94 protein-coding genes (2 of these 94 cut by a window edge) are annotated in these 114,217 nt (G+C 74.0%); 45 read left to right on the top strand and 49 right to left on the bottom strand.

The window, feature by feature from the left end:
* Window positions 1–406, bottom strand: partial view of a helicase-associated domain-containing protein gene (locus HS048_RS01790; protein WP_196465956.1) — the 5' portion only. It extends 2,036 nt beyond the left edge of the window; 406 of the gene's 2,442 nt are visible here — the first part of the coding sequence; it begins with the start codon at window positions 404–406; the stop codon falls past the left edge of the window.
* Between the two features lie 120 nt (window positions 407–526).
* Window positions 527–1,150: a TetR/AcrR family transcriptional regulator gene (locus HS048_RS01785; protein WP_068902056.1), complete on the bottom strand. Its 624-nt coding sequence runs from the start codon at window positions 1,148–1,150 to the stop codon at window positions 527–529.
* A 247-nt stretch (window positions 1,151–1,397) separates the two neighbouring features.
* Here HS048_RS01785 and HS048_RS01780 point away from each other — a divergent pair, with 247 nt between their 5' ends.
* Both HS048_RS01780 and HS048_RS38435 read left to right on the top strand, forming a co-directional pair.
* On the top strand, window positions 1,398–2,015 hold the full coding sequence (locus HS048_RS01780) for an HAD family hydrolase (protein WP_084008907.1): 618 nt from the start codon (window positions 1,398–1,400) through the stop codon (window positions 2,013–2,015).
* An 89-nt stretch (window positions 2,016–2,104) separates the two neighbouring features.
* Window positions 2,105–2,503: a cold-shock protein gene (locus HS048_RS38435; RefSeq protein WP_068902065.1), complete on the top strand. Its 399-nt coding sequence runs from the start codon at window positions 2,105–2,107 to the stop codon at window positions 2,501–2,503.
* Between the two features lie 178 nt (window positions 2,504–2,681).
* Here HS048_RS38435 and HS048_RS01770 read toward each other — a convergent pair whose 3' ends face one another.
* Window positions 2,682–4,352 (bottom strand): MFS transporter, encoded by a 1,671-nt coding sequence (locus tag HS048_RS01770; RefSeq protein ID WP_307832338.1) that lies wholly within the window; start codon window positions 4,350–4,352, stop codon window positions 2,682–2,684.
* A gap of 244 nt (window positions 4,353–4,596) precedes the next feature.
* Between HS048_RS01770 and HS048_RS01765 the strand changes: the two genes are divergently transcribed.
* Both HS048_RS01765 and HS048_RS01760 read left to right on the top strand, forming a co-directional pair.
* Window positions 4,597–5,427: a DUF3027 domain-containing protein gene (locus HS048_RS01765; RefSeq protein ID WP_068902068.1), complete on the top strand. Its 831-nt coding sequence runs from the start codon at window positions 4,597–4,599 to the stop codon at window positions 5,425–5,427.
* Between the two features lie 192 nt (window positions 5,428–5,619).
* On the top strand, window positions 5,620–8,913 hold the full coding sequence (locus HS048_RS01760) for a sacsin N-terminal ATP-binding-like domain-containing protein (protein ID WP_196465954.1): 3,294 nt from the start codon (window positions 5,620–5,622) through the stop codon (window positions 8,911–8,913).
* A 167-nt stretch (window positions 8,914–9,080) separates the two neighbouring features.
* Here the strand turns inward: HS048_RS01760 and HS048_RS36650 are convergent, their stop codons facing one another.
* On the bottom strand, window positions 9,081–9,422 hold the full coding sequence (locus tag HS048_RS36650; RefSeq protein ID WP_307832337.1) for a DUF2530 domain-containing protein: 342 nt from the start codon (window positions 9,420–9,422) through the stop codon (window positions 9,081–9,083).
* A 157-nt stretch (window positions 9,423–9,579) separates the two neighbouring features.
* On the opposite strand from HS048_RS36650, the gene HS048_RS01750 reads away from it, so the two are divergent.
* Window positions 9,580–11,013 carry an NCS2 family permease gene (locus HS048_RS01750; RefSeq protein WP_196465952.1) on the top strand — a complete coding sequence of 478 codons (1,434 nt, stop codon included), beginning with the start codon at window positions 9,580–9,582 and terminating at the stop codon, window positions 11,011–11,013.
* Between the two features lie 78 nt (window positions 11,014–11,091).
* Here HS048_RS01750 and HS048_RS01745 read toward each other — a convergent pair whose 3' ends face one another.
* Window positions 11,092–11,673: a hypothetical protein gene (locus HS048_RS01745; RefSeq protein WP_196465951.1), complete on the bottom strand. Its 582-nt coding sequence runs from the start codon at window positions 11,671–11,673 to the stop codon at window positions 11,092–11,094.
* 541 nt (window positions 11,674–12,214) lie between these two features.
* Here HS048_RS01745 and HS048_RS01740 point away from each other — a divergent pair.
* The 5 genes from HS048_RS01740 to thpR all read left to right on the top strand — a co-directional run bounded on the left by HS048_RS01740 (window position 12,215) and on the right by thpR (window position 15,744).
* Window positions 12,215–12,643, top strand: a complete 429-nt coding sequence (locus HS048_RS01740) for an SSI family serine proteinase inhibitor (protein ID WP_196465950.1) — start codon at window positions 12,215–12,217, stop codon at window positions 12,641–12,643.
* Window positions 12,644–12,929: 286 nt separating this feature from the next.
* Complete coding sequence (locus HS048_RS01735; RefSeq protein WP_068902079.1) at window positions 12,930–13,127, top strand: hypothetical protein; 198 nt, start codon at window positions 12,930–12,932, stop codon at window positions 13,125–13,127.
* Between the two features lie 127 nt (window positions 13,128–13,254).
* Window positions 13,255–13,716 (top strand): MarR family winged helix-turn-helix transcriptional regulator, encoded by a 462-nt coding sequence (locus HS048_RS01730; protein ID WP_068902081.1) that lies wholly within the window; start codon window positions 13,255–13,257, stop codon window positions 13,714–13,716.
* A 53-nt stretch (window positions 13,717–13,769) separates the two neighbouring features.
* Window positions 13,770–15,059, top strand: a complete 1,290-nt coding sequence (locus tag HS048_RS01725) for an MFS transporter (RefSeq protein WP_307832336.1) — start codon at window positions 13,770–13,772, stop codon at window positions 15,057–15,059.
* The gene (thpR, locus tag HS048_RS01720; protein ID WP_153054553.1) at window positions 15,016–15,744 is read left to right on the top strand and encodes an RNA 2',3'-cyclic phosphodiesterase; all 729 of its coding nucleotides are present in this window, start codon (window positions 15,016–15,018) and stop codon (window positions 15,742–15,744) included. The genes HS048_RS01725 and thpR overlap by 44 nt, the downstream gene beginning before the upstream one ends.
* Window positions 15,745–15,866: 122 nt before the next feature.
* On the opposite strand, the gene HS048_RS01715 is transcribed toward thpR, so the two are convergent.
* Window positions 15,867–16,835 (bottom strand): aldo/keto reductase, encoded by a 969-nt coding sequence (locus tag HS048_RS01715; protein ID WP_068902085.1) that lies wholly within the window; start codon window positions 16,833–16,835, stop codon window positions 15,867–15,869.
* A 170-nt stretch (window positions 16,836–17,005) separates the two neighbouring features.
* On the opposite strand from HS048_RS01715, the gene HS048_RS01710 reads away from it, so the two are divergent.
* The 3 genes from HS048_RS01710 to HS048_RS01700 all read left to right on the top strand — a co-directional run bounded on the left by HS048_RS01710 (window position 17,006) and on the right by HS048_RS01700 (window position 20,407).
* A complete protein-coding gene (locus tag HS048_RS01710; protein ID WP_230880690.1) occupies window positions 17,006–17,932 on the top strand; it encodes a neutral zinc metallopeptidase in 927 nt (308 codons plus the stop codon).
* A gap of 102 nt (window positions 17,933–18,034) precedes the next feature.
* Complete coding sequence (locus HS048_RS01705) at window positions 18,035–19,000, top strand: serine hydrolase (RefSeq protein WP_196465949.1); 966 nt, start codon at window positions 18,035–18,037, stop codon at window positions 18,998–19,000.
* Window positions 19,001–19,138: 138 nt separating this feature from the next.
* A complete protein-coding gene (locus HS048_RS01700; RefSeq protein ID WP_230880689.1) occupies window positions 19,139–20,407 on the top strand; it encodes a hypothetical protein in 1,269 nt (422 codons plus the stop codon).
* 43 nt (window positions 20,408–20,450) lie between these two features.
* Here HS048_RS01700 and HS048_RS01695 read toward each other — a convergent pair whose 3' ends face one another.
* Genes HS048_RS01695 through HS048_RS01685 form a run of 3 tightly spaced genes read right to left on the bottom strand, consistent with a single transcriptional unit; the run spans window position 20,451 to window position 21,752 of the window.
* The gene (locus tag HS048_RS01695; protein ID WP_068902089.1) at window positions 20,451–21,194 is read right to left on the bottom strand and encodes a hypothetical protein; all 744 of its coding nucleotides are present in this window, start codon (window positions 21,192–21,194) and stop codon (window positions 20,451–20,453) included.
* A complete protein-coding gene (locus tag HS048_RS01690; RefSeq protein WP_068902091.1) occupies window positions 21,191–21,526 on the bottom strand; it encodes a PadR family transcriptional regulator in 336 nt (111 codons plus the stop codon). The genes HS048_RS01695 and HS048_RS01690 overlap by 4 nt, the downstream gene beginning before the upstream one ends.
* 4 nt (window positions 21,527–21,530) lie before the next feature.
* Window positions 21,531–21,752 carry a hypothetical protein gene (locus tag HS048_RS01685; RefSeq protein ID WP_196465948.1) on the bottom strand — a complete coding sequence of 74 codons (222 nt, stop codon included), beginning with the start codon at window positions 21,750–21,752 and terminating at the stop codon, window positions 21,531–21,533.
* 276 nt (window positions 21,753–22,028) lie between these two features.
* Between HS048_RS01685 and HS048_RS01680 the strand changes: the two genes are divergently transcribed.
* From HS048_RS01680 to HS048_RS38430, 7 genes are all read left to right on the top strand, one after another.
* Window positions 22,029–25,022 carry an SCO7613 C-terminal domain-containing membrane protein gene (locus tag HS048_RS01680; RefSeq protein WP_196465947.1) on the top strand — a complete coding sequence of 998 codons (2,994 nt, stop codon included), beginning with the start codon at window positions 22,029–22,031 and terminating at the stop codon, window positions 25,020–25,022.
* Window positions 25,023–25,198: 176 nt separating this feature from the next.
* Window positions 25,199–26,389: an L-2-hydroxyglutarate oxidase gene (gene lhgO, locus HS048_RS01675; RefSeq protein ID WP_196465946.1), complete on the top strand. Its 1,191-nt coding sequence runs from the start codon at window positions 25,199–25,201 to the stop codon at window positions 26,387–26,389.
* A 26-nt stretch (window positions 26,390–26,415) separates the two neighbouring features.
* Window positions 26,416–27,141, top strand: coding sequence for a response regulator transcription factor (locus HS048_RS01670; RefSeq protein WP_068902101.1), 726 nt, complete (start codon window positions 26,416–26,418; stop codon window positions 27,139–27,141).
* The gene (locus HS048_RS01665; RefSeq protein ID WP_068902103.1) at window positions 27,141–28,529 is read left to right on the top strand and encodes a cell wall metabolism sensor histidine kinase WalK; all 1,389 of its coding nucleotides are present in this window, start codon (window positions 27,141–27,143) and stop codon (window positions 28,527–28,529) included. Before HS048_RS01670 ends, HS048_RS01665 begins: the two co-directional genes overlap by 1 nt.
* Window positions 28,530–28,609: 80 nt before the next feature.
* Window positions 28,610–29,314 carry a response regulator transcription factor gene (locus tag HS048_RS01660; protein ID WP_068902105.1) on the top strand — a complete coding sequence of 235 codons (705 nt, stop codon included), beginning with the start codon at window positions 28,610–28,612 and terminating at the stop codon, window positions 29,312–29,314.
* A 260-nt stretch (window positions 29,315–29,574) separates the two neighbouring features.
* A complete protein-coding gene (locus HS048_RS01655) occupies window positions 29,575–31,338 on the top strand; it encodes an ABC transporter (RefSeq protein ID WP_230880688.1) in 1,764 nt (587 codons plus the stop codon).
* The gene (locus HS048_RS38430; RefSeq protein ID WP_307832335.1) at window positions 31,335–33,251 is read left to right on the top strand and encodes a GTPase; all 1,917 of its coding nucleotides are present in this window, start codon (window positions 31,335–31,337) and stop codon (window positions 33,249–33,251) included. The genes HS048_RS01655 and HS048_RS38430 overlap by 4 nt, the downstream gene beginning before the upstream one ends.
* Here the strand turns inward: HS048_RS38430 and HS048_RS01645 are convergent.
* The 3 genes from HS048_RS01645 to HS048_RS01635 form a co-directional block, all read right to left on the bottom strand.
* Window positions 33,248–34,762, bottom strand: a complete 1,515-nt coding sequence (locus HS048_RS01645) for a sigma factor (RefSeq protein ID WP_196465945.1) — start codon at window positions 34,760–34,762, stop codon at window positions 33,248–33,250. The genes HS048_RS38430 and HS048_RS01645 overlap by 4 nt on opposite strands.
* A 202-nt stretch (window positions 34,763–34,964) precedes the next feature.
* Complete coding sequence (locus tag HS048_RS01640) at window positions 34,965–35,942, bottom strand: LysR family transcriptional regulator (protein ID WP_196465944.1); 978 nt, start codon at window positions 35,940–35,942, stop codon at window positions 34,965–34,967.
* A gap of 140 nt (window positions 35,943–36,082) precedes the next feature.
* Complete coding sequence (locus tag HS048_RS01635; RefSeq protein WP_068902115.1) at window positions 36,083–36,727, bottom strand: TetR/AcrR family transcriptional regulator; 645 nt, start codon at window positions 36,725–36,727, stop codon at window positions 36,083–36,085.
* Between the two features lie 104 nt (window positions 36,728–36,831).
* Between HS048_RS01635 and HS048_RS01630 the strand changes: the two genes are divergently transcribed.
* Both HS048_RS01630 and HS048_RS01625 read left to right on the top strand, forming a co-directional pair.
* Window positions 36,832–37,158, top strand: a complete 327-nt coding sequence (locus HS048_RS01630) for a hypothetical protein (protein WP_196465943.1) — start codon at window positions 36,832–36,834, stop codon at window positions 37,156–37,158.
* Window positions 37,159–37,242: 84 nt separating this feature from the next.
* On the top strand, window positions 37,243–38,205 hold the full coding sequence (locus HS048_RS01625) for an RNA polymerase sigma factor (protein ID WP_307832334.1): 963 nt from the start codon (window positions 37,243–37,245) through the stop codon (window positions 38,203–38,205).
* Between the two features lie 123 nt (window positions 38,206–38,328).
* On the opposite strand, the gene HS048_RS01620 is transcribed toward HS048_RS01625, so the two are convergent.
* The 9 genes from HS048_RS01620 to HS048_RS01580 all read right to left on the bottom strand — a co-directional run bounded on the left by HS048_RS01620 (window position 38,329) and on the right by HS048_RS01580 (window position 49,182).
* A complete protein-coding gene (locus HS048_RS01620) occupies window positions 38,329–39,579 on the bottom strand; it encodes a glycine C-acetyltransferase (RefSeq protein ID WP_068902121.1) in 1,251 nt (416 codons plus the stop codon).
* A complete protein-coding gene (gene tdh / locus HS048_RS01615) occupies window positions 39,579–40,607 on the bottom strand; it encodes an L-threonine 3-dehydrogenase (protein WP_068902123.1) in 1,029 nt (342 codons plus the stop codon). Before tdh ends, HS048_RS01620 begins: the two co-directional genes overlap by 1 nt.
* A 290-nt stretch (window positions 40,608–40,897) precedes the next feature.
* Window positions 40,898–42,484, bottom strand: a complete 1,587-nt coding sequence (locus HS048_RS01610; protein WP_196465941.1) for a cellulase family glycosylhydrolase — start codon at window positions 42,482–42,484, stop codon at window positions 40,898–40,900.
* A 452-nt stretch (window positions 42,485–42,936) separates the two neighbouring features.
* Window positions 42,937–44,058, bottom strand: a complete 1,122-nt coding sequence (locus tag HS048_RS01605) for an SPFH domain-containing protein (protein WP_196465940.1) — start codon at window positions 44,056–44,058, stop codon at window positions 42,937–42,939.
* A 2-nt stretch (window positions 44,059–44,060) separates the two neighbouring features.
* On the bottom strand, window positions 44,061–44,495 hold the full coding sequence (locus HS048_RS01600; RefSeq protein WP_068902129.1) for an NfeD family protein: 435 nt from the start codon (window positions 44,493–44,495) through the stop codon (window positions 44,061–44,063).
* Between the two features lie 225 nt (window positions 44,496–44,720).
* Window positions 44,721–45,947 (bottom strand): Ig-like domain-containing protein, encoded by a 1,227-nt coding sequence (locus HS048_RS01595; RefSeq protein ID WP_196465939.1) that lies wholly within the window; start codon window positions 45,945–45,947, stop codon window positions 44,721–44,723.
* A gap of 87 nt (window positions 45,948–46,034) precedes the next feature.
* Window positions 46,035–47,189 carry a fumarylacetoacetase gene (gene fahA / locus HS048_RS01590; RefSeq protein WP_196465938.1) on the bottom strand — a complete coding sequence of 385 codons (1,155 nt, stop codon included), beginning with the start codon at window positions 47,187–47,189 and terminating at the stop codon, window positions 46,035–46,037.
* Window positions 47,186–48,016 (bottom strand): hypothetical protein, encoded by an 831-nt coding sequence (locus HS048_RS01585; RefSeq protein WP_196465937.1) that lies wholly within the window; start codon window positions 48,014–48,016, stop codon window positions 47,186–47,188. Before HS048_RS01585 ends, fahA begins: the two co-directional genes overlap by 4 nt.
* Window positions 48,013–49,182 carry a homogentisate 1,2-dioxygenase gene (locus tag HS048_RS01580; RefSeq protein WP_068902135.1) on the bottom strand — a complete coding sequence of 390 codons (1,170 nt, stop codon included), beginning with the start codon at window positions 49,180–49,182 and terminating at the stop codon, window positions 48,013–48,015. The genes HS048_RS01585 and HS048_RS01580 overlap by 4 nt, the downstream gene beginning before the upstream one ends.
* Window positions 49,183–49,370: 188 nt before the next feature.
* Here HS048_RS01580 and HS048_RS01575 point away from each other — a divergent pair, with 188 nt between their 5' ends.
* Window positions 49,371–50,993 carry a diguanylate cyclase gene (locus HS048_RS01575; RefSeq protein ID WP_196465936.1) on the top strand — a complete coding sequence of 541 codons (1,623 nt, stop codon included), beginning with the start codon at window positions 49,371–49,373 and terminating at the stop codon, window positions 50,991–50,993.
* Between the two features lie 193 nt (window positions 50,994–51,186).
* Here the strand turns inward: HS048_RS01575 and HS048_RS01570 are convergent, their stop codons facing one another.
* A complete protein-coding gene (locus tag HS048_RS01570) occupies window positions 51,187–52,452 on the bottom strand; it encodes an ATP-binding protein (RefSeq protein WP_196465935.1) in 1,266 nt (421 codons plus the stop codon).
* 559 nt (window positions 52,453–53,011) lie between these two features.
* On the opposite strand from HS048_RS01570, the gene erm reads away from it, so the two are divergent.
* Complete coding sequence (gene erm, locus HS048_RS01565) at window positions 53,012–53,752, top strand: ErmE/ErmH/ErmO/ErmR family 23S rRNA (adenine(2058)-N(6))-methyltransferase (protein ID WP_230880941.1); 741 nt, start codon at window positions 53,012–53,014, stop codon at window positions 53,750–53,752.
* Between the two features lie 176 nt (window positions 53,753–53,928).
* Here erm and HS048_RS01560 read toward each other — a convergent pair whose 3' ends face one another.
* Window positions 53,929–54,561: an IclR family transcriptional regulator gene (locus tag HS048_RS01560; protein ID WP_196465933.1), complete on the bottom strand. Its 633-nt coding sequence runs from the start codon at window positions 54,559–54,561 to the stop codon at window positions 53,929–53,931.
* Between the two features lie 265 nt (window positions 54,562–54,826).
* Here HS048_RS01560 and HS048_RS01555 point away from each other — a divergent pair, with 265 nt between their 5' ends.
* Genes HS048_RS01555 through HS048_RS01540 form a run of 4 tightly spaced genes read left to right on the top strand, consistent with a single transcriptional unit; the run spans window position 54,827 to window position 63,156 of the window.
* Window positions 54,827–56,824, top strand: coding sequence for a fatty acyl-AMP ligase (locus HS048_RS01555; protein WP_196465932.1), 1,998 nt, complete (start codon window positions 54,827–54,829; stop codon window positions 56,822–56,824).
* Window positions 56,824–60,345, top strand: a complete 3,522-nt coding sequence (locus HS048_RS38425; protein WP_304609648.1) for an MMPL family transporter — start codon at window positions 56,824–56,826, stop codon at window positions 60,343–60,345. The genes HS048_RS01555 and HS048_RS38425 overlap by 1 nt, the downstream gene beginning before the upstream one ends.
* Window positions 60,342–61,880 (top strand): MFS transporter, encoded by a 1,539-nt coding sequence (locus tag HS048_RS01545; protein WP_230880686.1) that lies wholly within the window; start codon window positions 60,342–60,344, stop codon window positions 61,878–61,880. Before HS048_RS38425 ends, HS048_RS01545 begins: the two co-directional genes overlap by 4 nt.
* A 58-nt stretch (window positions 61,881–61,938) precedes the next feature.
* Window positions 61,939–63,156 (top strand): glycosyltransferase, encoded by a 1,218-nt coding sequence (locus HS048_RS01540; protein ID WP_196465931.1) that lies wholly within the window; start codon window positions 61,939–61,941, stop codon window positions 63,154–63,156.
* A gap of 86 nt (window positions 63,157–63,242) precedes the next feature.
* Here the strand turns inward: HS048_RS01540 and HS048_RS01535 are convergent, their stop codons facing one another.
* Window positions 63,243–63,350, bottom strand: coding sequence for a helix-turn-helix transcriptional regulator (locus tag HS048_RS01535; RefSeq protein WP_196465930.1), 108 nt, complete (start codon window positions 63,348–63,350; stop codon window positions 63,243–63,245).
* A gap of 90 nt (window positions 63,351–63,440) precedes the next feature.
* Between HS048_RS01535 and HS048_RS01530 the strand changes: the two genes are divergently transcribed.
* Both HS048_RS01530 and glpK read left to right on the top strand, forming a co-directional pair.
* Window positions 63,441–64,823, top strand: a complete 1,383-nt coding sequence (locus HS048_RS01530) for a hypothetical protein (RefSeq protein WP_196465929.1) — start codon at window positions 63,441–63,443, stop codon at window positions 64,821–64,823.
* Window positions 64,824–65,109: 286 nt separating this feature from the next.
* Window positions 65,110–66,627, top strand: a complete 1,518-nt coding sequence (glpK, locus tag HS048_RS01525) for a glycerol kinase GlpK (RefSeq protein ID WP_196465928.1) — start codon at window positions 65,110–65,112, stop codon at window positions 66,625–66,627.
* A gap of 93 nt (window positions 66,628–66,720) precedes the next feature.
* Here the strand turns inward: glpK and HS048_RS01520 are convergent, their stop codons facing one another.
* Both HS048_RS01520 and HS048_RS01515 read right to left on the bottom strand, forming a co-directional pair.
* On the bottom strand, window positions 66,721–67,374 hold the full coding sequence (locus tag HS048_RS01520; protein ID WP_068902151.1) for a response regulator transcription factor: 654 nt from the start codon (window positions 67,372–67,374) through the stop codon (window positions 66,721–66,723).
* Window positions 67,362–68,492 (bottom strand): sensor histidine kinase, encoded by a 1,131-nt coding sequence (locus HS048_RS01515; protein ID WP_196465927.1) that lies wholly within the window; start codon window positions 68,490–68,492, stop codon window positions 67,362–67,364. The genes HS048_RS01520 and HS048_RS01515 overlap by 13 nt, the downstream gene beginning before the upstream one ends.
* Window positions 68,493–68,623: 131 nt before the next feature.
* Here HS048_RS01515 and HS048_RS01510 point away from each other — a divergent pair, with 131 nt between their 5' ends.
* Window positions 68,624–68,998, top strand: coding sequence for a DUF6069 family protein (locus tag HS048_RS01510; protein WP_196465926.1), 375 nt, complete (start codon window positions 68,624–68,626; stop codon window positions 68,996–68,998).
* Between the two features lie 68 nt (window positions 68,999–69,066).
* On the opposite strand, the gene HS048_RS01505 is transcribed toward HS048_RS01510, so the two are convergent.
* On the bottom strand, window positions 69,067–69,363 hold the full coding sequence (locus tag HS048_RS01505; RefSeq protein WP_196465925.1) for a putative quinol monooxygenase: 297 nt from the start codon (window positions 69,361–69,363) through the stop codon (window positions 69,067–69,069).
* An 86-nt stretch (window positions 69,364–69,449) separates the two neighbouring features.
* Here HS048_RS01505 and HS048_RS01500 point away from each other — a divergent pair, with 86 nt between their 5' ends.
* Entirely contained in the window at window positions 69,450–70,868 is a 1,419-nt protein-coding gene (locus HS048_RS01500) for a PLP-dependent aminotransferase family protein (RefSeq protein WP_196465924.1), read from the top strand.
* Between the two features lie 73 nt (window positions 70,869–70,941).
* Here HS048_RS01500 and HS048_RS01495 read toward each other — a convergent pair whose 3' ends face one another.
* The 4 genes from HS048_RS01495 to HS048_RS01480 are packed head-to-tail and all read right to left on the bottom strand — an operon-like array spanning window position 70,942 to window position 74,514.
* The gene (locus tag HS048_RS01495; RefSeq protein ID WP_068902159.1) at window positions 70,942–72,162 is read right to left on the bottom strand and encodes an ABC transporter permease; all 1,221 of its coding nucleotides are present in this window, start codon (window positions 72,160–72,162) and stop codon (window positions 70,942–70,944) included.
* Window positions 72,162–72,878 carry an ABC transporter ATP-binding protein gene (locus HS048_RS01490; protein WP_304609647.1) on the bottom strand — a complete coding sequence of 239 codons (717 nt, stop codon included), beginning with the start codon at window positions 72,876–72,878 and terminating at the stop codon, window positions 72,162–72,164. The genes HS048_RS01495 and HS048_RS01490 overlap by 1 nt, the downstream gene beginning before the upstream one ends.
* Window positions 72,875–73,996 carry a peptidoglycan-binding protein gene (locus HS048_RS01485; RefSeq protein ID WP_196465923.1) on the bottom strand — a complete coding sequence of 374 codons (1,122 nt, stop codon included), beginning with the start codon at window positions 73,994–73,996 and terminating at the stop codon, window positions 72,875–72,877. The genes HS048_RS01490 and HS048_RS01485 overlap by 4 nt, the downstream gene beginning before the upstream one ends.
* The gene (locus HS048_RS01480) at window positions 73,996–74,514 is read right to left on the bottom strand and encodes a hypothetical protein (protein ID WP_231647575.1); all 519 of its coding nucleotides are present in this window, start codon (window positions 74,512–74,514) and stop codon (window positions 73,996–73,998) included. Before HS048_RS01480 ends, HS048_RS01485 begins: the two co-directional genes overlap by 1 nt.
* A 299-nt stretch (window positions 74,515–74,813) precedes the next feature.
* Between HS048_RS01480 and HS048_RS01475 the strand changes: the two genes are divergently transcribed.
* Window positions 74,814–75,470 carry a response regulator transcription factor gene (locus HS048_RS01475; RefSeq protein WP_196465922.1) on the top strand — a complete coding sequence of 219 codons (657 nt, stop codon included), beginning with the start codon at window positions 74,814–74,816 and terminating at the stop codon, window positions 75,468–75,470.
* Window positions 75,471–75,715: 245 nt separating this feature from the next.
* Entirely contained in the window at window positions 75,716–76,963 is a 1,248-nt protein-coding gene (locus tag HS048_RS01470; RefSeq protein ID WP_068902419.1) for a HAMP domain-containing sensor histidine kinase, read from the top strand.
* A gap of 116 nt (window positions 76,964–77,079) precedes the next feature.
* Here HS048_RS01470 and HS048_RS01465 read toward each other — a convergent pair whose 3' ends face one another.
* Together HS048_RS01465 and HS048_RS01460 are read right to left on the bottom strand one after the other, a co-directional pair.
* Window positions 77,080–78,213 carry an alpha/beta hydrolase family protein gene (locus HS048_RS01465; protein ID WP_196465920.1) on the bottom strand — a complete coding sequence of 378 codons (1,134 nt, stop codon included), beginning with the start codon at window positions 78,211–78,213 and terminating at the stop codon, window positions 77,080–77,082.
* 160 nt (window positions 78,214–78,373) lie between these two features.
* The gene (locus tag HS048_RS01460) at window positions 78,374–79,630 is read right to left on the bottom strand and encodes an alpha/beta hydrolase family protein (protein WP_230880685.1); all 1,257 of its coding nucleotides are present in this window, start codon (window positions 79,628–79,630) and stop codon (window positions 78,374–78,376) included.
* Between the two features lie 266 nt (window positions 79,631–79,896).
* On the opposite strand from HS048_RS01460, the gene HS048_RS01455 reads away from it, so the two are divergent.
* Both HS048_RS01455 and ccrA read left to right on the top strand, forming a co-directional pair.
* Entirely contained in the window at window positions 79,897–86,361 is a 6,465-nt protein-coding gene (locus HS048_RS01455) for a type I polyketide synthase (protein ID WP_196465919.1), read from the top strand.
* On the top strand, window positions 86,358–87,668 hold the full coding sequence (gene ccrA / locus HS048_RS01450; protein ID WP_068902168.1) for a crotonyl-CoA carboxylase/reductase: 1,311 nt from the start codon (window positions 86,358–86,360) through the stop codon (window positions 87,666–87,668). Before HS048_RS01455 ends, ccrA begins: the two co-directional genes overlap by 4 nt.
* On the opposite strand, the gene HS048_RS01445 is transcribed toward ccrA, so the two are convergent.
* The 4 genes from HS048_RS01445 to HS048_RS01430 form a co-directional block, all read right to left on the bottom strand.
* The gene (locus HS048_RS01445; protein WP_307832332.1) at window positions 87,649–88,902 is read right to left on the bottom strand and encodes a helix-turn-helix domain-containing protein; all 1,254 of its coding nucleotides are present in this window, start codon (window positions 88,900–88,902) and stop codon (window positions 87,649–87,651) included. The two genes, ccrA and HS048_RS01445, sit on opposite strands and share 20 nt — an antisense overlap.
* A gap of 116 nt (window positions 88,903–89,018) precedes the next feature.
* Window positions 89,019–89,219 carry an EF-hand domain-containing protein gene (locus HS048_RS01440; RefSeq protein WP_068902170.1) on the bottom strand — a complete coding sequence of 67 codons (201 nt, stop codon included), beginning with the start codon at window positions 89,217–89,219 and terminating at the stop codon, window positions 89,019–89,021.
* Between the two features lie 207 nt (window positions 89,220–89,426).
* Window positions 89,427–91,772: a protein translocase subunit SecD gene (gene secD / locus HS048_RS01435; protein ID WP_196465917.1), complete on the bottom strand. Its 2,346-nt coding sequence runs from the start codon at window positions 91,770–91,772 to the stop codon at window positions 89,427–89,429.
* A gap of 174 nt (window positions 91,773–91,946) precedes the next feature.
* Entirely contained in the window at window positions 91,947–92,324 is a 378-nt protein-coding gene (locus HS048_RS01430; protein ID WP_196465916.1) for a hypothetical protein, read from the bottom strand.
* Window positions 92,325–92,480: 156 nt separating this feature from the next.
* On the opposite strand from HS048_RS01430, the gene HS048_RS01425 reads away from it, so the two are divergent.
* Window positions 92,481–94,142: an alpha-amylase family protein gene (locus HS048_RS01425; RefSeq protein ID WP_196465915.1), complete on the top strand. Its 1,662-nt coding sequence runs from the start codon at window positions 92,481–92,483 to the stop codon at window positions 94,140–94,142.
* 92 nt (window positions 94,143–94,234) lie between these two features.
* Here HS048_RS01425 and HS048_RS01420 read toward each other — a convergent pair whose 3' ends face one another.
* A complete protein-coding gene (locus tag HS048_RS01420; protein ID WP_068902176.1) occupies window positions 94,235–94,585 on the bottom strand; it encodes a helix-turn-helix domain-containing protein in 351 nt (116 codons plus the stop codon).
* A gap of 2 nt (window positions 94,586–94,587) precedes the next feature.
* A complete protein-coding gene (locus HS048_RS01415; protein ID WP_307832331.1) occupies window positions 94,588–94,767 on the bottom strand; it encodes a type II toxin-antitoxin system RelE/ParE family toxin in 180 nt (59 codons plus the stop codon).
* On the opposite strand from HS048_RS01415, the gene HS048_RS01410 reads away from it, so the two are divergent.
* Window positions 94,727–94,864, top strand: coding sequence for a hypothetical protein (locus tag HS048_RS01410; protein WP_196468072.1), 138 nt, complete (start codon window positions 94,727–94,729; stop codon window positions 94,862–94,864). The two genes, HS048_RS01415 and HS048_RS01410, sit on opposite strands and share 41 nt — an antisense overlap.
* 377 nt (window positions 94,865–95,241) lie before the next feature.
* Here the strand turns inward: HS048_RS01410 and HS048_RS01405 are convergent, their stop codons facing one another.
* The 5 genes from HS048_RS01405 to HS048_RS01385 all read right to left on the bottom strand — a co-directional run bounded on the left by HS048_RS01405 (window position 95,242) and on the right by HS048_RS01385 (window position 103,350).
* Window positions 95,242–96,123 carry a cytochrome d ubiquinol oxidase subunit II gene (locus tag HS048_RS01405; protein WP_196465913.1) on the bottom strand — a complete coding sequence of 294 codons (882 nt, stop codon included), beginning with the start codon at window positions 96,121–96,123 and terminating at the stop codon, window positions 95,242–95,244.
* Window positions 96,124–96,274: 151 nt separating this feature from the next.
* The gene (locus tag HS048_RS01400) at window positions 96,275–97,591 is read right to left on the bottom strand and encodes a cytochrome ubiquinol oxidase subunit I (protein ID WP_196465912.1); all 1,317 of its coding nucleotides are present in this window, start codon (window positions 97,589–97,591) and stop codon (window positions 96,275–96,277) included.
* Between the two features lie 220 nt (window positions 97,592–97,811).
* Window positions 97,812–99,683, bottom strand: coding sequence for a potassium transporter TrkA (locus HS048_RS01395; RefSeq protein WP_230880684.1), 1,872 nt, complete (start codon window positions 99,681–99,683; stop codon window positions 97,812–97,814).
* A 187-nt stretch (window positions 99,684–99,870) separates the two neighbouring features.
* Window positions 99,871–101,496, bottom strand: a complete 1,626-nt coding sequence (locus HS048_RS01390) for a methyl-accepting chemotaxis protein (protein WP_196465910.1) — start codon at window positions 101,494–101,496, stop codon at window positions 99,871–99,873.
* Window positions 101,497–101,676: 180 nt separating this feature from the next.
* Window positions 101,677–103,350 carry an FAD-binding dehydrogenase gene (locus tag HS048_RS01385; protein ID WP_196465909.1) on the bottom strand — a complete coding sequence of 558 codons (1,674 nt, stop codon included), beginning with the start codon at window positions 103,348–103,350 and terminating at the stop codon, window positions 101,677–101,679.
* Between the two features lie 331 nt (window positions 103,351–103,681).
* Between HS048_RS01385 and HS048_RS01380 the strand changes: the two genes are divergently transcribed.
* Together HS048_RS01380 and HS048_RS01375 are read left to right on the top strand one after the other, a co-directional pair.
* Window positions 103,682–104,284 carry a hypothetical protein gene (locus HS048_RS01380; protein WP_196465908.1) on the top strand — a complete coding sequence of 201 codons (603 nt, stop codon included), beginning with the start codon at window positions 103,682–103,684 and terminating at the stop codon, window positions 104,282–104,284.
* A gap of 253 nt (window positions 104,285–104,537) precedes the next feature.
* Complete coding sequence (locus tag HS048_RS01375; protein ID WP_196465907.1) at window positions 104,538–106,691, top strand: NACHT domain-containing NTPase; 2,154 nt, start codon at window positions 104,538–104,540, stop codon at window positions 106,689–106,691.
* Window positions 106,692–106,742: 51 nt separating this feature from the next.
* Here HS048_RS01375 and HS048_RS01370 read toward each other — a convergent pair whose 3' ends face one another.
* The gene (locus HS048_RS01370; protein WP_196465906.1) at window positions 106,743–107,579 is read right to left on the bottom strand and encodes an NAD(P)H-binding protein; all 837 of its coding nucleotides are present in this window, start codon (window positions 107,577–107,579) and stop codon (window positions 106,743–106,745) included.
* A 125-nt stretch (window positions 107,580–107,704) separates the two neighbouring features.
* Here HS048_RS01370 and HS048_RS01365 point away from each other — a divergent pair, with 125 nt between their 5' ends.
* Both HS048_RS01365 and HS048_RS01360 read left to right on the top strand, forming a co-directional pair.
* Window positions 107,705–108,769 carry an AraC family transcriptional regulator gene (locus HS048_RS01365; protein ID WP_196465905.1) on the top strand — a complete coding sequence of 355 codons (1,065 nt, stop codon included), beginning with the start codon at window positions 107,705–107,707 and terminating at the stop codon, window positions 108,767–108,769.
* A 633-nt stretch (window positions 108,770–109,402) separates the two neighbouring features.
* Complete coding sequence (locus HS048_RS01360; RefSeq protein ID WP_196465904.1) at window positions 109,403–110,497, top strand: lipocalin family protein; 1,095 nt, start codon at window positions 109,403–109,405, stop codon at window positions 110,495–110,497.
* A gap of 119 nt (window positions 110,498–110,616) precedes the next feature.
* Here the strand turns inward: HS048_RS01360 and HS048_RS01355 are convergent, their stop codons facing one another.
* The 3 genes from HS048_RS01355 to HS048_RS01345 form a co-directional block, all read right to left on the bottom strand.
* Window positions 110,617–111,027 (bottom strand): MarR family winged helix-turn-helix transcriptional regulator, encoded by a 411-nt coding sequence (locus HS048_RS01355; protein WP_196465903.1) that lies wholly within the window; start codon window positions 111,025–111,027, stop codon window positions 110,617–110,619.
* 78 nt (window positions 111,028–111,105) lie between these two features.
* Entirely contained in the window at window positions 111,106–112,029 is a 924-nt protein-coding gene (locus HS048_RS01350) for an ASCH domain-containing protein (RefSeq protein ID WP_196465902.1), read from the bottom strand.
* Window positions 112,026–112,313 carry a hypothetical protein gene (locus HS048_RS01345; protein WP_196465901.1) on the bottom strand — a complete coding sequence of 96 codons (288 nt, stop codon included), beginning with the start codon at window positions 112,311–112,313 and terminating at the stop codon, window positions 112,026–112,028. Before HS048_RS01345 ends, HS048_RS01350 begins: the two co-directional genes overlap by 4 nt.
* A 200-nt stretch (window positions 112,314–112,513) precedes the next feature.
* Here HS048_RS01345 and HS048_RS01340 point away from each other — a divergent pair, with 200 nt between their 5' ends.
* Genes HS048_RS01340 through HS048_RS01330 form a run of 3 tightly spaced genes read left to right on the top strand, consistent with a single transcriptional unit; the run spans window position 112,514 to window position 114,139 of the window.
* Window positions 112,514–113,362, top strand: a complete 849-nt coding sequence (locus tag HS048_RS01340) for a helix-turn-helix transcriptional regulator (RefSeq protein ID WP_196465900.1) — start codon at window positions 112,514–112,516, stop codon at window positions 113,360–113,362.
* 30 nt (window positions 113,363–113,392) lie between these two features.
* Window positions 113,393–113,608 (top strand): DUF397 domain-containing protein, encoded by a 216-nt coding sequence (locus HS048_RS01335; RefSeq protein WP_196465899.1) that lies wholly within the window; start codon window positions 113,393–113,395, stop codon window positions 113,606–113,608.
* A 57-nt stretch (window positions 113,609–113,665) separates the two neighbouring features.
* Window positions 113,666–114,139: a very short patch repair endonuclease gene (locus HS048_RS01330; RefSeq protein WP_196465898.1), complete on the top strand. Its 474-nt coding sequence runs from the start codon at window positions 113,666–113,668 to the stop codon at window positions 114,137–114,139.
* Here HS048_RS01330 and HS048_RS01325 read toward each other — a convergent pair.
* On the bottom strand, window positions 114,110–114,217 hold the 3' portion of the coding sequence (locus tag HS048_RS01325) for a DNA cytosine methyltransferase (RefSeq protein ID WP_230880682.1). 1,095 nt of this gene lie beyond the right edge of the window; 108 of the gene's 1,203 nt are visible here — the last part of the coding sequence; the start codon falls outside the window, past its right edge; it ends in the stop codon at window positions 114,110–114,112. The genes HS048_RS01330 and HS048_RS01325 overlap by 30 nt on opposite strands.

Genomic DNA, 114,217 nt, shown 5'->3' with positions numbered 1-114,217 from the left:
GGCCCAGGCCCGCGGGGCCGTCCAGGACCTCCCGCACGCCGGGGGCCGGGGCCAGGGCGCGGTCGGGCCCGTAGACCAGGGCCAGCGTCCGCAGCCGGTCGACGGTCTCCCTGAACCTGGCCTCGAAGACGGAGTCCGCCGGTCCGGACAGCCCGCGGGCCAGTCTGGCGCGGAGCGGCCGGTAGGAGACCGGGGAGGGGAGCACGGCGAGCGTCTCCACGACCGCGAAGGTGAAGCGGTCGAGCCGGTCGAGCACCCGGCCGACCGCCGACGGGCTGCTCGCCCGCCCCGCCAGCCCCTCGACGTGGGCGGGGACGGGGGTGATGAGTTCGGGGCGCAGGGCGACGAGCTCCCGCAGCTGCTCGTCGCTCCGGCCGCGCAGCCACTTGGTGAACTCCGTGCTCATTCCCACCATGCTAGGAGTCCTCACCGACAACGCGCGGACCGGTACGGCCCGGGGAGCCCGGCCGGCGGGGAACCGGTGGCCGGGTCCGGCCGATCTCCCGCACGGAGCCGGCGGCCGGGTCTAGCCGATCGCCTGCACGGCGGGGCTCGGCATGAGGCCGAGCGCGAGCCGTACCCAGGAGTCGACGAAGCGGTCCTTCTCGGCGCGGCCGGGAGGCTCGCCCACGGTCTCCTGGAACAGGCGGTAGTGGATGACCGCGCCGCCCAGCACCGCTCCGATCGCGGGCCAGTCGAGGTCGGCCCCGGCGTACTCGGGCTGGGCCCGGAACCACGTGGTGATCGCGTCGAACATGGGCTGCAGCAGGCCCTCGCGCACCACCGCGACCAGCTCGGGGAACTGGCTGAGGTCGCGGAAGAAGACGCGCGTCAGCTCGCTCTCCTCGCGCACCTTGGCCAGTCCCGACCGGCACAGGTGGGCCAGGCGCTCCTCGATGGGCAGGTCCGCCTCGACGGTGCTCATCTCGGCCAGGGTCTCGGCGATCTGCGCGCTGGTCCGGGCGGCGTGCTCGTTCATCGCCGCGGCGAGCACCTCGTACTTCGACTTGAAGTGCCGGTAGAGCCCTCCGGCGCCGGGGGACAGCCCGGAGGCGGCCTCGATCTCGGCGACCGAGGTCGCCGAGTAGCCCCGTTCGGCGAACAGGCGCAGGGCCTCGTCGATGATCCGCTCGCGCGTCGATCTGGTCATTTGTCTGCCGATACCTCCGTCATGACCCTATCCAGTCGCGGCCCGTCAGGGTGCGGCTCACCGGACGAGACCGGCGGGCCCGGGTGCGGCGGCGCGCACCGGCGGACGCGCCGGCCGGGGGAGTAAGCGACTCCTTTCGTAAAGGGTTCCACAGCCGCCGCCGCGGCGTACAGCGAGGGGCCCGGCCGTGCGGGGCGGCGGAGACCGGATTACCTGTGGGTTGCCCTGCTTTGGCATGCTGCGGGGCATGCACTCGGTGGGATTCGACCTGGACATGACGCTCGCGGACACCCGGGCGGGGATCGCCGCCGTCTACGACGAGCTGTCGCTGCGGATCGGGGTGCCCATCGACAGCGCCGCGGTGGTCGCGCGGCTGGGGCCCCCGCTGGAGCTGGAGCTGGCCAACTGGCTCCCGGCGGACGAGATCCCCGCCGCCGCCGCGATCTTCCGCTCCCTCTACCCCTCGATCGCCGTCCCCGCCACCACCCCGCTGCCCGGCGCCCGGGAGGCCGTCGCGGCCGTACGGCGTGCGGGCGGCCGGATCGTCGTGGTCACCGGCAAGAACGCCGGGGACGCGGTGCGGACCGTGGAGTTCCTCGGCCTGGACGTCGACGAGGTCGCCGGCTCGGTGTTCGGCGCGGCCAAGGGCCCGGCCCTCGCGGCGTTCGGCGCGGCCGCCTACGTCGGGGACCACGTCGCCGACATCGAGGCGGCGCGGGCGGGAGGCGCCGTCAGCGTGGCGGTGGCGACGGGCCCCTACCGGGCGGGGGAACTGCGCGAGTACGGAGCCGACGTCGTGCTGGGCGATCTGACGGAGTTCGCCGGGTGGTTCGACGGGTGGCGGAGCGCCGCCGCGGTCGGTTGATTCGTCCCTTTTTACACGGTCGCTCTGAGCGGCCTATGGGCATAACCTACTTCCATCCCCTACACCACAGTCTGAACGAGGTCACCCCTGTGCCGAGTGGCAAGGTCAAGTGGTACGACGCCGACAAGGGTTTCGGCTTCCTCACCCGCGACGACGGCGGTGAGGTCTTCGTGCATTCCTCCGCGCTGCCCGGCGGCGTGGACTCCCTCAAACCGGGCCAGAAGGTCGAGTTCGGAGTGGCCGAGGGGCGCCGCGGCCAGCAGGCGCTCTCGGTCCGGGTGATCGACCAGCCCCCGGCCCTCGACCGGAGCGCCAAACCGAAGGGCAAGCGCAAGAAGCCCGACGAGATGGTGGTCATCGTCGAGGACCTGATCAAGCTCCTCGACGCGGTCTCCACGTCCTACCAGCGGGGCAAGCACCCGGACACCGCGCACGCCAAGAAGATCGCGACCGTGCTCCGCGCGGTGGCCGACGACCTGGACGTCTGACCCGGTCTCCGTCCGGGCGCCGACGGGATCCTCCGGCCCGGATCCTCAGGCCGAGGCCGTCCCCGGCGCCCGCCCGGGGCCCGGGCGGAGAGGTCCGGCGGGGACCCGGGCCTTCGCCGCCCGCCCCGGGCCTCCGAGCGGGGAGGTCCGGCGGGGATCCGGGCCTCGGCCGGCCGGCTCAGCCGTGGGGGTTGGTCAGAGGTTTGGTCCGCTGCTCGGTGGGCGGTTCGCCGCGCCGTACGACCGCGGTGGTGGTCCCCGCGGGCCGCTTCCGCGGGCGGGCCGGCCCGGCTTCGCGCCGGGTGGCGTCCGGGCCGGACGGCGGGGCCGCGGGCTCGGGGCCGGGCTCCTCCTCCGGATCGTCGTGGCCCGCCGGATCGTCGTGGCCCGCCGGGCCGTGCGGTGAGTCCGGGACGGCGGCACGGGCGGCCCGCGCCCGCGCGTCCCTGACCCGGATGCGCGCGCGCCGCCGTACGACCAGCCAGCCGAGCGAGCCGGCCAGCACCGCGGCCATCGCCGCCAGCCCGCCGGGCCCCGCGGCGAACAGCGAGAGCAGCAGCCCGATCAGCCCGCCGACCACCCAGGAGATCTGCAGGAACGCCTCGACCACACCGAAGGTGGACGAGCGGATCTCCTCGCCGATCTCGCGCTGCACGATCGCGTCCAGTGCGAGCTTGCCCAGCCCCTGGGAGAAGGCGGCCGCCAGCGCGACGGCCACCGCGGTCCACAGGCCGAACGCCACGGCCGCCACGACCGTGACCGCTCCCGACAGCGCGAGCGTGGCCAGCACGATGACCTGCGGGGAGTGGCTCCGCGCCCACGAGGCCACCCCGGCCCCGGCCAGGCCCCCCGCGCCGGCGGCCAGGGCCAGCACGCCGATCGCCGCCGCCGGGGGCATGCCGGGCAGCTTCTTCTCCTGCACCAGGAAGAGCAGGTAGAACAGCAGGAATCCGGAGTGGAACCGGATCGCCACGTTGGCCAGCATCGACTCGGCGACCACCGGGCCGACGTTGAGCATGGTCCGCCAGCGCGGCGGGCGCTCCTCGCCCTCCTGCAGCTCGTCGAGGTCGGGGGAGTCGACGTGGCGGGGGAGCCGTACGGCCAGCACGCCCTGGAGTAGGAAGAGCACCGTCGCCGCGCGCAGCACCCACTCTGCGCCGAGCCAGGCGCTGACCCCCGCGCCGACGGGCACCGCGACCCCCGCCGAGACCAGGGCGAACAGGGCGACCCGGGCGTTGGCGGTGACCAGCGCGATGTCGGCGGGCAGCACGCTCGGCATGATCGCGGCCCGGGAGACGTTGTAGGCCTTGGAGAGCACCAGCACGGCCAGCGCCGCGGGGAAGATGGTGAAGACGTCGCCGGGGACGACCGCCGCGGCCATGGCGAAGCAGAGCAGCCCCCGGCCGAACAGCGTGCCGGCCATGACGAAGCGGCGGCCGGAGCGGAACCGGTCGAGGACCGGGCCGACGAACGGCGCGACCACCACGAACGGGATCATGGTGATCAGCAGGTAGAGCGCGACCTGGCCCCGCGCCTCGTTGACCGGGAGCTTGAACAGCGTGCCGGCCAGCGCCGCGGTGACCAGCGCGTCGCCCGCGCTGTGCGCGGCCGTGAGCTCGATCAGCTGGCCCAGTCCGGTGCGGCCCGCCCCCTGGGCGTGGGTCAGCCGGCGCGCCGCCCTGCCGACCCCCAGGGTCGCGTCCGCCGCGCCGCGCCCGGCGCGCGCGGTCGCCCGGCCTGTGCCCCGGGCCGCCCGCGCGGTCGCCCGGCCCGCCCGCACGGCGGCGCGGCCGAAGCGGCGGGAGGCCTCCCCCGCCGTCCGCCGTGCCCGTTCCCAGTCCGCTGCCACGCCTCCAGTCATACCCGACGGCCGGCCGCGCTGTCCGACGCGGCACGTCGGACGGGGAGGCCGGCCGGTGCGCGGAAGAGGAACGAGGCCGGTCGATGCGGGGAGGAGGGCGGGGCCGGTCGGTGTGCGGAGAAGGGGCGGGGCGGCTCCGGTGATCATTCGATATCGGGACGGGCCATCACATATGGGGGCGTCAGCCGGTACGCGGTGCCGTTCGCTCCGGGCATAGGCGAGAATGAATTACGTGACCCGTACTCGATCTCGCGCTGTAGCTCTCGACCAGGCCTGCGTCGCCGCCGTCGATCTGGCCCGCTCCGCGATCGAGGAGAACGTCAGACCGGATCAGATCGGCGAGCACCTGGGGGTCGAGGGCGAGGGCGACCGGGTGGTCACCCACTATTTCGCCTGCCTGGACCGCGCCTACCGGGGCTGGCGCTGGGCCGTCACCGTCGCGCGGGCCTCGCGGGCCCGCAACGTCACGGTCAGCGAGGTCGTGCTGCTGCCCGGTCCCGGCGCTCTCCTGGCCCCGCAGTGGGTGCCGTGGAGCGAGCGGCTGCGCCCCGGCGACCTCGGTGTGGGCGACCTGCTGCCCACCGGTGAGGACGACGACCGGCTCGCCCCCGGTTTCACCGCCACCGGTGACGAGACCGGCGGCGAGATCGACCACCAGATGATCTTCGAGTACGGCCTCGGCCGGGCCCGGGTGCTCTCCCCGATCGGCCGCGACCTCGCGGTGCGGCGCTGGCACTCCGGCGAGGCCGGCCCGCACACCCCGATCGCCCACGCGGCTCCCGCCCAGTGCTCCACCTGCGGGTTCTACTGGCCGCTGGCCGGTGCGCTGCGCACCGGCTTCGGCGTCTGCGCCAACGAGTACGCTCCCGACGACGGCCGCGTGGTCGCCGCCGACCACGGCTGCGGCGCGCACTCCGAGGCCACCGTGGTGCCGCATCAGGTTGTGCCCACCTCGCCGATCCTCGACGACCACCTCTACGACGTCGAGGAGGAGGCGGGAGAGGCCGACCTGGCCGGTTCCGTGGACGACGGCTCCTCCGACGAGCCCCTGGGCCACTCCTGACCTGACCGATCCGACCACCGTTCCACGGACCGCCGGGTCGCCTTTCCGTCCCGATCCGCCGGGTCGTCTCCCGTCCCGGGCCGCCTTCCGCCCCGGGACGCCGGGCCGCCTTCCGTCCCGATCCGCCGGGTCGCCTTCCGCCCCGGTCGCCGCACAGCGGCGGCCGGGGCCCTGACCTCTGGGAACATCGCTGTGACTGACATCTTCGGCACCGATCGCCTGCGCTCCGCCGTGCTCGCGGCGTGGACCGCCTCGCCCGCGCGCTTCCGCGAGGACGCCAACGCGGAGGAGGACTTCGCCCTCGGCGGCTACCGCGACCGGCTGATCGTCGAGCTGGCCCAGAACGCCGCGGACGCCGCGCTCCGCGCCGGGGTGCCGGGACGGCTCCGGCTGTCGCTGCGCGAGGGCGTGCTCTCCGCGGCCAACACCGGCGCCCCGATCGACGCCGCCGGGATCGAGGGGCTGTCGACGCTGCGCGTCTCCGCCAAGCGCGGCGAGTCCGGCGCGGCGGGCCGGTTCGGCGTCGGCTTCGCAGCCGTGGTCTCGGTCTGCGACGAGCCGGTGATCGGCTCCCTCGGGACCGGGGTGGTCCGCTGGTCCCGCGAGCAGACCGCCGCGCTGGTGGCCGCCGAGCCCGCGCTGGCCGCCGAGCTCGCCGAGCGCGGCGGGCACGTGCCGCTGCTGCGCCTGCCGTTCCCCGCGGGTCCGGTGGAGATCCCCGGCGGGTTCGACACGCTGGTACGGCTCCCGCTGCGCGACGGGGCGGCGGTGGAGGCCGTACGGCGGATGCTCCACCAGGCCGGTCCCGCGCTGCTGCTCGGGCTGCCCGCGCTGGAGACGATCGAGATCGACGTGGACGGCGAGACCCGGACGATCGTCCCCGACGGCTGGCGGGTCGTCTCGGCCTCCGGGCAGTTCGCCCCCGAGCAGGTGGCCGGGCTCTTCGCCGACCGGCCGACCGAGGAGCGGGCCCGGCCGTACTGGACGGTCCGCTGGGCCGTACCGGTCTCCCCGGAGGACGGTCCGGCCGGGGCCGAGCCCCGGCCGCTGCCGGAGCGGGTGCCGCCCGTGGTGCACGCGCCGACGCCGAGCGACGAGCCGCTGGACCTGCCCGCGCTGCTGATCGCGTCCTTCCCGATGGCCACCGACCGGCGGCACGTGGCCATGGGACCGCTGGCGGAGTTCCTGGTCGAGCGCGCCGCGGAGCTCTATGTGGAGCTGCTGTCGGGCCTGCCGCGGACGCCGAAGCTGCTCGACCTCGTCCCCGGCCTGATGGGCAAGGGCGAGCTCGACGCCCGGATCCGCCAGGCGATCCTGCGCCTGCTCCCGGACGCCCCGCTGCTGCCCGCGCTCTCCCCGCCCGCCGACGCCCGGGAGGCGGCCGGCCGCGTCACCGGCCCCGGCGCCACCGGTTCTGGCACCACCGGCCCCGGTTCCGCCGGTTCCGGTGACGCGGTCGGCGACGGTTCCGCCGGTTCCGGTGGCGCGGCCGGCGGTCCCGGCGGCGGGCTCGTCGTGTCCGGCCGGCAGGCGAGCGTGGTGGCGGCCTCCGGCGAGCTGCTGGAGCGGATCGCCGCGGCGGTGCCCGGCCTGCTGCCCGCCGGCTGGCCGGTCCGGCATCCCGCGATCACCACGCTCGGCGTGAAGCGGGTCGAGCTCGCCGACGTCGTGGACCTGCTGGCCGGCGACCTGTCGGGCGAGACCGCCGCCGACCGGGACCCGGCCTGGTGGCGCTCGCTGTACGAGGTGCTGCCCGCCGACGACCTGGAGGCGCTCGGCGCGCTGCCGGTCCCGCTCTCCGACGGCCGCCTGGTCCGCGGCCCGCGCGGCACGCTGGTGCTGACCGAGCGCGGCGCCCTGGACCCGGACGTGCTCGCCCCGCTCGGGCTCCGCGTGGTCCACCCGGACGCGGCCCACCCGCTGCTGCTGCGCCTCGGCGCCGCCGAGGCGACGCCGCGCACGGTCCTGGAGGACCCGCTCACCCGCAGGGCCGTCTCCGAGTCCCTGGAGAGCGCCGACCCCGAGCCGGTGGCCCAGGCCGTACTCGCCCTGGTCGACGCCGCCGGACTGGCCGCCGGCGAGGCCCCGTGGCTGGCCGACCTGGCGCTGCGCGGCGCCGACGGCGAGCTCTACCCGGCGGGCGAGCTGCTGCTGGCCGACGGTTCGCTGGCCGGGCTGCTGGACACCGAGACCCACTTCGGCACGGCCGCGCCGGAGCTGGTCGAGCGGTACGGCCCGCGGGTGCTGGCCGCGGCGGGGGTGCTCGACGGCTTCGCGGTCGTCAACGACACCGACGTGATGATCGACCCGGACGACTGCGACCACGACCTCGACCGCGAGGACGAGTGGCTGGAGGCCGTGCTCGACCTGCTGCCGGAACTGGACGTCCCCCCGGTCGCCAGGGAGTTCTCCGCCGTCCGCGACCTGGAGTACGTCGCCGACTGGCCCTCCGCCCTGGCGCTGCTCTCGCGCCCGCCGCTGCGGGCGGTCCTGCACCCGCTGCGCGTCGTGGCCGCGGGCGAGGTCGTGGAGGTGCCGTCCTACACCTCGTGGTGGCTGTCCACCCACCCGGTGCTCGGCGGCAGGCGCCCCACCCAGCTGCGCCTGCCGGGCGGCGACCCGCTCCTGTTCGGCCTGTACGGCGACGCCCCGCCCGCGGCCGACCCGGCGGCCCTGGCGATGATCGGCGTGCGGACCACGCTGGCCGACCTGCTCGCCTCGCACGGCGGCCCCGACGAGCTCCTCGACCTGCTCGCCGATCCCTCCGTCGAGGTGGACCGCGTCCAGCTCCGGGCGCTGTGGGTGGCCCTGGCCGCCGTCGACCCGGCCCGCGTCGCGCCCCCGCGGGCGGTCCGCGCGGTCCTCGGCGGCGAGATCGTCGTCGCCGACGTCGAGGACGGCCGCCTGCTGTCCGGCGGCCCCGGCGCCGGCTCGGCGGCCGGCTCGGCGGCCGAGGCGGGTTCCGGTTCGGGACCGGTGTCCGGTCCGGGCTCCGGTCCGGGCTCGGGCGCGGGTTCCGGTTCCGGGACGGATGGGATGGAGGCGGGCGAGCCGGTCGTGGTCGAGGCACCCGACCTGCTCCCGCTGGTCGCGGACCGGCCGCTGATCCTGGCCCCGTTCGACCTGGCCGAGGCGTTGTCGGAGCTGCTCGACCTGCCGCTGGCGGGGGAGGAGGCGGCCGGCGAGGTGACCTCCTCGGGCGAGGTCCGGCAGGTCCCGCCCGCGGTGCGGTCGCTGCTGCCCACCGCTCCGGCGACCTATGTGGAGCACGAGAAACTGCTCGTGGACGGCGTCCCCGCGGCCTGGCGGTTCTTCGAGGGCACGGTGCACGCCTCCGGCGTGGAGGGCCTGGCGCGCGGGCTCGCGTGGGCGTCGGGCCAGTGGGGCGACCGGCTCGCGGTCGCCGCGCTGCTGCGCGACCCCGCCGCGGTGCCGCTGCTGCTCGCCGAGGCCGACCTGGACAGCTGGACCGCCTCGACCACGTGACGGGCGGACGGAGGCGGCAGGGCGCCGGCGATGCCCTGCCGTCGCCGTGCTGTCTCCGCCCGGCTCGCCTCGTCTGCCGATGAACCCTTCTGCCGACCGCTCCCCATGTGGATTCGTTCCACCTGAGTCCAATCCGCATAGAAGGAGGGAAGGAGGCCGGGCTCCGCTCAGCCGTTGACGGGCCGGTTGGGGTCCTCGGCGGTGCCGGTGGGCTCCCGGCCGGGGACGGGCGGCACGTGGGAGGCGGGCGGGACGGCCGTGGCGGGTTCGAGGGGCTCCTCGGCGGCGGGCAGCGGCGCCGGGTGGTGGCGGGGCCGGACGTACCAGAGACCGAACACGCCGAGGCCCAGACCCGACACGCAGGTCCAGATCCACCAGCGGTCCTCCGGGTCCAGTCCGAGCAGCAGGAGCACGACCAGGGCGACCGCCCACAGGACCATGCCCATGAGGATCGTGGCCGTGTCGTTGGTCTTCAACGGCTGGAGATCCTGACGGCGAGGCTGGTTCACGTGCTCCAGCGTAGGCGACGGCTTCTCACTATCCGCAAAACGGGCGCGGTGAAGGCGCGGATCGGTTGCGATCCCATCACCATCGGGACCGGGACCTTCCTCGGCGAGGGACGCGATGTCACGCTGAACGTCCGTGAGTGATACCAAAACAAGCTCAATGAGCTCTCTTGACCGTTTCTTCCACATCTCTGCTCGCGGTTCCACGGTGGGGCGGGAGGTCCGCGGCGGTCTCGCGACCTTCTTCACGATGGCCTACATCGTGGTGCTCAACCCGCTGATCATCGCCACGGCCAAGGACGCCGAGGGCCAGTACATCGCCGACGCCACCTCCGCGCCGATCCCCCTGGTCGCCGCCGGCACCGCCTTCGTCGCCGGTGTGCTGAGCATTCTGATGGGCGTGGTCGGCAAGGTGCCGTTCGCGATGGCGGCGGGCCTCGGCCTGAACGCCTTCGTCACGTACGGCATCGCCACGCAGATGTCGTGGGAGTCGGCGATGGGCCTGGTCTTCCTGGAGGGCGTGATCATCGCCCTGCTGGTGCTGACCGGCTTCCGCACCGCGGTGTTCAACGCCATCCCGGCCCAGCTCAAGACCGCGATCAGCGTCGGCATCGGCCTGTTCATCGCGCTGATCGGCTTCGTGGACGCCGGTTTCGTCCGCAGCGGGTCCGGTGTGCCGGTGGACCTCGGCATCGGCGGCAAGCTGACCAGCTGGCCGATGGTCGTGTTCGTGGTCGGCGTGCTGCTGATCGCCGTGCTGGTGGCCCGGAAGGTGAAGGGCGCGATCCTGATCGGCATCGTCGCCACCACGATCCTCGCGATCATCGTCGAGGCGCTGGTCAAGGCCGGTGGCGCCGGCACGCCGGACGCGCCGAACCCGCAGGGCTGGCGGCTCAACGTCCCCGCCCTGCCCGAGCGGGTCTTCGGCTTCGAGAACCCGCTCCGGCTCTTCACCGAGTTCGACCCCTTCGGGGCGTTCGCCTCGGTCTCGGTCACCCTGGCGGTGCTGCTCGTCTTCACTCTCCTGATCACCGACTTCTTCGACACCATGGGCACCGTCGTCGGCGTCGGCGCGCAGGCCGGCCTGGTCGGGGAGGACGGCTCGCTGCCCCGCACCCGCGAGATCCTGCTCGTCGACTCGATCGGCGCGGCGGCCGGAGGTGCGGGCTCCGTCTCCTCCAACACCACCTACGTCGAGTCGGCCGCGGGCGTCGGCGAGGGCGCGCGCACCGGCCTGGCCAGCGTGGTCACCGGAGTGCTCTTCCTCCTGGCGATCTTCCTCTCGCCGCTGGTCGGGATCGTCCCCCACGAGGCCGCCGCCCCCGCGCTGGTCATCGTCGGCTTCCTGATGATGACGGCGATCCGCGAGATCGACTTCACCGACTACGAGATCGCCATCCCGGCCTTCCTGGTGATCGTGCTCATGCCGTTCACCTACTCCATCGCCAACGGCATCGGCGCCGGATTCCTCGCCTTCGTGCTGATCAAGGCCGTGAAGGGCAAGGCGCGCGAGGTCCACCCGCTGATGTGGCTCGTCGCGGCGCTGTTCGTGGTCTACTTCGCGCGCGGCGCGATCGAGGGCCTGCTCGCCTGAGCGGTCCTTGGACGGCTCGGGACCGCTCAGGACCGCTCAAGGCGACCCTGGGCGGGCCGGGCCCGGTGCGGAGCGGGCTCACCCGGTCGCGGGCTCCGGCGGCGTACGGCCGGCGCTCGCGACGGCGAGCAGTCCGGCTCCCAGGGCCAGGCCGAGCGCGGTGACGACCCCTTCGGGCCAGTAGATGTGGCTGCCCAGCCAGAGGACCGAGGCGGCGATCAGGACCGTGCCGCCGGCCGCCACGCGCCGTCCGCCGTGGCGCGCGGCCAGGGCGGCGGTCGTGGCGACCGCCGCCACGAGGAAGCCCGCCGAGCCGACCAGCCCGACCGCTCCGCCGACCACGTCGACGGCCGCGCCGGCGCCGGCCAGGAGCGCCGGGTCGTCCGTACGGGCCACCAGCGTGCCGTAGGCGATTCCGGCGATCGCGTCGAGGCCCGTGTAGAAGATCGCGTACACGTAGCAGCCCGCCCACGCGACCCTCGTCCAGAGGCCGTCCATGCCGCGCAGGAGGAGCAGCAGGGACCCGGCCAGCAGGGGGAAGACCGGCAGGAGCACCAGGTGCAGGGTCACCCAGTGCCCGGCGGTCTCCTGCGTCAGGTGGTGCGGGTGCAGCAGGCCCGCCAGGGCGAGCACGGAGGGGACGAGCGCCACGGCGGCCACGCGGAGCACGGTCCGGCGCGCGGGGGCCGCCTCCCGGGGGACGGACGCGGTCGGGCGTGCGGGGGCCGCCTCCCGGTGGGCGGACGCGGGCCGGTGGAGGGGGGTCACGGGCGGGCCCCGGCGGGTGCGGATGTCGGCATGTGAGGGATCTTCGCGGTGGCCGGGCCGGGCGCGCTTCGGCCGAACCGCCGACCGGTCCGCTACGACTTCGGTCGGCGGCGGGTGCACCCTCCGTCGGCGCGGCGTACGCCTCCGGTCGCGGCGGACGGCCGCGGAACCCCGGCGCCGGGGGGAAATCTTTGTCCGTTCGATGGATAAGCGGGTTCACCGGCCGGGTAAGTATGTGGCCGATTGAGGACGGGGACCGAGGTTGCCCGGGAGATATTCTCGCCCTAATATCGCAGGGCGAAAGGATTTGCGGCCGACCGCCGACGAATTCTGGAGCATCGATATCCGTTCCCGGCGGGGCGCCGATTCACCGGGCCGCCGCCCCGCCGTGTCGAATGCCGCAGAACGCGGTGGATATTCAAGGGAGACGTTCATGCGAATCCGGCCGTCCGCTCACGTCCCTGTCAGGCGGTTCGCCGTAGCCTCCGCGGCGGGCCTGGCGGCGCTGCTCGGCGCCGCCCCGGCCTCGGCCGGCGCGCCCGCGGCGGACGGGCCCACCGGCTCCTATCTCCTGGAGGTGGCCCGGGAGGACGGTTCGGCGCCGGCCAGGAAGGCGACGCTGACCTGCGGCCCCGACGGCGGCACGCATCCTCGTGCGGCTGCGGCCTGTGATCAGCTCCGCCGGGCCGGCGGCCGGGTGGAGGACGTTCCCGAGCGCCCGGGGGCGTGCACGCTGGAGTACGCACCGGTCCGCGTCACCGCCACCGGGACGTGGCAGGGGCGGCGCTACCGCTACGCCGAGACCCATCCGAACCGGTGCGCGGCGATACGCGCCACCGGAGGCGTCCTCTTCGCTTTCTGATCCGCCGTTCAGTGAAATGTTTTTCCGGTCGGCCGGTGAAAGCATTTTCCGGATGATCGCCTGTGGGATTTCCCTGGACGGCCGTTATCCGGGCCCGGGTGATTCGCCCGGCCGCCGGCACCGATTCGCCGGTGGATTCGCATCGGCGGATGTCCGCTCCCTTGATATCCGGAGTCCGCGCCGGAAAGGATCGCAGAGGCTCGGGGCGCACCCGCGGACGAACGGGCGCCCCGGAGCCTCGCCCGACCGCACCCGCCAGCTCCTCCCCACCGTTTGGAGACGACGCATGCAGCCCATCTACCACGAGCAGCCCGTCCAGGACGCGGCCCGCCTGCTGCACGACGCCGCGGACCGGGCGGTCCACGGCAGGCCGGGCGCCGACGCCCTGGCGCTGGCGGGGGTCGGCCTGGCCCTGGTGGACCTGGCGACGGAGCTGAGGGCCGCGCGGGAGGGCTCCGAGCGGGACGCCGGCCGCACGCCCTGACGGGGGAGCGGGGCCGGCCCGGGTTGGGGATCCCGGTCGTGTCTGAGACTCTGACGGCCCACGGGAATAAAACCCGGTCCGGAGGGAATGAGATGCGATCAGACATCGTTAGCAAGGGCAATGACTTATGCTAACGAACCCACCAAGGAAGGACCCCGTCGCGAACCTGCGCAGCGACGCCGGTCTGGCCTCGGCGCTGCGCGTGTCGCTGGCACGCCTGACCCGGCGCCTGCGCAGGCAGGCCGGAAGCCACTCGCTGACCCCCACCCAGGTCGCGACGCTCGTCGCCGTGGAACGGCATTCCGGGATAACCCCCGGCGAATTGGCCGAGCACGAGAAGGTGCAGCCGCCCTCGATGACCCGCGTGATCGCCGCGCTGGAAGAGCGGGGGCTGGTGTCGCGCACACCGCACCCGACCGACCGGCGGCAGGTGACCGTGACCGTGACCGAGGCCGGCTCGGCCCTGCTGAAGGAGGAGCGCCGCCGCAGGGACGCCTGGCTGACCCAGCGGCTGAAGGAGCTCACCCCCGAGGAGAGGGCGGTGCTCCGGCAGGCGGCGCCGATTCTGGAGAAGCTCAGCCGGATCTAGCCGAGCCTGAGGAACCTCGCGCCTCGGCCGCCTCCGCAGCGGCCGGGGCACCGGTGGCCGGGGCGCGCGCCGTACCCGGGGACGCCGGGGCGCGGGGCGCGATGTTCCGCTCGCTGCGCAACCGCAACTACCGGTTGTTCGCGATCGGCGGCGTGGTCTCCAACGTCGGCGGGTGGATGCAGCGCACCGCGCAGGACCTGCTGGTGCTGGACCTGACGCACGGCAGCGCCACCGCCCTGGGCGTGGCCACCGCGCTGCAGTTCCTGCCGATGCTGCTGTTCGGCCTCTGGGGCGGGATGCTCGCCGACCGCTACCCCAAGCGGCGGGTGCTGCTCGTCGCCCAGTCGCTCATGGGCCTGCTGGCGCTGACCATGGGCGTGCTCACCGTGACCGGTGCCGTGCGGGAATGGCACGTCTACGTCATGGCCTTCACCCTGGGGCTCATCGCCTGCGTCGAGGTGCCGACCCGGCAGTCGTTCGTGGTCGAGATGGTCGGCCGCAAGGACCTGCCCAACGCGATCGCGCTCAACGCCTCCAGCTTCAACCTGGCCCGCGTGGTCGGCCCGGCGGTCGCGGGTCTGCTGATCCACATGCTCGGCGGCACCGGCCCGATCTTCCTGGTCAACGCGGTCTCGTTCCTCGCCGTGCTCGGCGGCCTGCTGCTGATGCGCGCCTCGGAGCTGACGACCCCCGACCCGGTGCCCCGGGTCAAGGGCCAGCTCCGCGAGGGCCTGCGCCACGTGCTGGAGCGGCCGGACCTGCTGATGCCGATCCTGATGATCGCCTTCGTGTCGATGTTCACGCAGTCGTTCTCGATGTCCATCGCGCTGATGGCCCGCGAGGTCTTCGCCGCGGGCCCCTCCTCCTTCGGCCTGGCCTCCAGCATGTTCGCGGTGGGCGCGCTGGGCGGCGCGCTCATGGCGGCCCGGCGCACGAAGCCGAGCCGGAGACTGCTGGTCGGCGGCGCGATCTCGTTCGGCCTGTTCCAGATCGCCACCGGCCTGGCCCCCGGATACCCCGTCTACCTGCTCCTGCTCGTCCCCACCGGGGTCGCGCTGATCACGGTCAACACGACCGCCAACGCCGGTGTGCAGCTCGCCGCCGCGCCGGAGATGCGCGGCCGGGTGATGGGCCTGTACGTGCTGGTGTTCACCGGCGGCGCCCCGGTCGGCGCGCCGCTGCTCGGCTGGGTCTCCGACCTGGGAGGCCCGCGCACGGGTGTCGTGATCGGCGGGGCGCTCACCCTGATCGGCGTCGGTGCGGCGATAATGCTGACGAAGGCGATCGGCAGGAGGACGCATGCGGCTGTTCGTGGCGTTGCTGCCGCCGCGGCCGGTGCGTGACGAGCTCGCCGGCGCACTCGCGCCCCACCGGGAGCACTGGCCCCAGCTGCGCTGGGCCGATCCGGACAACTGGCATCTGACGCTGGCGTTCCTGGGCGAGGTGGCCGAGGAGCTCCTGCCCGCGCTCCAGACCCGCCTCGCCCGCGCCGCGTCGAGGTACGAGCCGATGACGCTGGCGTTCGCCGGCGCGGGCGCGTTCCCCTCGGCCCGGCGGGCCCGGGTCTTCTGGGCCGGGCTGCGCGGAGGCGAGCCGCCGCACGGGGGCGGTGCGGCGCACCGGGGTGACGGGCCCGGCGGTGCGCCGCACGGAGGTGAGACGCCGCAGGGAGGCGGCGGGCCGTACGGCGGTGCGCCGCACGGAGACGGCGGGTCGCACGGGAGCGCCGGGCCGCACGGCGGCCGCCCCGGGATCGTCCGCCTCGCCGACTCCGTCGGTGCGGCGGCGCGGCGCGAGGGCATCGCGGTGGACGAGCGGCGGTTCCGGCCGCACCTGACCCTGGCCAGGGCCAAGATCAGGGGCGATGTCGATCTGCGCCCGCTGGTCGGGGCCCTGGAACCGTTCGCCGGCAGCGCGTGGGAGGCGGACACCGTGCACCTGATGAGAAGCCACCTGGGCGGCCGGGTCCGCTACGAGACGGTCGAGAGATGGCCGCTCGTGGCACGGGCATCCCGTGGGCAGGACTAGGCTCCAGGGCGTGGATCGTCCCCGTCGCTGGCTGCTGCCCACGGTGCTCGCACTGCTCGTGCTCCTCGTGGTGGTCGGAGCCCTCGTCTCCTAGCGCGGCGCCCTCCCGAGCGGAGCGCCCGCTACCAGGCGTACTCCTCGGGGGCGGTCTTGAAGCCCGGGAAGATCTCGTCGAGGCGGGCCAGGGCCTTCTCGTCGAGCGTGACCTCCAGGGCCTTGACGGTCCCGTCGAGCTGCTCCAGCGTGCGCGGACCGATGATCGGCGCGGTGACGGCCCGCTGGTGGAGCAGCCACGCCAGGCCGACGTTGGCGGGGTCCTCGCCGAGCTCGTCGCAGAACGCCTCGTACCGCTCGATCTTGTCGCGGTGCTTGTCCAGCTCCTTGACGATGTTCTCCGAGGCGGAGCGGCCCTTGTCGATCTTCCGGAGGACGCCGCCGAGCAGGCCGCCCGCGAGCGGGCTCCACGGGATCAGTCCGAGACCGTAGTCCTCGCAGGCCGGGACGACCTCGAGCTCGGCGGCCCGGACCAGCAGGTTGTAGTGGGACTGCTCGGAGACCAGACCCACCGTGCCCCGGCGGCGGGCCTCCTCCTGGGCCTTGGCGATGTGCCAGCCCGCGAAGTTGGACGACCCGACGTACAGGATCTTGCCCTGCTGCTTGAGGATGTCCATGGCCTCCCAGAACTCCTCGAACGGGGTGTTCCGGTCGACGTGGTGCGCCTGGTAGAGGTCGATGTAGTCGGTCTGCATGCGCTTCAGCGAGGCGTCGCAGGCGCGGCGGATGTTGAGCGCCGAGAGCCGGTCCTCGTTGGGCCAGTCGCCCATCCCGCCGTAGAGCTTCGTGGCGATGACCGTCTTCTCCCGGCGGCCGCCGCCCTGGGCGAACCAGCGCCCGATGATGTTCTCGGTGATGCCCTCGCCCTTCTTCCACCCGTAGACGTTGGCGGTGTCGAAGAAGTTGATCCCCAGCTCGTGGGCGTGGTCCATGATCGCGAAGGAGTCTTCCTCCGTGGTCACGGGGCCGAAGTTCATGGTGCCGAGGCACAGGCGGCTGACCTTCAGGCCGGTACGGCCAAGCTGCGTGTAATCCATGCGTTCCACATTAGGGACCTGGAGCGCGCTCCAGGCGAGTGTCTTTTCCCGAGACGCCGGATGTCCTGCGTCCCTCCGTTCCCCCCGATGTCGCGGGTGCCGCAGACGGGGCGGACGGGGCGGACGTGCTCCGCGGCTTCTCGCGGCCCGGGGCCCTAAACTGTCCGGTCATGCGCCTCCCCCTGCCCGGCACCGGTTTCCTCCCGTCCCTCCGGCGCCCGGCCGCCCTCGTCCGATGGGTCCTGCCCGCCGCCGTGTGCCTCGCCGTCCTGCCGCCGGGAGCCGCTCAGGCCGCCGCGCCGGGGACCGTACAGGCCGTGTCAGGCACCGTGCGGGTCGCGCCGGGGGCCGCTCAGGCCGCGTCGGGCACCGTGCGGGCCGAGGCGTCCGCAGGACGTCCGGCCGCGGAGAACGCGCCGGTGCGGAACCCGTTCGCGGGGACCGGCAGGCTGGCGGCCACGTCGTGCCCGGAGCCGCCCATCACCGAGGGCGGGATCCCGCGGACACGCGAATACCTCGCGGCGGCCGTGAAGTGCCTGGACCGGGCATGGTCCGCGCATTTCTCCCGGGCCGGGCTGAGGTTCCGCGCGCCCGCCGTGCGCTTCCACGAGGAGCTCCCGGAGTACGTGTGCGGGGTGAAGAACCCCCATGTGGACGCCCTCTACTGCATCGAGCGGGCCACGCTGGTGTTCCCGCTCACCGGCATGTGGATCGAGGACCGGACCGACCTGTACCCCCTGCGGACGGCGGCCCACGAGTACGGTCACCACCTGCAGAGCCTCACCGGCATCAGGCGTGCCTACGAGGCGCGGGCCGGACGCGGCAGAGGTTCCGAGGCGGCCGAGCTCAAGCGCCGCTACGAACTGCAGGCGGACTGCCTGGCGGGCGTGTTCCTGGGCGGCGTGCGGCACTCGCTGGCACGCACCGGGCGGGACTGGGAGGCGCTGTCCGACACGCTCCGGGCCAGGGGCGACGACCCCGGGTACCGCACCCACGGCACCGGTGCGAACCGGGTCCGCTGGTTCCGGCGCGGCCTCGACACGGTCTCCCCGGCCGCCTGCGACACCTGGAGCGCCCCGCCGTCCCGGGTCTCCTGACCCGGGGCGGTGTCCCCGGGGCGGAGCCGGGCACGACCGGTCGCCCTCGCCGGGCCGCCGCGGACGTGGCGCCGGGCCGGGAGAAGGGGCTAGAAAAGGATCATGACTGCTGACGCGCTCGCCGAACGCCTCGCCCACGCCGCCGACCGGGGCAGGGTGCCGGACCTCCACGGCGTCGTCGCCGCCCACCGCGGTGAGGTGGTCCTGGAGCACTACGGCGAGGGAGAGGACTTCCGGCTGAACGAGCCCCTCGGCCACGTGCGCTTCACCCCGGACACCCTCCACGACGTCCGCTCGGTCACCAAGAGCGTCGTCGGCCTGCTGTACGGCATCGCCCTGGGCGAGGGCCGGGTGCCGGAGCCCGGAGAGCCGCTGCTGCGGCACTTCCCCGAATACCCCGACCTCGCCGCGGACCCCCGCCGCGCCGCACTGACCGTCGAGCACGCGCTCACCATGACGCTCGGCCTGGAGTGGGACGAGAGCGCGCCCTACACGAGCCCGGCCAACAGCGAGATCGCGATGGAGTTCGCCCCCGACCGCTTCCGCTACATCCTGGAGCGGCCGATCGTGGACGAGCCGGGCGTGCGGCGCTCCTACTGCGGCGGGGCCACGGCGCTGGTGGCGCGACTCGTCGAGAAGGGCACGGGGTCGGCGCTGGAGGACTACGCGCGGACCAGGCTGTTCGAGCCGCTGGGGATCGGGCGCTTCGAGTGGACGACGGGTACGGACGGCAGGGCCCTGGCGGCCGCCGGGCTGCGGCTCACGCCCCGCGACCTCCTCGCGATCGGGCGGCTCGTGCTGGAAAGGGGCGCCGGCATCGTGCCGGAGTCCTGGCTGGAGACGGCGCTCAGCCCGCACGTGCGGATCGACGAGGACTCCCACTACGGCTACCAGTGGTACGTGGGCGACACCTGGACGGCCGCGTTCGGCAACGGCGGCCAGCGCATCCACGTGGTGCCCGCGCTGGACCTCGTCGTCGCCGTCACCGCGGGGCGGTACAACCTGCCCGACCAGTCGACCGCCGCGGTCGTGGTCGACGAGGTGGTCCTGGCGGGGATCGGCGGCTGAGCCGGTCCGGCGCCCCGTTCAGGGCGTCCGCCCGTATGAGGCTCCGGGCGACTGGACGGCAGGACCGTACCCTTGGGCCGGGGCACCCGGTCATCGCGGGCGGGCCTGCGCGAGCCGCCGCCGGGGCATGATGGCTGAATGCGCAGCAGACCGGGGGAAGTCCTGATTCGGGTGCTCGCCGCGGCCGGGGTGGCCGCGGCGACGGTGTTCGCCGGGCCCGGCGTACGGGCGGTGGAGCGTCCGGCGGACACGCGGGTCGTGGCGGGCGAGGGCGGGGTGCAGGCGGCGACCGGTGCGGTGGGCACGGGGCCGGTGGCGGGTACCGGGCCGGTGGCGGGCACGGGGCCGGTGGCGGGTACCGGGCCGGTGGCGGGCACGGGGCCGGTGGCGGGCACGGGGCCGGTGGCGGGCGCGGGCGGCGCCGGGGCGGCCGAGCCGACGGAGCCGGCGGGGAGCCGGGAGGCGGACCGGGTCCTGTTCCGCTTCGAGGACGAGCGGATCACCGAGTCGAGCGGGCTGGCGGTCTCGCCGACCCACGAGGACGTCTACTACACCCACAACGACAGCGAGGCCGGACCGGTCTTCTTCGCGGTCGGCGGCGACGGGAAGACCCGGGCGGCGTTCACCCTGCGGGGCGCGGCGGCCCGCGACTGGGAGGGGATGGCGGTCTCCAGGGACCCGGAGACCGGGCGCGGAGTGCTCTGGTTCGCCGACATCGGCGACAACTTCGACGGCGCCTGGCCGGACGTCTCGGTCTACAAGGTGGCCGAGCCCGCCTCGCTGAAGGACGCCGTGCTCCCGGCCGTGCGCTACCGCTTCCGCTACGAGGACGGCGGGCACAACGCCGAGGGCGTCATGGTCGACCCCCGGACCGGGCGGCTGTACATCGTGACCAAGGAGTTCGCCGGGGCGATCTACGCGGCGCCGAAGCGCCTGCGCACCGGGCGGGTCAACGTGCTGCGCAAGGTCGGCTCAGCGCCGATCATGGCGACCGACGCCGCCTACGCGCCCGACGGGTCGAGCTTCGTGGTCCGGACCTACATCTCCGCGACGGTCTACCGCGACTTCGACGAGCAGCTCGCCCGGGTCCCGATGCCCCCGCTGGAGCAGGCCGAGTCGATCGCCTACACCGCGGACGGCAAGGCCCTGCTGACCGGTTCGGAGGGCGCGGACAGCCCGGTCCACCTGGTGCCGCTGCCCGGCCGGGTCCTGGAGGCGGCCGCTCCCGCCCCCACTCCGGTCCCGGAGCGGAGCGGTACGGCGCGCACGGAGCCGGCCGGTACGGCGGAGGCGGCCGAGGACGGCGGGGAGGACGCCGGCGTGCCGGTCTCGGCGGTGCTGCTCTGGCTGCTCGTGGCCTTCGGCGCCACCGGCGCGATCGTCTTCGTCGCCCGCCGTACCCGGTAGACCCCGGCCGCCGTACCCGGTGGGGTGCGCGCCGGGGGCCCGGTCAGCGGCGGCGCCTCCGGCGGAGCGTGATCAGGACGGGGAGGACGACGACGGCGATGCCGGCCAGGACGCCCCCGACGAAGTCCGGGCCGAACTCGTGGTCGCCGCCGGAGAGCGGGCCGACGCCGAGCACGATGCCGGTGATGAGGGCGGCCATGTAGAGCACCCAGACGACCATGAAGGCGTAGAAGCGCCTGCCGAAGAACACCCGGCGGGCGGGCGTGGCGGGGGCGTCGTCGAGCTCGCCCGCGAGCCCTTCGGAGACGGCCTTGGGGCGCTTGAAGTACTGGAAGTACATCCAGCCGCCGCAGGGCTCCCAGCCGTCCGGGGCGAGGCGTTCGGCGAGGGCGTCGTGCTTCGCCGGCAGCACGGTCTCGCGGCGGTACTCCCAGCGGAGCGGGCGCTCGGGGTCGCGCCGGCTGACGAAGCGGCCCAGGTGGTCGATGCGCTCGACCTCCCAGCCCTGCTCGCCGTACCTGTTCAGGTATTCGCGGTCCCGGAAGGCGTCGGCGGTCCAGACCCAGGTCTCGGCGGCCGGGTCCGGGCCGCCCTCCGGGGCGGCCTCCTGCGCGGCGGGGGCGAGGGTGGCGGCGAAGCCGGCCGCGGGGCCGAACTCCTCCTCCGGGTCGGCGCCGCTCTCGGCGGCGTAGGCGGCGAGGTCGTCGACGGTCGCGGCGACCTCCTCCGCGGGGACGCCGTGTCCGCGCAGGTGCCCGGCGAGTTCGTCGAAGTAGGCGGTGGTCATCTGACGCCTCCCCGGGCGAGTGCCGAACGGACGGATTCGTCGAAGGCCAGCCAGAGCGCGCCCTGCTCGGTGAGCGTGTCGCGGCCCTGCCGGGTCAGGGTGTAGTAGCGGCGGCCGGGGCCGCGCTCGGTGGCGCGGAACTCCGCGGTGACCAGGCCGGCCTCCTCGAGCCGGTTGAGCACGGGGTACAGCGTGCCGCCCTTGATGTCGAACCCGATCTCGGCGAGGCCCTTGGCGATCTCGTAGCCGTAGTTCTCGCCCTCGGTGAGGCCGGCGAGCACCAGCAGGTCGAGGACGCCCTTCAGCCAGCTGGCGCGGCGGTCGGCGGTCATGGGGTTAGCGGCGGGCACGCGCGAACTGCCAGACCAGGGCGACGGCGGTGACGACGAAGAGGCCGGTGAGGAAGCCGGAGAGGAGGTCCTGGTCGGCGTAGCGGCTGACGAGGGTGCGGGCCGCCATGAGGATCCAGAAGGCGGCGAGGGTGAGCTGGAAGCGCCTGTCGGAGAAGAGCGCGCTGCGGACGGGGGTGGCCGGGGAGCCGGACTGCGTGGTGGTCATCTGATCTCTCCCTTGGTGGGTGCCGGGTGGGGGATCGCGTCGGCGGCCGGCTCCGGGAGGAGTCGTCGTCTTCGCGATGTAGAAGCTACAGCCATCTAGTTAGAGATGCAACCTAGATTGCTCCGGCGTCCAGGAGGCGGTGCGTCGGCTCGCCGGTCCGCCGGCTTCGCGGTGCCCGATCGGGGGGGTGTTCCAGGTGGCGCGTCGGAAGTACTCAGTCCCGGATGAGTAGCCCGCCGGATGCGGTGGGCGACCGGCCGACGGCATGGTGAAGGCATGGAACCCGCCGACCCGCTTCCGGACGCCGCTGATCCGCTCTCGGCCTCCGCCGACCCGCTGCCGGGCTCCGCCGACCCGTTCTCGGACGCCGCCTTCCTGCCGGGTGAGCCGAGATGTCCGGAATGCGGGGTGCGCCTGACCGCTCCCCAGGAGCGTTGCCCGCGCTGCGCCCTGCCGCTGAGCGGGCCGCTGGCAGCCGAGCTGTGGCGGCTCGACCAGGCACTGGCCGAGCTCGGAGCGCGCAGGTCCGAGCTGCTCGTCCGCCGCAGCCGGCTGCTCCGCATGCTCCGGGCGGAAGGCGCCCGGCAGAGTGCTCAGGCGGGCGGGAGTACCCCGGAGGCCGCTCCGGGAGCGCGACGGGCGGAACCGGGCCCGGAGGTGCGGGGGCCGGTCGGGACGGGGCGGACCGGAGGGGGACGGAACGGGACCGGAGGAGTGGGCCCCGCGCGTCCGGGCGGAGACTTCTCGCCGAAGGCGGTGCAGAACCTGCTGCTCGCCCTCGGCGGGCTGTTGCTGGCCGTCGCGGCCGTCGTGTTCACGGCGGTGAGCTGGGGCCACCTCGGCATCGGCGGGCGGGCCGCGGTGCTGGCCGGCTTCACCGCGGTGATCCTGGCGGTGCCGCGGGCACTGGCGGGCCGCGGGCTGACCGCCACCGCGGAGACCGTCGCGGCGCTCGGCGTGGTCCTGCTCCTCCTGGACGGCTACGCCGTCCGGCAGGCCGATCTGGCGGGAACCGCCACCCTCGCCGGGAACGTCTACGCGGGCGGGGTGTTCGCCGTGGTCGCGCTCGCCATGGCCGCGTACTCGCGGGCGGTGCCGCTGAGGCTGCCGCTGCCCGCGGCGGTGCTGTTCGCCCAGTTCCCCCTCGTGCTGGTGGCGGCGGAGCTGCCGGCGCCCTGGGTGACCGCCGCGTTCGCGGCGACGGCCGCGGCCGACGCCGCCCTCCTGCTGTTCCTGAAGCACCGGTCCGCGGCCCCGATCCGGCCCGGGATCCGGAGGACGGCGGCGTTCTCGTTCGGCACCGTGTGGACGCTCGGCGTGCTGTACGGCGCGGCGGACTCCGCTCCGGGCCTGGTGTGGGGTTTCTCCTCCGGGGACCGGCTCGGCGCCGCGATCCGGGGAGCGCTGCCGGCCGTTCTGGCGCTGACCGGGATCACGGTGGCCCTGCGGCGCGCGGTGGGACGGGTCACCGGCCTCGCCGCCGCGTCGGCGTTCGCGCTGGCCGCCGGCCTCGCGGCGCCCTTCCTGCCGCTCGTCCCCTCCGGCTGGCACGCGCTGGTGTACGCCGTGGCGGGGCTGGCCGTCGCCGCCGTTGCGCTGTGCCCGGCCGGGCCGGACGAGCCCGGGATCCGCTCCGCGGCGGCGGTCACCGGCGGGAGCCTGGCCGTGCTGACGGTGCTCCCGTTCCATGCCGACATCGCCCGGGCGCTGACGGAGCCGTTCGCCCGCCTGGACCGGATCTGGTCGGGCCCGCACGGGTACGGCGAAGGGTGGTCGCCGGTGCCGCTCACGCCGGTGGTCGTCCTGGCGCTGCTCGCCGCGGCCTCCGCCGCCCTGGCCGTGCGGGGCCGCGTCCCCGCCGTCTCCGCTCCGGGGGCGGCGGGGTCCGGTCGCGGACTGCGGAGGCCCGCGGGCGTCGCCGCGCTGCTGTCCGGCACGATCGGGACGGTGCTGGTCCCGGACGCCCTCGGCTGGACCCACCCGGCCGCCGTCGCGACCCTGCTCGCGCTCGCCGCGGCCCTCACGGCCGGGGCGGCCCTGACCGGCCGGCGGTGGCGGGCGGAGACCCTGGCGACCGCCGCCGCGGCGGTCACCCTGTGGGCGGCCGTCACCGCCCTGGCGGAGCGGACCGCCACCCACGCGGCACTCGTCTGCCTCCTGCTCGTCTGGGCCGCGGCCGCCCTCCTCGCCCGGACGCGGGCCGTACGCCTCCTCGGCGCCGGGCTCGCGGTGGTGCTCGCGGGAGGCGAGGTCCTGGCGGTCGGGGTGTCACTGGGCTGGCCGGCCCGGTACGCGGCGTTCGGCCTGTTCGCGGTGGCCGGCCTGGCCGCGGCGGCGGCGGGCCTGGTCCGCAGGCCGTACGGCCCGGCGGTGCGGGGGAGCGCGACCGGCCCGGCAGGCTCCGGGGACCGGGAGGGCGCGGGCGGTTCCCGGGCCTCCGGGACCGGGCACGACGGGAAGGGCGGGCCGGAGGAGCCGTCGGCCGGACGTGAGAAGCGGGGTGGACCGGAGGAGCCGCTGGCCGGGCACGACGGGAAGGGCGGACCGGAGGATCCGTCGGCCGGGCGCGGGATGAGGGGGCGGCTGCGGGAGCTGTCGGCCGGGCTGGAGGCTGCGGGGTACTGCCTCACCGCCTGGGGGCTGGCGCTCGTCGTCCACGACTCGCTGGTCCCAGGCCCCGGCGTCGCGCACCTGCCGACCCTCAGTCTGGCCTGCGCCGTCGTCGGCGTGCTGCTGGCGGGTACGGCGCTGCGCCCGGACCGGCGGCCGGCGGCGTACGCCGGGACCGGCTTCCTGCTGGCGGCCGCCTGGCTGCGGCTGCTCGCCTCGGACATCACCGTGGTCGAGGCGTACACGGTGCCGTTCTCGCTCGTCCTGCTGGCCTTCGGGCTCCTGCGGGCGAGGGGCGGGCGAGCCTCCTCCTGGAGCGTCTACGGCTCCGGCCTCGCCTCCGGTCTGCTGCCCAGCACGATCGCCGTGCTGACCGGCGACGGAGGCCTCCGGCTCCTGCTGCTCGGCGGCTTCTCGCTGGCGGTCCTCTTGGCCGGAGCCCGGTTCCGGCTCCAGGCCCCGGCGGTGCTCGGCGGCCTGACGCTGGCCGTCGTGGCCCTGCACGAGCTGGCGCCCTGGATCGCCCAGGCCGTCGCGGCGGTGCCCCGGTGGGTGCCGATGGCCCTCGGCGGGCTGCTCCTGGTGGTGGTCGGCGCGACCTACGAGGCCCGGCTGCGGGAGGTGCGCCGCCTGCGCGAGGCCGTCGGCCGGATGCGGTGACCGGAGCCTCCGGCGGTCCGGGCCGGAGTCCGGGCCGGTGGTCCTCCCGCCCCCGGCCGGAGGACCGCCGTCGGACGCGGTGGCCGGGGTTCCCCTGGCCCGTGGCAGGTGGTTGCCGCTAACTTTCGAAGAATGTGTGCTCCCGTGAGGGAGCATCCTGTTTCGGAGGTCGTGCCATGAACGTCGGGATCGTGGGTGCCGGCATCGTCGGTCTGGCGGTGGCCAGGGAGCTCGCGCTGACCCGCGGCGCGCGGGTGACCGTCCTCGACAAGGAGGACCGCATCGGGGCCCACCAGACCGGGCACAACAGCGGGGTCGTGCACGCCGGTCTCTACTACCGGCCGGGCTCGCTCAAGGCGGAGCTCTGCCGGGAGGGCATGGCCCTGCTGCGGGAGTACTGCGCCGAGCACGCCATCGCCTACGACGAGGTCGGCAAGCTCGTCATCGCCGCCACCGCCGCCGAGCGGCCCGCCCTGCGCGCGATCGCCGAGCGGGCCAGGGAGAACGGCGTGCCCGGCGTCGCCGAGCTGGACGCGCTGGCCCTGCGCGAGGTCGAGCCGCACGCCGTCGGGGTGGCCGCCGTGCACTCCCCGCGCACCGCGATCGCCGACTTCCCCGCCGTCGCCCGCCGCCTGGCCCGCGACGTGGAGGAGTCGGGCGGCGCGGTACGGCTCTCGCACCCGGTCCGCAGGCTGCGCCAGACCGCGGACGGGGTGGAGGTGGTCGCCGGGGGGAGCAGGATGCGCTTCGACCGGCTGGTCGTCTGCGCCGGGCTCGGCACCGACGCGGTCGCCCGGATGGCAGGGTCGCCCGGCGAGGTGCGGATCGTCCCCTTCCGCGGGGAGTATCACGCCCTCGCCGGACGGGCCAGGGAACTGGTGCGCGGGCTGGTCTACCCGGTGCCCGACCCCCGCTACCCGTTCCTCGGCGTGCACCTGACCCGCACGATCGACGGCGAGGTGCTCGTCGGCCCCAACGCGGTGCCGGCGCTGGCGCTGGAGGGCTACTCCTGGCGGGACGTCGACCTCGCCGACCTGCGCCGCGTCGCGGCCTGGCCGGGGACCCGGCGGCTGGTCGCCCGGCACTGGCGGACGGGGATCGGCGAGGTGCTGGGCTCGCTGTCCGGAGGGGCCTTCCTGGCGGCGGCGCGCCGGTACGTCCCCGAGCTCACCGCCGCCGACCTCGTCCCGGCCGGAAGCGGGGTCCGGGCGCAGGCCGTGGCCCGCGACGGGAGCATGCTGGACGATTTCGCGATCGACGTGCACGGCCTGATCACCCTGGTGCGCAACGCCCCTTCCCCCGCTGCGACATCCAGTTTGGCGATAGCCAGGCATCTTGTCGGGATAACCTCTGTTCTGACTTCTTAACGGCTTTCTCGGACGGACGGGTGGGGATGGGCCTCGTGAACGGATCTCCCGAGGCCCGTCTGCTGATCGTCGAGGACGAACCGAACATCCTCGAACTGCTGGCGGCGAGCCTGCGGTTCGCCGGCTTCGGGGTGAACACCGCGGGCAACGGCGCCGACGCCGTCGCCGCCGTGCAGCGCCACCGCCCGGACCTGATCGTGCTCGACGTGATGCTCCCCGACATGGACGGCTTCGACGTCGTGCGGCGGCTGCGCGGCGGGGGGACCGACACGCCGGTGCTCTTCCTCACCGCCCGGGACGCCGTCGAGGACAAGATCCGCGGGCTGACCGCGGGCGGGGACGACTACGTGACCAAGCCGTTCAGCCTGGAGGAGGTCGTGGCCCGCATCCGGGCCGTGCTGCGCCGTACCGGCGGGGGGGACGCGTTCGCCCGGCCGCCCAGGCTCACCTTCGCCGACGTCGAGCTCGACGAGGAGAGCCACGAGGTGTGGCGCGGGGGCCGGGCGGTGGCGTTGTCGCCGACGGAGTTCAAGCTGCTGCGCTACTTCATGGCGAACGCGGGCCGGGTGCTGTCCAAGGCCCAGATCCTCGATCACGTCTGGGACTACGACTTCCGCGGCGACGTCGGGATCGTGGAGTCCTACGTCTCCGTGCTCCGCCGCAAGATCGACAATACGGATCCCCGGTTGATCCACACGCTGCGCGGAGTCGGCTACGTGCTCCGCCGCCCGCCGGGATCGCCGGGTTCCTGATGTTCGCCCGCAGTCCGCTGCGCGTCAGGCTGATCGGCATCATCCTGGTCCTGCTGGCCATCGCGCTGGTCCTGATCGGCGTGGGCAGCGTCTCGATCATGCGGGGCTACCTGATCGACCGGGTGGACACCCAGATCGACCTCACCACCGCGACCATGCTGCGCCGCCTGCACTCCCCGGGCCCCTTCAACATGAACGGCAGGGCCCTCCCGCCCGACATGAAGGTGGAGCTCCGCGGCCCGCAGGGCCGGGCCCTCGTCACGGCCAGCGGGGTGGACGTGGAGGGCAGACCGGTGCCGGCCGTACCCTCCGACCCGGGCCTGGAACCGTTCCACCGCGACGAGTGGCGGATCCGGGTGACCCCGCTGGACACCGGCGGGAGCATCCTCGTCGCCGTCGACCTGGCCGAGGTCCGGCAGATCGTCGGCCAGCTCGCGCTGGTGGAGCTCCTCGGCGGCGGCGGGCTGATGGCGGCGCTGGCGCTGGTGGGCGTGGTGGTCATCCGGCGGAGCCTGCGCCCGCTGGAGGAGATCGAGCGCACCGCCGAGGCCATCGCCGCCGGAGACCTGAGCCGCCGCGTCCCCGACGCGGACTCCCGCACCGAGGTCGGCCGCCTGGGCCGGTCGCTGAACGGCATGCTCGCGCAGATCGAGGCGGCCTTCCAGGCCAGGTCCGAGTCCGAGGCCGCGGCCCGCGGGTCCGAGGAGCGGATGCGCCGTTTCGTCGCCGACGCCTCGCACGAGCTGCGCACGCCGCTGACGTCGATCCGGGGGTTCGCCGAGTTCTACCGGCAGGCGCCCGGCGTCGACGCCGCGCCGCTGATGCGCCGGGTGGAGTCGGAGGCGGTCCGGATGGGCCTGCTCGTGGACGACCTGCTGATGCTCGCCCGGATGGACCAGCAGCGGCCGATGTCCATGCGCCCGGTGGACCTGCTCGCCATCGCCGCCGACGCCGTCCACGACGCCCGGATCCTCGCCCCGGAGCGGAACGTCTCGCTCTCCGTCGACGGTGCCGCGCTGATCGTCTCGGGCGACGAGGTACGGCTCCGCCAGGTCGTCGGCAACCTGATGAACAACGCGCTCACCCACACCCCCGAGGGCACGCCCGTGCGGGTGCTGCTCCGCGCCGAGGGCGAGACGGCCGTCGTGGAGGTGGCGGACGAGGGGCCGGGCCTGACCGCGGAGCAGCGCGAGCGCGTCTTCGAGCGGTTCTACCGGGTCGACTCCGCCCGCGGCCGCCGCGCCCCCGAGGGCGGCGGCAGCGGGCTGGGCCTGGCCATCGTCGCGGCCATGGTCGAGGCGCACGGCGGCACCGTGTCCGTCGACTCCGTGCCCGGCGAGGGCGCCGTCTTCAGCGTCCGGCTCCCCCTGGCGCCCGACTCCGGCTGAGGCCGGACCCGGCGCCGGGCGGGCTCTCAGCAAACGTTCAGCGGCCCCGGAGCGCCTCCCCAGGCAGGTGAGCGAGCCTCTTGGTCGTGCTGGACAGAGTTGAGGCCCGCCTGCTGGTGGTGGACGACGAACCGAACATCAGGGAACTGCTCTCCGCGAGCCTGCGCATGTCCGGCTTCGAGGTCATGACCGCGGCGGACGGCGGGGAGGCGGTGCAGTTCGCCCAGCGGATCCGCCCCGACCTCGTGGTGCTCGACGTGATGCTGCCCGACATGGACGGCTTCGCGGTGGCCGGGCGGCTGCGGGAGATGGGGAGTCAGATGCCCGTGGTCTTCCTCACCGCCCGGGACGGCGTCGACGACAAGGTCACGGGGCTGCGGCTGGCCGACGACTACGTGACCAAGCCGTTCAGCCTGGAGGAGGTCCTCGCGCGCATCCGGGCCGTGCTCCGCCGCACCCGGGGCGACCTCGACCTCCCGGCGCGCCTCCAGGTCGCCGACCTGGAGCTGGACGAGGAGGCGCACCAGGTCTGGAAGGCGGGGGAGCCCGTACGGCTCTCGCCGACGGAGTTCAAGCTGCTGCACCACCTCATGGTCAACACCGGCCGGGTGCTGTCCAAGGCGCAGATCCTGGAGCACGTGTGGAACTACGACTTCGGCGGCGACGCCGGTGTCGTCGAGTCCTACGTCTCCTACCTGCGGCGGAAGGTCGACACGGCCGAGCCGCGGCTCATCCACACCCTGCGCGGGGTGGGCTACGTGCTGCGCCCGCCGCAAGGTGATTGAACATTCAGCTATTCTTCAGCTCCGCCTGACCTGACCCTGAGTTTGATGGGTTCCAATGGGCGGTGCGTGACCCCAGAACCTCCCGGAACGGCGGCGGGCCCGGGATCGTCTCCAGCTGCGGGGGAGATGAGCCCGGTCAAGGCCCGCCGGCCGGAGCCGGGAGACAGGCCCCATCGCGCGACCCGGTTCGCCCCCGTGACCCGGTCGAGCGGTGGGGCCGTTCGCGTCTAGGCGCTCTTTCCTCGGGAATGACCCGTTCTATGAAGGAAAGCGACGGTCTGCTGGGAGCGCTGCGGGAACTCCGCCGCCACCTCGACCATGAGCTGTTCCCCCTGGCGGCCGGGGACGCGGCGGCCGACCGGCGGGCGCTGCGGGAGCTGACCGGCCAGCTCGACGACTACCTGATCCCGCGCCTGAGCGCGATCGACGCCCCGCTGCTGGCCGTCGTCGGCGGATCCACCGGGGCGGGCAAGTCCACCCTGGTGAACTCCCTGGTCGGCGCGGACGTCTCCGAACCCGGCGTGCTCCGCCCCACCACCCTGGCCCCCACGCTGGTCACCGCCCCCGCCGACCGGGACTGGTTCGCCGGCCGCCACGTCCTGCCCGGACTGCCCCGGGCGACCGGGAGCGGTTCCGGCGAGCCGGGCACGCTCCGGGTGGTCGTCGCCGAGGCGCTCCCGCCCGGCCTGGCCCTGCTCGACGCGCCCGACATCGACTCGGTCGTCACGGCCAACCGCGAGCTGGCCGCCCAGCTCCTCGCCGCCGCCGATCTGTGGCTGTTCACCACCACCGCCGCCCGCTACGCCGACGAGGTGCCGTGGGGCTTCCTGCGCGCGGCCCGGGAACGGAGCACGGCGCTGGCCGTGATCCTGTCCCGCGTCCCGCCGGAGGCGCTCGGCGTGGTCGCGGGCGACCTGGCGAGGCTGCTGGAGGCCAACGGACTGGGCGGGACCCGGCTGTTCGAGGTGCCGGAACTGCCGCTGCCCGAGGAGAACGCCCGGCTGCCGCGCGAGGCCGTCCGGCCGATCACCCGGTGGCTGGACGGCATCGCGGCCGACGCGGCGGCCCGCGCGGAGGTGGTGCGCCAGACCCTCTCCGGCGCGCTGGAGAGCCTCGCCGTCCGCGTCCCCGCGCTCGCCGACGCGGTGGACCGCCAGCACGCGGCGGACGCCGAGCTCCGGGCGGCGACCGACGCGGCCTACGCCGAGGGCATGGCCCGCTTCGAGGAGGGCATGCTGGACGGCTCGCTGCTCCGGGGCGAGGTGCTCGCCCGCTGGCAGGACTTCATCGGCACCGGCGACCTGATGCGCTCCCTGGAAAGCCGGGTGGGGTGGCTGCGGGACCGCGTCGTCGCGCTGTTCACCGGGCGGCCCGCCCCGGAGAGCGAGCTGCGGGTCGCGCTGGAGAGCGGGGTGGAGACCCTGATCCGGGCGTCGGCCGACAGCGCCGCCGAACGCGCGCTGGAGTCGTGGGCCGCCAGGGAGGCGGGCCGCGCGCTGCTGGAGCAGGCGGGCGCCGTCGAGGCCGGGCGGCTGGGCCACTCCTCGCCGGAACTGCGCCGCTCCGCGGAGGAGGCCGTCCGGGGCTGGCAGGGGTACGTGCTGGACCTGGTCCGGCAGGAGGGCGCGGAGAAGCGGACCGCCGCCAGGATCGCCTCGTACGGGGTCAACGGCGCCGGGCTGCTGCTCATGATCGCGGTCTTCGCCTCCACCGGGGGCTTGACCGGGATCGAGGTCGGCATCGCCGGCGGCACCAGCGTGCTCAGCCAGAAGCTCCTGGAGGCCGTCTTCGGGGACCAGGCCGTCCGCACCCTGACGATGCGGGCCCGGGAGGACCTGCGCGCCCGGGTCGAGGACATCCTCGCCCGGGAGGCGGCCCGCTTCACCGGCCTCCTCGACGCCGTCCGGCCGCCCGACGGGAGCGCCCCGGCGCTGCGCGCGGCGGCGCAGGCCGTACGGGAGCACCGGCGGGAGATCCCCGGCGGGACCCCGGCCGCGGCCGGGAAGAGGGCGGGTGACCGGTGAAGCTGCTCAGACGCACGGGCCGCGGGAGCGGGCCCTCCCTGGACGACCGGCTGACGGCCCTGGCGGAGGCCGCCGAACTGGCCGACGGGCGGCTGGACGCCGGAGCGGTCGCGCGGGCGCGCGCGGTGGTCGACCGGGCGGGCGCGCGGCGGAGCCTGTCGGTGGACCACACCGCGGTCGCGCTGGCCGGGGCGACGGGCAGCGGCAAGTCGTCCCTGTTCAACCTGCTGTCCGGGACCTCGCTGGCCAGGGTCGGCGTGACCCGGCCCACCACGTCCACCGCGCAGGCGGCGCTGTGGGACGGCGCCGGGTCCGGGCCGCTGCTCGACTGGCTGCAGATCCCCGACCGCCACGAGGTGGACGGTACGGCGGAGCACCGTACGGCGGGCGCCGCACGTGACGGAACCGGGTACGGCGGGGAGAGCGGCGCGAGGGACGGTGCAGGGAGCGGTGCGAGGGACGGCGCGGGCGACGCCGGCCTGAGCGGGCTGGTCCTGCTCGACCTGCCCGACCACGACTCGATCGAGCGGGCGCACCGCCTGGAGGTGGACCGGCTCGCCGGGCTGGTCGACCTGCTGGTGTGGGTGCTCGACCCGCAGAAGTACGCCGACGCGGCCGTGCACGACCTCTACCTGGCTCCGCTGGCCCGGCACCGGGACGTCACGGTGGTCGTCCTCAACCAGATCGACCGGCTCTCCCCGGCCGCGGCCGAGCGGTGCCTGGCGGACCTGCGGCGGCTGCTGGAGGCCGACGGGCTGGCCGGGGTGCCGGTGCTCGGCGTCTCGGCGCGGACCGGGGCGGGCGTCGGCGAGCTGCGCGCGCTGCTGGCCGCCCGGGTCGCCGGCCGCCGTTCCTGGACCGACCGCCTGGCCGCCGACGCGGAGACCGCCGCCGACGCGCTGGCCCGGGCCTCGACCGGGTCCGGGACCTCGACCGGCACCGGGTCCGGGACCTCGACCGGCACCGGGTCCGGGACCGGGGCCTCGACCGGCACCGGGTCCGGGATCGGGGGTTCGACCGGCTCGGGCGGGGCGGCCGGGGGAACCGGTGCCCGCGGCACGGGCGGACCGGCGCCGGTGGGCGGCGCGACCGGGCCGGTGCGGACCCCGGACGCGGACGCCGGCGTCCTGGCCGGGCCGCTGGCCGCCGCGCTGTCGCAGGCGGCCGGGGTGCCGGTGGTGGTCCGGGCGGTGGCGAAGGCGCACCGGCACCGTTCGGTCGCCGCCACCGGCTGGCCGGTGACCCGGTGGGCCCGCCGGTTGCGGCCCGACCCGCTGCGCCGCCTCCGCCTGGGCGGCGGCTCCCCGGGACCGGACGCGGTCGGCGAGGCCGTCGGGCGCACCTCGATCCCCGCCGCCGGGGCGGTCCAGCGCTCCCAGCTGGACACCGCCCTGCGCGACACGGCCGCCGTCGCCTCGGCGGGACTGTCCGAGCCGTGGGCGGCGGCCGTACGGCGCGCGGCGCGGTCGCACGCGGACGAGCTGGAGGACGCGCTCGACCGGGCGGTGGCGACCACCTCGCTCGGCGCGTCCCGCAGGCCGCTGTGGTGGCGGGTGGCCGGGGCGGCGCAGTGGCTGGTGCTCGCGGCGGCGGTGGCGGGCGCGCTCTGGCTGCTCGGCCTGTTCGCCATGGACTACCTGCACCTGCCCGAACCGCCCGTGCCGACCGCCGGTGAGCTGCCGTGGCCCACCCTGCTGCTGCTCGGCGGGCTGCTGCTCGGCGTCGTGCTCGCGCTGCTCTCCCGGGCCGTCGCCTGGCTCGGCGGGCGGCGGCGGGCCAGGAAGGCGGCCGGGGCGCTGCGCGCGAGCGTGGAGCGGGTCGGCCGCGAACTCGTCCTGGACCCCGTGCAGGACGAGCTGACCCGCCACCGCCGCTTCACCGAGGCGGTCGCCACGGCCCGGCGTGGAGCCTAGGAGCCCTCGGCGAGCCGCTCGAGATCGATGATCACGTACTTCCCCTTGAGCGGGTACGCCACCAGGCGGCCGTCGTTCACACCGGGACTCAGGGTGATCGCGATCGACTCGCCCCGGGCGTTGGGGCGCAGTCCCAGGTCACCTGATCTGCCGGTGAGCCGGTCGTACAGGTACTGTCCGCCCGGCGACCCGGGCAGATGCGCGGCGTAGAAGCGGTCGAGGGCCGGCTCCGCGAACACGCCCGAGGGGAGATCGAGCTCCTGCGAGCCGTCGCGCGACCGGTGGAACGACGTGCCGTCGCCCCGGTCGCCGGCGCACACCGTCACCCCGCATCGCACGTTCCGCTCACCCGGACGGACCGTCGCCCTGCTCGTCTCGCCGGTCTCGGCGTTGAGCAGTTCCTCGAAGCTCGGCTCCCCGTCCGGCGTGTACTCACCGGGCGTGCCGACCCAGGGCCAGCGCAGGATGTGGCAGGGCCAGCGCAGGATGTGGTGCCGGTCGGCCCCCGGCACCGGCTCGACGGTCCCGCCCCCGAGGGGGACCGTGAAGACGCCGCCCTCGAAGAGGGAGAAGGCCAGCTTGCCGCCGGTCACGGTGAGCCGGTCGCCGCGTCCCACGACCGGGCGGTCCGTGGTGACGGCCGCGGGTTCCCCGCCCTCGACCGGGACCGACCAGAACTTCGTGACCCGGGTCCCCTTGCTCTCGTCACCGTCGCCCTCCTCGATCGTCTGCCAGACGATCCGTCCCTCGCCGACCGAGTATCCGGAGGCGAACACCCCCTTCGGGGTGCGGATGTCGGCGACCTTCCGGACGTCTCCGGTGTCCAGGTCGTAGGCGTGGAGCGCGTTCGCCTTCTCGAAGCTCTCCCACGTCTCCAGCAGGACCGTGCGGTCGTCGACGAACGCCCGAGGCTGGAACTTCCCTCCGCCGGGCAGCCTGGCCGGGATCTTCCAGACCGCCTGCGGCCAGACCTCCTCCACCGGTTCGGGGACGGCGGGCGGGGACGGTGTCCCGGAGGCGGTCCCGGCGGTCGATGCCGGAGACGGGCTCAGGACCGGCGGGGCGGTGTCGCCTCCGGCGCCCCGTACGGCCAGCCCGGTCCCGCCCGCGACCACGACGACGGCGGCGGCGGCGAACAGCGCGTGGGCGCGCGCCCTGCGCCGCCGAGAGCGGGCCGCGACCTGGGACGACAGCGCGCCCGGTGCCCGGGGCGCGCGCTCGGTGTCGGAGGGCGGAGCGTCCAGGTGCGCGCCCTCCGGCAGGTCCCACACGAGCCGCTCGCGCCGCCGCAGCCGCCAGACGCCGACGTGCAACCGGGCCATGGTCGTCCTGACGTAACCCTCCGGGTCGCTCTTGCGGCGGACCCTGGACCAGGCCCGGTGCAGCCGGATCAGCGCCTCCTGGGTGAGGTCGGCCGCGTCGTGCGGATCACCGCTGAGCACGTAGCCGTAACGCAGCAGCGCGTCGGCCCGCTCGGCGACGAAGTCCGCGAAGCGGGAGTCGTCGTCCAAAGTCTCCGCCTTTCCGAGTCCGTCACATCCCAGACGAACTCGGCCGCCGAAGTGTTGAATCCCCGGGCTCGCCGCGGAAACCGAACCGGCCTTCGTCATCGCCACCGCTACGGGATCCGCCTGCCGCCTCCGGGCTCAGGAGTTCCTGATCGGATGCCGGGTCGTGGGCCGCAGGGGCCGGGATGCACCCGCGCGGTCGGGGTCAGCTCAGGGCGGTGGCGGTGTGCCGGAGGGCGTCGAGCAGGGGGACGAGCAGGGGGTGGCGCTCGGCGCCGCGCCGTACGGCGGCGAAGACCCGGCGCTGCGGGCCCTCGACGGGGCGGATCACCACGCCGGACAGGTCGGCGCCGCGCAGCGCCAGGCGCGGCACCATCGCCACGCCCGCCCCGGCCGAGGCCAGGGCGACCACCGCGCGGAAGTCGTCGGAGGAGTGCGCGAAGGCGGGGGTGAACCCGGCGTGCTCGCAGGCCAGGGCGATCACGTCGTGGCAGGGGTTGCCCGGGTAGGGGCCGATCCAGGTCTCGCCCGCCAGGTCCGCGACGGTGATCGTCTCCCCGGGGAGGGCCGCATCCGCCGTGCCCGTGTCCGCCGGACCGGTATTCGCCGGGCCCGTGCGGGCCGTACCCGCCGGGCGCGTGAGGCGGTGGTCGCGGGGGAGGACGACGTCGAACGGCTCGGCGTAGAGCGGGATGCGGGAGAGCCGCCGGTCGTCCGCGCCCGGAGCGCCGCGGTACTCCACGGCGACGGCGACGTCCACCGCGCCGTCCAGCACCATGGTGAGGCTCTGGTCCCCCTCGGCGTCCAGGACGCGCACCCGCAGGCCCGGTTCCTTCTCCCGGAGCAGGCCCACCGCCGGGGCCACCACGAGGCCGATCGCGGTGGCGAAGGAGGCGACCTGCACCTCGCCCGCCGTACCGGTCGTGTAGGCGGCGATGTCGGCCCCGGCCCGCTCCAGCTGGGCGAGGACCTCGTTGGCGTGGCCGAGCAGGATGCGGCCGACGGCGGTCAGCCGCACGCCCCGGGCGTCGCGCTCCAGCAGCCGGTGGCCGACCTCGTGCTCCAGGGCGGCGAGCTGCTGGGAGACCGCCGATGGGGTCAGGTGCAGGGCCGCGGCGGCGGCGGTGACCGTCCGGTGGTCGGCCACCGCGCGCAGGGTCCGCAGCCGCCGGGTGTCAATCACCCCTTCATTGTCGGCCAGCGCCTGAACCGCCCACGCCGTGACGACCGTCCGGTGGCCCGGCAGTCCGAACGCCTGGTCGCCCGGTCACCCCTGAGCGGACTCCGACCCGGTCACTCCGGTGGGCGCGGTCGTCCGGTGGTTCATCCGGCCGGGCGGACGGCGTAGTCGCCGAGTGCGGGTTCCAGGACGTCGAAGGCGGTGCCGATGTGGGCGGTGAGCGCCTCGGCGATCTCCGCGTTGCCCTGTCCGTCGAGGGTGCGGCGGAGCGTCTCGTCGAACAGCAGCCGGTGGACGCCGCCCAGCAGGGCCGCGGCCACCGTGGGCAGGATGTCGCCGGCCCCGGTGCCGGCCTCCGCGGTGAGGGCGTCGGCCAGCGCCTTCTCCCGCTCGTCGTGGAACTCCCGCAGCCGGGCCGTCAGCGCGGGGCTGTCGGTGATCATCCGGGCGAACTCGGGGCCGGAGAAACCGATCACCGGGCTGTGCTCGGCGACCGCGGCCAGGTAGGCGCGGCGCAGCGCGGCCAGCGCCGACTCTCCCGGCCCCCTCTCCAGGACGGTCCTGGCCAGGGACTGCACGAACGCCTCGCTCAGGTCGAGGGCGAGGTCCTCCTTGCGCGGGAAGTAGTTGGTGACCGTCATCTTGGCCACCTGCGCCGCCGCCGCCACGTCGGCGATCGTCACCTTGTCGAAGCCGCGTTCCAGGAACAGCCGGGTGGCCTGGTGGGAGATGTTCTCCCTGGTCTGCTGCTTCTTCAGCTCTCGGAGGCCGGTCGTCTGGGTGCTCATGCCTCCACCTTACATCGGCTCGACCTAAATTCGGTGTTGACATATTTCTATGTCCGACATAAATTTATGTCAGGCAAACCGCCGCGACCGAAAGGAAGGCCCGCATGGCCGAGAAGACCCTCAGCACCGCCCGCCTCGCCGAGGCGATCCGGAAGGCCGCGGATCCGGAGCCGGCCGCCGCCCGCCCCGGCACCCGGCCCGTCGGACCGGCCGCAGCTCCCGCGCCCACGCGGACGCCGGCCCCCGCGCTGCTGCGGATGCCCGCTTCCGCGCCCCTCCAGGCGCCCCTCCAGGCGCCCGCCGCGCCGCACCCCTCGAACCGCTCCGCCCGTACGGCGGGCGGGCACGACCGCCGTGCCGAGGGCGTGCGGCGGGGGCAGGGCCACCGCGTCCCGGCGCACCGCCCCCGCCGCGTGCCCGGCCGCGGCTGAGCATCCGGCCGATCACCCCGGCTCCGGGAATCGACCGCCCCCGTTCCCGCGTTCCCGTTGACCCCGCCCGGCGAAAGGACCCCCTTGAGCGCTACCGCCACCGCATCCCGCCCTGCCCGCCACGCGAACGGAGCCGTCGACGTCGACCCGGTGAAGGACTACCTCCGGCAGATCGGGCGCACCCCGCTGCTGACCGCCGAGCAGGAAGTGGAGCTGGGAAGGCGCATCGAGGCCGGGGCGCGCGCGCAGGAGCGCCTCGACGCCGAGGGCGGGGGGCCGGCTCCGGCCGAGCGATGGGAGCTGGAGCGGCTGGCCGCCGAAGGCCGCCGCGCCAGGGACCACATGGTCGAGGCCAACCTGCGGCTGGTCGTCTCGATCGCCAGGCGCTACGCCGCCGGCGGCGCGATGCCGCTGCTGGACCTGGTCCAGGAGGGGACCATCGGGATGATGCGCGCGGTGGAGAAGTTCGACCACCGGCGCGGCCTGAAGTTCTCCACCTACGCCACCTGGTGGATCAAGCAGGCGGTCGGCCGGGCCCTGGCCGACCAGAGCCGGACGGTCCGCCTGCCCGCGCACGTCGTCGAGGTCCTCAACCGGGTGAACCGCGCCCGGCGCGCGATGCGGCAGCACCTGGGCCGGGAGGCGACCTCGGAGGAGCTGGCGGCCGAGCTCGACCTGACCCCGGAGAAGGTCGAGGAGCTGCTCCGGCACGCCCGCGAGCCGATCTCGCTGCACACCCCGGTCGGCGACGACGACGGCGCGGAGCTGGGCGACCTCATCGAGGACGACGCGCAGGACCCGGCCGACGCGGTGGTCTCCTCGTCACTGCGCGGGCAGCTGGACGCGGCGCTGGAGACCCTGACCGAGCGGGAGGCGGACGTGATCTCCCTCCGGTACGGCCTGGCCGACGGCGAGGCCAGGACCCTCGAGGAGATCGGCAGGAGACTCGGTGTGACGCGCGAGCGCATCCGCCAGATCGAGTCCGCGGGCATGCGCAAGCTCCGGCACCCCGCCCGCACCCGAGCCCTCGCCGACCTCCTGTCCTGAGCACGCCCCGTACGGCCCGGCCCCGGCCGGACCCGGTCCGGCCCCGACCGGTTCCGGCTCCGACCCGGGTTCCGGCTCGTGACCCGCCTCAGGGTTCCGGCGCGTGACCGGGCCCCGGCGGGCTCACCCCCGGGCGGCGACGAACGCCTCCACCGCGCGGTCGACGTCCTCGGCGGAGTGGGCCGCCGAGAGCTGGACGCGGATGCGGGCCTGGCCGTGCGGGACCACCGGGTAGGAGAAGCCGATCACGTAGACGCCCCGGTCGAGCAGGCGCTCGGCCATCGCGGACGCCTCCGCCGCGTCCCCGATCATCACCGGGACGATCGGGTGGTCGCCGGGCAGGATGGTGAAGCCCTCCTCGGTCATCCGGGTGCGGAAGCGCGCGGTGTTGGCGCGCAGCCGCTCCCGGGCCTCGCCGGAGCCGCTGACCAGGTCCAGGACGCGCAGCGAGGCGGCGGCGATCACCGGCGCGAGGGAGTTGGAGAACAGGTAGGGGCGCGAGCGCTGGCGGAGCAGCTCGCAGATCTCCCCGCGGGCCGCCGTGTAGCCGCCGCTCGCCCCGCCGAGGGCCTTGCCGAGCGTGCCGGTGATGATGTCGACCCGGTCGCGCACCCCGAACAGCTCGGGGGTGCCCGCGCCGCCCTCGCCGACGAAGCCGACCGCGTGCGAGTCGTCGACCATGACCATGGCGCCGTACCGGTCGGCCAGGTCGCAGATCTCGTCCAGCGGTGCGACGTGGCCGTCCATGGAGAACACGCCGTCGGTGACGATCAGTTTCCGGCGGGCGTCGGAGGCCTCCTTGAGGCGGGCCTCCAGCTCCGCCATGTCGCGGTTGGCGTAGCGCAGGCGGCGGGCCTTGCACAGCCGGATGCCGTCGATGATGCTCGCGTGGTTGAGCGCGTCGGAGATCACCGCGTCGCGGTCGTCGAGCAGCGTCTCGAAGACGCCGCCGTTGGCGTCGAAGCAGGAGCTGTAGAGGACGGTGTCCTCCTGGCCGAGGAACGCCGCAAGGCGCGCCTCCAGCTCCTTGTGCACCTCCTGGGTGCCGCAGATGAAGCGCACCGAGGCCATGCCGAAGCCCCAGCGGTCCAGCGCCTCCTTGGCCGCGGCGATCACCTCGGGGTGGTCGGCCAGGCCCAGGTAGTTGTTGGCGCAGAAGTTCAGCACCTCGCGGGGCCCGCCGGCCGCCCCGGCCCCCGGTACGGTCACGCCGTCCGGTACGGCGCCGCCGCCCGGTGCCGTACCGCCGGTGCCGCCCGCGACGGCGATGCCGGCGCGCTGCGGGGTGGTGATGACCCGCTCGGGCTTGAGCAGGCCGGCCGAGGCGATCTCGTCGATGGTCGCGCGCAGGTCGTCGCGGACGTTGTCGAACATCAGGCGGTCCAATCCATGATGATCTTGCCGGTTCTGCCGCTCGCGGCGGTGTCGAAGGCCGCGTCGAAGTCGCGGTAGGAGAAGCGGTCGGTGATGACGGGGGAGAGGTCGAGGCCCTTCTCCAGGAGCACGGACATGGCGTACCACGTCTCGTACATCTCCCGGCCGTAGATGCCCTTGAGGGTGATCATCGAGGTCACGATCGTCGCGAAGTCGACCGCGAACTCCTCCGCGGGCAGGCCCAGCATGGCGATCTTCCCGCCGTGCGTCATGTTGGCGATCATGTCGCGGAGCGCCTGGGGGTGCCCGGACATCTCCAGGCCCACGTCGAACCCCTCGCGCATGCCGAGCTTCTCCACGCCCTCCGCGATCGACGTCTCGGCGGCGTTCAGCGCCAGGGTGACGCCGATCTTGTCGGCGAGGGCGAGCCGCTCGGGGCTGAGGTCGGTGATGACGACGTTGCGCGCGCCGACGTGCGTCGCGACCGCCGCGGCCATCAGCCCGATCGGCCCCGCGCCGGTGATCAGCACGTCCTCGCCGACCAGCGGGAACGACAGGGCGGTGTGCACGGCGTTGCCGAACGGATCGAAGATCGCCGCCACGTCGGGGTCCACCGGCGTGCGGTGCACCCACACGTTGGAGGCGGGCAGCACGACGTACTCGGCGAAGGCGCCGTCGCGGTTGACCCCGAGCCCGATGGTGTTGCGGCACAGGTGCCGCCGCCCGGCCATGCAGTTGCGGCACTTGCCGCAGACGATGTGCCCCTCGCCGCTGACCAGGTCGCCGACCGCGATGTCCTCGACCCCCGGCGCCACCTCCACGACCTCGCCGCAGAACTCGTGCCCGACGACGAGCGGCGTGCGCAGCGTCTGCCGCGCCCAGGCGTCGAAGCTCCGGATGTGCAGGTCCGTGCCGCAGATCCCGGTCCGCAGCACCCGGATCAGCACCTCTCCCGGCCCCGCCTCGGGCTCGGGCACGTCCATCAGCCACAGGCCCGGCTCGGCCCGCTCCTTGACCAGTGCTTTCATCCCAGGTCCCCCCTCACCTTCCGACCCTACGCACTGTGCCGGGCCGCCTCCCGCGGTGTCCATCGCGCTTTTCTTAACCCGGGCAACAGCCTGGCTTCACGCTGGAGGCGGGGACCGCCGTACGGCGGGCGCGGACCGTACCGCGCAGGGACGGGGTCGGGTGCGTGCCGTGGGACCGGCCGGAACGGGGAGAAGGCCCCTCCCGGGAGCGGGAGGGGCCTTCTCTTCGGATCGGCCCGGTGGGCCGGACCGGCCGCTGGGGAAGGGGGCGCGGCCGGCGCGGGGGAGGGTCAGCTCGTGGGGAAGTCGTCCGCGGTGCGGATGCGGTCGCGGATGTAGACGCCCGACGGGTTGAGCGCCCCGGTGCCCGCGAAGGCGCCGGCCGAGCAGGTGCCCGGCTTGAAGGCGGCGCTGCTCTCGGGGGCGTCGGAGTAGGTCCAGTTGGCGTAGCCGATCTTCAGCTGGTCCAGCATGTCGATCCACGCGGCGGTGCTGGCGAGGTCGACCTCGCCGTTGCCGCTGGCCGTCACCGTGCCGAACTCGGTGACGAACAGCGGGAGCTTCGCCGCGGCCCGGCTCACCACGGCCCGGTAGTTGTCCTTGTGCGAGGCGGCGTAGAAGTGGAAGGCGTACATGATGTTCTTGGCGTTGACCGGGTTGTCGACGATCTCGGTCTCGTTGGAGCCCTCCGAGACGCCCAGCGACGACCACGCCCGGGTGCCGACGATGATCACCGCGTCCGGGTCCGCCGCGCGGATCACCGGGATGACCTGCTCGGCGTAGCTCTTGATCGAGGCCCAGCTCACCCCGTTGGGCTCGTTGGTGATCTCGTAGATGACGTTGTCCCTGCCCGCGTTGCGGGCGGCGACCGAGGCGAAGAAGGTCTTCGCCCGGGCCAGGTTGTGGTTGGGGTCGCCCGGCGTCAGCGTGTGGAAGTCGATCATCGCGTACATGCCGCGCGCGGTGGCCATGTCGACGTACTTGTTCACCTGCTCGGTGAAGGCGGCCGGGTTGGTCTCGTACCCGCCCTCCTGCACGTACATGGAGACCCGGAAGAGGTCGGCCTTCCAGTCGCCCGCGAGCACGTCCAGCGAGGCGTCGGTGTAGCACCTGGGGAACCACTGGATGCCGTGGGTGCTCATGCCGCGCAGCTGGACCGGGCGGTTGTACCGGTTGCAGAGGTGGACGCCGCAGACGTGCAGCTTGCCGTTGATCCCGACGGGCGTGCCGGTGGCCGGGGCTTTCGTGGGCGTCGGGGTGGGCGTCGCCGTACGGGTCGGGGTCGGGGTGGGCGTCGCCGTACGGGTCGCCGTGGGCACCGGGGTGGCGGTGCGGGTCGCGGTCGGCGTGGGGGCCGCCGTGGCGGTGCGGGTCGGCGTCGGCGCGGCGGTGGCGGTGCGGGTGGGCGTCGGCGTGGCGGTCGGCGGCGCGGGCGGCCTGGTAGCGGTGTCGTTGCAGGTGACGCCGTTGAGGGTGAACGTCGTCGGGATCGGGTTGCCGTCGGTCGTGCTGCCGGTGAACCCGATCTGCGCCGAGGCGCCGGAGGCCAGCGACTTGTTGTAGCTCACGCTGCTCGCGGTGACGGCGGTGCCCTTCTGGTCGTAGACCGCCGACCAGCCGTGCCCGACCTTCTGGCCGGAACTCGGGAAGGAGAAGCCCAGTTTCCAGCCGTCGACGGCGCCGCCGAGGTTCTTGACGGTGATGTTGGCGCTGAATCCGCCCGGCCAGCTGCTGGTGGTGTAGGTGACCGCGCAGCCGGGGGCGGCGGCCGAGGCGGCGGCGACGGCCGGTGCGGTCGTCAGCGTCCCCAGCGCGAGCGCGGCGGCGCCGGCCATGAGGAGGGCGCGACCGCGGCGCGGGCGTGCGGGATATTTCACGACGGTGACCTTTCGCGTTCTGGTCCGGCTCCGGCGAGCGGAGCGGGCGCCGCTCCGGGCGCCCCGCCCCGCTCAGCCTCATCACAGGCCGGAGGAAGGTCGCGGCTCCCGGCAGGAGTGCCGGGAGCCGCTAAGTCCGGAGCGATTTTTACCGGTTTGCGCGACATGTGGCATATCGACGCTGACGCGAATGATGGTGAAGCCCGTGGCGGTGATCCTCCGGAACCCGCATCACCCCTGCTCAGCCGTTACCAGCCGGTACGTCCCGTCGGCGTCCCCACCGATGAAAGTTTCATCGGTTCCGTACCCGGCCGGCAGGCGGCGTTCCCCGCCGGGCCCGCCCGGCGGGTCGCGACCTCGGCCGGGACCGCGTGTCCTGCACATGCGCCGCCGGGACCAGGCGTCCTACCGGGGCGGCGTGTCCTGCACATGCGCCGCCGGGGCCGCGCGACCTACCGGGGCCGCTCCTGCCACGCGGGCCGCTCCTCGGTGAGGTGGGAGAGGGCGTCCGGGGTGACGGGGCCGGGGCCGAGCTGGCGGGGGCCGGTGGAGGGGTCGGCGTCGGCGGCCTCCGCCACCGCCTCGGCGGCGGCCTGCTCGGCCTCCGCCGCCTCCTGCCGGGCCAGTTGCTGCGCCTCTCCGTCGTCCCGCCGCGCGGCCCGGCCGTCGCGCGGCGGCGCCTCGCGGGTGGCGGGAGAGGCGGGCAGCCCTTCGGTGAAGGCCCGGGAGACGCTCTGCAGGGCGGAGGTGACCTCGCCGGGGATGACCCAGAAGGTGTTGCCCTCGCCCTTGGCCAGCTCCGGCAGCACCTGGAGGTACTGGTAGGCGAGCAGCTTGGGGTCGGGGTCGTTGCGGTGCACGGCCTGGAAGACCTCGTCGATGGCCTGGGACTGGCCCTGCGCCTTGAGGATGGCGGCGCTGCGCTCGCCCTCGGCGCGCAGGACGGCGCTCTGCTTGTCGCCCTCGGCGGTGAGGATCTGGGACTGGCGCTGGCCCTCGGCGGTGAGGATGGCGGCGCGCTTGTCCCGCTCGGCGCGCATCTGCTTCTCCATCGCGTCCTTGATGCTCTTCGGCGGGTCGATGGCCTTGATCTCGACCCGGTTGACCCGGATGCCCCACTTGCCGGTCGCCTCGTCCAGCACGCCCCTCAGCTGGCTGTTGATCGTGTCGCGGGAGGTGAGCGTCATCTCCAGGTCCATCGAGCCGATGACGTTGCGCAGCGTGGTCACCGTGAGCTGCTCGATCGCCTGGATGTAGTTGGCGATCTCGTAGGCCGCCGCACGCGGATCGGTGACCTGGAAGTACAGCACGGTGTCGATCTCGACGACCAGGTTGTCCTCGGTGATCACCGGCTGGGGCTGGAAGGAGACGACCTGCTCGCGCAGGTCGATCATCGGGTAGACCCGGTCGATGTACGGGATCACGAAGTTGAGGCCGGGTTTGAGGGTGGTGTGGTAGCGGCCGAGCCGCTCGACGTTCCTGGCCCGGGCCTGGGGCACGATCCGCACGGACTTCGTGACGGTGAACACCGCGAACAGGACGATGAGCACACCGACGATCAGCAGCGGGTCCATCACTACTCCCTGGGGTAGACGAGCGCGGTCGCGCCCTCGATCTCGATGACGTCGACGGAGGCGCCGGCCGGGATCACCAGCGTCTCGTCGTAGGCCCTGGCCGACCACTCCTCGCCGCCGATGCGGACCCGGCCGTCCCGGCCGGTCACCTCGCGGGTCACGTAGGCGGTCCGCCCGACGAGGGCCTGGACGCCGAACCGCTGGTCCGGCGGGGGCGGCCGCAGGTGCCGCCTGGCGACGGGCCGGATCAGGACCACCCCGGCCACGAGGGAGCCGGCGAAGGCGATCAGCTGCAGCGGGACCGGGAGCCCGAGGAGCGCCGCGGCGGAGGCGAACAGCGCCGCCCCGCCGAGCAGGCCGAGAGCGGTGGTGAGGGTGAAGATCTCGGCGACGCCCAGTACCACGGCGAGGATCAACCAGATGAGCCAATCATCCATGTTCCGGCCCTCCTGCCATGCCAACGGCTCCGGTGTCCGGCGGGTTCCCGCTTCCACCGTATGTCGCCGCCGACCGCGCTGTCAGCGCCCGTACGGCGGGCCGTACGGGCGCGCTCCCGCACCGGGACGCCGCGCGGGACGGTCTCCGACGGCCGGACCCTCGCCGGGAGACCGTGCGGGACGGGGCTGAAGGCCGGGTCCTCGCCGGAACGCCGCGCGGGGCGGTCAGAGGCTGCGGCGGAGGGTGTCGCCCTGGTCCTCGCCGGAGTCGCGCACCAGGTCGTCGTGGAGGGCGCTGCCCTCCAGCCACTCGGCCCAGGAGAGCTGCCAGTAGCCCCAGCCGTTGTCCCACTCCAGCTCGCGGTCGGTGCCGCGGATGACGACGGGGTCGCCGCGCAGGGAGTTGTCGTAGAACCAGGCGGCCTGGTCGGGGCGGGCGTTGACGCACCCGTGGCTGACGTTGACCCGGCCCTGGGCCCAGACGTTGTCCTTGGCGTGGACGTACTCGCCGCTGTTCGAGATGCGCACGGCGTGGTCGATCATGACGTCGTAGTAGCCCGGGTCGCCCTTGCTCCGGTTCGGCGAGACCATGCGGACCGGGTTGGCCTTGTCCATGGTCAGGTGGACGCCGCTCGTCGTGGTGTACTCCCTGGTCGTGGCCATGCCCGCGCTGATGGCCATGCGCTGGACGACCTTCCCGTCGCGCTCGACCGTCATCCGGTGGGTCCGGGTGTCGATGACGCTGGTCTGCCTCCGGCCGACGCCGAACCGCACGCCGTGGTCGGAGGTGCCGTAGACGTCCTTGGCGGCGCGGACGCCGGACAGGTGGGCGACGAAGTCGACCTTCGACCCGGCGGGCCAGTAGTCGCGGGGGCGGTAGATCACCCGGGTGTCGCCCGTCCAGTGCCAGGCGCCCTCGACCGGCGTGCCGGTGCGCACCTCCAGGGCCCGCTCGACGGAGAGCCGGTCCTTCACCGGGGTGTCGAAGTCGACGATGATCGGCATGCCGACGCCGACCGTCTCGCCGGGCGACGGCGTGACGGAAGCGATCTTGAAGGTCTTCTCGGGGGTGAACGTGCGGAAGGTGCCCGTGGCGCTCGCCCGGGTGCCGCCGGGACCCGCGGCGGTGACGCTCACGGCGTAGTCCCGGCCGGGGACCAGGGCGTGGTCGGAGCGCCAGGCGGTCCTGCCGGGGTCGAAGCGGCCCGGGACCGGGGCGCCGCCCGCGTAGGCGGCCACCCCGGTCAGCGTGCCCGCCGTGGTGTGGACGGTCAGCCCCCTGCCGGTCGGCGCCTGCCGGGCGCCGGGCGCCGGGTCGATCACGATGGAGGGCGTCGCGGCCCTCTCCCCGGGTGCGTCGTCGGTGGTGAACCAGGAGCAGCCCGCCAGGAGCGCGGGGAGCGCCAGGAGCGCGAGGAGGAGGACGGGGAGAGGGCCCGCGGCGCGCCGCATCGGTTCCTGCCTTTGGAGTGCGTGGACGGTCGGCTGCCAAGAGTAGCGTCAGGTGACCGTTCGAGCACGCCGAGTGACAATACGTGCTTACCGGGCGGGCAGGATGGTTCCGGACACCTCCCCGAGGGTGATCAGACCCCCCTCGGGGCCCGGCGCGGTGGCGGTGATGGAGACCGTGTCACCGTCCTCCAGGAAGGCCCGGACCGACCCGTCGGAGAGCTTGACCGGCTCGGTCCCGTTCCAGGTGAGCTCGATCAGCGACCCCCGCTGACCCGCCTCGGGACCGGAGACCGTACCGCTGGCGAACAGGTCGCCGACCCGCAGGGACGCGCCGTTGACGGCCATGTGGGCGAGCATCTGGTCGGGCGTCCAGTACATCCCCCGGTACGGCGGGCGGGAGACGACCTCCCCGTTCAGCCGCACCTCCAGGGTCAGGTCGAGACCCCACTCCTCGGCGCGCCGCAGGTAGTCCAGCGGCTCGGGATCCTGCTCGCGGCCCGGCACGCGGGCGCCGGCCAGGGCCTCCAGCGGCGTGATCCACGGGGAGATCGAGGTGGCGAAGGATTTACCGAGAAAGGGCCCGAGCGGGACGTACTCCCACGCCTGGATGTCCCGGGCGCTCCAGTCGTTGACGAGCGTCACCCCGAAGACGTGGTCGGCGAACCGGCCCGGCCGCTCGCCCAGCGCGGTCGGCGCGCCGACGACGAAGCCGAGCTCCGCCTCGATGTCCAGCTTCGCGGAGGGGCCGAAGACCCCGGCGCCGCGCTGCCCGGACGGCCGGACGACCGGGGTGCCGGAGGCGACGACGGTCCCGGCCCGGCCGTGGTAGCCGACCGGCAGGTGCCGCCAGTTGGGCTTCAGCGGCTCCTCGTCGGGCCGGAACATCCGGCCGAGGTTGGAGGCGTGCTCCAGCGAGCAGTAGAAGTCGACGTAGTCGGCCACCTCGATGGGCAGGTGCAGCTCCACCCGGTCGAGCGGGACCAGGTGGAGCCCGGCGGCGACCGGGTCGGTGGCCAGCTTGCTGCGGATCAGCGCCCGGGTGTCGCGCCAGGCCGCCGCGCCCCTGGCCAGGAAGGCGTTGAGCGAGCCGGTGGCGAACACCTCGTCGTGCAGCGCCTCGGCCAGGTCGAGCACGTGGTCGCCGTACCGGACGCCGACGCGGGGTGTCTCGCCGGGCCGGTCGGTCCGGGAGAAGACCCCGTAGGGCAGGTGGTCGAGGCCCCAGGGGGTTGCGGCCGTCACGCGTTCTCCTTCGCGGGTCGGGTCCCGGTCCCGGTCCCGGGTTCGATCAGGTCGAGGGCCAGCAGGTCCTCGATCGGGGTGGCCGTGTTGCACGAGCCGTACGACACCAGCAGCTCCCGGGCCCGCCGGGCGGCGTCGTCGGGCACGGCCCGCGCCTGCCGGACCAGCTCGCCCACGTCGGTCAGCTTCAGCACCGGCACCGGGTCACGCCCCTCGACCGCCGCGCAGACCGCCAGGACCAGGTTGACGAAGCCGTGCCGGTCGGTGCCGAGCGCCGGGTCGAAGTGCCGGACCGCGTGGTGCAGCCCGGCGGTGGCCTTGAAGGGGGTGCCGCTGCGGACGCAGTGGGCGATGAAGGAGCCCAGGTCGTGGGCGCTGGGGAAGTCCTCGGGCTCCCGGCCGCCGCACCGGACCTTCAGCCCGACCCCGTCGGGCAGGTGGACGGGCAGCTGGGCGGGGGTGACCTCGACGAACCGGCGGACCGCCGGGCCCGCCGTCTCCAGCGGGAGCCGCCCGTCCGGCAGCTCGACCCGCCCGGCGGACGTCTCGAAGCGGGAGCCCGGCACCTCGACCAGCTCGACCTCCAGGCCGTCGAGCCGCGGCGGCTCCTCGGTGTCGAGGATCAGCCCGAGCCGGAGCGGCAGGGGCGTCTCCTCCAGGTGGACGCGGAGCACCGGCAGGCGGCTGGCCGGGCAGAGGAAGCGGTGGGTGAGCACCGGGCTGCGCCGCTCCAGGTCGGCCCGGTGCCGCGAGAGCGCCTCGTCCATCGGCAGCGCGGTGGGCGGGAACAGCCCGGCGTCGTCGACGAGGTCGTGGAAGAGGTTCACCGCGACCACGTCCAGGCGTAGGCGGGGTCCTCGACCGAGAGCCCGGCGGGGCCCAGGTCGAGCGGGCGGAAGGTGTCGACCATCACGGCCAGCTCGTTGGTGCGGGTGTGGCCCTGCCGCACCGCCTCCAGCACGGCCTCGACGGCGCCCGGCTGCGGGCCGTGGGTGAACCCGGCGGGGTGCAGCGAGACCGAGCCGACGTCGATGCCGGAGCCCTTGCGCGCGGTGTAGTCGCCGCCCGCGTAGAACATCAGCTCGTCGGAGTCGACGTTGTGGTGGTTGTACGGGATCGGCACGGCGTCCGGGTGGAAGTCCAGCGGGCGCGGGCAGAAGGAGCAGATCACGAAGTTCGGGCCCTCGAAGGTCTGGTGGACCGGCGGCGGGGCGTGGATGCCCTTCACGATCGGCTCGAAGTCGTTGATGTTGAACGCGTAGGGGTACAGGCAGCCGTCCCAGCCGACCACGTCGAAGGGGTGGTTGCGGTAGACCAGCCGGGTCAGCCCGCCGCGCGTGCGGACCAGCACCGGGACGTCCTCGCCCTCGGCGGTCAGCGGCTCGGCCGGGGTGCGCAGGTCGCGCTCGCAGTAGGGGGCGTGCTCCAGGAACTGGCCGTACTTCGACAGGTAGCGCTTGGGCGGGCGGATGTGCCCGGACGCCTCGATCACGAAGGCCGTCACCCGGCCCTGCGGCACCCAGCGGTGGATCGTGCCGGTCGGGACCACCACGTAGTCGCCCTCGCCGGCCTCGATGGCCCCGTAGGTCGACTCGAAGGTGACCCGGCCGCTCGCGACGTAGACGCACTCGTCGCCCATGGAGTTGCGGTAGAGGCCGCTGGGCGCCTCGGTCGCGGCGTACGACATGCGGACGTCGGCGTTTCCCGCGATCAGCCCGCGGCCGGTGACGAGGTCGCCTCCGGCGGGCAGGTCCTGGGTGCGGAAGTGGCGGGGGGAGAGCGGCAGGTTGGGCGTCAGGACCGCGGCCTCGTCGGGCTCCACCGCCTCCGCCTTGACGATCGCCGTGGGCAGGTGGCGGTGGTAGAGGAGCGAGGAGTCACTGGAGAACCCCTCCTCGCCCATCAGCTCCTCGGCGTACAGCCCGCCGTCGGGCCGCCGGAACTGGACGTGGCGTTTGCGGGGTACCTCCCCCACGACGCGGTAGTACGGCATGCGCTTCTCCCAGATTTGTCCGTTTATCGGACGTAAGCGTCCTCTATACGAACAACCATCCGCCACCGTGCCGGGTGCTGTCAAACGTCGCGCCGGGTGCTCCGCCGGATTCCGTCCGTGACGGGCTCAGATCGGCGCGCCGCCCGCCGATGGGGCCGTGACGGACACCGAGGACGGGAGGAGGCGGCATGCTGGGGCTGCTCGCCGCGGGGTTCGCGACCTCGGCCGCGGGGTCCGCCGTGATCGCCGCCGCCCACCGGTGGGGACGGAGGCGGGACCCGCTCGCCGACGCGAACGCCTTCATCGCGGCGTGCATCACGGTGATGGCCGCCCTGGGCCTGGTCAACCTCCTGGTGGCGCGCCCGGACGTCGTCTGGCCGGTCGCGACCGCGTCCCACCTGGTGCTGGGCATCGTGGTGGCGAGCGTCTTCTGCCTGACCAGGATCGTGGCGGACCGGTCCTGGCGGGTCTCCCGGCGGGTCATGCTGCTGCTGGCCGTCCAGCCCGCGGCGGAACTGGTCCTGGCCGTGACCAATCCCCGGCACCACCTCCTCTACACCGGCCTCCGGCCGGGCGCCTGGGACGTGCTCGTCCCCGCCCCCGGCCCGGCCTTCCTGGTCAGCGCGGTCTACCTCTACGCCCTGCTCACGGCCGGCGTGGTGCGGGTGGTCCGGGCGCGGCGGCGGGCGCCGCGCGGCCGGCGGGAACTGTACGACTGGACGCTGGCCGGTTTCGTCCCGCCCGGCCTGGCCGGCGCGAGCGCGGCCCTGCCCGTCCCCGTGCCGGACCTGACCGCGCTCGGCCTCGGCGTCACGGCGCTCATCACCTACAGGATGCTGGTCCGCTCCCTGTCGCAGCACATCCAGGTGGCGCACGGGCAGGTCTTCGACTCGATGACCGACGCGGTCGCCGTGCTCGACCGGGACGGCCGGATCCTCGACCTCAACGCGGCCGCCCGCGACCTGCTGGCGCGGACCGTACCCGGGCTGCCCGAGCGGCTGGAGGGGAGGGTGATCACCGAGATCCGGGGGTTCGACCTCGCCCTGACCGAGGGTACCGACACCGAGCAGACCCTGACGGACACGCGGGGCCGGCGCATCGACCTGCACGTGCGGGCCAGCGTGCTGCGCGACCGCCGCGGCGACGCGGTCGGCTGGGCGCTGGTCGGCCGGGACGTGACCGAGCTCAACCGGCGGCGGCGCGAGGCGGAGGAGTCCGCCGCCCGGCTCCGCGAGCAGCTGCGCGTGAACGAGGCGCTCCGCGCGGACCTCGCCGAGCAGGCCGTACGGGACGCGCTGACCGGGCTGCACAACCGCCGCCATCTGGTGGACACGCTGGAGCGGGAGGCGCGGCGGGCCGCCGGGGAGGGCGCGCCGCTCAGCCTGGCCATCATCGACGTCGACCACTTCAAGCGGATCAACGACACCTACGGGCACGGCGGCGGGGACGCGGTGCTCGTCCGCCTCGCCGGGCTGCTCGCCGACTCCGTACGGCAGGGCGACGTGGTCGCCCGCTACGGGGGCGAGGAGTTCGTCCTGCTGCTGCCGGGCGTGACCGAGGAGTCCGCCTGGCGGCTGGTCGAGCGGCTCCGCGAGCGGGTGGGCCGTACCGCGATCGAGGTGGAGGGCCGGGCGCTCACGGTCACCTTCAGCGCCGGCGTCGCCGGGCTGGCGGCGGGAGGGAGCACGGAGGACCTGCTCAGGGCCGCCGACGAGGCACTGTACGAGGCCAAGCGCCGGGGCCGCGACCGGGTCGAGCGGTCGCTCCCCGCTCCCGCGGGAGGCCCGGTGGAGATCCCGGTCATCCGATGAGGAGGTCCGCCAGGCGGCCGAGGGCCACCGCGGCGGCCACGGCGGCGAAGCCCAAGGTCCACCACGGCGTGCGCGCCCGCTCCGGCGTCATGCCTCCTTTCTACTCGATCACTGCTCGCCGGGGCCGCTCCGATCGCCCGGTGGGATCCGGGCCTTCGCCCTTGGCGCGCCGTATGCGGGTGGTCATCGGCGGTCAGCGTTGCGGCGGGCCGACCTCCCACAGGGCTGAGATCGGGAACGCCTTCCTCCGGTCGCCGAAAGAAAGCGGTTCGCTTCCGGTGTAGAGAATGAAACCGGCTTTGAATCGGTTGCCGAGGCGGTCCTCCAGGTGACGGAGTCCTCGGAAATCGTCGCGGCGTATCGTTTCCCCGGCCTTGACCTCGATTCCGATGACTTCTCCGGAAGCGTGCTCCAGCACGATGTCGACTTCGACTTTGTCGCGATCACGGTAGTGGAAGAGCTGCACGGGCTCGTCGCACCAGGTGAGCTGGCGGGCGATCTCTCCGATGACGAAGTTCTCCAGCAGCTGCCCTACGGGTGCGGTGGGATCCAACGCCCGTTCCGGGGAGAGGCCGGCCAGTCTGCTGGCCAGTCCGGAGTCGACCATGATCAATTTTGGCGTGGATATGGCTCTCGTCGTCAAGTTGGACGACCATGCGGGGATCCGCTTCGTCACGAACACGAGTTCCAGGAGGTCCAGGTACCTCGACAGGGTTACCCGGGGCATCCCGACGTCGTTGGCGATGGCCTGCACCACGCCCAGGGTGCCCATGCGCGCAGCGACCACGCTCAGTAATCTGCGCATCTCGGCCGGTCGTTCGATGTCGGAGATCTGTCGGACGTCGCGGGTCACCAGATCGGTTATGTAGGACTCGAAGAACCGTGCGCGTCTACGGCCCGCATCGCGGCGCACGGCTTCCGGATACCCGCCGCGTAGAGCTCGTGTCACATAGTCCTTCTTCAGCAGCCGACTGGGCGTGACGACCAGATCGGCGCCTTGTCGGAACGCCTCGTCGACGAAACCGTCCGGCGTGGAGTCGATTTCTCCCTGTGACAGCGGCCACAACTCGATCGTTTCCGTGCGTCCGGGGAGCGCGTCCGGAAGGTCGCGGAGATCGAGGAGGCGCGCCGAGCCGGTCAGTATGTAGTGCCCTGGCCGCGGGTCCCGATCCACCTCCCGTTTGATCGGAAGAAGCAATTCGGGGGCGTGCTGTATTTCATCGATGAGGAGTAGTCCATCATGGCGCACGATCCCCATGGGATCTTCCCGCGCCGCCGCCAGTATGGCGGGATCGTCCAAGTAGAGCTCCCTGGAACCGGGAAAGCGTTCGGTGACCAGCCTGGCGAGGGTGCTCTTCCCCACCTGGCGAGCACCGTTCACAACGATCACGCGCGTATCCTCCATGGCCTCCATCACCATGGAATCCGCATGCCTCCTGAAGACCTTCGCGTCGCTCATGCTGACGAAGGTAACGCAGATGAGATGAGGTACGTGGTCGTTCTGCCGGATGGCTGGTGGTCGGTTCGCCGATGGGTTGATGGTCGTTCTGCCGCATGGTGGGTGGTCGGTTCGCCGCTGACTCGGTTGGCAATCCGCCGCGGATGCATGTGCGATCTGCCGGGGTATGCGTGGGCGGTCCGCCGGAGGGCGCACGGTCGTTCCGCCGTCAGCCCGCGGCCGGAGGAGGTGCCTCCGGCCGCGGGCGGCGAGGGGCGGAAAACCGTTTGTGCGCGGGCGAGGCCGGTGCCTAGCCTGGCCCGCATGTCGCTTTCGTGTCATGGGCCGATCTTCTCCGTCCGCATCCGCCGCAGCCCGGCTCCGGGCCGGTAGGGGGAGGGGACCCGCTTCCTCCTGCGCGTGCCCTGGGGCCTCCGAGACCTGTTCATCTCGGACCCGAAAGGGCAACACTGTGGCGCAGTCCTTCGCTCACGGAAACCACTCGCACACCCAGCGCGCCGTCCGCAGCGGCGGCGGCCGTACCGGTGGCCGGACGGCCCGCGACCGGGACCGGCGTGTCCTGTCGCAGAACCTCCTGGTCGACCCCGACGCGGTCGCCCGCGTGGCCGAGGCCGCCGGCCCGCACGACCTGGTCCTCGAACCGGGCGCGGGCGAGGGCGTGCTGACCCGGGCGCTCGCCGAGACCTGCGGTCAGGTCGTCGGCTACGAGATCGACCCGCTGCTCGCCGGGAAACTGGCCGCCCGCACCTCGGGCGACGAGCGCATCCGCGTCGTCCGGGGCGACTTCCTGGCCGCCCGCGCGCCGCGCGAGCCGTTCGCGGTCGCCGGGAACATCCCCTACGGGATCACCTCGAAGATCGTCGACTGGTGCCTGCGGGCGCCCGCGCTCACCTCGGCCACCCTGGTGACCCAGCTGGAGTACGCGCGCAAGCGCACCGGCGGCTTCGGCCGCTGGAGCATGCTGACCGTGCGGACGTGGCCCTGGTACCGCTGGGAACTGCTGGACGGCATCGGCCGCGAGGCGTTCCGGCCCGTCCCGGCGGTCGACTCCGCGATCCTGCGGATCGAGCGCCGTACGGCCCCGCCCGGACAATCCATGCCCGACCTGCCCGGCTACCGGGACTTCGTCGAGTACGGCTTCACCGGCCTGGGCGGCTCCCTGCACGCGACCCTGCGGCTCCGCCACCCGGCGGACCGGGTCGACGCGGCCTTCGCCGCCGCGGGCGTCGACCCGGACGCGGTCGTCGCCCACGTCCACCCCGACCGGTGGCGGATCCTCTACGGGCACCTGCACCGGTGACCGTACGGCCGGGGCCGTGCCGTACGGTCACCGGCCGTGCCCACGGTCACCGGCCGCCGTCCCGGTGCACGAAGCCGGGGCGGCAGAGATCCTTTTCCGGGAAGCGCACCGTCGGACCGTTCCACGGCGGTGCGCTTCCCGGAAAAGGATCATCGATGCCGTCCGTTCGACCGGGGTCAGCCGAGGGCGCGGGCGAGGTCGGTGGCGGCGGCGGCGACGCGGGGGCCGACGGTGTCCGGGTCGAGCGGGGTGAAGGCGATCACGCCCACGGACGCCTCCAGCCAGGGGAGGCCGGGGACGGGGGCGGCGATGCCGCGGGCGCCCTCCTGGAGCTGGCCCTTGGTGGCGACGTAGCCGCCGCGGCCGGCGCGGAGGGCGAGGACGGCCCGGCCCGCCGCGCCCCGGTCGAGCGGGTGGCGGGAACCCTCGCGGTAGGCGACGTGCATGTCGGTCCAGGACGGCTCGACCACCGCGACCGCCAGGCCCTCGTCGCCCTCGGCCACGGTGAGGTGGGCGGTGGCGCCCACCTCCTCGGCGAGTCTGCGCAGGGTGGGCAGGGCGCCCTCGCGCAGCAGCGGCTGCACGGCGCGCGCTAGGACCAGCACGCCGAACCCCAGGTGGACGCGGCCGTCGCCGTCACGGCGGACGAAACCCTCGCGCTGCAGGGTCGTCAGCAGGCGGTAGACCGCGGGGCGGCTCAGCTCCAGCTCGGCCGCGATCTCGGTCGGGGTCCGCCCCCGGAGCTCGCCGGAGAGCAGGCGGAGCAGGCGCAGGCCGCGCTCCAGGGTCTGCGAGGATTCGGCCGCCATGTCCTCGATTATCGGGGTGGCCGGGCGGGTGCCTCGACGGAGGGGCGGTCCGCAGGCACCCCGTACCGCGCAGGACCGGACCGCGGCCCCGGCGGTGCGGATGGACGTCTGACGGACGATGGTGGGGCGCGGTGGTGCGGGCGGCGACCGGTTGTCACGGGGTGACAACCGGCACCCGGGAATGTGCGGGCGCTTGGCAAGAACCGCGCACGCGGCCTGCCGTAGCTTGCTAGATCCCTGCACTCCGGCGAGGGGACCTTCGAGCATGAGCGAGCCGCTGATCGCCCGGGTCGCGCGGTGGGCGGGAGAGATCCCGGACGCCCCGGCGTACACCTTCCTCGACTACTCCGGCGGCCGCGACGGGACCCGGCACACGCTCTCCTGGTCCCAGGTGGATCTGCGGGCCAGGGCGCTGGCCGTACGGCTGCGCGAGATCGCCCGGCCCGGGGAGCGGGCGGCGATCCTGGCGCCGCAGGGACTGGAGTACGTCGTCGCGATGCTCGGCGCGATGTACGCCCGGGTGGTCGCGGTGCCGCTGTTCACCCCCGACCTGCCCGGCCACGCCGACCGGCTGGTCCGCGCCTACGCCGACGCCGACCCGGTCTGCGTGCTCACCGCGACGCCCGCGCTGGAGGCCGTCCGCGTCTTCCTGGACGAGGGCGGGGAGGGCGGCGAGGGCACCGTGCCCCGGCCCAAGCAGGTCGTCGCCGTGGACACCGTCTCCGGCCTGCTCGCCGACGAGTGGGAGCCCGAGCCGATCGGCCCCGGCGACCTGGCCTACCTGCAGTACACCTCCGGCTCCACCCGGGCCCCCGCCGGGGTGGAGATCAGCCACGGCAACGTCACCGCCAACGCCGAGCAGCTCTGGACCGCCTTCCGCGCGGTGCCGCGGGTGTCCACGGCGGCGCTCTGGCTGCCGCTCTTCCACGACATGGGACTGATCGCGACCATCGCCGCGCCGATCGTCGGCGGCAACCGGGCGGTCTTCATGGACCCGGTCGCGTTCGTCATGCATCCGGTCCGGTGGCTGCGGATGCTCGCAGACTACGAGGACGTGTTCACCGGCGGCCCGAACTTCGCCTACGAGTACACCGCGAGCCGCGTCACCGAGGAGGAGAAGGCGACGCTCGACCTGTCGGGGGTGGCGGTCATGCTCAACGGCGCCGAGCCGCTGCGGGCCGGCACGATCGGCCACTTCTCCGAGGCGTTCGCCGGGTGCGGGCTCCGCCCCGAGGCGCACACCCCCGCCTACGGGCTGGCGGAGGCGACGGTGTTCGTCACCGCGATGGCCCGCGACCTGCCGCCGCGGACGACGGTGTTCGACCGGGACGCGCTGGCCGCAGGCCGGGCCGTGCCGGTCGCGGAACAGGCCGCCGCACCCGCCGCATCCGCCGCATCCGCCGCGGAGCCGTACGGCGGGCGGACCGGGGCGTCGGCCGTGCCGTACGGCGGGCGGGACGAGGTGTCCGGCGGCGGGACGGCGGGGGAGCGGGGCAGAGCCGTCGAGCTGGTCTCCTGCGGGGTGCCGACGGGGCAGCGCGTCGTGATCGCCGCACCCGACGGTACGGCCCTGCCCGACGGCGAGGTCGGCGAGATCCGGGTCCAGGGGCCGAACGTGGCACGGGCCTACTGGCGGGACGCCGAGCACAGCGCCGAGGTCTTCGGGAGCGTGCTCCGGGGCGAGGAGGGGACCTGGCTGCGCACCGGCGACCTGGGTGTGATCCACGGGGGCGAGCTGTACGTCACCGGGCGGATCAAGGACCTGATCATCGTCGACGGGCGCAACCACTATCCACAGGATGTGGAGGCCACCGTGCAGGAGGCCGATCCCGCCGTCCGCAGGGACCGCGTGGCGGCGTTCGCCGTACCGGGGGAGGAGACGGAGCGGCTGGTCGTGGTGGCCGAGCGGTCGCGCAGGGCCGAGGGGAGGGACCCGGCCGAGGTGGAGGCGAACGTCAGGGCCGCCGTCGCGCGGGGCCACGACCTGCGGCTGGACGGGTTCGTGCTGGTGGAGGCGGGCGCCGTACCGCGCACGTCGAGCGGGAAGATCGCCCGCCGCGCGTGCGCCCGGGCCTACCTGGACGGTGTCTTCGCGGGCGCCCCGCCCGCTTCCGGTCCGGGGTCAGGTTCCGGTCCCGGTTCAGGTTCCGGTCCGAGTTCAGGTTCCGGTCCGAGTTCAGGTTCCGGCCCGGGTTCCGGGAGCGGAACCGGCCCGGGCTCCGCGTTCGGAACCGGGGGCGGCTCCGGGGACGCCGGTTCCTGATGTTCGAGTCGCTGGGGCGGTTCGTCCACCGCCGGCGTTGGGCGATCCTCGCGTCGGGGGCGGTCTTCGCGGTCCTGGCGGGGCTGTTCGGGCTGGGGCTGTTCGGCCGGATGACGGACGGCGGGTTCGAGGACCCGGGCGCCGAGTCGACCTCGGCCGCGCGCTGGAGCCAGGAGTGGTTCGGCGGCAGCTCGCCCGATGTGGTCGTGCTCTACACGAACCCGGAGATCGAGGCCCGCGACGAGCGCTTCCGCAAGGACGTGGAGAAGGCGCTGGAGGCGCTGCCCGCCGAGCACGTCGCCGAGGTCTCCACCTACTGGAAGACCGAGGCGGAGGAGCTCGTCTCCGCCGACGGCCACTCCACCTACGCGTTGATCGCCCTGAAGGGGGAGGAGCAGGACGGGCAGCGCAGGTACGAGGCGATCGAGGAGCGGCTCCGGCAGGCCCCCGCCGGGTACGACGTCCGGATCGGCGGCCGGGTCCCGCTGCTGGCGGACCTCAACGCGCAGACCGCCGCCGACCTGCGGCAGGCCGAGGCGATCTCGATGCCCGTCCTGCTCGTCCTGCTCGTCGTCGTCTTCGGCAGCCTGGTCGCCGCCGGGCTCCCGCTCGTCGTCGGCGTGCTCTCGGTGATCGGCGCGCTCGCGCTGCTCCGGCTGCTCACCGAGGTCACCGACGTCTCGGTCTTCTCGCTGAACGTCGTCACGATGCTGGGCCTCGGCCTGGCGATCGACTACTCGCTCTTCGTGCTCAGCGCCTTCCGCGAGGAGATCCGCCGGGGATCGCCCGTGCAGGCGGCCGTCGTGCGGACCATCGCGACGGCCGGGCGGACCGTCGCCTTCTCCGGGCTGACCGTGGCGACCGCGCTCTGCGGGCTGCTGCTGTTCCCGCAGATGTTCCTGCGCTCGATCGGGCTGGGCGCGGCGGCGGTGGTGCTGGTCGCGATGGCGGCGGCGCTGGTCGTGCTGCCCGCGCTGCTGGCCGTGCTCGGGCCGAGGGTCGACGCGCTGAACGTGATGCCCGACTTCGGCCGGCGGCGCCGGGGCAGCTGGCACCGGATCGCGTCCAGCGTGATGCGGCGGCCCGTCGCCTACCTCGTCGGGGTCGGTGCGGTGCTGCTCGCGCTGGCCGCGCCGTTCCTGCACGTGCGGTTCGGCGGGGTGGACCACCGGGTGCTGCCCGAGCACTTCGAGAGCCGCCAGGTCGCCGAGCGGATCGACCGGGACTTCGCCAGGAACGCGATGGCGCCCATCGAGGCCGTCGTGCTCGTCGAACGCGACCTGGTCGGCCCGATGACCGCCGCCGCGCCCGGGGCGCTGCCCTCGGAGGTGGGCGGGCGGCTCGGTCCGGTCGGCGTGGAGAACTCCGGGCCCGTCCCGGTCACCGAGGTCGGCCCGCTGGACGTGAAGGTCTTCGCGGACCGGCTGAAGGAGCTCGACCACGTCACCGGGGTCGACGTCACCGGGGTCTCGCAGGCCGGCGGCGCGGTACGGCTCGCGGTCCGCCACGACGGGGACCCGGCGTCGGACGAGGCCCGCGCGCTGGTCGAGCGGATCCGGGCGCTGCCCCCCGAACCGAACTTCCAGGACGTGGTCGTCGGCGGGCCCACGGCCGCCCAGCTCGACCTGGAGGACAGCCTGACGGCCACGCTGCCGTGGACCGCGCTCGTCGTCTGCCTGATGACCGGTCTGCTGCTGTTCGCCGCGTTCGGGTCGGTCCTGCTGCCGCTCAAGGCGATCCTGATGAACGTCCTGTCCCTGGGCGCGTCCTTCGGGGTGATCGTCTGGGCCTTCCAGGACGGGAACCTGGCGGGAGTCCTCGGCTTCACCCCGACCGGGAGCGTCGAGGCGACGATCACCGTGCTGATCCTGGCGGTGGTGTTCGGGCTGTCGATGGACTACGAGCTGTTCCTGCTCAGCCGGGTGCGGGCGGAGTGGCTGCGGACCGGGGACAACACCGCGGCCGTGGCGATCGGCCTGGAGCGGACGGGAGGGCTGATCAGCAGCGCCGCGCTGTTGCTGCTGGTGGTCATCGCGGCCTTCTCCACCGCCGGGATCACGATCGTGAAGATGCTGGGCGTCGGCATGTTCGTGGCCATCGTGGTGGACGCGACGCTGGTGCGGGGACTGCTGGTGCCCGCGACGATGCGGCTGATGGGGGAGGCCAACTGGTGGCTCCCGGCCCCCCTGCGGGACCTCCACCGGAGGATCGGCCTCCGGGAGCACCACGACGGTCCGTACGGTCCCCCGCCCGCCCACGTGACGGTGGAACGCACCGGCGGCCCGGCCGCCGCCCCGGCTGGGGAGCTCCACGGGGCACGCGGCGTCCACGGGGTGCGGGACGCCCCCCGGGCCCTCCCCGCCCGGCCCGCGGAGGCCTCCCCGCGGTGGATCCCGCAGATCACCCCGCCGCAGGCTCTTCGGACCGGACGGACCCCGGAGGCCCTCCCGTCCGACGTCTCGCAGGTCGCCCGGGCCCCGGAGGTCCGGGAGGTTCCGGAGGTCACGCGGGCTTCGGAGGCGCGGGAGGTCCCGGCTCCCCCGGCCGAGGTCTCGGTCTCCCCGCCGCAGGTCCCGAAGGTCACGCGGGCTTCGGAGGTCCAGGAGGTCTCGGTTCCCCCGCCCGAGGCTCCGCGGACCACCGCACCCGCGTTCACCCGGGAGCTCCGTGCGCCCGCGCCGCAGTCCCGCCGGCACGGGTCGAATCCCTATCCGCTGCCTCCCCTCCCGGTCAACGGGGCGGCGAAGCCACCGGCCCCGGCGCGTACGGAGCAGGCCGTACCGGTGGATCCGGCGCAGAAGCGCAGAAGGGTGGTCAAACCCAACCTGGACGGCCCCGGCTGGCACTGGGCGGAGGAGGGTACGGCCCCCTCGTCGCCGCAACCCCTGCTGACCGTGGAGGGCGCCATGGGCCGTCCCCCGCGCACCCCCCTGCACTCACCGGTCCCGGACGACCGCCGCCCGGACCTGTCCCCGTTCCTTTCCCCGCCTTCGGTTCCGTCCCCGCCTTCGGCTCCCTCCTCCTCCCCGCCTCCAAGTCCGCCTCCACCCTCCCCTCCGCCCGTCCCGGCGGCTCCCGGGTCGGGGCCGGGTCCCGTCCTTCCCGCGCGGAGCCTTCCGGCGATCAGCCCTCACCTCATCGACCGGCTGGAGCCACCGGCGCGGCGGCAGGACAGCAGGCCGATCGTGCCCATCACCGCGCGTCCGGAGCCGGCCGAGGAGGTGGAGGCCACCGAGCCCCTGCCCGGATTGCCCGTCCTTGAGCGGCCTGCACCTGAGCGGCCTGCACCCGGGCTGCCCGTACCTGAGCGGCCTGCACCCGGACTGCCTGTGCCAGGAGCGTCTGCATCCCGGGAGGGCCGGAACGGAGCGCCTGCGCCCGGGCACGCCGCGCCCCGGGAGAGCCGGAACGGAGGGCCGGAGAGGGGCGGCGGCTGGGTGCCCGTCGGGCGGAGGGCGACGAGGGTGGTGCGGCCCACGTCGGACGGGTCGGGCTGGACCTGGGTGGAGGTGAACGAATGAGCGACCTCGCCGCGCGCCCCGTCGAGTCCGGCGGGTCCCGGGAGTCCGGCGGGCCCCGGGAGTCCGGCGGGCCCCGGGAGTCCGGCGGGCCCCGGGAACCCGGTGGGTCCAGGGAGCCCGATGACTGCCATGAATCGGATGGCTCCGGTGAGCCCAGTGGATCCGATGAGTCCGGTGAGCCCGGTGGATCCGCCGCCCCGGGCGGGACCGGCCGGCGCGGGCCGCTGCTCCTGGTCGTCGGTCTGGCCGGGTTCGTGACGACCCTGGACAACACGGTCGTCACGGTGGCCCTGCCCACCCTCCAGGCCGAGCTGGGCGCGTCCCTCGCGTTGCTGGAGTGGGTCGTCACCGGGTACGTCCTCACCTTCTCCGGTCTGATGCTGGCCGGTGGGCGCCTGGCCGACGTCTACGGGCGCCGCCGGATCCTCGTCACCGGGCTCGCGGTCTTCACCGCCGCCTCCCTCGCCGCCGGGCTGGCCGGCTCGGCCGGCGCGCTCGTCGCGGCCCGGCTCGTGCAGGGCTGCGGGGCCGCGCTGATCCTGCCCGCGATGCTGGCCGTGGTCGCGGTCGCGGGCGGCGGCCGGGAGCGCTCGGCCGGCGTCGCCGTCTGGATGGCCTCGGGGGCGGCGGCGCTCGCCCTCGGCCCGGTCGTGGGCGGTTACCTCGCCCAGCACGCCCACTGGAGCTGGATCTTCCTGCTCAACGTGCCCCTCGGCGTGCTGTGCGTGGCCCTCGCGATGGCCGCCGTACCCGAGTCGCGCGACGGGACCGCCGCCCGCGTCGACGTGCCCGGGGTCGCGGCCTCGATCGCCGTGCTGTCGGCGGGCACGTTCGGCCTGACCTTCGCCGCCGAACTGGGCTGGACCTCGCCGGTGATCCTGGCCGCGCTCGCGGTCAGCGTGGTCTCGGCCGCGGCCTTCGCCGTCGTGGAGCGCCTGGGCCGGGACCCCATGGTGGACCTGGCGCTGTTCCGGGCGCGGGCGTTCACCGGAGGGGTGATCGCCCAGGTGCTCTGGGGGCTGGGCGTCAACGGGGTGTTCTTCTTCACGGCGCTCTTCCTCCAGGGGGTCCTCGGCTTCAGCCCCACCGCCTCGGGACTCGCCTTCGTGCCGCTGGCGCTGCTCGTCGCCGTGGTCACGCCGCTGGTCCCGCTCGCCGAGCGCCGACTCGGCGCGGCCCGCACGGTCGCGCTGGGGCTCGTGCTGGTGGCGGGCGGCATGGTCGCGGTGGCCTTCCTGCGGGCGGGCGACGGCTGGGCCGAACTGCTGCCCGCCGTGTGCGTGATCGGGATCGGCTCGGCGCTGACCATGCCGCTGGGCTCGGCCGTGCTGGGCGCCGTGCCCGAGGGGCGCGCAGGCGTCGCGGGAGGGGTGTTCAGTGTCGCGCGGGAGATGTCGGGATTGTTCGGCATCGCGGTCGTCGGCGTGATCGTGAACGGCGCCGCGAGCTTCACCGCCGGTTACTCGACCGGCCTGCTCACCGCCGCCGGGCTCGTCGCCGCCGGAGCCGCCGTCAGCCTGGTGACGCTCCGGTGAGCGCCAGCACGGTCCCGGCGGCGCGTGGCGCGGCCCCCGCGAGCCCGGTGACGCTCCGGTGAGGATCGCGGTCCTGGCCTTCGGGTCGCGGGGGGACACCCAGCCGTGCGTGGCGCTGGGGGCCGGGCTCGCCGCGCGCGGGCACCGGGTGACCGTGGTCGCGGCGGGCCGGTATGGCGGGCTGGTCGAGGAGGCGGGGCTCGTGCTGAGCCCGCTCGGCGTGGATCCGCAGGGCATCGTGGAGTCCGAGGAGGGGCAGGCGTGGCTGCGGAGCGGCCCGGCCGGGTTCGTCCGGGGGTTCCGCCGGGTGGTGGAGCCGCTCGCCGAGCGGCTCGTCGCCGAGGTGGACGTGGCCTGCTCCGGCGCGGACCTGGTGCTGGCCCCGGCGCTGGGCGGGATCGGGCACCACCTGTCCGAGCGGTACGGCATGCCGTACGCGCTGCTGCACTTCCAGCCCGGCGAGCCGACCCGGGCCTTCCCCAACCCGCTGGTCCCGCTGCGCACGCTGGGCCCCTGGGGCAACCGGGGCAGCTACGCGCTGGTCGAGGGGCTGAGCGGGCTGCTGCTCTGCCGGATGACCGACCGGCTGCGGGCGCGGGTGCTCGGGCTCGGCCCCCTGCGGGGCGGGGTGTTCCGGCGGGCGCGGGCGGACCGGGTGCCGGTGCTGTGCGGGGTGAGCCCCGCGGTCGTCGCCCGCCCGGCGGACTGGCCGGAGCACGTCCACCTGACCGGCTACTGGTTCGCCGGACGGCGGTGGACGCCGCCGCCCGAGCTGGTGGCCTTCCTGGAGGCGGGACCACCGCCCGTCTACGCGGGCTTCGGCAGCATGGCCCCCGCCGACCCGGCCGCGACGGCGCGGGCGGTGGTGGCGGGACTGCGGGCGGCCGGGATGCGCGGCATCCTCCAGGGCCTGCCGTACGGCGGGGCGGACGACATGCTGGTGATCGGCGAGGCGGACCACGCGTGGCTGTTCCCCCGGACGGCGGCCGTGGTGCACCACGGGGGCGCGGGGACGACGGCGGCCGGGCTCCGCGCCGGGGTGCCGTCGGTGGTGTGCCCGTTCTTCTCCGACCAGCCGTTCTGGGGCGCCCGGGTGGCCCTGCTGGGCGCGGGCCCCGCGCCGCTGCCGGTGCGCCGGCTCACCGCCGCCGCTCTGGCCGGACGGGTGGCGGCGGCCGTGCGGGATCCGGGGATCCGGTCGGCGGCGGTCCGGCTGGGGGAGCGGCTGCGCGCCGAGGACGGGGTCGCGCGGGCCTGCGAGGCCCTGGGCGCCTGAACACCGTCCACCTGGGACCCGCCCCCGCGCACGCGGCCGGTTCCTCAACGCCGTCCACCTCCGCCTCCGCACACGCGGCCGGGTCCTCAGGGATCGTGGACGAGCAGGTCACCGGGCCGGCAGTCGAGCTCGCGGCAGATCGCGCCGAAGGCGGAGAAACGGATGGCCCGGTCCGGCGTCCCGGCGGGTGTCACAGTTTCCTGACAGAGCCTGTCCGAGCAGCAATGATCTCGGTAAGGTGCGAAACGACCGTTAAGACGGGCGATCCCGGGGAGTTTCACGACATGCGACTCACTCTGCGGCGGGCCGTCGCCGCCGGTTCGATGCTCGCGCTGATCGGCGCCGTGGCTCCCGCGGCGGCCGCCTACGCCCAGGACGATCCCCGCAGCTGCCGGGACCTGCTCGGCGCGGACGCCCCGGCGTACGTCCAGTGCCACTGGCTCGCCACGCCCGAGGAGGCGCTCGGCGTCGCCCTGTTCTGGGGGGCGGACGACAACGCCAAGCTCAAGGAGGCGACGCCGTACCCGGGGCGGTTCATCGACTGCTCGGCGCCCGGCAGTTCCTGCCCGGCCCCACCGGACGGCGGCGCCGAGGGCGACGAGAACTCCCCGTTCCCCGGCGACGCGGAGGAGGGCGGCACGCCCGAGTGCGAGACCGGCGGACAGGAGTGCGCCGTCGGCGGTTACGAAGCCGGCGGGGACGGTACGGCGGCCGGCCCCGAGACGGGCACCGGAGCCCCGAGGACCGCGACCGGGCAGAGCGCCCAGACCGCTCGGACGGGGCAGAGCGCGCAGGAGGGGCAGGCCGTGACGCCGCCGACCGCGGCGGAGATCGCGGCGGCCGCGCAGACCCCCGGCGGCCAGGCCGTCGCCGCGGCGCGGGCCACGGGCCTGCGGGTCTGGCTGGACACCGAGCTGGCCGACGACTGGAAGGCGGGTCCCGCGGCCTTCGCCGCCGCGGTGAAGCGGGTCGGCGCCCTGGCCGCCCGCCCCGAGGTGGCCGGGATCAGGTTCTCCACCCAGCTCGGCTACGACACGACGTTCACCGCCCACGAGGAGGTCACGGCCTTCGTCGCCGCCGCCTCCGCCGCGCTGCGCCGGGCGGCCCCCGGCAAGCAACTCGGTGTGCACACGGTCGTGCCGGAGTTCGCCTGCGGCGCCGTCGAGGCGTGCAAGACGGAGACGGCGAAGAGGTACCCGCTGCTGGCCCCGGAGCGGATCGAGTCCTACCTGGGCACCGGGGGCGTCGACCAGCTCACTCTGGACGGCGGGCTGCTGCGCGGCGGCTACACGGCCTGGGGGATCGACGCGAAGACGGCCCGGCGCAACCAGTCGATCCAGCTCCGTGCCCGCGCCTGGGACGTGCTCGCCCGGGTCGCCGCCGAGGAGACCGGCCTCGTCGGTGACGTGAGCGCGCAGGAGGTCGCCGACCGGGTCGCCACCCCGCTCCGCGACGGCGCCGCCCAGCAGGTCAACGTCTGGACCCGGCTCCAGGACGCCCGGGGCGGGGTCGAGCGCCTGACCGCCTGGGACGCGTTGAAGAGGCTCGCCCCGCTCCAGCGCCGGATGGCCGCGGTCTACGACCCGGCCACGCCCGAGACGGACCCGGCCGCCGACCTCAAGAAGATCGCCGAGGTCTTCGGCCAGGTGTACCTGACCACCGCCTGAGGATCAGCCGGACACCGGGCACCCGGCTGATCCGGCGAGGCGCGGTGCCGTACCGCGTCCCGCCGTCCGTGCCGGCTGTCGATACCGGTCGCCTATGCCGGTCGCCGATGCCGGTCGTCCACGCGTGTCGCGCCGTGCGCCGCCCACGAGCGCCGTGCCGCGCGGACGCCGGATGGTCCTTGTGGCCCGTTGCGCGCGGGCCGAAGATGATCCGGGGACCGCGCGTGCCGGCTGGGGCGCGTACGGAGTCGTCCGAGAAGCCGATCCCGCCCGAGGAGTGCGATCCATGCCCGATTTCGTCGGAGCCGTCGACCAGGGGACGACGAGCACCCGCTTCATGATCTTCGACCACGGCGGCAACGAGGTCGCCCGGCACCAGCTGGAGCACGAGCAGATCCTGCCGCGGGCCGGCTGGGTGGAGCACAACCCCACCGAGATCTGGGAGCGCACCAGGGCGGTGATCGAGACCGCGATGAACCGGGCGGACCTCACCGCCTCCGACCTGGCCGCGCTGGGCATCACCAACCAGCGGGAGACCACCCTGGTGTGGAACCGCAGGACCGGCAGGCCGTACTACAACGCCATCGTCTGGCAGGACACCCGGACCGACCGGATCGCCGCCGCGCTGGACCGCGACGGCCGGGGCGACGTCATCCGGCGCCGCGCCGGGCTGCCCCCGGCGACCTACTTCTCCGGCGGCAAGATCCAGTGGATCCTGGAGAACGTCGACGGCGTGCGCGCGGCGGCGGAGGCCGGCGACGCGCTCTTCGGCAACACCGACACCTGGCTGCTGTGGAACCTCACCGGCGGCCCTGACGGCGGCGTGCACGTCACCGACCCGACCAACGCCAGCCGCACCATGCTCATGGACCTGGAGACCCTGGACTGGGACGACGAGCTGCTCTCGTTCTTCGGCGTCCCCCGCGCGATGCTCCCGGAGATCAAGCCGTCGTCCCACCCGGGCCTGTACGGCGTGACCCGGGCGGCCGGGCCGCTCGGCGGAGAGGTCCCCCTCTCCGGCGACCTCGGCGACCAGCAGGCCGCGACCGTCGGGCAGGTCTGCTTCGCCCCCGGTGAGGCCAAGAACACCTACGGCACCGGCAACTTCCTGCTGCTCAACACCGGCCAGGAGCTCGTCCGCTCCGAGCACGGCCTGCTCACCACCGTCTGCTACCGGTTCGGCGACGACAAGCCGGTCTACGCGTTGGAGGGCTCGATCGCGGTCACCGGATCGGCGGTGCAGTGGCTCCGCGACCAGCTCGGCATCATCTCGGGCGCGGCGCAGAGCGAGGCGCTCGCCCGGCAGGTGGACGACAACGGCGGCGTCTACTTCGTGCCCGCCTTCTCCGGTCTGTTCGCGCCGTACTGGCGCTCCGACGCCCGCGGCGCCATCGTCGGCCTGTCCCGCTACAACACCAACGCGCACCTGGCCCGGGCCACGCTGGAGTCGATCTGCTACCAGACCCGCGACGTGGTCGAGGCGATGCAGCAGGACTCCGGCGTCGTGCTCGACGTGCTCCGGGTGGACGGCGGGGTCACCGCCAACGACCTGTGCATGCAGCTGCAGGCCGACATCCTCGGCGTGCCGGTCTCCAAGCCCGTCGTCTCCGAGACCACGGCGCTCGGCGCCGCCTACGCCGCCGGGCTGGCCGTCGGCTTCTGGTCGTCGACCGAGGAGCTGAGGAGCAACTGGCAGGAGGACCGCCGCTGGGAACCGGGCTGGTCCGACGGGCAGCGCTCCCGCGGCTACGCAGGCTGGCGCAAGGCCGTCACCCGGACCCTGGACTGGGTCGACGTCGATTGAGCCCTGCGGCCCCCGCCCCGCGGGTGCGCGCCGGTCAGGCGAGTCCTGCGGCCCCCGCCCCCGCCCCCGCCCCCGTCCCCGGGTGCGGGCCGGTCAGGCGAGGCCCGCGTCGTGGGCGAGGAGCGCGATCTGGGTGCGGTTGTCCAGGCCGAGCTTGGTCAGGATGCTGGAGACGTGGGCTTTCACGGTCGTGACGCCCATGGCCAGATCGGCGGCGATGTCGGCGTTCGTCCTGCCCCGGGCGATCGCCAGGGCCACCTCGTGTTCGCGCGGGGTCAGGGCGGCCAGCGCGGCGCGGGCGCGCTCGTAGGCGCCGGCCTGGGCGACCGTGCGCTCCATCAACCGCCGGGTGATGCGCGGGGACAGTATCGGGTCTCCGGCGGCGACCCGGACGACCGCCTCCACGATCTGCGGCGGCGGGGTGTCCTTGAGCAGGAACCCGGCGGCGCCCGCACGGAGCGCGTGCAGGACGTTCTCGTCGGTGTCGAACGTGGTCAGCACGATCACCTCGGGCGGCCGGGTGCGGGCACGCAGCCGGCGGGTGGCGGTGATGCCGTCCACGCGGGGCATGCGCAGGTCCATCAGGACGACGTCGGGGGCGTGGGCGTCGGTGGCCGTGACGGCCTCCTGGCCGTCGGCCGCCTCGGCGACGACGGTGATGCCGGCGGTGCCGTCGAGCATCATGGACAGTCCGGCGCGGACCAGGGCGTCGTCGTCGACCAGCAGCACGCGGATCACGCGGGCCATGGTAACCGGGCCTGCAGCCGGAACTCCGCGGCGGTGCCTTGGTGGTCCAGTTGCCCGCCCGCCAGCCGTACCCGCTCGGTGAGCCCGACCAGGCCGAGCCCGCTGCCGGGTGCGAGGGGGACGGCCTCCGCCGGGGGCGGCGGGTTGCGGATTTCGATCAGCAGGGGTGTGCCCGGAGCACCGCGCAGCAGCACGTCGACCGGCTGGCCGGGGGCGTGCTTGCGGGCGTTGGTGAGCCCCTCCTGCACGACCCGGTAGGCGGTCCGGGACGCGGCCGGCGGCAGGGCGGCGGTGTCGGCGACCTCCTCGCGCAGCCGTACCGACTGGCCCGCCCGCCGCGCGTCGGCGATCAGGTCCGGCAGGTCGGCCAGGCCCGGCAGGGGTCCGGCCCCGTCCGGGTCGTCGTCCTGCTCCCGGAGCAGGGTGATCACCTGGCGCAGTTCCTCCAGCGCCTGGTGGACCCCGGTGCGGACCACCCCGGCGGCCGTGGCGAGCCGGTCGGGGGAGGAGTCCGGCCGGTACTCCAGGGCTCCGGCGTGGGTGGCCACCAGGGACAGGCGGTGGGCCAGCACGTCGTGCATCTCCCTGGCGAGCCGGCGGCGCTCGGCCATGCGGGCCTCGGCGATCCGCCTGCCCTGTTCGGCCTCGGCGCGGTCGGCGCGCTCACGCAGGGAGGTGAGCAGGGCACGGCGGGAGCGGGCCAGCGCGCCCCAGCCGAGCAGCGCGCCGTAGGCGGCGCAGATCAGCAGCCACCACCATGACAGGGAGATGCCGGAGTTGGGCCGCCACAGCCCCTGGACCAGATGGGCCGCCATGCCCACGGCGGTCACCGCGGCCGCGACGGGCAGACGCCGGCGCTGGGCCACCTGCAGCGCCCCCGCCGTCGCCGCCGGCGTGGCCACCGGGGAGAACGCGGCGAGGAGGGTGGCGGCCAGCGCCCCGTGGACCGGCCACCACAGCTGGGCGAGCGCGGCGGCCAGGCTCATCACCGCGATCGCCACGTCCAGCCCCCAGGTGGGCCGGCCGGCCTGGCCCCACAGCGCCACGGTGGTCAGCACGCCCATCCCGAGGACCATGCCGGCCACCGCGAACGGGTGCGGAGATCGGGTCTCGCTCATCGGCTCAGGCTAAACGGCGGTACGGCGGACCCGTCACCTACCGAAGTAGGACCCGTACCCCACCGGGGGAGGGCACGGCGCGACCACGCGCCCGATGCGGCGGAGCGGGCCGCCGGGCGAGGCTGACCCGCATGAACACCTCTCTCAGAAGACCGCTCACCGTGATCGGCGCCCCCGTGGCCGCCCTGGCCGTCTGGGCCCTGGCGGTCCCGGTGGCCGGAACCGTGCTGACCGTGCGGACGGGCGGCGGCACACAGCAGGTCGGGCCGGTACCGGTCGTGGTGGCGAGCCTGCTGGCCGGGCTGGCGGGCTGGGCGCTGCTGGCCGTTCTCGAGCGGTTCGCCTCCCGGCCCGGCCGGATCTGGACGATCACCGCCCTGGCCGTGCTCGCCCTCTCCCTGTTCGGCCCGCTCGGCGGCGCCGTCGGCACCGCCGCCACGCTCGTGCTGGTCCTGCTGCACCTGCTCGTCGGCGCCGTCCTCGTGCTGGGGCTGGCCCGGCGGTGAACGCGCCCCGCGGACACCGGATCACCTGGGCGGCCGGCCCGGCCGGGGCTCCGGAGTCCGTACGGGCCCTACTCGAGGAAGTGGACCTCCAGATCGCCGTCGAGCAGGTTCGCCGCCTGGCCGAGGAAGCCCGTGATATGCGGCGCCTCCAGGTTCGCGGCATGGTCCTCGCGGCGGCGCCACACCTCGTAGAACCAGAACCGGGCGGGCTCGCCCACCTCGGTGTGGAGGTCGTAGGCCAGGCAGCCCGGCGCCTGCCGGGTCGGTGCGACGAGCGCCGTCAAGGCGTCGTGCAGGGCGGCTTCGCGGCCGTCCTTCGCGCGCATCCGCGCGATGACCGTCAAGGGGGTGTTCGTCGATGTCACGGCGTTCTCCTCGGTGGTACGGGCCCTGCGGAAGAGGGCCGATCCAGAGGCTAGGGCGAACTGGTCCGGTGATACAGTCCACTTGCATGCCGACGAACCGGACCAATCGCATCACCGGTCTCCTCCTCGACGTGCCCGACGACGGGCGGGCGCTGCACGAACGCCTGACGGCCGCGATCAGGGCCGCCGTCCTGGCGGGCCGCCTGGGCCCCGGCGACGCACTGCCCCCGAGCCGGGCGCTCGCCGAGGAGCTGAGCTGCTCGCGCTGGGTCGTCAACGAGGCCTACGCCCAGCTCGTCGCCGAAGGGCACCTCACGGCGCGGCAGGGGTCGGGCACGCGGGTGGCGCCGGAGGCGTCGACGCGACCGGCCGCCCCGCCGGCCGTACCCGCCGCGCGGGCGTCCTTCCCGGTCGTGGCCGACCTGCGGCCCGGCGCGCCCGACGTGGCGCGCTTCCCCGCCGCCGCCTGGAGCCGGGCCGTCCATCACGCCCTCGTGACCGGCGGGGGCTCGGACGTCTTCCCCCCGGCCGGGGGCGTACGGCGGCTGCGCGAGGTCGTGTCCGGCTACCTGGGACGGACCCGGGGGGTGGCGGTCTCGCCCGAGGAGGTGGTCATCACCTGCGGCACCACGCACGCGGTGGGGCTGCTGGCCGGTGTCCTGGCCCGGCGGTCCGCGTCGCGACTGGCGGTGGAGGACCCCGGCTGGAGCCGGCTCGGCGACGCGGCCGCCCATGCGGGGCTGGCGGTCGAGCCGGTGGCCGTCGACGGCGAGGGCATCGACGTCGGGCGGTTGCGGCGGACGGACGCGGACGCGGTGCTCTGCTCGCCCGCCCACCAGTTCCCCACCGGCGCCGCCCTGTCGGCGGGGCGGCGCCGGGCGCTGCTGGCGTGGGCGAAGGAGCGCTCGGCCGTCGTGCTGGAGGACGACTACGACGCCGAGTTCCGGTATGACCGCAAGCCGATCGGGGCGCTGGCGGCCCTCGACCGGGACAGCGTCGCCTACCTCGGCTCCGTGAGCAAGACCCTGCACCCGGGCCTGCGGATGGGCTGGATGGTGCCTCCCGCACGCCTGAGGGACCCGGTGACCGAGGCCCTCGAACGGTCGGGCGCGGGTCCCGGCGTGTTCGACCAGCTGGCGCTCGCCCGGCTCATCGACGCCGGTGACTACGACAGGCACCTGCGCCGCGCCCGCACGCTGTACCGCGAGCGCCGGGAGGCGGTGCTCGCGGCCCTGCGCGGCCACCCCGTCATCCGCGACGCCGGTCCCGCCGGCGGGATCGCCGCGGGGCTGCACCTGGTGCTCCCGCTGCCGTCCGGGCATGACGACCGCGACGTCGCCGACCGCCTGGAGCACCGGGGCGTGGCCGTGATGCCCCTGTCGCGCTACGCCCGCCGCCGCCTCAGGCCCGCCCTGGTCATCGGGTACGGCCGGCTCTCACCGGCCCGGGCCCCCTTCGCCGCGGCGGAGATCGCGGCGGTGCTCGAAGGCCGTCCCCGCCGGTAGCGGGTCTCCCCGGCCGTGCCCGCCGGAGCGGGCCCGGCGCGCCGCACGGCGGGCGGCCGGGCGGCCGGGCGGCCTACGGTGCGGCCAGCGCCTCCGTCGGGGAGAGCCGGGCGGCGCGAACCGCGGGGTAGAGCCCGGCGACGGCGCCGATCGCCAGGGTCGCCGCGAGGCCGCCGGCCGTCGCCCAGGCGGGCACCACGACCGGCCAGCCGGCCTGCAGCGCGTACCCGGTGGTGGCGGCGGCGCCGAGGAGCACCCCGCCCGCCCCGCCCAGCGCGGACAGCAGCAGCGACTCGGCGAGGAACTGCGTGCGGATCTGGCCGCGGGTCGCGCCCAGGGATCGGCGCAGGCCGATCTCCGCCCGCCGTTCCAGCACCGAGACGACCATGGTGTTGGCCACCCCGACGCCGCCGACGAGCAGCGCGACGCCGCCGACGCCGAGCAGCAGCCCGGTGAAGGCCCGGCCCGCGGCCTGCTTGGCGGCGAGCGCGTCGGACGGGCGGGAGACCTCCACCTCGTTGGGCGCCTCCGGGCTGGCCGTGGCGGCCAGGACCTCGCGGACGGCCTCCAGCCGCGCCTCCTCGCAACGGGTGTAGAGGATCGTCGGGTGCCCGTCGAAGTCCAGGACCTCCTCGGCCACGGGCCAGCCGACCAGCGCGGCGGCGTCCAGCTCGGCGGCGAGCGGCACCGGGTCCAGGACGCCGACGACGGTGAACCGCTCGCCGCCGACGACCACCTGCACGTCCGGCCCCGCGGCGCCCACCCCGAGCCGCCGCGCCGCGGTCGCCCCGAGCACCACGGCCGGGTGGCGCAGGGTGGCGCCGTCGAGCCAGACGCCGCTGCGCACCGTCGCGCCCACCGCGGCGAGCAGGTCCGCGCGGGCGGCGTACACGGAGATGCCGCCGGTCTGCTCCTCGGGGATCTCCTCGCTCCGGTACACCTGGGCGCCGCCGACGCGGCCGATGGCGGAGGCCGACTCCACGGGGCCGATCCGCTCGATCATCGCCTCGGCGTCCGGCGGCATCTCCGCCTCCTCCCCCAGGAGGGTGCGGCCCGACGAGACGGTGAGCAGGTTGGTGCCGAGCGCCGAGAGCGTGCGGTCGAGCTCGGCCCCGGAGGAGGACGAGACGCCGACCACGCCGACCGTCGCCGCGATGCCGATGGCGACGCCGAGCGCCGACAGGAACGCCCGCAGCGGGCGGGTGCGCAGGCCGGCCGCGCCCACCCGCAGTACGTCGCGCGGACGCATCCGGGCCGGGACCGGCTCGGGCCGGCCCGTACGGCTCGCCGCCATCACGCCGCCTCCGATCCGGGCACGGCCCCGGCAGCGGGCCGCCCCCCGGAGTCGGAGACGATCCGGCCGTCGCGCATCCCCACCCGCCGGGGCAGGCTCGCGGCGATCTCACGGTCGTGCGTGATGATCACGATGGTGGTGCCCGAGGCGTTCAGGTCGTGCAGCAGCTCCATCACCCCGGCCCCCGACACGGAGTCCAGCGCGCCGGTCGGCTCGTCGGCCAGGAGCAGCGGCGGATCCCCGGCCACCGCCCTGGCGATGGCGACCCGCTGCCGCTCGCCGCCCGACAGCTCGTGCGGCTCGTGGTCGAGCCGGTGCCCGAGCCCGACCCGCTCCAGCGCCGCCGCGGCCCGCCGCCGCCGCTCGGCCCGGCCGAGACCGCTGTAGAGGAGACCGCCGGCCACGTTGTCCAGGGCCGTGACCCTGTCCGCGAGGTGGAAGTGCTGGAAGACGAAGCCGATCGTGGTCGCCCGCAGCGCGGAGAGCCCGCGGTCCGACAGTGCCGGGACGTCGTACCCGTCGATGCGCACGGTCCCGGACGTGGGCCGGTCCAGCGTGCCGATGACGTTGAGCAGCGTCGACTTGCCCGAGCCGGAGGGACCGGCGATCGCGATGAGTTCGCCGCGCGCGATCTCCAGCGAGACCCCCGCCAGCGCGGTCACCCCGCCGGGATAGGTCCGGCTCACATCCGCCAGGAAGACCATGGGCGGCGTCATCTCGGCATCCCCACGATCGTGCCCTCGGTGATCCCGCCGCCGGAGACCTCGACGCGCCCGCCCGCGAACAGGCCCGTCTCCACCGCGGCGTAGCGGGTCTTGGAGCCCTCGACGACCTCGACGCCGAACCCGCCCTCCCGCAGCGCGACGAGCGCGGCGACCGGCACGGTCAGCACGTCCTCGCGCCGGGAGGCGGTGAAGGCCACGTCCACCGCGGCCCGGTCCAGGCCGGGTGCGGCCTTCCGGCCGAGGGAGACGAGCACCTCCAGCCGGGTCCGCGGCTCCGCGCCCTGCCCGTCCCCCGGCTCGACGACCGTGGAGACCCCGGTGACCCTGCCGCCCGCGCGCTTCCCGTCCGGCAGCGTCACCGACACCTTCGTGCCCTCCTTCGCCATCCGCTGGTCCCCGGGGTCCAGCCGTACGGTGACCACCTTGGCGGTGCCGGTGCGGGTGAGCACCGCCTGACCCGGTGCGGTGGGCCGGCCGGTCTCGGTCTCCAGGCTCTCCACCCGGACCGGGCCGTCGGCGAAGACGACCCGGCCCAGCTCGACCACCCCGGTCTCCGCCAGGCCCCGGTCCTCCTGCCACTCCCTGACCGCCGCGGCCGTCGCGTAGGTGTACTCGCCGTCCACGGTGAAACCGTCGTAGCCCAGCTCCTCCAGGTTGCGCTCCAGGGCCTCCACGTCCCGGCCCTCGGAGCCGATCCGCAGGTCGCGGTAGGCGGGGGTGGAGCCGTACATCAGTACCACCGGGTCGTCGTCGGCCCGGTACAGCGGCCTGCCGCGGGTGATCCGGGCGCCGCTCTCCGGGAGCCAGGTGATCGTGCCGGGCCTCCGGCTCACCACGGTGGCGGCGGGACCGTGGCCGAGCTCGCCGTCGGCCTCGTGCGTGTCGTGGAGCGTCTCCCGGGTCACCCGGGCGGTGGCCGGGGGCGCCGGCGCGGCGGCCCGGTCCTCCCCGGCCCCGCCGCCCAGGACGCCCGTGGCGCTCACCGCCACGGCGGCCGCGCCGGTGAGGGCGGCCACGGCGAGCAGCCCGGCGGTCCTCCCGCCGCGACGGCGGCGCGGGCGGATGGCGGGGTCCGCGCCCGTCCTGTCGTCGAGGGTGGCCGTTCCCATCAGGAACCCCCGGCGTCCAGGCGGCACTTCTGCTGCGCCGCCTCGAAGTCCGGGTCGTCGGCGACGCCCTTGCCGATCCGGACGAGGCCGTCGGGCTGCGGGTCCGGGAACTCCGCCACGCCGTTGTCGCGCATGCACCGGGCGAGCTCGCGCATCCGCTCGGAGTCCTGCGCGGCGCCCGGCCCGTCGCCGCCCGCCGGCGCGTACTGCTTGCAGGCCTCCTGGGCCTTCTCCATGACGGCCCTGTCGCCCTTGAACCTGATCATGACGCCCTTGCCGGGCTCGGGGTCGGCCATGTCGACGCCGTTCTCGCGCATGCACCGGGCGAACCGGAGGTTCCTCTCGTCGCGGTCCAGGGCCGGGGTGGCGCTCGCGGCGGGTGCGGCGCGGTCTCCGCCGGAGCCGCTCGCGGACGCCACCCCGGGGCCGCCCGGGTCGGCGGCGCATCCGGCCAGCGGCAGGGACAGGGCCAGGGCGAGCAGCAGCGGGGCCGCCGCCCGCGCGTCGGGGATTCGCACGGTCTTCTCCTCTTCCGGTCCTCCGGCGGCCGGGCGTCCACCCGGCCGTTCGAGGGGAGATGCAACCGGCCGGCGCGTTTCCGGACCGTTTCCGTCCGCGCTAACGCGGAGCAAACACCCGGTGCGCCACCATCGCGGCAGGTGCCGGGCCGCGGACGGGAGTCCGTACGGGTCCGTGGCCTGCCGGGTCGCGGGCGATGGTCCGCGGGACGGCCCGCCGGTCCGCGGGCCGGGGGTCGAGGGGTGTCCTTGACCGGTCCGCGGGCCGGGGCGCGGATGGGAAGGACGGTGGAGGCGGGATGCGGGTGCTGGTGGTGGAGGACGAGCCGATGCTCGCCGACGCGATGGCCGAGTGGCTGCGCGAGGAGACGCACGCGGTCGACACCGCGCACGACGGCGCGGCGGCGCTGGAGCGGATCGCGGTCAACGACTACGACGTGATCGTCCTCGACCGTGACCTGCCGAGGGTGCACGGTGACGACGTCTGCCGGGAGCTGGTCGGGTCGGAGCCGGCCGCGCGGGTGCTGATGCTCACCGCCGCCGCGGAGATCGATGACCGGGTGGCCGGGTTGTCCCTCGGTGCGGACGACTACCTGACCAAGCCGTTCGCCTTCCCCGAGCTCGCCGCCAGGGTCCAGGCGCTGGGCCGGCGCGCGCGGCCCGCCGTGCCGCCGGTTCTGCGGCGGGCCGGGATCACCCTGGATCCCGCGCGGCGGGAGGTGTTCCGGGACGGCCGGTACGTGCCGCTGTCGAAGAAGGAGTTCGCCGTCCTGACGGAGCTGCTCCGTGCCGACGGGGCCGTGGTGTCCGCCGAGCACCTGCTGGAGAAGGCCTGGGACGAGCACGCAGACCCGTTCACCGGGGTGGTGCGCCTGACCGTCCTCAAGCTGCGCCGCAAGCTCGGCGACCCGCCGGTCGTCGGGACGGTGCCGGGAGCCGGGTACCGGATCGCATGAGCCTCCCGCCGAAGCCCGCACCGGTCCCCGCACCGGCCTCCGCACCGGTCCCCGCACCGGCCTCCGCACCGGCCTCAGCACCGGTCCCCGCACCGGCCTCCGCACCGGCCTCAGCGCCGGTCCCCGCGCCGGCCTCAGCGCCGGTCCCCGCGCCGGTCCCCGCGCCGGCCTCCGCGCCGGCCTCCGAGGCGGCCTCCGAGGCGGCCTCCGAGCCGGAGCCCGCAGCCGCCCCCGTGGCGGAGCCCGTGACGGGCCCTCCGGGCAGCGGTGCGCCGGGGCGCCGGTCGCCCACCCTGCGGGCGCGGCTCACCCTCGTGTACGGCACGCTGTTCCTCCTCGCCGGACTGACCCTGCTCGGCGTCACCTACCTGCTCTTCGACCAGCAGCTGACCGCCTCCTTCGCCGACAGGTACGGCGGGGACGAACCGGGGCGGCTGCCGAGGAAGATGACCCTCATCTCCCGCAACGGCGACGTGCTCGTCGGTCCCGAGGCGCAGCGGTTCCTGCTCCAGGAACAGGAGTCGCTGCGTGATGCGGCGGTCACCTCGCTGCTCACCCAGGGGGCGGTCGCGCTGGTCGTGGTCGGCGCCGTCGCGGTGGCGCTCGGCTGGGTGGTCGCGGGGCGGGTCCTCGCCCCGCTGCACCGGGTGACCGAGACGGCGCGGCGGATCTCCGCCGCGCCGGTCGCCGACCACGGCCTGCGCGAGCGGATCGCGCTGGACGGCCCGGCGGACGAGGTGAAGGAGCTCGCCGACACCTTCGACACCATGGTCGAACGGCTGGACCGCTCCTTCGACGGACAGCGCCGGTTCGTCGCCAACGCCTCGCACGAGCTGCGCACCCCGCTGACGCTGAACCGGGCGCTGGTCGAACTGGCCATGCACCGCAAGACGGCCTCACCCGATGTCAGACGGCTCGGCGAGAGCCTGCTGGAGATCAACGCCAGGCACGAGCGGCTCATCTCCGGGCTGCTGCTGCTGGCCCGCTCCGAGCACGAGATCGCCGACCGGTCGCCGGTGGACCTGGCCGACGTGGTCTCGCACGTGGTCGCGCAGACCGCCGGGGAGGCGCGGGAGGCGGGGATCACCGTGCACGAGAGCGCGGGCCCGGCGCCCACCGCGGGGGACGCACTCCTGCTCGAGCGACTGGTGCACAACCTCGTGGAGAACGGGATCCGGCACAACACCGGTGACGGCGCCGGCTGGGTGCGGGTCGCCAGCCGTACGGTGCGCGACGGGCCGGGCGGGCGGGGCGGGCACGTCGAGGTGGAGGTGAGCAACACCGGGCCCGCCGTGCCGCCCTACGACATCCCGCGGCTGTTCAAGCCCTTCCGCCGCCTCGGCGCGGACCGCGTGGTCACCGGGAAGGGCACGGGCCTGGGCCTGTCCATCGTCCGCTCCGTGGCCCTCGCCCACGGCGGTGACGTCACCGCCCGCCCGCGCGAGGGCGGCGGCCTGGTGGTGACGGCGGTCCTGCCGCGCGGCGAGGAGTGAGGGGATGCCGCGCGACGAGGCGCGAGGGGGCGTCGCGCGGCGGAGAGCGAACGGACGCCGCGCGGCGGGAAGCGAACGGACGCCGCGCGGCGAGGGGCGGGGGACGGCGTGGCGGGTCACCCGCCCTGCGGCAGGCCGAGGGCGGTCCTGATCATCGGGAGGGACCTGGTGAACTCGCGCTCCCAGTACGGCCAGCTGTGGGTGCCGTTCCGGTAGAGGTTCACCGTCGGCTTGATCCCGTACAGGCGCAGTTTGGCGACCAGGTGCCTGGTCGTGTAGGCCGACACCGGTTCGCCCAGGTGGGCCGGGTCCCAGTCGGCGCCGGGCGGGTCGAGCTCGCCGTTGAGGCTGGTCGTGCCGCTGGAGATGTAGATGCTGACGCCGCGCAGGTTCCTGGCGTGCGCGGCGGGGTCGTTGTCCCTCCAGACCCGCCAGTCCCTGATCGGGTCGCCCCACATCGCCTTCGGGTCCTGCCCGGCCTTCTTCTGCGTGTACATGATGATGTCGGGCACGCCGGGCAGCCGGGTGGACATGATGCCGCTGTGCGCGCCGACGAAGCGGAACATGCCGGGGTGGCGCGCGGCGTACTTCATCGCGCCGTAGGCGCCCATGGACAGGCCGGTGACGGCGCGGCGGGTCCCGGCCCGGTACCCGGACTCCAGCACGCCGAGGAGTTCCTCGGTGTGGAAGGTCTCCCAGCCGGGCGGGCCGCCCTTCCCGCCGTTGTGCCAGTCGCTGTAGTTGCCCGATCCGCCGCCCTCGGGCATCACGACGATCGCGTCCAGGTCCTCGGTGAGCTCCTCGACGCGGGTCATCCGGGTCCAGGAGGTGTAGTCGTCCACGCCGCCGTGCAGCATGTAGAGCACCGGCCAGGTGCGGTCGGCCTGCTTCGACCAGCCCTCGGGCAGCAGCAGCCGGACCGGGAGCCGGGCGTTCACCGCCGGGGACGAGATCGTGAGGTCGAGCGTGCGCGGGCCGAGCCGGTTCTCCCCGACGACCTGCGGTCCGCCGGGCAGCGCGGCGGGCCACGACGCCGCGGTGCTCCCACGGGTCGCGGAAGCCGGGGCCGCGGCGCTCCCGCCGGTCGCGGAAGCCGGGGCCGGGACGGCGTGGGCGAGGGACGCCGGAGCCTGCGCGGGGGCCGCTTCCACCGGAACCCGAGCCTGTGCGGGGGCCGCGTACGCCGTGGCCGGCAGGCCCGCGGCCGCCGCGGTCGCGAGCGCCAGGAGTCCGTGTCGGACAGATCGCATGGTCGTTCCTTCCCTGTGGCCGCAGGCGGGGAGGCCGTGGCAGGTGACCCTAGGTCCGATCGTCGAGCGGCCGCCACGCGCGTTCGCAACGAAACGGCGGGCACCGTTTTGCGTGACGGACGAATTCACTCACCCGGAGGAACCGCTGATCGACCGGTTTCTATGGATCGGTGAGGAGCGATGGGGGTCCGGACCCGTCGGGCGAGGACGGCTCCTCACCCCGGGACAGGCCGAGGGCGGTCAGGATCATCGGGTAGGAGCGGGTGAACTCGCGCTCCCAGTACGGCCAGCTGTGGGTGCCGTCCTTGTAGAGGTGGACCACGGGCTTGATCCCGTACCGGCGGAGCCTGGCGACCAGGTCCTTGGTGGTGTAGGCGGAGACCGGCTCGCTCAGGTGGGCGGGCGACCAGGGGGTGCCGGGCGCGTCCAGCTCGCCGGGGAGGCTGGTCGTGCCGCTGGAGATGTAGATGCCCGTCCCGCGCAGGTTCCGGGCCAGGTGCGCGGGGTCGTTGGCCTTCCAGACGTTCCGGTTCCGGACCGGGTCGCCCCACAGCGCCCTGGGATCCGCGCCCTCGGCGGCCTGGGCGTTCATGATCAGATCAGGGATGCCGGGCAGCCGGGTGGACATGACCCCGCTGTAGGCGCCGACGAAGCGGAACATGCCGGGGTGGCGCGCGGCGTACTTCATCGCGCCGTAGGCGCCCATGGACAGGCCCGCGACGGCGCGGCGGGTCCCGGCCCGGTAGCCGCTCTCCAGCAGGCGGCGCAGTTCCCCGGTGTGGAAGGTCTCCCAGCCGGGCGGGCCGCCCTTTCCGCCGTTGTGCCAGTCGCTGTAGTTCCCGGCCCGCCCGGCCTCGGGCATCACGACGATCGCGTCGAGGCCCTCGGTGATCTCCTCGATGTCGGTCATCCGGGTCCAGGAGGTGTAGTCGTCCGCGCCGCCGTGCAGCAGGTAGAGCACCGGCCAGGTGCGGTCGGCCTGCTTCGACCAGCCGCTGGGGACCAGCACCCGGACCGGGAGCCGGGCGTTCACCGCCGGGGACGAGACCGTGAGGTCGACCATGCGCAGGCCGAACCAGCGCTCCTTCACCACGCGCGCCCTGCCGCGCAGCGCCGCCGGCCAGGGCCCCGACGGGCTCCGGCCCGCCTTCGCGGCGGAGGCCGGTCCCGCGGACGGGCGCGGGGACGCGCTCGGGTCCGGGCTCGGCTCGGCGGAGGCACTCGGCTTCGCCGCCGGAACCGCCGCCGGGGCCGCCGCGTGCGCGGTCGCCGGTGGTCCGAGGAGCAGCGAGGCCGACAGCGAGACCACCAGCGAGACCGACAGCGGGACCGGCGGGACTGACAGCGATCTCAGCGGGACCGGCGGGACAGACAGCGGGATCGAGGGGATCGGGAGTCCGCGTCGGGCAGGGCGCATCGTCATTCCTCCACCGGCCCGGAGCGGTGAGGGCCGTGGGAGGCGACCTTAGGCCGGGCGGCGGGGCGCCGATATGGGCGTCCGCAACGAATCGCCGGGCCCGCTTGAGCTCCGGCGACAAACCCGTCCGCACCCCGGGCGCCGTACCGGCCCGTTGTCACGCCCATGACAAAACGCCCTGGTGGATTGTGGTCCGCCAGGGATCCCTCCCGCCGACCCCCTGGGTAAGTTGGCCGATCACCTCGGCTGTTCTCAGGAGTCGCCCCGTGGACCTGCTCGGTGAAGACGACATCCGCCGCTTCCTCTCGGAGCGGATCGCCGCACGCTGCCGGCTGCCCCTCGCCGACGTCGACGCCGACCGTCCCCTGGAGGAGTTCGGGCTGTCCTCACGTGACGCGGTCGCCGTGGCGGGGGAGCTGGAGGCGCTGCTCGGCAGGGCGCTGGGCCCCACACTGGTCTGGGAGTACCCCACGATCGACCGGCTCGCCCGGGGTCTCGCCGCGCGGACGACGGGCCCGGCCTCGCAGGCCGTACGGCGGGCGGCCTCGGGCGAGCCGGTGGCGGTGGTCGGCCTCGGCTGCCGCCTGCCCGGCTCCGTCCGCGGGCCCGACGACCTCTGGCGGCTGCTCCTGGCGGGCGGCGACGCGGTCGGCGAGGTCCCCGAGGGCCGGTGGGAGGAGTTCGACGACGGCTCCCCCCGCACCGCCGAGGCGCTGGCCCGGACCACCAGGCACGGCGGCTTCCTCGACGACGTGGCCGGGTTCGACGCCGACTTCTTCGGGATCGTCCCCGGCGAGGCCGAGACCATGGACCCGCAGCAGCGGCTGCTGCTGGAGACGGCCTGGGAGGCGCTGGAGCACGCCGGGATCGCGCCGCGCTCGCTGCGCGGCAGCCGTACCGGGGTGTTCGCCGGCGTCTCCGGCCACGAGTACGCCTACCTGACCACCGCGGACGTCTCCCGGGTGGACGCCTGGACGGCGACCGGGGCGGCGTCCAGCATCGCCGCGAACCGGCTCTCCTACCTGCTCGACCTGCGCGGGCCCAGCCTCGCGGTGGACACGGCCTGCTCCTCGTCGCTGGTGGCCGTCGACCTGGCCGTGCGCAGCCTGCGGGAGGGGGAGAGCGACCTGGCGCTGGCGGCCGGGGTGAACCTGCTTCTCTCGCCGGTGGTCACGATGGCGTTCGACCGGGGCGGCGGGACCGCGCCCGACGGCCGGTGCAAGGCGTTCGACGCGGCGGCGGACGGGATGGTCCGGGCCGAGGGCTGCGGCGTGGCGGTGCTCAAGCGCCTGTCCGACGCGCTGCGCGACGGCGACCGGGTGCTGGCCGTGGTCCGCGCCACGGCGGTGAACCAGGACGGCCGCTCGAACGGACTGGTCGCGCCCAACCCCGAGGCCCAAGAGGAACTGCTGCGCGCGGTCTACGCGGGGCTGGAGCCGCCGGACTACATCGAGGCGCACGGCACCGGCACCTTCCTCGGCGACCCGATCGAGGCGCGGGCGATCGACGCGGCCCTGCCGCCGGGGCACCGGGTCCTGCTCGGCTCGGCCAAGAGCAACCTCGGCCACCTGGAGGCCGCCGCCGGGATCACCGGCCTGATCAAGACCGTCCTCGCCCTGCACCACGGGGTCGTCCCGCCCAGCGTGCACTTCCACCGCCCCAACCCGCACATCCCCTGGGACCGGCTGGAGGTCGTCACCGCCCCCACCCCCTGGCCGGGCGGGCCGGGCGCACGCCCGCGGGCGGGCGTCTCCTCCTTCGGCTTCGGCGGCACCAACGCCCACGTCGTCCTCGACGCCGCCCCCCGGGAGCCCGCCGTTCCGCCCGGAGCCGAAACCGGAACCGAGGTCGGGGCCGGGGCGCGGGGCGCGCGGGTGTTCCTGCTGACGGACGCCTCGGCCGACCGGGTACGGGAACACGCCGGACGGCTCGTCGAGTGGATCGGCGGCGCCGCGGCCGGACTGGACGACGTCGCCCGTACGCTCGCCCGGCGCGCCGGGCGGGGCCGGGCCGGGGCCGCCGTGGTCGCCCGGGACGCGCGGGAACTGGCCGCCGGGCTGCGGGCCGTACACGAGGGACGGCCCGCGCAGGGCACTGCGGTGGGCACTGCTGTGGGCACTGCGGCCGGCGGACGGGGGCCCGTCTGGGTGTTCGGCGGGTACGGCTCGCAGTGGGCCGGGATGGGGAAGCGGCTGTACACGCTGGAACCCGTCTTCGCCGGCGTGATCGACGAGCTGGACCCCCTGTTCCGCCAGGAGGCGGGCATCCCGCTCAAGGAGGTCGTCGCCGCAGGCAGCGACCCCGGGGGAGTGGCCACCGCCCAGCCGCTGATCTTCGCGGTGCAGGTGGCGCTGGCCCGGCTGTGGAACTCCCACGGCGTACGGCCCGCGGCCGTGGTCGGGCACTCGATGGGTGAGATCGCCGCCGCCGTGGTCGCGGGCGGGATCGGTCTGCGGGACGCGGTCCGGGTGGTCTGCCGCCGGGCCCGGCTGCTGGGCACCCTGGGCGGCGGCGGCGCGATGGCCGTGCTGGAGGTGGCGGCCGAGGAGGTCCCGGCCGATCTGCACGTCGCCGTCCACTCCTCGCCCAGGCAGTGCGTCGTCACCGGAGATCCCGGCCGGGTGGCGGCATTCGCCGCCGAGGTGGAGGCGCGGGGCCTGCTGTCCCGGCTGCTGACCGCGGAGGGCGCCGGACACTCGCCCCAGGTCAAGCCGCTCCTGCCGAGGCTGCGTGCGGAGCTCGCCGGGATCGAAGGAGGAAAGCCCGGCATCCCCTTCTACTCGACCGTGTTCGACGACCCTCGTGAGATCCCCGTCTTCGAGCCCGCCTACTGGGCCGCCGGGGTCCGCCGCCCGGTCCGGCTGATGGCCGCGCTCCGGGCCGCCGCCGAGGACGGGCACACCGTCTTCACCGAGATCGGCCCGCACCCGGTCCTGGCCGCGGCGCTGCGCGACACCCTCCCGGCGGGCACCGTGGTCACGCACTCGCTCCGCCGGGGGCACGACGAGGAGTTCGCCGCCCAGCTGGCGGCCGTGGCCGTGGCGCTGCCCTCAACGGAGCTGGCCCCGTACGGCGCGGTCACCGACCTGCCCCTGCCCGCGTGGCGGCACGAGCGGCACTGGGTCTCCGCCGCCCGGCGCGCCGCGCTCCCGCCGGGGGCGCACCCGCTGCTCGGCACGCACGTCGAGAGTCCCGCCGGGCACGTGTGGACCGCGACCGTCGACGACCTCGCCGACGCCCCCTGGCGGCTGGACCCCGCGCACTGGCGGGTCCACGGCCTGCCGGTGCTGCCGCTGGCCGCGGTGGCCGCCCTCGCCCAGGCCGCGGCCGCGCAGGCCTGCGGCCGGGCCGAGCTGACCGACGTCGTCCTGGAAGGACTGCTCCCGCTGCCCGCCGAGGTCGTCACCACCGTCACCCCGTGCGGCGAGGTGGAGATCGACGCGAGGAACGCCGCGGGGACCTGGATCCGGTACGGCACCGCGACCATCGTCACCGACGCACCCCCGGCCGGAGCGGTCCCGAGCCCGGCGGAACTCGCCGCCCGGCTGCACGGCCGGGCGGAGGAGGAACCGTGCGGCGGACCGGCCGGGACACCAGGCGGCGGGGCGGGCAGGACACCGGACGGTGGGGCGGTCGGCGGGGTGAGTGGTGGCCCGGCCGGGACACCGGACGGTTGGGCGGGCGGCGGAGCGGGGGCGGAGCAGGGCGTGCCGGTGCCCGTCGAGATCGGGTACCTCGGTCCGGACGGTGCCCCGGAGGACGTGCGGTTCCGGTGGGTCCCGGCCACCGCCGTGCCGGTCCCGCTCGCGGCCAAGCTGGTCGGCCGTGAGTGGGTGGAGGCGCCGGAGGCCGGGATCCCGGACGTGTCCGAGGCGGATGCGGACGCCGCCCGGTCCTGTGCGGACGCCGCCCGGTCCTGGCTCCTCGTGGCGGCGGAGGGGGACCCGCGGACCGGACGGCTCGCGGCGGGTCTCACGGGCGCGGGCCACACCGTCCACCACGCGCTCCTGCCCCTGCCTCTGCGTCCGCCCCGGACGCGGCCCGCGGCCCCTCGCCCTTTCCGGGCCCCGAACCTCGTCCCGCTCCAGCGTCCCGCTCCTCACCCGGCCGGAGCCGCCGACCCGGTGCCGGTCGTGGAAGGGCTGGAACCGGTGCCGGTCGTGGAAGGGTCGGAACCGGTGCGGGCCTCCGGGGAGGCGGGCCCGGCTCCGGGCGCCGACGAGGTGGTGGTGCTGGTCCCCGCCGGGCTGGACCCGGCCGGGGCCGAGGGCGTGGTGCTCGCGGTCACCCGCCTCGTCCGCGACCTCACCGGGGACGGGAGCGGAACCGGCGCGCGGCTGCGGCTGGCCACCGAGCGGGCGCAGGCCGTACTGCCGGGGGAGCGCGCGGATCCCGGGGCGGCGGCCCTGCGCGGCCTGGTCCGGGTGCTGGCCTTCGAGCACCCCGGCCTGCGCGCCTGCCTGGTCGACGCCGACGACCCGGCCGCGCTCCTGACGGAGCTGACCCCCGGCACCTCCGGTGCATCGAGCACGTCCGGCGTACCCGAGGCACACGCTGTGTCCGGCATGCATGACATGTCCGGCATACGGAATGTTTCAGGCATGCGGGGCGCCTCCGGCGGCTCCGACGACGAGGTCGCCTGGCGCGGCGGAGTCCGCCTGGCCGCGCGCCTGGCGGCCCTGCCCCTCCCCGCCCCGCCGCCGCCCGGTACGGCGAGGCCGGTGGTGCGGCGGGGCGAGAGCTACCTGATCACCGGCGGGTACGGCGGGCTGGGGCTGGTGGTGGCCCGGTGGCTGGCCGAGCGGGGGGCCGGGCGGATCGTGCTCGGTGGCCGTTCGGGGCCCGGGTCCTCGGGGATCGCCGCCATCGAGGAGTTGCGGGACCTCGGGACGGACGTCCGGTTGGTGATCGGGGACCTGGCCGCGCCGGGGACGGCCGGGCGGATGGTGGACGCGGCCGTCGCGGGCGGCCTGCGGCTGCGCGGGGTGGTGCACGCCGCGGGCGTGCTGGACGACCGGCTGGTCGCCGACGTCGGGGCCGCGGACCTGCACCGGGTCTGGTCGGCGAAGGTCCACGGCGGCCTGGCGCTGCACGAGGCGACCCGTGGGTCCGGCCTGGACTGGTGGGTGGCGTTCTCGTCGGCCGCCGCGCTGCTCGGCTCGCCGGGGCAGGCGGCCTACGCCGCGGCGAACGCCTGGCTGGACGCCCTCTGCGAGCTGCGCCGGGCGGAGGGGCTGCCCGGGACGACGGTCGCCTGGGGCACCTGGGCCGAGGTCGGCGGGGCGGGGCGGGCGGCGCTGCCCGCGGTCTCGCCGATCACCCCCGATGAGGGCGTCGAGGCGCTGGAGGCCCTGCTGGTCAGGGGCGTGCCCGCGGCCGGGGTGGTCCGCCTGGACGCGGCGGCGGCCGTGGCGGCCTTCCCCGGGATCGCGCGCATGCCGTACTTCGCGGAACTGGCGGGTACGGCGGGCGGTTTCGGGGAGGGCGCCGGGACCGGTTCCGGACGGCCGGGCGCGGAGGCGCTGGAGGACCTGGACCCGGACGCGGCCGTGGCGGCGATCACGGCCAGGCTCACCGAGCGGACGGCCGCCGTGCTGGGCTTCGAGCGGGACCGGCTCCGGGAGGGCACGGTGCTGACCGAGGCGGGGCTCGACTCGCTGGCGGCGACCCGGGTGCGCGGCGCGGTGGAGCTGGACTTCGGGGTGACGCTCCCGGCGGCCCTGCTGCTGAACGGGGCGACGCTCGGCGACCTCGCCGCGGCCGTGGCCGCGGAGCTCGGCGTGCGCGCCCCGGAGCCGCCGGCCGGGGAACCGCCGGCCGGGCCGCGGCGGGGCGGTCTCCTGCGGCGGGCTGATCCCGCCCGGCACGCCGGGGACGCGGAGGAGACCGCACGGGGCGTCGTCCGGCCGCTCAACCCGGCGGCCCGCGCCCACCTGGCGGGGGAGACCGGGACGGGGACGCCGCTGTTCCTGGCGCACGCGGCGGGCGGGACCACGGAGGTCTACGCGCGGCTGGTGGAGCTGCTGGGCCCCGGCCCGGCGGTGTTCGGGCTGGAGCGGCTGGACGGGCGGGGGGTGGCGGAGCGCGCGGAGCGCTACGCGGAGGAGATCAAGAGAATACGACCGGAGGGGCCGTACCGGCTGGGCGGCTGGTCGTTCGGCGGGGTCCTGGCCTTCGAGACCGCGCGGCGGCTCGGCGAGCTGGACGTGGAGCTGGTGGCGATGATCGACTCCGGCCTGCCGGACGAGACCGATCCGGGGGAGCGCACCCGGATCACCGCCCGCCGGTACGCCGACTTCGCCGCCTACCTGCACGAGACGTACGGCGTGCCGGTCGAGCTCGGCTACGAGGAGCTGGCGGTCCTGGACGAGGACGGGCAGCTCGCGCTCACCGAGGCGCGCGTCGCCGCATCGGGGGTGACCGGCCTGCTGGGCGAGGCGATCCTGCGCCACCAGGTCACCTCGCACGCCGACACCCGGGCGCTGGAGGCCTACCGGCCCGGGGTGTTCACCGGCCGTGTGATCCTCTACCGCTCCACCGAGCCGACCCCCTGGGCGGTCCACGACGTCCGGTACGTCCACGACGGCGACCCCGCCCGGGGCTTCGGCCCGTACAGCCCGGCCCTGGAGGTCGTCACCGTCCCGGGCTCGCACCACCTCGACCTGCTCGACCCGCCCCACGTCGAAGTCATCGCCGCTCACCTCGCCGAACACGCTGGAGGCCAGCCATGACCCTCGCCCAGGCCGTCGTCGACGGCGCCGACCCCGAAGAGCTCGCCCGCCTGGAGGTCCCCTCCTCCTTCCGGGCGGCCCACACCCGCAAGGACCAGGTCGGCGTGTTCGGCCGGGTTCCGCACGGCACCGACGGCGTGGACAAGGACATCACGAAGTCGGTCCACGTCGGCGAGGTGCCGATGCCCGAGCTCGCCCCCGACGAGGTGCTGGTCGCCGTCATGGCGAGCGCGATCAACTTCAACACCGTGTGGACGGCCATGTTCGAGCCGATCCCCACCTTCGCCTTCCTGGAGCGGTTCGGCCGCACCGACCCCCGGCACGACCGGGACTTCCACGTGCTCGGCTCGGACGCCTCCGGGGTGGTCGTCCGGATGGGCGCGGCCGTACGGCACTGGCGGATCGGCGACCGGGTCGTCGTCTCGCCCGCCTACGTCGACGCGCAGGACCCGATCACGCACGCCGACTCGATGCTCGGCGAGGATCTGCGGGCCTGGGGGTTCGAGACCAACTACGGCGGGCTGGCCGAGTTCGCCGTGGTCAAGGCCACCCAGCTGCTGCCCAAGCCTCGGCACCTGAGCTGGGAGGAGGCCGCCTGCAACATGCTGTGCGCCTCCACCGCCTACCGGATGCTGGTCAGTCCGCGCGGCGCCCGCATGAAGCAGGGCGACGTGGTGCTCGTCTGGGGCGCCGCCGGCGGGCTCGGCGCGTACGGCGTGCAGCTGGTGCGCAACGGCGGCGGCATCCCGGTCGGCGTGGTCGGCTCGGAGGAGAAGGCGGACCTGCTGCGCAGGCTGGGCTGCGAGCACATCGTGGACCGCTCGCAGTTCGAGCACCTCGACGACGAGAAGGCCTGGCGGGCCTTCGGCGCGGAGATCCGCCGCCAGGTGGGCGAGGACCCGCACATCGTCTTCGAGCACACCGGCCGGGACACCTTCGGTGCGTCCGTCTACGTGGCCCGGCGCGGCGGCTCCGTCGTCACCTGCGGCTCCTCCAGCGGGTACGCGCACTCCTACGACAACCGGCACCTGTGGATGAAGCTGAAGAGCATCGTCGGCTCGCACGGCGCGAACTACCAGGAGTGCCACGAGGTCAACCGGCTGCTCTCGCTGGGCATGCTGCAGCCGACCCTGTCTGCGGTCTACCCGCTGGCGCGGACCGGCGAGGCGGCCCGCGCCGTGCAGCTCAACCGGCACGTCGGCAAGGTCGGCGTGCTGGGACTGGCCCCCGCCGAGGACCTCGGGATCGAGGACCACGCGCTGCGCGAGCGCATCGGCGAGGACCGGATCAGGACCTTCCGGAGCTGACGGCCTGCCGGGCGCGCAGCACGATCTCCAGCTCGAAGCGGACGTCGGGGTCGGAGAGCTGGTCGCCGTAGAGCTCCTCCAGCTGCCGCAGCCGGTAGCGCACGGTCTGCGGGTGCACGTGGAGCCGCGCGGCGACCTCGCCGGCGCCCCGGCCGTGCCGCAGCCACGCCAGCAGCGTCTCGGCCAGCCGGTCCTGCTGGCTGGGGCGCAGGTGGGCCAGGGGCGCGAGCCGTACCTCGGCGAGGGCGTTGACCAGTTCCTCGTCCCTGAACACGACCAGGGTGGCCATGTGGTCGGAGCAGCGGACCAGGCCGCGCCTGCCGGAGAGCACGCCGCGCCTGCCCAGCTCCAGCGTCTCGCGGGCCCAGCGGAGCGAGGTGGCGGCGGCGGACAGCGGTACGGCGGGACCGATCGCCGCCTTCCAGCCGCGCAGCCCGGCCTCCAGGGTCTGCGCCCGGCCGGGTCCGCCGGGGTCGGGCACGATCAGGCAGGGATCGGGCCGGTCGAGCCCGGCCAGCACGTCCGGCGGGAGCGAGGGCGGGCGGTAGCCGCCGCACCGCTCGTCCAGCGCGACCCCGGCGACCGTCCTGGGCAGCCGCCAGCCGGCGGTCCTGGCCAGGTCCGCGATGGCGTCGGGGGAGGCCGGGGGCCGGCTGAGCAGCAGGTTCAGCAGGCGGTGGCGGCGGCGCTCCATCTCGCCCGCGGCGCGCGCCCGGGCCTCGTCGAAGCCCTCGGCGGCGGCGTCGGCGAGCTGGTCGAGGTAGACGAAGATGGCCTCGCCGAGGTCGTACAGCTGCTGGGGGGTGAGCCCGAGGTCCTCGGCCTGCTCGGTCAGGCGCCGCCAGGCCACCCGGGCGCCCAGGCGCATCGCGGTCTGCAGCGGGTCGAGGTTGCGGCCCTCGTTGGCCTCGCCGCGCCCGATCGTGCGGAACACGTCGGCCTCCAGCGGCCTGCTGGGGTTCTCGATCCGGTCCACGAACTGGCGCAGCGCCTCGTCCACGGCCAGCCGTACGATCTTGACGTACGTCTCGTCGGCCGGCCGGGAGTATTCGGGGATGCGGAGGACGATCTCGCCGATCACCTGCTCGGCGATCCGGGACAGGCCCGGCCGGAGCAGCCTGGCCACCGCGGACGGGGTGGAGCCCCAGAGCCTCTGGTCGGACACCGCGTCGTCCGGTGCGCCGCGGCCGCCCAGTCCCCGGACCGCGATCCTCGTGTGTTCCTTCGTCGCCACAGACCCTCCCGTCGGAGTGCGCCTCATGTTCTGACGTGATAACACCTGGCAGTAAGCAAACGCTTGTTAGCGTCGCAGGCGCAACACCTGGCGCATCCGGCGGGAGGGATTGAGACCTATCCGAGATAGGCGGCGAACTCGTCCAGGGAGATGAGCCCGTCACCGTCCTCGTCCATCCTGGAGATCGCCGCGGCGGCGGCCTCGGGGGTGAGGGGCTGGCCGAGCACCTCCATGAGACGCGCCAGCTCGACGGCCGAGATCAGGCCGTCACCGTCGACGTCGACCATGTTGAACGTCAGCGCGTAGTCGTTGGCCATGGGTGGATCCGCCTTCCGGATGCGGAGGAATCAGACGGATGCACATTAGCGGCCCGGGCCCGGAACGCCGGAGGGGTCTGCCGGGATCCCGGGCCGGAGAGGCCCCGCGCGGACGCCCCGGGGGTCGAGCCCCGGAGCGTCCGCGCGGATCCCGGCGCGGCGGGCGGTACGGCCCCGCCGCCGGTCTCGGGCGACCGCCCCGGAACCCTAGACGACCGCCCCGGAACCCTCCCGGGGACGGGCGGCCCGCTTCAGCTTCGGCTGCGGCGGCGGGGCCGGGTTGCGCTTCTCGAACCGGATCGCCAGCGGCGCCGCGACGAACGCCGACGACAGGGTGCCGACGATGACGCCGATCAGCAGCGCCACCGCGAAGTCGGTGAGCGACGAACCGCCGAGCACGGCCAGCGCGGCCAGGATGAAGATCGCGCCCAGACCGGTGTTCACCGTACGCGGCACGGTCTGCAGGATCGCGGTGTTGGCCACCGCGGCGAACGGTTCCTTGCGCCGCTCCCCCCACAGCTCGCGGACCCGGTCGAAGACCACGACCTTGTCGTTGACCGAGTAGCCGATCACCGTCAGCATGGCCGCCAGGAACACCCCGTCGATCGGCTTGTTCAGCCACGCGAACGCGCCGACCACGACCGACGCGTCGACGGCCAGGGTCAGCACGGCCGCCAGGCCGAAGGTCCAGCGGAACCGGAAGGCCAGGTAGGCCAGCTGCGCGGCGAGCGCCACGGCCAGCGCGATCAGGGCGTTGCGGCGCAGCTCCGCGCCCATGCTCGGGCCGATGAGCTCGTCGCGGACCTTGTTCACCTGCCCGGCCCCGCGCTCCAGCGACGCCTCGATCCGGTTCACCTCGGCGTTGCCGATCTGACCGGTCCGCACGGAGATGTCCTTGCCCGAGGTCTGCACCACGGCGCTGGGGAACCCGGCGTCGGCGACCAGCTCGCGGGCGGTGTCGGCGGTGATCGCCTGAGTGGTGGAGTACTCGACGATCCGGCCGCCGGTGAACTCCACGCCGTAGTTCAGCCCGCGCACCGCGAGCCCGGCCAGCGCCGCGGCCGCCACCACGGCGGCGACCACGAGGTAGGCCACGTGGTGGCGCATCAGGTCGGGGCCGTGCTCGTTCAGCCAGGTGCGGAGCCGCCCGATCCCGGCGATGCCGGTGATCGCCGACCGGGAGGCGACGGCCCGGCGGTTGACCGCCCACTGGGCGATGACCCGGGTGATGACCATCGCGGTGACCATGGAGGCGAGCACGCCGATGGAGAGCGTCACGCCGAAGCCGCGCACCGGCCCGGAGGCCAGGAAGAACAGCAGCCCGGCGGCGAGCAGCGTGGTGATGTTGGAGTCGGCCACCGCGCTCCAGGCGTTGCGGAAGCCCTTCTCCAGCGCCTGCCGGAGCCTCGTCCCGCCCCCGGCCGCCGCGGCCTCCCGCCGCTCCCCGGCCTGCTTCGCGGCCGCGGACCCGGTCCCGGGCCGCGACCGGGAGGCGTACTCCTCCCTGGCCCGCTCGAAGACCAGCACGTTGGCGTCCACCGCCATGCCGATCGCGAGCACGAAGCCCGCCAGGCCGGGCAGCGTGAGGGTCGCGCCGAGCGCCACCAGCGCCGCGTAGGAGATCAGCCCGTAGCAGGCCAGCGCGAAGGCGGCGACGAGCCCCACCAGCCGGTAGGTGATGACGATGAACAGCGCGGTGAGCGCGACGCCGATGACGGCGGCCTGCGCGCTGGCGGCGATCGCGGCGGCGCCGAGGGTCGGGCCGACGGTCCGCTGCTCGACGGTCACGACCGGGACCGGGAGCGAACCGCCCTCGATCAGCACGGCCAGCTCCCGGGCCTGCTCGGCGGTGAAGGAGCCGGTGATCTGGGTGGAATTGCCCGGCAGGCCCACGTTGCAGGCCACGTCCTCGTTCACCTGGGGCGAGACGAGCACCTTGCCGTCGAGCACGATGGCGACCCGCCGCTTGGGGTCGCCGGAGGGGTTGCAGGCCGCCTCGCCGGTCAGCTTCGGCCACTCCCGGGTGCCCTTGCCGCGGAAGTCGATGGTGACGAACCAGCCGCCGCCCGACTGCGGGTCGATGCCCGCCTCGGCGGCGCCGACGTCGTCGCCGCTGAGCCGGGCCGGGCCGACGAGGATGCGGGAGCCGTCCTCGTCGGCGATGACCTGCTCGCCCTTGCCGGGCTTGGTGTTCGCGTCGGCCACCGCGATGACGGGGTGGATGGTCAGCTGGGCGGTCTTGCCGATGACCTCGGCCGCCTTGCTCGGGTCCAGCACGCCGGGCAGCTCGACGATGATCCGCTGCTCACCGGATCGGGCCAGGGTCGGCTCCGACACGCCCAGCGCGTCGACGCGCCGGCGGAGCACCTCCAGGGTGCGGTCGGTGGTCTCGGCGTCGGCCTTGACCGTCGGGGAGTCCCTGGTCTCCAGGACGATCTGGGTCCCGCCGCGCAGGTCGAGACCGAGGGTCGGGCGCATGGTCAGGGCTACGTAGAGAGACGCGGCGATCACGGCGAACGCCGCTATCGCGCGTATCAGCGGGGCACGCGACATGGAAGCCTCCACAGGCTCGGAGAGGATGAGGAGCGGTCCCGCGTACGGCCGGGCGCCCCGGCGCGGGCCCGCGGGACTCCGCCGGGTACGGCGGAGCACCCGGAGGACGGGTCCGGGGGGACGTCGGTCGACGGGTACGGCGCAGCACCCCGGAACGCGGGAACGCGGGGTGCCTCAGCCGCCTGTGGAGGGAGGCGCGCGGCCGGACCTGACGAGCAGGGCCGCGAGCGGGCGGGGGTCGTCGTCCCGGGCCGGGCGCGCGGCCGGACCGGGGGAGGACGGCGGATGCGGCAGCGCGCGCGGCGGCGGCGCGGCCGGGTGACCGCCTCCCGCGCCGGTCCCGGTGAAGGCGGAGGCGGCCGAGAGCTGCCGCTCGCCCAGAGGGGCCTGGCGGGAGAAGGGGTGGTGGTCGCCGGGGGCCTTGGCGACGGACGGCCGGTGCTGCGCGCCGTACGACAGGGCGGCGGGCGCGTTCAGCCCGCCCGAGACGAACAGCGGGAGCAGCAGGGCGAGCAGCCAGCCGAAGGGCGCACCGCACCTTCGCTGCCGCATGACGCCCTCCGGTGGACCGGGACCACCCCGTGTGATCCCACCCACCATAACCGGTCACCGCCACGCCGGCCGGGACACGCTCCGGCCGACGGGCCGCGGCGGGTCGCGATGCCGTCGCATCCTCATAAAAACCCCACGGGAGGGTAGTGCGCCCGCATGCGACTGACCTACACCGGAGACCTGTGGTGGAAGAACGCCGTGGTCTACTGCCTGGACGTCGAGACCTACAAGGACGGCAACGGTGACGGCATCGGCGACTTCCGGGGCCTGACCCAGCAGATCGACCATCTCGACCGCCTCGGGGTGACCTGCATCTGGCTGATGCCGTTCTTCCCGACCCCCGGCCGCGACGACGGCTACGACATCACCGACTACTACTCCGTGGACCCTCGGCTGGGCACCCTGGGCGACTTCGTGGAGTTCGTGCGGACCGCCAGGGACCGGGGCATCCGGGTCATCGCCGACCTCGTGGTCAACCACACCTCGGACGAGCACCCGTGGTTCAAGGAGTCGCGGTCCAGCCGGGACTCGGCCAAGCGCGACTGGTACGTCTGGCGGGACGAGCCGGAGCCCTTCGACCCGAAGGCCATCGTCTTCCCGGACGAGGAGGACAGCCTCTGGGAGCTCGACGAGGGGACCGGCCAGTACTACTACCACAGCTTCTACCGCTTCCAGCCGGACCTGAACACCGCCAACCCCGAGGTCCGCGACGAGATCGCGCGCATCCTCGGCTTCTGGATGGAGCTCGGCCTGTCCGGCTTCCGGGTCGACGCGGTGCCGTTCCTGATCGAGGACATCGACGGCGGCCCGCACGAGTTCCTCGCCGACCTGCGGGCCTTCATGAACCGGCGGGACGGCACCTCGATCCTGCTGGGCGAGGTCAACCTGCCCTACCCGGAGCTGACGGAGTACTTCGGCGACGGCAACGGCGACGAGGTCACCATGTGCTTCGACTTCGTCGCCATGCAGCGCTTCCACCTGTCCATGGCCCGCAAGAACCCGAAGGCGCTGGCCGAGGCGCTGCGCGAGCGGCCCAAGGCGCCCGACGACGCCCAGTGGGCGATGTTCATGCGCAACCACGACGAGCTGACCCTGGACAAGCTCACCGAGGCCGAGAAGCACGAGGTCTTCGACGCCTTCGGCCCGGACAAGGACATGCAGCTCTTCGACCGGGGACTGCGCCGCCGCGTGCCGCCGATGCTCGGCGGCGACCTGAGCCGCCTCAAGCTGGCCTACAGCGTGCTGTTCTCCCTGCCGGGCACCCCGGTGCTCTTCTACGGCGAGGAGATCGGACTGGGCGAGAACCTCGAGGCCAAGGGGCGCATGGCCGTGCGGGTGCCCATGCAGTGGGCGCCGAGCGGAGGCTTCTCGCGGGGCGAGGTGCGCACCCCGGTGCCGCCGGTGACCGGCGAGTTCGGCCCGCGCCACGTCAACGTCGAGGACCAGCGCCGCGACCCCGACTCGCTGCTGCACTGGGTGACGATGCTGATCGAGCGCTACCGGGAGTGCCCGGAGCTGGCCTGGGGCGACTACGACGTCCTCGACGCCGGGGACGAGGCCGTGCTGGCCCACCGCGCCGACGCCGAGGGCGGCACCGTGGTCGCGGTGCACAACTTCGCCGACCGCGAGGCGGAGGTGGAACTCGTCCTGGAGGGTCTCGGTGACCCGTGCGTCCTGGTCGACCTGCTGGTGGACGGGACGCTGGACGTCGGGCCCGGCGGGCGGGCGGGCTTCACCATGGGCCCGTACGGCTGCCGCTGGTTCCGGGTGGCCGAGCCCGACGAGTTCCCCGAGGACGCCTCGGCCAAGGGCCACTGACCGCCCGCCACCGCTCCCGCCCGGTCGCGGCGCTTCGACTGACCACCTCGGAGACGCTGCTACCGGGCGCCGATCCGTCGAGCCGTCTTCGATCAGGCGGCGCTGTCCAGAGATTTCTCGCTGACCGGCAGGCGCAGGGTCCGATCACCGAAATCGACCACCAGGTCGAGGCGTGCGCCGAGCGCCTCGACGTAGCGGGCGATGACCTCGATGGAGGTGACCTCGCCGTGTTCGATCTGGGAGACGCGGGCGACACTCACCTCCATGGCTGCCGCAACATCCTTCTGCCCCAGACCGAGCTGTTTGCGCGCCTCGGCCAGTTGATGGCCTCTCGCCTCGGCGAGCAGTCGTCGCGCCCCCGCCTCGATCTCCGCAGGAGAAACGCCGGCCGCGTGCAGCTGCCGTTCCAGATCTTCCCAGTCCCCCGGGGTCCTCTTCGGCACGTTCACTCCTCGGTGTCGCTGGTGTAGTCGATGTAGAGCTGGATGGCCAGGGGGATGTTCTCCTTGTACCACCGATCCCAGTTTCCCGCCTTGTCCCCGCCCGGCAACAGCAGAGCAGCCCGAGTGGGATCGAACGCGAAGATGATTCTGATCTCTGACCGGCCCCGTGACCCTGGACGCAACTCCTTCAAGGGCCGCTATCCGGAGGGGTCCGACCTGGAGCGCACCTGGGCGGAGGGCGCCCGTGCCTTCGCCGACCGCCGGGCCTCCACCGGGTGAGACGGGTCTCGGCCGTCCCCGGGAGCCCCCGATTCCCTCAACCCCGTATGCTACGGGCCGATATTGTCATCGACCCGGTTCCCCAGAGAAGGAAGTTCACCGTGTACAAGGAGTTCGCGATCGAGGCCGTGGTGTGGCTGATCCCCGTGGCCGTGCTCCTCGGCCTGGCCTGGATGATCACGGCGACGGCCTGACCCGGACGGCGCCGCGATCAGGGCGCTGTGCTGAAGGGGACGACGGGTCCTTCTCGAGACCTCATGATCTCCGCGACGCGGCCGCGTCCCGCCCTCCGGCGGGGCGCGGCCGTTCCGTGTCCGGAGAGGGCGCCGATCGCGGATCCGGTCGGTCCCTCCCGCCGCGGGCGAACCGGCGGAGGATCATGACACCGCCGTTCCAGCCGTTCCGGCCGTTCCAGCGGATCCGGCCGTTCTCACCGTCCCCGCCCCGGGGCGGGCGAGGACCCACCAGAGCCACACCTGGGTTCCCAGCAGCAGGGGTGTGAGGATCGCGGCGGCGGGGGTGAGCAGGGCGAGCGTCGCCGGGTCGGCGAGGTGCTCCGCCAGCGGCAGGCGGGATCCGGCCGCCAGCCCGGCCGACACGATGGCGGCCGAGGTCAGGGCATAGGCGGCGCGCTCGCCCAGCGCGCCGAAGGGCCGCCGCGCCCGCCGCCACGGCATCCCGGCCTCTCCGCCGGACGCCTGCCCGGTCTCCCCGCGCAGCGCCTCCCCGCCGGATGCCCTCCCTGTCCCTCCGCGCGAGGTCTCCCCGCGCAGCCGGAGCGCGGCCAGCGCCAGTCCCTGGGCGCAGAACAGCCCGGCGGCGGCGACGACCGCCGCGACCAGGACCGGCGGCGCCGCTCCCGCGCTCCCCGCCAGAACGAACCCCCAGCTCAGTGCCACCGCCCAGCTCCCGGCGACCACGGCCGCCTCGCACCCGGTCCGCCACGCCGCCCGGTCCACCCGTCGCCGCAGCAGGATCCCCGCGTCCCGCGCCACCCAGCCGAGCAGCAGCACGGTGAACGCCGCGTAGTTCTCCGCGAGGAACTCACCCTCCAGGACGGGGAAGGCCCCGGCGAAGAAGCCGACCGCGACGACCAGCCAGACCTCGTCGGCCAGGAAGAACGGCGTGATCACGTCCAGCACCCGGCCGCGCTCGGCGGGGGAGCGCCCGAGGTACGGCAGGAGCATGCCGATCCCGAAGTCGGCCCCCGAGAGTACGAGGTACCCGGCGGTGAAGAAGGCGAGGAGGGCGATTTCCATCGTGGTTCCTTGTCGGGAAGGGCGGGGACGTCGGAAGGCGGCTCGGCGCACGGCCGGCGCACGGCCTCCTGGGCGCGGCCGGGACGCGGCCTCCGGAACACGGCCGGGACACGGCCGGGACGCGGCCTCCGGAGGAGGCTCGGGACGCTGCTCAGAAGACGGCCGCCGGGATCGGCTCGTCCCGGGCGGCGGAGGAGCCGGACGGGAGGTCCGGAGCACCGCCCGCCGGGCCGCCGGCGGGGTCCGGGCCCCGGCGGGCGGCACGGGCGAGCATCCAGACGTTGACCGCGAACAGGACCGCGAACAGCACGGTGAAGGCGGCCAGCGAGAACCGGAGCAGGCCGGGCGGCAGGTCGCTCAGCGCCTCCTCGGTGGTCAGCAGCCCCTGCACCGCCCACGGCTGGCGGCCCGCCTCCCGCAGCACCCACCCGCCGAGCACGGCGGCGAACGGCAGCGGGACCGCCGCGGTCAGCAGCACGTGCCAGGCGCGCAGCCCCCGGACCGCCCGGGAGGAGAGCGCCAGCGGCACGCTCACCAGCGAGACGAGCGCCATCACCCCGAACAGCCCCAGCATCACGATCCCCCCGGCCTGCACCGGGAGCGCGGGCGGCACGTGGTCCACGAGGCCCGCGGCCCCTCCCACGCTCTCCCGGACCGCCTCGTACGCCGCCGCGGCCTCCGCCCGGAGCCGCTCGATCTCCGCCGCGTCCCCCTCGAAGACGGCCCACTTCATCGGCTGCACCGTGGAGAAGCTCAGCTCGCCGAAGGCGAGGACGGCCGCCAGGCCGGGCAGGCCGGTGAACACGCCGATCCGCAGCGAGCGGCGGAAGAACTCCTGCTCGGCGGTCCGGCGGCGCAGGTGGTGGGCGCTCACCCCGGCCAGGAAGAACCCGGCGGCGACCAGCGAGGCGGCCAGGACGTGCCCGAAGGCGGTGAGCGCCGCCGGGTTGGCCAGCACCGCCGCCGCGTCGGTGAGGCGGAGCACCCCGCCGGAGAGCTCGGCGCCGACCGGGTTCTGCATGAAGCCGTTGGCCACCAGCACCCAGTAGGCCGAGGCGTAGGCGGTGAGCGTCACCACCCAGAACACCGCCAGGTGCGCCCACCGGTTCAGCCGCCCCCAGCCGAAGATCCACAGTCCCAGGAAGGTGGACTCGACGAAGAACGCGACCAGCGTCTCCATCGCCAGCGCCGCCCCGAAGACGTTGCCGGAGAAGTGCGAGAGCCCGTTCCACGCCATCCCGAGCTGGAACTCCATCACCAGTCCGGTGACGATGCCCATCACGTAGTTGATCACGTAGAGCCGTCCCCAGAACCGCGTCATCCGCTCGTGCACGGCGGAGCGGGTCAGCGTGGCCCGCGTCTGCACGACCGCGACGAGCGTGGCCAGGCCGAGGGTGAGGGCGACGAACAGGAAGTGCGTCCCCGCGGTGAGGGCGAACTGCAGCCGGGCCAGGTCGAGCGTGTCCATGGCCCCAGCGTCCCGGTACGGCCCCGCCCGCGCGTCCCCCCGGGGATGGCGCCCGCCGTACCCCACCGGTTGCGGTCTCCCGCGGGGCGTCTACGCCGGAGGCACCCCGCACCCGCCAGGTGTCGGCGGACCGCAACCGCAACCGCAACCGCAGCCGCAGCCGCAGCCGCAGCCGCGGTCCGGCCCGATGCCCGGGCCGCGGTCCGGTCCGCCGCCCGGCTCAGTGCTCGGCCAGGACGATCACCGAGTCGCCGGGGCCGAGGCGGACCAGGCGGGACTTGTCGGGGTTGAGGACCACGCCGAAGTGCGGGGCCTCGCCGATCCGGTCGGCCAGGCGGTAGCCGATCGCGGTCTCGCCCCGGCGGGCGGCCGACTCGATCACCGTGGCGAAGCTGACCGGCGCCCCGGAGCGGACGTACCGCTCGGCGGGGCGGGGGTAGATCTCCGAGCCGCGCGAGTCGAAGAGGTAGCCGAACACGTCGGCCAGGTGCCGGTTCTCGGTGAGCTGGGCCAGGAGCAGGCCGATCACCGTGTCGCTGATCACGATGTCGTCGGCCCGGGTGACCTCGGCCAGGGCCCGGTTGTTCTCGTCGTGCATCTCGCTGACGATCGAGTAGCGCTCGCCGAGCGAGGTCTGCATGTCGCGCAGCTGCAGCAGGGTCATCAGCGTCCGGGTGTCGGCGTGCCCGGCGTCGTAGCGGTCGTCGGACAGCACGATGACGTGCTGGTAGACGCCCAGGCCCAGCGACTCCAGCGCGTACCGGTCGGTGGTCTCGCAGTCCTTGACGTTCACCGTGAGGTTGACCAGGCCGTCGACGCCGACCGCCGCGTCGGGGTGGTCGGAGGCGACGTCCAGGATCGAGCCGGGGGCGGCGTAGCCGTCCAGGCAGCGGACGATCTGGCGGCCCCGGCCGTTCCAGTTGAGCACCAGGGTCCGCTCGGGTCCGGGCACGGGGTGCGCGGTCATCACGATCGCGTCCTCCTGGGCCTTCGGCATGCCGTCCGCCAGCCGGATCATCGAGTCGTCCTGGGCGATCACGATGATCTCGTCCTCGGCCTCGACCACCGTGTCCGCGGGCGGGTTCAGCATGGTCCGGCCGCCGCGGCGCAGGCCGATGACCGTGGCCGCCTGGTAGGCGTGGAGCGCCCTGCCGTACGCCGTGCCCGCCAGGTCGGGGTCCGAGCGCAGGTAGATCTCGCCCCCGGCGAAGTCCAGCAGGTCCATGCAGACCACGGACGTGCCCGACTGGCGGGAGGACTGCACGATGAGCCGGGAGGCGGTGTCGTCGGAGTCGACGAGGTGCACGCCGTGACCGCCGGCGAGGCGGGCGGCGGCCATGTTGGCGGTGTCGGCGATCGCGGCCACCACCGGCGGGTGGTCCCCGGCGCGCTTGTCCAGGGCGAGCAGCGTCTTGATGACGTGCGCGTCGGGGTCGTCGCCCTGCGGGGAGAGCACGACGACCGAGCGGGCGGCGTCGAGGTTCATCAGGTCCAGGTCGGCCGGCTCCACGGGGCGTCCGGTCCGGCAGACCACCTTGGTCGCGCCGGTGTCGCCCACGTGCGTGCGGAGCGCGTCCTCCATGGCGACCTTGTCGAGGTCGGCGAGGATCGCGATGACGGAGCCGCGCTGGCTCGCGTGCGCCTGGACCAGCTCCCGGACGATCGTGAAGACCTGGTCGGACCAGCCGAGGATCACCGTGTGGCCGCGCTCGATGATCCGCGACCGGCCCTTGCGGAGCTGCTCGAACCGCTCCTTGAGCCCGTTGGCGAGCACGCCGACCAGCGCACTGACGATGAAGAGCCCGCCCAGCGACGCGACGAACATCAGCGCCACGAACGGCGCGCTCCCGGTGTCGCTGGCCACCTTGCCGGGGCTGAGCGTGCGCATCAGCGTCGCCCAGAGCACGCCCGCCAGACCGTGGTGCTGTTCGGCCTCGACCGGCGTCAGCCAGAGCACGAGCCCGGTGACCACGGCGATCAGCGCCGCGGAGATCGCCGCGAGCCACCCGATCAGCGCCACCGTGCCCCGCGACATGGTGTTGTCGAACCAGTAGCGGATCCGTTCCCGGCGCGTCGGCCTGGACACCGGCATACCTCCCCGTTCGGTGAATCCCGATCAACGATCGCACAAAAAGTACATGTCGCTCAGGTGTTCGTACATTCGGGGCCACCGGTACGGCGCACGGGCAGGTGGAGGCGCTCCGGGGCCGGGAGCGCACCGCGTGCGCCCCCGGCCCCGGGAGGGTCGTCCACCGGCCGGGCGGCCGGTCATCCGGTCGTCAGACGCGGAAGCGTCCCACCAGCGAGTTGAGGTGCGTGGAGTTCTGCGCCAGCTCCTCCGACGCCCGCCGCACCTCGCCGATGCTGCTCACCATCGCGTGCGCGGTGGCGGCGATCTCCTGGACGTTCTGCGCGATGGCGGTCGCGCCGGAGGCGGCCTCGGAGATGTTGCCCGCCATGCTGTCGGTGGTGCTGCTCTGCTCCTCCACCGCACCGGCGATGCTGCCCTGGTGGTCGTTGACCTCGCCGATCACCTGGGCGGTCGTGGAGATCGACGCCACCGCCACGGCCACGTCGCCCTGGATGGCGGTGATGCGCGCGGTGATGTCCTCGGTCGCCTTGGCGGTCTCCTGGGCCAGGTCCTTGACCTCGGAGGCGACCACGGCGAAGCCCTTGCCGGCGTCGCCTGCGCGGGCCGCCTCGATGGTGGCGTTCAAAGCCAGCAGGTTGGTCTGCTCGGCGATCGAGTTGATCAGCGCCACCACGCTGCTGACGGCCTCGGACGACTCGCCCAGCCGGGTGATCGCGGTGCTGGCCTCGGCGGCACGGGTCACCGCGGCGTGGCCGGCGGTGCTGGCCTCGGCGGCGCTGCGGGAGATCTCCCGGATGGAGGCGCCCATCTCCTCGCTGGCGGTGGCCACCGTCTGCACGTTGCCGGAGACCTGCTCGGCCGCTGCGGCGGCGCTGGTGGCCTGGGTCGAGGCGCTCTCGGTCTGCTGGCCGATCTCCGCGCTGATCGCCGACAGCTCCTGGGCGGCGGCCGAGGAGGAGGCGGCCGAGTCGTTGATCTGGCGGACCAGGTCGGCGATGTTGGCGATGAACCGGTTGAACAGCCGGCCCAGGACGCCGATCTCGTCGCGGCGGGACTCGTCCACCCGCTGGGTCAGGTCGCCGTCGCCCTCGGCGATGTCGCGCAGGCGCCGGGCCAGCTCGTTGACCGGCCCGGTGACGCTGCGGGTCAGGAACCAGGCCAGGCCGAGCAGCACGATCACGGCCAGCGAGGTGCCGAACAGCACCACGTTCTTGGTCGTCGACGCGGTCGCCTCGGCCTCGGCGGCCCGCACGGTGAGCAGGCTCGCCTCGGCCTCGCGCATCTCGGTCAGGGTGGCGCGGATCTCGTCCATGGTCGCCTTGCCCTTGTCGGACAGCACGACGGCCGCGGCGGCCTCGAAGCCCTCGGCGCGGCGCAGGTCGACGGTCTGCTGCATCTCGGCGAACTTGGCGTCGACCAGCGGGCGCAGGGTCTCGATGTGCTTCTGCTGGGCGGCGTTGTCGGAGGTGAGCTCCGCGGTCTCGTCCAGCAGGTCGCCGACGGCCTTCTTGGCCTCGGTGTAGGGGCCGAGGTAGGACTCCTCGGCGGTGATCAGGTAGCCGCGCTGGCCGGTCTCGGCGTCCTTCAGCGTCGACAGCACGCCGTCGAGTTTGCCGATGACCGTGTGGGTGTGGGCCACCCACTTCTCGTTCTCGACCAGATCGACCGTGTTGCTGTAGGAGACGGCACCGATGACGCCCATCATGACCAGGGCGGCCACGAACCCGGCGGTCAGCCGGCGGCCGATGGTCCAGTTCCAGCGGCCCGCCCCGCCGGTGGTCGTCCTCGTCGCCTGGTCGGGCATGTCGTTCATGGTGTGCTCTCTGTCGCCGTGTCAGATCGTTGTCGACCTGTCCATCGGCGGGGGCACCGGCTTTCAAAGCTTTCCTCTGGCGGAACATCTTTCGATAGATCTTCCCTCGAAGCGGGGCGTGCCGCCGCTGCCGGCGGCGACCGCCCGCCGGTCCCGGAGACCGGTCGGGCGGCCGGGCGGTCAGGCCGTCCGCCGGGCGGCGGCGCGGCCCGCGGTACGGCCGGACAGCAGGCAGCCGCCCAGGAACGTCCCCTCCAGGGCGTTGTAGCCGTGCACCCCTCCGCCGCCGAACCCGGCGACCTCTCCGGCGGCGTACAGCCCGGGGACCGGCTGCCCGTCCCGGTCCAGGGCGCGGGAGTCGAGGTCGGTCTGGATCCCGCCGAGGGTCTTGCGGGTGAGGATGTGCAGCTTCACGCCGATCAGCGGCCCGGCCGCCGGGTCGAGGATCCGGTGCGGGGGGACGGCGCGGCCGAGGCGGTCGCCGACGTAGCGGCGGGCGTTGTGGATGCCCTGGACCTGGACGTCCTTGCCGTAGGGGTTGGCGACCTGCAGGTCGCGGGCCTCGATCTGGGCGCGGACGACCGCGGCGTCGAGCAGCGGCTCGTCGGTGAGCCCGTTCATCCGCTCCACCAGCTCCTCCAGGGTGCGGGCCACCACGAAGTCGGCGCCGTTGCGCTTGAACGCCTCCACCGGGGCGGGCGCGCCCTTGCCGAGGAGTCGGGAGCGCAGGAAAGCCCTGCGGTCCTTGGCGGTGATGTCGGGGTTCTGCTCCGAGCCCGAGAGCGCGAACTCCTTGGTGACGATCCGCTGGTTGAGGATGAACCAGGAGTGGTCGTGGCCGGCGATGTCCGGGGTGGTGCGCAGGTGCTTCAGCGTGCCCAGCGTGTCGTAGCCGGGCAGGCACGGCTCGGGCAGCCGCCGGCCCAGGGCGTCGAACCACAGCGACGACGGGCCGGGCAGGATGCGGATGCCGTGCCCGGGCCAGATCGGGTCCCAGTTGTGCAGGCCCTCGGTGTAGTGCCACATGCGGTCGCGGTTGACCAGCCGCACCCCGGCGTCCTCGGCGATGTCGAGCATCCGCCCGTCGACGTAGGCCGGGACGCCGGTGACCATGTGCGCCGGGGGCCGGCCGAGCCGCTCGGGCCAGTGGCGCCGCACGCGGTCGTGGTCGGCGCCGATCCCGCCGGTCGTGACGATCACCGCCTGGGCGCTCAGCTCGAACTCGCCGACCGCGTCGCGGTTGGAGGCGACCCCGCGGGGGGAGTCGTCGTCGGCCAGCACCGTGCCCCGCACCCCGGTGACGGCGCCGTCGGTCATGACCAGCTCGTCGACCCGGTGCCGGTGGTGGAAGCGGACCAGCCCGGCCGCGGCGGCCCGGTGCACGGACAGGACGAACGGCTCGACCACGCCGGTGCCCGTGCCCCAGGCGATGTGGAAGCGGGGCACGGAGTTGCCGTGCCCGCCGGCGCGCAGGGCGCCGCGCTCGGCCCACCCGACGGTCGGCAGGAACGTGATGCCGTGCCCGGCCAGCCAGGACCGCTTCTCCCCGGCGGCGAACTCCACGTAGGCGCGGGCCCACTTGACGGCCCAGGCGTCCTCGTCGTCCAGGCGGTCGAACCCGGCGCTGCCCGTCCAGTCGCTCCACGCCAGTTCGAAGGAGTCCCTGACCCCCAGGCGGCGCTGCTCGGGCGTGCCGACCAGGAACAGGCCGCCGAAGGACCAGAACGCCTGCCCGCCGAGGTTGGCGGCGTTCTCCTGGTCGACCAGGACGACCTTCCTGCCCGCCGCGGTCAGCTCGTGGACGGCCACCAGACCGGCCAGGCCCGCGCCGACGACGATGACGTCCGCGTCCATGGGGGTGCTCCTCACTGCCGGATGCCGCCGGACATTCCGGGACATCGGGTACCGATGGGCGCCACCGTATTCGCCCTGCGGGAGTCTGGGCCAGTGGCCCGGGGCGTGGTCGTCCCTCCGACTCCGCAGACCGCGGCTCTTGCGAGGTTTCATCCACTATTAATGTGAATTATCGGCCCGTATATGTTTCCTCCCATTTAGGGGCAGGGTGAATGAAGGGATGCGGGTTTTTTGCACGGATGTCCTTGCCTTTCCGGAGCCCTCGATTGATCATGAAAAGGATTTCCGCACTGGTAACGGGAATCTCCGGCGTCATATTCGGGGGATATCGATGATGAGACTCGTCAAGAAGAAAGCCGCTCTGGCGGCGCTGGCCGCCGCCGCTGCCGCCTTCACCGTGGTTCCCGCCCAGGCGGCCTCGGCGGTGACGAACCCCTACAAGCCCGAGGCGGTGTGCGGCTCCGGCTTCAAGAAGGTCCCCGGAGGCGTCCGCCCGATGCGGGCGGGCTTCCCCGGAGGGGTCGTCGGTTACCTCTACCTGCTGTACAACGCCGACACCCGGCAGCACTGCGTGGTCACCATGAAGGCGACGTCCCTCGGCACCGCCACGACGACCCAGGTGGCCCTGGAGGTCGACTCGGAGAACGGCGGCGGACGCGGCTACAACCAGGCGATGCAGGGCAAGTACCGCTACTACGCCGGGCCCGTCAAGCTGACGACGGAAGGCAGGTGCGTCCGCTACACCGGCATGATCTACAGCGTGGACGGGACCATGCCGGCCTACGCCGAGGGCACCCACGGCTGCGAGGACCGCCAGAACTGGGGATTCCCGGGATCCCCGCTGGGCCAGGGCGGACAGGGCAGCCCGTTCGCCCCGATGGACGGCAACGTCCCCGCGATGCCGGGCCTCGTCCCGCCCGCCCTCGGCGTCTAGCCGGGCCCGCCCGGCCGGGCCCCCGGCAGAACGATCCGCACGACGTACGGCGCCGCGGCCTCCGGCGAGGAGGCCGCGTCCCGCCGGCAGGCGGCGGTGACCTGCGCTTCCGCAGGGCGCCGCCGTCCGCTCCCCGGAGGCGTCGCACCTCTGTTGGCAAGGGCCGTTGTTGGCAAGGGACGTTCTGTGACGGTCCGGACCGGTAGCCGACCTTTTGATCAGTTATGAGGAAAGGTAGTGCCATGATGAGGGCATGAAAGCCATGGGTCTCCGGGCCACCGCATTATGGCTGGCGGGGATATTGCTTCCGGTCGCGCTCAACGTGGCGATCAACCAGGTGCTCAATGATGGCGTATGGAGCAGACCGTGGATCGTGACCACGATCGTGCTGGCCTTCGCGGGCTGGTACACCGCCTACCTGATCACGCGCGCTTCGGCTCCGGCCGCCGGGGACATCGCACAGGTCAAGAGGCATCTGGCGGAGCTGGTGGACGGGTTCTGGAACCAGGAGATGGCAAGACGCTCTCTCGGTGATCCGCCGATTCCCGTCCCCTGGCGTCTCACCACGCGGGCCAGGTTCATGGACCACCCGCACCTGATCGCCGAAGGCGAGTTCTCCTTCACCGGCCGATCCGATGAGATCGACGAACTGGCGTCCCGTTTCCGCGGTCTGCGCCGGCGCAGACTGGTGATCCTCGGCGGCGCCGGTACGGGGAAGACCACCCTGGCCATTCAGCTCCTTGTGAAGCTGATAGCCACCCGCGAGGAAGAGGATCCGGTCCCGGTGCTGCTGCCGGTCGCCGACTGGGATGTGGACGTCCATCCACGCCTGCACGATTGGGTGGCGGCGCGCCTGCGGAACGACTACCTGGCTTCGGCAACGCCCGTCAACGGCCGTGACTCCGCAGAGATACTGGCCTCGAACGGTCACATCCTGGCGATCCTCGACGGCCTGGACGAGCTGCCCGAGGCCGTCCGCGTCAAGGTGATGAACCAGTTGAGCAGGACTCTCGCCCCGCGGGACCAAGTGATCATCACCTCCCGGACCCGGGAGTACGGAGACGCCGTCGTCAGCGCACGACGCGCCGTCAGGGCGGCCGCGGTCATCGCCCCGAGGGCATTGACCGCCGAAGCCGTCGTCGACTATCTCACCGCGTGCCTTCCGCCTCGGCCTCCGCAGCCCTGGAACGCGGTGCTGCAGGCTCTGCGGGCAGGCGAGGCGCCCGCCCTGACGGCCGTATCCTCGACCGCGCTGGGACTGTGGCTGATCCGGGCCGTCTACGTCGATCAGGACCGGGATCCGGCCCCGCTGCTCACGGTCTACCGTGACGATGCTCCCGCACTGCGCGCGCACCTCATGGACAACCTCGTCGAGGCGTTGCTGCTCGCCGAGAAGACGTCCGGAACGGCCGACCGGAGAGTCATCCGGTCCTGGGACGCCGAGCGGGTGAACCGGCTCCTGGGCCGCCTCGCCAGGAGTTCTCCGGAGACGGGAGCCGGCGGCTTCGCCTGGTGGCAGCTGGCCTGGGCGGTGCGCGGCCGTTCCCGGAGCGAAGGGTTCGGGGCGCCGCCCCGTTGGATCGTCTACGTGGTCTCCGGACTGGTCTACGGGCTGCCCGTCGCGATCGCCCCCGCACTGGGCGGGAGTCCGGCCGTCGGGTTCTCCGCCGCTCTGACCTTCGGGTTCGCAAGTCTGAGCCTCGCGTCCGAGACGCCGGAGTTCACCCGCCTGCGGGTCGGGAGATACGTCACCGCACTGCTCCGCGAACACGGCGGCCGTGTCGTTCCGGCATCCCTCTGGATGAGCCTGCCCCTCGGGGTGGCGGTGGCGTATTCGGAGGGGATCGGAGCCGGCCTCTTCATGGGGGCGGCATCGATGCTCACGTTGTGGTTCGGCATCTCCAGCACGAGGGCGATAGCCCTGCCGAAGGAGTCCGGGCGAGCACCGGAGGACCACATCCAGCAGTTCTCCGGTGCTCTCACCCCCCTGTCCTCGTGGAGGATCAACCGGTCTCTGTTCGGGCTCCGGCTGGTCGGGGCGCTGGCCCTGGGCGCCGTACTGGCCGTCTCCGCGGACGTGGTGCTCTCGCACTTCTCCGGGAGGCGGGACGGGTGGACCGACATAGGGCTGGGGATACTGGTCGGCAGCAGTGCCGGGATCGCGCAGCGACCACGGCACGCCTGGCTGGCGTCCAGGATCACGTTCACGTTCCTGGCGATCTCAGGTGAGCTGCCGGCGCGTGCGATGACGTTCTTCGACGAGATGCACCGGATCGGTGTGCTGCGTGCGGTCGGCCCGTTCTACCAGTTCCGGCACGCCGAGCTGCACGACCACTTCGCGTCGGCGACGAGTGCCGGAACCCGGGACCACCGCCCCGCCGCGACCCGCGCCGCGCCCCGTTCCTGATGCGTCCCGGCTCCCGGTCTTCGCGCGGGCCCGGGTGAGCCGCCGTCCGGGTCAGGACCACGCGCCGGCGGCGGCGGTCCGGGCGGCGTAGTCCTCGAAGGAGGCCGGCTCGCGGCCGAGCACCTGTCGCACCCCGTCGGCGACCCCGGCGAGGTGTCCGCCCCGGTGCACCTCGAACAGCGCTCCGAGCATCCGGACGGCGGCCTCCGGATAGCCCTGGCCGAGCAGTTCCCGGTGGTACTCCTCCGGGGTCAGCTCCACGTACTCGATCGTCCGGCCCGCCGCCCGCCCGATCGTCTCCGCCGCCTCGGCGAAGGTCAGCCCGCGCGGCCCGGACAGCTCGTACACCCGCCCGGCGTGCCCGTCCTCCGTCAGCAGCACCGCCGCGACCTCCGCCACGTCCTCGACGTCGACGAACGGCTCCGGCACGTCCCCGATCGGCAGGGCCAGCCGCCCGGCCCGCAGCGGCTCCAGCCACAGGTCCTCGTCGAAGTTCTGGTCGAAGTTGTTCGGCTGGATGACCGTCCACTCCACGCCCGAGCCGCGTACGGCCTGCTCGGCGGCGACCATCCCCTGCCCGAAGTCGCCGGTCACGTGCTCGATGCCCCGCCCGGACAGGGCCACGAACCGGCGGACGCCCGCGTCCACCGCCCGCTTGACGAAGTCGTGGACGGGCGCGGGGTCCTCCGGCGCGACGAGGTACACCGCCGAGGCGCCCTCCAGCGCGGCGGCCCAGCTGTCCGGCTCGAACCAGTCGAACCGCACCTCGCCCGAGCGGGACGCCGCCCGCACGGCCACGCCCGCCTCCCGGAGCCGCCGCACCACCCGCCGCCCGGTCTTGCCGGTGCCGCCCAGTACGAGGATCTGTTCCGCATGTGTCGTCGTCATGCCGTCGAGTCAACCGCCCGGCGCCGGCCCCGGGACATGGCCGTCCGTACGGCGTGCATGCGCGATCGTCCGTCCGGGGCTTCCGCGCGGCGTGCGGGCCGTACGGCGGGCTTATGGTGACGGTCATGGACCCGTTCGACGATCTGCTCCGGGGCGTGCGCGCCGACGGCGCCGTCTTCGGCCGGTCGGTGCTGTCGCCGCCGTGGGCGCTGCGCTTCACCGACGGCGCCTCCATGACGCTGTGCGTGCCGCTGCGCGGGGAGGGCTGGATCATCCCGCCGGGCGACGGGGGAGACGGCGCGCGGCCGCACGCCGTACGGCTGGGCGAGGTGGCGATCGTGCGCGGACCGGAGCCCTTCGTGTTCGCCGACGATCCCGGGGCCGCCGCGCGGACGCACCCGCCGCTCGACGTGCGCTGCGGCCGGGAGCAGGGCGGTCACGGAGGGCTCGGCGGGCGCGCGGAGCAGGGCGGCCGCGGAGGGTCGAGTGGGCGCGGAGAGCTGGACGAGCGCGGAGGGTCGGGCGGGCGCGAGCCGGACGGGCGCGGGGAGCCGGGCGGTCATGGGGGGCCGGGCGGTCGCGGGGAGCTGGACGGCCGGACGGTGCTGATGGCCGGGGCGTACCACGTCCGGGGCGAGGTGCCCCGGCGGCTGCTGCGGGTGCTGCCGCCGGTGGTCGTGGTGGCGGACCACCACGACTGCGGGCCGCTGCGGGACTACTTCGAGACGCAGCTCGCCGCGGAGCGGCCGGGCCGGCAGATCGTGCTGGACCGCCTGCTGGACTGGCTGCTCGTCTGCACGCTGCGGGAGTGGTTCGACCGGCCCGAGTCCGTCCCGCCCGCCTGGTACCGCGCGCTCGGCGACGACGTGGCGGGCCCAGCGTTGCGCGCCATGCACGAGGCGCCGGACCGGCCGTGGACGCTCACCTCCCTGGCCGCGGAGGCGAGGGTCTCCCGCACCACGCTGGCCAAGCGCTTCACCGAGCTGGTGGGCGAGCCGCCGCTGGCGTACCTGACCGAGTGGCGGATGGCGCTCGCCGCCGACCTGCTCACCGAACCGGCCACCACGGTCGACTCGGTGGCCCGCCGGGTCGGCTACGCCGACGCCTTCGGCTTCAGCACGGCCTTCAAACGGGTCCGGGGCATGAGCCCCACCGCGTACCGCAAGGAGGTCACGGCCGTCGGCGCGTAACCGCGGCACACCGGCCCGCAGACTCTCCGGGACCGCCGTCACGAAGGACGATCCAACTCCTTCCGGAGCAGTTCGTCATGCCGTTCGGAGACATCGCCGCGTCCGGAAGCTCCCAGTCCGATGAACGACGGCTTCCGCTGTGCGGTTTCGGAAGCTGATGACTCGGCGAACCTGGCGAGTTCCGGGTCGGACTCCACGAGCACGCGCAGCCGCCGCACTCCGGCGGGGGGAGTCGGTCGACGAGGTGGTGCATGTCCTCGTAGTCATGGGCGGCGGCCATGTCTCCGGGTGTACGCACCGCTTCCCTGGCCTTCCGGATCCTCTCCTGAGAGCCGACCGGGAACCACCGGAGGGGTTCCGGGAGCGGGGCGGTCACCGTCGCCGTTCGCCTCGGCGCCCTCCGGGCAGTCTGGTCGCCACATGAGTGAAGCGAGCCCGCACCGCGTAGGGCGGGCGGTCCTCGGAGCGCTTGACATTGTTTGCATTACCAACCATTATGAAGTCGTTGGTATTACAAACCAACGGCCCGGCCAGGGGTGACTCCGCGGCGACGGTGATCGTCCGCGGCTTCGCCGGTCGGCGCCGGTGGGTGGGCGACGGTCTCGTCCGCCCTTGATACGAGGAGGAACCCCCATGCCCGCAATCCGGACCAAGGGCCGCGCGGCGGTCCTGGTCACCGCGGCGGCGGCTCTGACGCTCTGCACGTTCGCCGGCTCTCCGGCCCAGGCGGCCGCCCCGTCCGCGACGCCGTCCGCGACACCGTCCGCCCGATCCGCCACGTCGGGGATCCCGGCCCTGGTCGATCCCGCGACCGACCTGGGACGGCACGCGCCCGGACCCCAGCTGACCTGGTTCGACTCGATCTACTTCACCGGCTCGGTGAAGGCGAACGGTCAGGAGTTCGGCCTCCAGGTCCACACGCGCATCCTCCCGAACAGGGACGAGGCCGCGTACCGCTGGACGTTCTCGGTGATCAACAAGACCACCGGGTGGTACAAGGACTACGACGCGATGGTCGAACCGGAGGACTACCGGTGGAGCCAGGGCAAGCTCGACATCAAGGCACCGGGGCTGAGCTGGACGGGTGACTCCGTCCGCCAGTCGGTGCAGGTCGAGACGCCCTGGGGAGCTCTCGACGTCCAGCTGGTGCCCACCGGCCCCGCCATGAACTACGCGTCGACCGGCGTCTTCCACCTGGCCGACGGCGTGCCGAACTACGAGTTCGCGCTCCCGGAGATGCGGACGTCCGGAACGCTCGTCGTCGACGGCAAGAAGCACCAGGTCAGCGGCACCTCCTGGCTGGACAGGCAGTGGGGTGAGATGCCGAGGTCGCTGACCCGGTGGACGTGGATGAACCTCAGCATGCCCAACGGCGACAAGATCGCCATCTGGGACACGGTCGGCGCCGAGTCCAAGGACAGCTGGGCGACGGTCCTCCACCCGGACGGCTCCTACGAGGTGGTCGACGTCGAGCCGCTCGCGCAGGGCGCCTCCCGGCCGTGGACCAGTCCGGCCACCGGCCAGAGGTATCCCACCCGCTGGCGCATCCGCATCCCCGCCCTGCGCGCCGAGCTCGACGTGCGGGTCACCGGGAATCCGGACCAGGAGATCCAGACTCCCGACGGGAGCGGCTACCTGGAGGCCACGGCGGCTTTCACCGGTAAGTACGACGGCAGGCGGGTCCGCGGCGAGAACTACGTCGAGATGACCGGCGAGTGGACCTCCTGATCACCGGCGAAGCCGTCCCCGCCTGACGCGATCCGGCATCGCCCGGGACGGGGCGCCGGTCCGGCGTCACCCCGGGACCGGATGCCGGTCCCGGGGTGAACCATCGGAAGGGGACGGCCTCAGCCGGGGGAGTGCAGGGCGGCGTGCAACCGGACGAGCCGGTCCTGGTCCTGCGGGTCGAGCCGGCTCATCGCGGGTGCCAGTGCGCGCCGGACCTCGTCGTAGACCTGCTCCGCCAGTTCCAGGCCGGCGGGGGTGAGGAACACGTCGACGACGCGGCGGTCCTGGGGGTTCTTGCCCCTGGCCACCAGCCCTCGGCGCTCGGCGCGGTCGACGAGGCCGGACAGGGTTGATTTGTCCAGGCCGAGGAACGCGGCGAGCTCGGTCATGTTCGGGCGGCGGTCGCGGAGGATGCCGAGGACCCGTAGCTGGGTGAGCGAGAGGTCGCGCTCGGCTCCGATGCGGGTGAGCACGCCCGCCACCTGGAAGGTGCTGCGGACGAGGGCATCCACGAGGGCGTCGGAAGTCATGCGCCCACGTTACCCGTCATGCTTTGTATTACGAACTACCAGGCGGCGGCCACCCGGCTCCCGGGACGCGATGGCGGGTCATGGGGTGAGCGGTTCGACCAGCCGGAACCGCTCGGCGACCACGAGGGTGTCGTCGGTGATGGCGGGAGAGACGCCGCCCATCAATCGACGCCATTCGTCCCCGCTCCAGAACCGCTCATGGGCCGCACGCCATTCCTGGACCGTCGCCAGGCCCTCTCCCTCGTCGCGGGCGAAGTCCTCGTCGACGTCACGGATCGGTATCACGCGCACCTCGGTCGTCTCGATGACGGCGACCGGTCGTTCCTCGGAGTCGACGACCACGCTGCGGTCGCCGACACGGGGCAGCGCCTCGTTCAGGTGCTCGACGGCGGCGTACAGATCGGTGGTGGCCCTCTTCTCGCCGGACAGGATCGCGGCCACCAGCCGGTCACGGAGCGGGCCGGGGAAGGCGAACTCGGCCACGGGGAGATCGTCTTGGGTCATCACGTGATGGTACGACCCCGAGGGTCGGCTTGATACCGCAGTCTCCCCGCAGACCTGGAACCAGACCGCGGTGCCCGTCTCCTCGTCGTGGTGAACGCTCCACTTCGCGGCCAGCAGGTCCACCAGGGCCAGGCCGCGCCCGTTCTCGCCGTCAGGGGTCGCGGCGCGGAGGAAGGGCATCGTCGTGGCCGACCCATCGTCGATCACCTCGACGTGGGCCAGGCCGTCGAGCGCGCCCAGATAGACGGTCACCGTACCGCCCGGGACGCGGCCGGAGTCGGAGTGCACCACGGAGTTGGTGAAGACCTCGCTGAGCAGGAGCAGCGCGACGTCGAGGGTGTCGTCGGCGATCTCCCCGCTCAGCAGGCCCCGCGCCCACGCGCGGGCCTCCGACACGGAGGCGGGGACCCCGGGGAACTCGCGGCACCGGAGCACTTCGAGTACGGCATGGCGCGCCTGCCGGGGCCCGTTCCGGTGGATCCGCTGCGGCGCGGTCATGCGATCACCTCCGCGACGATTATGTCCGCCGCGTTGTCAGCCTCGGCGCAGACGGACTCGCCCCGCCGCCAGCACCGCGCCCACCAGGGCCGCCAGGTGAACACCCACTCGCGGCCCCGCCGTACGGCCGTGATCCGGACGCGCGTCTCACCCCCGGACATGACCTCCAGCACCGGCCGGCCGGTGGCGGGGAGGACGAGCGCGGTGCCGACCCCGAGGGTCCGCAGATCCCACCCCAGCCGCAGGAGGTGGATGAACTGCGCCTGCGGATTGTGTGGCTTCATCGTCTGGCCCTTCGTGACGGATGAGGCTCCTCCTGCGGTTCCCGAGACTTGATTCTCACGCAGGGTGACGAGCCGTACGCTTGGAGCATGCATGAGCGATCGCCTCCGCGCAATTGCGTTTACGCGAAAACTTCAGATCGACTGTGTTTGCGCAGGCTGAAGGGCTTTGCCAAGCTGGGGGCCCCAACAGGAGGGTAAGGATGCCCATCAGTCCTACGGCTCGACGGCGCCGACTCGGGATCGAACTGCGACGCCTGCGGGAAGCCTCCGGCCTCAATGGGACCGAGGTGGCCGCCACTCTGGGATGGTCCGCGACCAAGGTCTCCCGCATAGAGACCGGGCGGGTGAGCGTCCACCACGGGGACGTCAGCGACCTGCTCGACCACTACAAGGTCAACGACGACGTGCTCCGGCGAGAGCTGGTCGCGCTGGCGCGGGAGTCCCGGCAGAAGGGCTGGTGGCACCGCCACCGGGACACGATGAAGGCCGGCTTCGACTCCTACATCGGTTTCGAAGCCGATGCCGAGGCGATCCGGACGTACGAGGTCCAGGTCGTTCCCGGCCTGCTGCAGACCGAGGCGTACGCGCGGGCGGTGATCGAGGCGACGGCCATGCGCCCCAGTGCGGGCCACGTGGAGAAAAAGATCGGTGTACGCCTCGCCCGCCAGCAACTGCTCACCCGGGACGACCCGATCCGGCTGCACGTGGTGCTCGACGAGGCGGCTCTGGTGCGTGTGGTGGGGGGCCTGGAGACGATGAACGGCCAGCTCGCCTCCCTGCTCCGGTGGAGCGAGCTGCCGAACGTCACGATCCAGGTGCTGCCCTTCCGGAGCGGAGCCCATCCGGCGATGGACGGCCCGTTCGTCTTCCTGGAGTTTCCCGACCCGGCGGATCCCGACCTCGTCTACCTCGAACAGGCCACCAGCGGTCTGGTCCTCGAAGACACCGACGAGCTCGCGAAGTACAGGCAGATGTTCGAGAACCTGACTAATCGGGCACTTATCGCAGAGGAGTCGGTTACCCTCATCTCCTCCATGATCAGCTCATAGCCTGGGGCTCATCGAGAAGGGAGTCACGGGATGACCTCGAACGCGGACTTGTCCCGTGCCGAGTGGCGCAAGAGCAGCTACAGCACCGACGGCGGCAACTGCGTAGAGGTGGCTGACAACCTCTCCGGCGTCGTCGCCGTCCGCGACAGCAAAGACCCCGGAGGTCCGGTGCTGCTCTTCTCGCCGGACCAATGGAGGTCCTTCATCGGCGGCATCAAGTGCGGTGACTTCGGACTTCTCTGTTGAATCCCGCCGCAGTTTTATCGGCAGGCACTCACGCCTGGCTCGTCTAGACTTCCGACGATGAGCGGTCAGACGTCAGAGCCTGGGCCCTGGGTGCCACCTGAAGGCTCCTGGGCATCCTCTGCTGCCAACAGACGAAGCATGCTGGGCAACCGCAACCGGGACACGTCTCCAGAGCTTCTGCTGAGGTCACTGGTCCACGCCGCTGGACTGCGCTACCGGGTTGCTGCCAAGCCACTGCCGGGCATGCGCCGCACTGCTGATTTGGTCTTTCGCCCAGTCCGTGTAGCGGTGTTTGTGGACGGGTGCTTCTGGCACGGCTGCCCGGAGCACTTCGTTCCGCCGAAGACAAATCCAGACTACTGGCGGGAGAAGATCGCCAAGAATGTTCAGCGTGATCGGGACACTGATGCACGTCTGGCAGAGGCCGACTGGCTGGTACTCAGGTTCTGGGAGCACCAGCCTGCGGAGGAGTGCGCTGCTGAAGTGAAGGAGGCTGTGATGCTACGCAGGCTCAAGTTCTTTCGAAGCTAGCTCAAGTTGTTCTTGGATTCCGGGCGTCCTGTCGGCAGAAGTAGTGCGTGTCCTCTCTTCGGAGAGGAGGGGTGGTTT

This window comes from Planomonospora sp. ID91781 (assembly GCF_015711595.1).
GTDB lineage: Bacteria > Actinomycetota > Actinomycetes > Streptosporangiales > Streptosporangiaceae > Planomonospora > Planomonospora parontospora.
This window is presented reverse-complemented; position numbering and strand designations above follow the sequence as displayed.

Bases quoted from the DNA above. Each gene is read 5' to 3' on its own strand.
- secD (WP_196465917.1), bottom strand. From the start codon at position 91,772: ATGTCGCGTGCCCCGCTGATACGCGCGATAGCGGCGTTCGCCGTGATC.
- HS048_RS01595 (WP_196465939.1), bottom strand. From the start codon at position 45,947: ATGCGGCGCGCCGCGGGCCCTCTCCCCGTCCTCCTCCTCGCGCTCCTG.
- HS048_RS01410 (WP_196468072.1), top strand. From the start codon at position 94,727: ATGATTCTGATCTCTGACCGGCCCCGTGACCCTGGACGCAACTCCTTC.
- HS048_RS01395 (WP_230880684.1), bottom strand. From the start codon at position 99,683: ATGCCGGTGTCCAGGCCGACGCGCCGGGAACGGATCCGCTACTGGTTC.
- HS048_RS01735 (WP_068902079.1), top strand. From the start codon at position 12,930: ATGCAGCCCATCTACCACGAGCAGCCCGTCCAGGACGCGGCCCGCCTG.
- HS048_RS01555 (WP_196465932.1), top strand. From the start codon at position 54,827: ATGAGCGAGCCGCTGATCGCCCGGGTCGCGCGGTGGGCGGGAGAGATC.
- HS048_RS01560 (WP_196465933.1), bottom strand. From the start codon at position 54,561: ATGGCGGCCGAATCCTCGCAGACCCTGGAGCGCGGCCTGCGCCTGCTC.
- HS048_RS01690 (WP_068902091.1), bottom strand. From the start codon at position 21,526: ATGACCGCCGACCGCCGCGCCAGCTGGCTGAAGGGCGTCCTCGACCTG.
- HS048_RS01330 (WP_196465898.1), top strand. From the start codon at position 113,666: ATGAGCGGTCAGACGTCAGAGCCTGGGCCCTGGGTGCCACCTGAAGGC.
- HS048_RS01655 (WP_230880688.1), top strand. From the start codon at position 29,575: ATGAAGGAAAGCGACGGTCTGCTGGGAGCGCTGCGGGAACTCCGCCGC.
- HS048_RS01575 (WP_196465936.1), top strand. From the start codon at position 49,371: ATGCTGGGGCTGCTCGCCGCGGGGTTCGCGACCTCGGCCGCGGGGTCC.
- HS048_RS01390 (WP_196465910.1), bottom strand. From the start codon at position 101,496: ATGAACGACATGCCCGACCAGGCGACGAGGACGACCACCGGCGGGGCG.
- HS048_RS01400 (WP_196465912.1), bottom strand. From the start codon at position 97,591: ATGGACACGCTCGACCTGGCCCGGCTGCAGTTCGCCCTCACCGCGGGG.
- HS048_RS01350 (WP_196465902.1), bottom strand. From the start codon at position 112,029: ATGACCGCGCCGCAGCGGATCCACCGGAACGGGCCCCGGCAGGCGCGC.
- HS048_RS01740 (WP_196465950.1), top strand. From the start codon at position 12,215: ATGCGAATCCGGCCGTCCGCTCACGTCCCTGTCAGGCGGTTCGCCGTA.
- HS048_RS01630 (WP_196465943.1), top strand. From the start codon at position 36,832: ATGGCCGAGAAGACCCTCAGCACCGCCCGCCTCGCCGAGGCGATCCGG.
- HS048_RS01385 (WP_196465909.1), bottom strand. From the start codon at position 103,350: ATGGACGCGGACGTCATCGTCGTCGGCGCGGGCCTGGCCGGTCTGGTG.
- HS048_RS01335 (WP_196465899.1), top strand. From the start codon at position 113,393: ATGACCTCGAACGCGGACTTGTCCCGTGCCGAGTGGCGCAAGAGCAGC.
- thpR (WP_153054553.1), top strand. From the start codon at position 15,016: ATGCGGCTGTTCGTGGCGTTGCTGCCGCCGCGGCCGGTGCGTGACGAG.
- HS048_RS01375 (WP_196465907.1), top strand. From the start codon at position 104,538: ATGAAAGCCATGGGTCTCCGGGCCACCGCATTATGGCTGGCGGGGATA.
- HS048_RS01405 (WP_196465913.1), bottom strand. From the start codon at position 96,123: ATGGAAATCGCCCTCCTCGCCTTCTTCACCGCCGGGTACCTCGTACTC.
- HS048_RS01600 (WP_068902129.1), bottom strand. From the start codon at position 44,495: ATGGATGATTGGCTCATCTGGTTGATCCTCGCCGTGGTACTGGGCGTC.
- HS048_RS01515 (WP_196465927.1), bottom strand. From the start codon at position 68,492: ATGAGCGAGACCCGATCTCCGCACCCGTTCGCGGTGGCCGGCATGGTC.
- HS048_RS01380 (WP_196465908.1), top strand. From the start codon at position 103,682: ATGATGAGACTCGTCAAGAAGAAAGCCGCTCTGGCGGCGCTGGCCGCC.
- HS048_RS01695 (WP_068902089.1), bottom strand. From the start codon at position 21,194: ATGACCACCGCCTACTTCGACGAACTCGCCGGGCACCTGCGCGGACAC.
- HS048_RS01685 (WP_196465948.1), bottom strand. From the start codon at position 21,752: ATGACCACCACGCAGTCCGGCTCCCCGGCCACCCCCGTCCGCAGCGCG.
- glpK (WP_196465928.1), top strand. From the start codon at position 65,110: ATGCCCGATTTCGTCGGAGCCGTCGACCAGGGGACGACGAGCACCCGC.
- HS048_RS01705 (WP_196465949.1), top strand. From the start codon at position 18,035: ATGACTGCTGACGCGCTCGCCGAACGCCTCGCCCACGCCGCCGACCGG.
- HS048_RS01785 (WP_068902056.1), bottom strand. From the start codon at position 1,150: ATGACCAGATCGACGCGCGAGCGGATCATCGACGAGGCCCTGCGCCTG.
- HS048_RS01370 (WP_196465906.1), bottom strand. From the start codon at position 107,579: ATGACGACGACACATGCGGAACAGATCCTCGTACTGGGCGGCACCGGC.
- HS048_RS01730 (WP_068902081.1), top strand. From the start codon at position 13,255: ATGCTAACGAACCCACCAAGGAAGGACCCCGTCGCGAACCTGCGCAGC.
- HS048_RS01500 (WP_196465924.1), top strand. From the start codon at position 69,450: ATGCCGACGAACCGGACCAATCGCATCACCGGTCTCCTCCTCGACGTG.
- HS048_RS01570 (WP_196465935.1), bottom strand. From the start codon at position 52,452: ATGAGCGACGCGAAGGTCTTCAGGAGGCATGCGGATTCCATGGTGATG.
- HS048_RS01465 (WP_196465920.1), bottom strand. From the start codon at position 78,213: ATGCGATCTGTCCGACACGGACTCCTGGCGCTCGCGACCGCGGCGGCC.
- HS048_RS38425 (WP_304609648.1), top strand. From the start codon at position 56,824: ATGTTCGAGTCGCTGGGGCGGTTCGTCCACCGCCGGCGTTGGGCGATC.
- HS048_RS01510 (WP_196465926.1), top strand. From the start codon at position 68,624: ATGAACACCTCTCTCAGAAGACCGCTCACCGTGATCGGCGCCCCCGTG.
- HS048_RS01710 (WP_230880690.1), top strand. From the start codon at position 17,006: ATGCGCCTCCCCCTGCCCGGCACCGGTTTCCTCCCGTCCCTCCGGCGC.
- HS048_RS01580 (WP_068902135.1), bottom strand. From the start codon at position 49,182: ATGCCGTACTACCGCGTCGTGGGGGAGGTACCCCGCAAACGCCACGTC.
- HS048_RS01495 (WP_068902159.1), bottom strand. From the start codon at position 72,162: ATGGCGGCGAGCCGTACGGGCCGGCCCGAGCCGGTCCCGGCCCGGATG.
- HS048_RS01355 (WP_196465903.1), bottom strand. From the start codon at position 111,027: ATGACTTCCGACGCCCTCGTGGATGCCCTCGTCCGCAGCACCTTCCAG.
- HS048_RS01345 (WP_196465901.1), bottom strand. From the start codon at position 112,313: ATGAAGCCACACAATCCGCAGGCGCAGTTCATCCACCTCCTGCGGCTG.
- HS048_RS01700 (WP_230880689.1), top strand. From the start codon at position 19,139: ATGCGCAGCAGACCGGGGGAAGTCCTGATTCGGGTGCTCGCCGCGGCC.
- HS048_RS01620 (WP_068902121.1), bottom strand. From the start codon at position 39,579: ATGTTCGACAACGTCCGCGACGACCTGCGCGCGACCATCGACGAGATC.
- HS048_RS01520 (WP_068902151.1), bottom strand. From the start codon at position 67,374: ATGGCCCGCGTGATCCGCGTGCTGCTGGTCGACGACGACGCCCTGGTC.
- HS048_RS01340 (WP_196465900.1), top strand. From the start codon at position 112,514: ATGCCCATCAGTCCTACGGCTCGACGGCGCCGACTCGGGATCGAACTG.
- HS048_RS01530 (WP_196465929.1), top strand. From the start codon at position 63,441: ATGCGACTCACTCTGCGGCGGGCCGTCGCCGCCGGTTCGATGCTCGCG.
- HS048_RS01360 (WP_196465904.1), top strand. From the start codon at position 109,403: ATGCCCGCAATCCGGACCAAGGGCCGCGCGGCGGTCCTGGTCACCGCG.
- HS048_RS01545 (WP_230880686.1), top strand. From the start codon at position 60,342: ATGAGCGACCTCGCCGCGCGCCCCGTCGAGTCCGGCGGGTCCCGGGAG.
- HS048_RS01485 (WP_196465923.1), bottom strand. From the start codon at position 73,996: ATGGGAACGGCCACCCTCGACGACAGGACGGGCGCGGACCCCGCCATC.
- HS048_RS01490 (WP_304609647.1), bottom strand. From the start codon at position 72,878: ATGACGCCGCCCATGGTCTTCCTGGCGGATGTGAGCCGGACCTATCCC.
- HS048_RS01665 (WP_068902103.1), top strand. From the start codon at position 27,141: ATGTTCGCCCGCAGTCCGCTGCGCGTCAGGCTGATCGGCATCATCCTG.
- HS048_RS01440 (WP_068902170.1), bottom strand. From the start codon at position 89,219: ATGGCCAACGACTACGCGCTGACGTTCAACATGGTCGACGTCGACGGT.
- HS048_RS01475 (WP_196465922.1), top strand. From the start codon at position 74,814: ATGCGGGTGCTGGTGGTGGAGGACGAGCCGATGCTCGCCGACGCGATG.
- ccrA (WP_068902168.1), top strand. From the start codon at position 86,358: ATGACCCTCGCCCAGGCCGTCGTCGACGGCGCCGACCCCGAAGAGCTC.
- HS048_RS01750 (WP_196465952.1), top strand. From the start codon at position 9,580: ATGAGCTCTCTTGACCGTTTCTTCCACATCTCTGCTCGCGGTTCCACG.
- HS048_RS01430 (WP_196465916.1), bottom strand. From the start codon at position 92,324: ATGCGGCAGCGAAGGTGCGGTGCGCCCTTCGGCTGGCTGCTCGCCCTG.
- HS048_RS01635 (WP_068902115.1), bottom strand. From the start codon at position 36,727: ATGAGCACCCAGACGACCGGCCTCCGAGAGCTGAAGAAGCAGCAGACC.
- HS048_RS01365 (WP_196465905.1), top strand. From the start codon at position 107,705: ATGGACCCGTTCGACGATCTGCTCCGGGGCGTGCGCGCCGACGGCGCC.
- HS048_RS01605 (WP_196465940.1), bottom strand. From the start codon at position 44,058: ATGGACCCGCTGCTGATCGTCGGTGTGCTCATCGTCCTGTTCGCGGTG.
- HS048_RS01670 (WP_068902101.1), top strand. From the start codon at position 26,416: ATGGGCCTCGTGAACGGATCTCCCGAGGCCCGTCTGCTGATCGTCGAG.
- HS048_RS01460 (WP_230880685.1), bottom strand. From the start codon at position 79,630: ATGCGCCCTGCCCGACGCGGACTCCCGATCCCCTCGATCCCGCTGTCT.
- HS048_RS01425 (WP_196465915.1), top strand. From the start codon at position 92,481: ATGCGACTGACCTACACCGGAGACCTGTGGTGGAAGAACGCCGTGGTC.
- tdh (WP_068902123.1), bottom strand. From the start codon at position 40,607: ATGAAAGCACTGGTCAAGGAGCGGGCCGAGCCGGGCCTGTGGCTGATG.
- HS048_RS01680 (WP_196465947.1), top strand. From the start codon at position 22,029: ATGGAACCCGCCGACCCGCTTCCGGACGCCGCTGATCCGCTCTCGGCC.
- HS048_RS01715 (WP_068902085.1), bottom strand. From the start codon at position 16,835: ATGGATTACACGCAGCTTGGCCGTACCGGCCTGAAGGTCAGCCGCCTG.
- HS048_RS01780 (WP_084008907.1), top strand. From the start codon at position 1,398: ATGCACTCGGTGGGATTCGACCTGGACATGACGCTCGCGGACACCCGG.
- lhgO (WP_196465946.1), top strand. From the start codon at position 25,199: ATGAACGTCGGGATCGTGGGTGCCGGCATCGTCGGTCTGGCGGTGGCC.